The organism is Gluconobacter sp. Gdi (assembly GCF_014132155.1).
Taxonomy (GTDB): domain Bacteria; phylum Pseudomonadota; class Alphaproteobacteria; order Acetobacterales; family Acetobacteraceae; genus Gluconobacter.
Window position 1 is genome coordinate 172,111 of sequence record NZ_BLJQ01000002.1, and the last position, 115,343, is coordinate 287,453.

The following is a 115,343-nucleotide window of genomic DNA, read 5'->3' on the forward strand; positions in this document are numbered from 1 at the left end:
AGAGTAAATCCACTGAACGCGGCCCCACCGTGCATCGGAGCGCCAAAGGCGTGTCAAAGGCGTATAAACTTCATTTTTACGAACGGCATCAGAAAAGCTCTGGGTCAAAACACGGTTCAGAAACCGGTCATGATAAGCTTCCGGGGTCTCTTCATTGGAGAGTGTTTCCAGAAGAGCTCGGCTCCATGCGTGAGAAAGTGCGGCCGTTGGCGTGGAATCAGGATCCCGACTGAACCACTTGACCTGACACATATGAATAGGAAGTTTTCTCACAAATTCGAGAAGTTCCGGGAAGGCGACCTCTCGAATTGGCTCCCAAAGCATGTGGCAGATATTTGTAAATCTTCCCGAACCGAAGCTTCGAAAAAAAGTAACTGGCAAGAATTCTTCTAATGCAAGTGTCTTTTGGGTTGGATTTAAAAAGTATTCATCACATCTTTTTAAGATATTAATGCGTTCGTATAATGTGCCCCATTCTTCACTAGGGGCGAAAAGACCTTCAATCTGGTTGATGGACATGAAGAGAACATCCGCTTCCTTAATCAGATATTCTCTAAAATTTTCGGCTTCCTGAAGGTTGTCCCATACCCAGGCTTCTCCACGGGGAACGTCGTCTAGGGGAACGTCTATTAAATAGTGACGCGTCATGCCGACGGGCGCCTCGTCTTTTAATTCCAGACGTCGGACAGCTGCCGTGAAATCGAACGGGCGTACAAATAACCCGTTTGACGCGCAGGTGCAGAAATAATCAATTTTCCCCAGCGTGCGTAGTGCTTCGCCATAAGATTCCATATGGCCCAGCAAGAGGGTGCCACCCCATTTCTTGCGTTCAATGACACCATTAAAAACGTGGACACGTGGATTTGGTGTTAGAAGGTCAGTTGGTATCTGGCGTGATTTTGGAAAATTGATAAATATATGACAATTTTCAAAAGTAAAATTCAGAAAATTATCGATATAAACCGGTAGGAATCTGTCTTCTTCGTTGTAGTTGGTCGCGAATACTACAACCCCTTCAGGAGAAGATGAAAGCGTTTCAGGTACGTTGGTAGACAGGGTTGCTCGACATGGCTCCCCATAAACGCGGACACTTTTCAGATGGAGATGGTCCCAGTTATCCAGTCGAACTCTTACGAAGCGTCCGATAACGGGCTCTGGAAACACGACCTTGTAAGCAGTGTCGTCGTTGTCACCGAAAACGCTGTGATCCGTTTTCGAAAAGACGTCTTTCCAGGTCTGGCCGTCTTGTGAGACCAGAATTGAAAACATACGGGCCCGGACCGGCCAGAAAGATGAATTGTACAACACTACATCTGAAATGACGCAGGGTTCTTCGAGATCGACCTGCCACCAGGGAAACCACTCTGCAGCCGTTTGGAAATGAGCATCAGAGCGATCTGGCCGATTTGCATTGGCAGCATCAACGGTCAGTGGCAGCAGAATATCTGGATGCTTGGAACTCTGGGTAGCTGGTTTGCCGAGCGCGAGGTCAATCATATCAGTGTCAGATCTCAGACGGATAAGCTGCGGTTGGTGCGATAGTCCGGGCCTACTGAGAGGCCGACTTCTACTGTGGCGTTGCAGTGAATAGGAAGACCAAGCCAGACCTGCCCCTCTGCTCCGCGCGCTTTGCGCACAAAATAACGTTTTTCAACATCATCAAAATGCTCAATACGATCGGCGTAATCGACCGTGTAACCGTGTTCATCGTGAAAAACGGTTCGAGCCAGCGCATCATGTGGAAAACATTTCCCACGAGGGATGGAGAGACAAAAGACGGTGTCTCCCTGCAGGCCGGAAAGATAGAGATAGCCTTGCAGATGCACCCCTGAAACGGGCGCGCCGTCTTCTGTCAACGCGCTGCAGGATAGCCGTAAAATGGTTTCGGCCTCTGCAGTTTCCCGTACATTCAAGGCCACAGAGATACGTTGGTTTGTGGCTTCCATGAACAGATATGCTGGAGCCACCCGGGAAGGGGACCGCTCAGGGATATCCAATTCAATATGCTGGCGGTTGCATATCAGATCCCTGACGGACCAGTTAAAGCCCTTTTTCCCTTGTGCATCGGTCGGCCACCAACGGTTTGTCAGTGGGCCGAAATGTTCTGCTTCATACGCTTTTGCAAGCAGGGTTTTGGCAAGGGTAACTTTCTGGAACTGTTCGATATCACTGTGTTGGCTTTGACCCATTTCCAGAAGGCTGCGGCCCCAAGGTGTTGTCACCGCAACAGTGGACTGGGCAATCCGGGAGCGGTCAAACCACTTCAGTGCACAGAAATGATCCGGCATAGTGGGGACCATTTCCAGAAGGTCTGAAACCGTTGTCTGGCGGGTGCCTGACCAGAGAACACGACAGATATGCGTGTATTGGCCCGTTCCAAATCGATCGAAAATGGACGTTGGAAGCACTTCCTCGATAGCCATATAGTTTTCGAAGGAAATGAAGTCTTCCAGCCCTTCAATCAGGCTTTTGCGTGCATGGAGCTGGTCCCAGTCCTGCCTGCGCGCGAAAAGACCTTCGATCTGCGTCGCAGAGACCTTTTCTACGGCCAGTTTCTCCCGGAGATAATTTCCCAAACCGGTAGAGTTGCGAAAATGATGCCACATCCATGTCCCATGGTATGTCGGCTCCAGCACATCTACATCGAGATCTCTCTCATAGGCCCGCTCGCAGGCGACAGGAACACGACAGGCCAGCGGAAGCTGCTCGATTGCGGCGGCAACGTCCATTTTTCGGACCATGAGCCCATTGGAGGCCATGGTGGCGAAATAATCAAAATTGGGAAAAGCGGTTTGTGCTTCTTCAAAGGCTTCCAGATGCCCCAGAAGAAGCGTGTGCCCCCATTTCTCACGACGGATTTTCCCGTTGAAAACATGTACACGGGGGCTGATCGTCTTGATGTGGGGAGGAATTGCACGTTCAGAAGGAAAATTTAGCGCTACACAGACATTCTCAGGGGTGTAGGCCAGAAAATTGTCAATGTATTGTTCAAGGAACTCATCGCTTTCGTTGAAAAGCGTTGAAAGTACGACCTGTGAGTTTGCGGCAGTTTTTTTATAGCCGCGTAATGCCTCTTCAACTGTTTGTTCATGCCCTGTGAAAGCAGAAGTCTCAAAAACAGCTTTTTTAAAACTCAGGACGCCGAACGCATCATACCGAAGGCGGATGTGGCGAGCAGAAAATACCTGCTGAAAAGAGACTGAGGTTATTGCGCGGGTGTCGGGTTCGTAGAGAGGTTGTGTCCAGACAGGAAGCCAGTTTTGTCCGTCGTCTGAAATAAGAACCGTCATGAGAGGAGGCTGGTCTGTGCCTTCCAGAAAGCCTTCAAGTCTTATGCCTTCGACGCGAACGGGCTCTTTGAGGCTGATCTGCCACCAGGGAAACCATTCGCGCTGAGAGGAAAATTCTTCGTTTACCTGTGGAGAGGTCTGTGAGCTCGAAAGAATGCTGAATCCGGTAGTGATATTGCCCACGAAACTTGCTCCACCTTACCAAACGTCAGTACACGCGCCTGAAAGCATTATGCCTATTTTGACTATTCTTAAAGCGTCCAGCCAAAATAGGAAGAGGAGATCAGGGTGTAGAGACAGTTTTGATCTGCGTCTCCACATTCACGCTGCCATCAATCGATTTATCAACTGTATTGGGCAGAATGGCTGAAACAACACAGTCTCCGGTCTCTAAAGAGACAGGCAATGTCTGTATGCCATTAGCCTGCTTCATTACTGAATCAATCCCGTTACCATCCAGAACAATATCGAGTATTTTCTGCGCTGTGGGCTTTAGCGCATGAGAAGGATTGGGTTCAGTGCCATTACCGCTATGGTCATTCCACATGAACTTGTTTTCCGAATGGTGAGGAAAGGCTTGGTTACAGCTGCCCCGGCGGTAAACAGAGACAATTTCCCGAATGCTCCAGCGACCCGATTTTACAGGGGCTCCGGAAAATCCACTGGATGATGTGGCTGAGACGTTTCCGTAAACATCGAGGAGGAGCCCGGGGTGTAAGGGGCCCTTTTCTGAAACGGGAAGAACGGTATAGGCGTTGAGAACCGGGCCGCGTGCGGTGCTGGGCGTAACCACGAACTCTGCATCCAGTCCGTTGACGCTGTAAGACGGCCATTTTGGAGGCTGCGTGTCGTAAAGCAACGAGAGATTGCTGGTCATTGTATAAGGACGATTGGCAAAATCTGTTCCGTCAAAACTCATGAACAGGCAGCCGCCGGGTGGTAGGCGCATTGGAAGACCGGCGGGTAGTTTGATGGCCACAGGGATTGTCACGGTCCCTGGACCCGACTGTTTGACAATCAGCCCCGCCAGCCCCTGACTGGGGAAGCTGGAGAAAATTTCAGAATAGCTCCCAATCTTTTGGCCAGATAACGGGCATACGGACCGTGTTGTATACGCCAGCCCAAAGAGCGTTTCGGACCAAACCGGCTTATGTGTTGTCTTGTCCGGGCTCGTGGTTGTGGACAGTGTTCCAATCAGCCCGCGAAAGTTTGCGGGTGCGGGAAGGTTGGCGGGTAACTGGAACGAAAAAAGATTCTTGACCTGGAATGACGGGGTACTTTTCGTCAGTGTTGCCTTGAGCGGAAGAATTGATAGTTCTTCAGCATGGCTGGTGGGAAAGCAGGCAAAACTGCTGCCTGCAATCATGACTGCCGCAAAGAGTCTACCTGCCTTCAATACCGTTTTCCCACCTTTGATAGAGTAGCTGGACGTTCTCTGGTGTCAGTTCAGCGTCTCATGTCATAGTCTCTCTCGCAATAGACAATTGCGGTCACGACAGGGAGACGTTCTGTGTCCAGGTACTTATTAACCGATGCGTTACCTGCACGGCTATCACGCCGGTCTCTCATGGTTTCTACGGCGGCCGCTCTGTTTGGGTATTCTGCTCGTGCGTTGGGGAAAACGGGGCATTCCCCCCCAGCCTATCTTCTGATGTCTGATCCTTTCAGGCCGCAATCCCATCTGCTGCCACCTCATGGCTGGATGAACGATCCCTGTGGACCCGTCTTCGCAAATAACACCTACCACCTTTTCTATCAGTGGAATCCTGATGCCGCCGTATGGGGTAATATGCATTGGGGACATGCGACCAGCCGTGATCTGGTGAGGTGGGAGCATCAGGTCGTTGCTTTGTCGCCACAGCCTGATGGTCCGGATTCAAGCGGTGTCTTCACAGGAGATGTCGTGCTGGATGGACAGCAGGCAATCGCTGTTTACACCGGTCTGAAGACAGGGCGGGCGCCGGATCAGGTTCAATGTATCGCTACATCTGATCTCACCATGACGCACTGGCGGCAGGAAGCTCATCCCGTACTGCCAGTTGGGCCGCCTGGATTAAAGATCCGTGGCTTTCGAGACCCGAAAATCTGGCGTGAAGGCGATACCTGGGTCATGCTTGTTGGTAGCAGCATTGAGAACCAGGGGGGCGTCATCTTACGCTATGAAGGCCGTGATCTTCGAGACTGGTCTTATAAAGGAATTTTTTACGGTCCTTCGGATTTGCGGGGTGGTGATGATGCGCTGGAATGTCCGGATTTCTTTCGGGTGGGCGCCCGACATGCTCTGATTTTTTCCATTAACTGGGTCGTGCATGTTGTAACGGGTGATTACGTGAATGGAAAATTCCGCCCCTTAACGCTGGATGCGCTAGGCTACGGTAATTTCTACGCAGCTCGCAGTATGCTTGATGCTCAAGGGCGGCGTACGCTCTTTGGTTGGATTACTGAAAAGCCCTGGCAGGCAGGCGCTGCCGCGGATCGTGGTTGGAGCGGCGTCATGTCTTTTCCTCGGCTGCTTGTCACCGGGCCAGATGGAAAGGTCCGTTCTCATCTTCATCCCTCGGTTGAGGCACTTCACGGTGAGATTCTGTTCTCCGGATCTCCCAAGGAACCTGTAACGCTTCCAGGGCCGTGTGTTCGGATACGTGTCAGATTCGATGCGAACTCAGCGGGCGAATTGGTCTTCAGTCGAACTGATCGTTTTCTGCACCTTGACTACAATCCGCAGAAAACCGGAGCGGAAGTGTCCTGCAATGAAGATACAGTTCCGTTATCCAGTTCACGCTCGGCAGAGCTAGATATTTATGTGGATGCATCGGTCATCGAAATTTTCACATCTGACGGCTCTGCCCTTAATACAAGGGCTTATGGCGATCCGGGCGGCCCTTTTACGCTAAAAAACTCCGGATGTTTTCAAAATGCCGATTATGAAATCTGTCTCTTGAAGCCTGTATCAGGCAATCGGCTTACTGGTATTCTCTAGAAACCCAAGATAAAAGTGAAACTCAAATCCTCGGAGGCTGTGCTGAACTATGAAGCGTCTAGTTGTTGATCTTGATGATACTCTTACGAAAAACAACCCTGACCTCTCTTACAGTGATAAAGAGCCCAATCTTCCCCTGATCGAGAAGCTTCGGGAGTACAAGTCTGAGGGTTTCGAAATTCTGATCCAGACAGCGCGTAACATGCGCACCTATCAGGGGGCTGTTGGTAAGATCAACGCCAATACACTGCCTATCATCATCGAATGGCTGAAAAAGCATGACGTACCGTACGATGAGATTTATGTTGGCAAGCCGTGGTGTGGGACGGAAGGGTTCTATATTGATGACCGTGCCGTGCGCCCGTCCGAATTTCTCTCTTTGTCGCTTGAAGAGATCAATACGCTGATTGAGACGCACAAATGAGTGCCCCCTCCTCCATTGGTCTGATCACATCAGGCGCCTTCGTCGATCAAGAACTGGTTGCGGAGTTCGGCCTTTTACCCCCTTCATTTCTGCCGCTGGGCGTAGGCCGTCTGTATGACATGCAGATAGACTGTCTTCGGAAAAACTTCACCGAGACATTCCCTCTGTACATGACGGTTCCCGAGAGTTTTGACGTTCCGGCCTACGATACTCAGCGTCTGAATGAAAAGGGAGTTACCCTTCTTCCCGTTCCAGATGACATGCAACTCGGCGAAGCGATTGTTTACGCCATCAATGTGATCAACGCCTACAATACAGGCGTCCGCATTTTGCACGGTGACACCGTTCTGAGCCAGATCCCAACCCAGCTCGACGTGATTGCCGGTCACGCGGAGGGGGATGACTATTCGTGGGCTGCGATCAAACATAGCGACAATGTTATCGTCAGTTTGCAAACGTTTGAGGCCACAAGCGAGCAGAATACCGAAAATCCCGTTGCCTGCGGCTATTTCGCATTCTCCAATGGTGCAGAGCTTGTTCGCGCCATCAGCCAGGTGCGCGGTCGTTTCATTGACGGCATAAACAACTATTTGCAGCGTCGTCCCATGAAGATGGAGGAAATTAAGGAATGGTATGACTTTGGTCATATCCAGACTTATTTCCGCTCTCGTCGGCTCGTAACGACAGCGCGCGCGTTCAACTCCCTTCAGATTACCCGCAATACGGTTCGTAAGCTTTCGGCTGACACCTTCAAGATGAAAGCTGAAGCTGAATGGTTTGAGAGTGTTCCACCAAAGGTACAGCCCTACGCGGCGAGATTGCTGGACAAGGGGGAGCAGGGGCAAAGGGCATTCTATTCAACTGAATACCAGTACGCGCCGAATCTGTCGGAACTCTATGTTTTCTCTGCAATCGGGCGTGTTTCCTGGAAGAAGATCCTGACCTCCTGCGCAGAATTTCTGGAAATCTGTGCCGCGACACCTGGGGACAAGCCGAGAGACGATTACTCGCGGCAGCTTATGGGCAGCAAGACGGTCGAACGGCTGGAGCGGTTCGCTAAGGAAACCGGCTTCGATATAGAGCATGAACTGGTTTACAAGGGACGGAAGATGCCGTCTCTCTTAGAAATCAGCCGCCAGCTGGAAACGATGGTATCCTTTGATCCTGCAGCTTCATCTACCATGATGCATGGCGATTTCTGCTTCAGCAATATCCTTTACAACTCCAGAAATAGTCGTATCTCTGTCATTGATCCCCGTGGGTATGTCTTCAGCGAAAAACGCGAAATCTACGGTGATTGCCGATACGATATCGCAAAATATTCTCACTCAGTTGACGGACTGTATGACTTCATTCTTGCCGGTCGGTATGACCTGAAGCAGGATGGACTTTACAATTTCGACCTGAATTTCGATACGTCCTCTCATCGTCAGTGGCTGCAAAGCGCGTTCTCTGAAATGAGCATTGCTGGTATTTCTGTTTCCAGCGCAGAAATTCGTGCAATCACGACGTCCCTGTTCATTTCCATGCTGCCTTTGCATTCCGACAGACCAGATCGACAAAAGGCGTTCATCGCCAATGCCTTGCGTCTGTATTCGACTCTTGAAGGAAAAATCTGATGATCGTCATCCCGATGGCTGGTCTATCCAGCCGTTTTACAAAAGCCGGGTATACCAAGCCGAAGTATATGCTGCCTCTGGCTGGGAAAAGCGTGTTTGCGCATTCCATCGAAAGCTTTTCAGCCTATTTCGAGACGATGCCATTCATCTTCATCGCTCGGACTGTGGCAGATACAGAAGCTTTCATCAGGGCAGAAACAGCCAAGCTTGGCATCAAGGATGTGCGTATCATCATTCTTGATCATGAAACGGCTGGGCAGGCTGAGACAGTTGAATTTGGCGTCAGGAAAGCCGGGCTGGATTTGGAAACGCCACTGACAATCTTCAACATTGATACATTTCGCAAGGACTTCCGGTTTCCGGATGCACCATGGTTTAAGACCTCTGACGGGTATCTGGAAGTTTTCAAAGGCGAAGGGGCCAACTGGTCTTACGTTGGACCTGAAGAAAACAGCAATGAACCCCTGGCAGCCAGAACGACCGAAAAGCAGCCCATTTCAGATCTGTGCTGTGATGGGCTTTATCACTTTGCTCGCGCTAGCGATTTTCTGAATGCTCTCGCGCAGGAGCGTCTGACGCCTTCCTCTCCGGAGCTCTATGTCGCACCGCTTTATAATCACCTGATCAACGAAGGGCGTAAGATCCACTACGATCTCGTGCCTCAGGACGTGATTACGTTCTGTGGTGTCCCTGCCGAATACACAGCTCTGCTGGATGCTGTGAAGGACTGAACGATTTCCCCTCTGTGGCGTACCCTAGAGGTACGCCACAGAAGATCGTCATATCAAAAACGACCTGAGTGGCGCTTCGTCACCATGGTAGCAACGATTTCCCGAGAGCTTTCTGTGCTGCAGGAGTCATCCCCAGGTCATTACGGTTCCACCAGCCGCCGCCAAGGGATTGGAACAGACCCACACTATCAGAGAACCTTGCGCCCTGTGCCTGAACATAGGCCAGGCGCGCCTGAGCATGAGATTGCTGGGCTTGAAGCACCATCAGCTCACTGACATCTCCCAAGCGAAGCTGAGCCTGAGCGATCTTCAGACTCTTCCCCGTAGCAGTATAGGCACTCTCATTCGCCATCAACGCATCAGCATCAAAGTCCAGTGCATGAAGGCTGTCCGCGACGTCCTGAATGGCACTCAGGACTGTGGCCTTATAGGTCTCGTTGGCCTGTAGCAGGTTATCGCGGGCCTGCCGCTCGGCATGCAGCAGGGAGCCGCCCTGGAAGATTGGCTGCATGACAGTTGCAGCGATCGTCCAGTTTCCATACCCGGGTTTGAAGAAGTCGCTCATGGTCCCGACGGCTTGCCCTGGGAGGGCACTAAGCTGCACGTTGGGCAGACGGTTGGCGATCGCCACACCAATCTGCGCACTTGCAGACTGGATCTGCGCCTGTGCCGCTCGAATATCCGGTCGTTGATTCAAAAGGTCTGAGGGCAGGGAGACCGGCAAGGTCTGCGGAAGCGTAAACTGCTCAAGCCTGAAGGTCGGCAGCGGAGTATTTGGTGCCACCCCAACCAGAACAGCTAACTGATCCCGGGTTTGAGCCAACTGAAGATTCAGAGAGGGAAGGGTAGCTTCAAGCTGCGCGACCGAAGCAAGCTGCGCCACCATATCCTGTTCGGAAGCATCGCCGAACTTCTGTCGGGCCGTAATCAGCTTGAGGGCTGATTTCTGGCTGGCGATCAGATCCTGTGTCGCTTCGATCTGCGCACGAAGCGTGGCCTCGTCAATTGTTGCGCTCACCAGATCGGAGATCAGAGTGAGAGCGGTAGCTTCAAGCTGAAATTTCTGAATTTCAGCCTGCGCGCCCGCGGCCTCAATCGCTCGCCGCGTCCCACCCCAGAGATCCGGAACATATCCGATCGTCAGCTGAGCGGTATGAACATTATACAGCCAGGTGTTGTTGTTCGGAACCGGAGAGTAAACGCGTGAGGTCTTGTTGCGTGTAGGATTAAAAGAGGCCGAGACGGTTGGGTACAGACCAGCCCCTTCAATACGCCGTTGCTCCCATGCAGACTTCAGTCCTGTCTGCATGGCTTTCATGGACTGGTTGTTGGTCAGAGCCTGCTCAACAAGCGCATTAAGCTGCGGGTTGCGGAAGACTTCCCACCACTTTCCAGGAATATCTATGCCGCTCTGGAAGTGTTGAGCCACTCCTGTCCCGCTTTGGGCATTGCCGGACGTCCCCGCAAGCGGCGGAGCTTGATAGTTTACGTCCTTTGGAAGGTCCGGACGATGAAAATCCGGACCGACTGCGCAGGCTGATATCAGAACCGACCCTAGAAGGGCGATCGTATTTTTAAGAACCCGCTTCATGTCGGGGCTCCATTCTCTTCAGAGGGGCGCGGACGACGGGCATCCCGACGCTCCACCCACATTTCAAGCTCACTGAAATAGACGGGCAATGCAAAGAGGGTCAGCAGTGTGGCAATCCCAAGCCCACCTACGACGACTGTCGCAAGCCCACGCTGCACGTCTGTGCCAACGCCAGTTGCCAGTGCTGCGGGGAGCATGCCAGCGCTTGCAACGGTTGCCGTCATCAGAACCGGTCGGAAACGCTCACCCGCTCCCATAATCGTAGCATCCCGTACAGAACGGCCTTCGGCACGGTGCCGGTTGATGCTTGAGATCATGATGATGCCGTTCTGCACCGCCACACCGAAAAGGGCGATAAAGCCCACAGCTGTAGCGATATTCAGGGTCTCTCCACGCACATGCAGCGCAATCAGGCCACCCAGCGTCGCGAGCGGAACAACGCTTAGAATGAGCAGTGCCTGGCGGATTTTGCCGAATTCGATGAATAGCAGCACCAGCATCATGGCAAACATGACGGCCAGAGCAATGGCAAGACGCTTCTGCGCGCGTTCCTGCTGCTGGAATGTACCTGCCCATTCCAGGGTGTATTTCTGTTTGTCGTAATGCACCGATTGCTCAATGCGAGCCTGAGCATCAGCAAGATACTGTGACAGGGGACGCTGGCCATTATCGACCCGGATGGTGATCTGACGATGGCTCATCTCGTGAGCAATATTGCTCTCACCCATGCGCAGACCGACCTGGGCCACCTGGGAGAGCGGCACAAAAGCGCCCTGTGCAGTCAGTAGTGGAAGCTGCGAAAGACTTTGGAGATCCTGCGCGTCTTTCCGGGGAATCCGCAATGTCGCGTCATAGAAGCGATCATCTTCATAGACTGTGGAAATCGGGGCATCCCCGATTGCGTAGGACACGATATCCGAAATATCGGAAATATTGATTCCGTAGCGGGCAGCCGCAAGCCGATCAGCCGTTACGTCGATCTGGGGAATTCTGGGCTCCTGAAAGATCGAAGCCTCAGCCGTACCAGGAACCTTATGGAGGACATCTACAATCTGCTGTCCAACGTGGCGAAGTTCCTGAAAGTCATTGCCGTAGACACGAAGGACCAGTGGGCTGTGCGCCCCGCCAACAAGATCACTCATCTGATCTTCAATCGGCTGGCTGATACCGAAATCGATGCTTGGTATCTTCTTCAGCCGATCATGTAGCCGCTGGACGAACTGTGCCTTTGTTTCTCCCGAAGGCCATTGATCATAAGGCTTCAGGCCAACTGGCATTTCGATGTGAGAGGGCGTCCACGGATCCGTGCCGTCGTCAGAGCGACCCAACTGAGTGATGGCATAAGAGGTTTCCGGGAACTCTCTCACGGCATCCCGCAGTTCATTGGCGATCTGTTCTCCCTTCTCCATCGAAATCCCGGTCGGCATCTGGACCTGGAGCCACAGGGCACCTTCATCAAGATCAGGCAGGAACTCACGGCCGATCGTTGCCCCGAGGAAGACCACAGCCACCAGAGCGCCCAGACCTGCTCCGTAAGCAAAGAGGGGGCGATCAATGAAATGACCGAGCCAGTAGCTGTAACGACCATGCAGCCATTCGAGCGGGCGATTGCGCCAGATATGACGGGGTTTCTGAAGCGCCAGAAAGCTCAGCGACGGGATCAGGGCCAGTGCGCAGAGTAGCGCGCCCAATAGTGCGAAGCTGACGGTATAAGCCATGGGCCGGAACAGCTTCCCTTCGCTTCCTTCGAAAGCAAAGAGCGGGCTGTATGCCAGAATAATCACGAGCGTGGATGAGAAGATGGCATGCCCGGCTCGCTTGGCTACCGTCAGAACTTCAGAAGAGTCCAATGCTTCGGTGGGCTTTTCTTCACGAACACGCAGAATGGTCTCGGTAATGACGATGGCGCCATCCACGATCACGCCAAAGTCGACGGCACCGAGCGAAAACAGATTGGCGGACATGCCAAGGAAATGCATGAGCGTGAAGACGACGGACAGCGCAAGTGGAATGGTGATGGCCGTGACAACGGCGCTGCGCGGACTTCCCAGAAAGAGCGTCAGGATCACGACAACCAGCAGAATCCCCTCAATCATGGTTTCCGTGACCTTGTGGGTCGTGGAGAGAACCAGATTGTCTCGGTCGATATAGGGAACGACGCGGATATGCTGGGGGGCAAGCTGCGTCTGAAGCTTCGCAACCGTCTGGTGCAGGTTTTCCAGAACTACGGAAGGGTTTTCACCACTCAGCATGGTGACGACACCCTCAATGGTATCGGGGTTATGATCCTTCCCTAGAATGCCTTCGCGAACCTGATGCCCGAATTGCACCGTTCCGAGGTCCCGCACCAGCACGGGGACACCATTTCGCTGGGCTACGGCGATGTTACCCATATCTGCAAGTGAATGGATCATGCCGACACCACGAACGATGTAGGATTGCTCGCCTCGTGTGACGCGACCACCACCGGCATTGATGTTGTTATTGCGGATGGCCGTCAGAACATCTTCCAGGCCAATATTATAGCGGAACAGCGCGGAGGGATTGAGGACAAGCTGATATTCCCTCGTGAACCCGCCGAAATTATCAACGCTGACCACTCCTGGTACGTGAAGCAGGGCAGGAATAACCGTCCATTTCTGGACGTCCGACAACTGCATCAGGTTTTTGTCGTCTGACTCCAGCGTATAGCGATAGATCTCGCCCGTCGGGCCGGAAATTGGCCCTAGGGAAGGCTGCGCGCCATTGGAAAGCGGGTTGCTGGCAAGGATGGTTTCAACCTGCTGTCGGGCCCAGAACACATCTGTTCCATCCCGGAAAATCAGCGTGATGAGAGACAGCCCAAATGTGCTGGTGGAGCGACTGTCCGAAACACCGGGAACGCTGGCAAGCATGCGCTCCAGAGGGATCGTGACCTGCTGCTCCATTTCCTCCGCAGCCAAACCGGACTGCTGGGTCGTTACAAGAACGCTGACAGATCCAAGGTCCGGATAGGCTTCAACAGGCAGGACACGCCACGCAATGCTTCCCATGACGGCAAGCAGGACGGCGGCAAAGAAGACGATGTTCCGGCGCACGAAGCACCAGGAGATAAAACGTTCGATCATGATGGCTGGCCCGTTCCGGTCAGTCGTCGTTCAGCAGGATGGCGCCGCTGGTCACAACACGCTCACCCGCTGACAGGCCGGAGAGAACAAGTACATCGTCACCTTCGTCGTAATTGATGGTGACCTCACGCCGACGAAAAGTCCCAGGAGCAGTTTCGACGAAAACCGAAACCTGGTCATTGTTCATCAGCAACGCGGATTTTGGCACCTGGACAACATCGTTTTCCGAAACACTCAGATTGGCCGAAGCGAATATACCCGGCCGCAGCTGGCCGTTCGTATTGGGGCAAACAACGTAAACGTTGAGCCGCCGTGTATCAGGCTTCAATTCCGGGTCCAGTGTTGCAACCGGGCCGGAGCAGGTCTGACCGGGGAGGGCCGGGAACGTGACATCCAGTGTGGCTCCTGCCGTGATGTCAGCTATGCGGCTTTCCGGCACGGCCGCAGCGACCCACACGGAAGAGAGATCCAGCAGCGTCATCTGAATGGCCGTTGAGTCCGTGATGTTCTGCCCCACAGCCATGTTGGCGGCGGAAACAACACCATCAATGGGCGATACGAGAGGGACCTGTCCTTTTGCAGCGTAATCGGAGCGCGCGCCCAGAACCTGTAGCCGCTGATGGGTTCTCTGGGCTTCTGCTTCTGCCTGAGCCAGATCATTGCGTGCAGATTCGAGGTCTTTCACGGCATTTCCGCCAGCAGCGAGCACGCCGCGCGCCCGGTCATAGGCACGTTTGGAGAAATCCAGTGCAGCGCGGGCCCGACGATCGTCGGCCCAGGCCTGATCCAGATCGCTGGCTGCAATCGTCGCCAGTACCTGCCCACGTGAAACATGCTGGCCGAGCTGAACTGCCACACTCATGATCCGGCCCGTTGCTGGTGCCAGCACATTGACCTGATGATCGGGTATGGCAACCACCTGCGCAGGCAGAGTCACCCCTGCCGTGGCATGCGACAGGGAAACCGGAGCGATCACAAGGCGTTTCTGCAAAGGGCTGCCATCCCGCAAGACGAGACTACCATTCTGCCGGGCAAACATAGGTTGCTCGGGGATAGCCGCATGAGGCGGAGCGAAGAAATAGGTTCTCAAGAAAAGAACAAGGAAAACCAGACCCAGCAGGCCGAGAGCCAGAGCGCTGGCGCGCGCAACACGCATACTTTTTGAAACCCCCGTATCTGCCAGACGACCAATGCCGCAAATGCGGCAGAAGCATGAACCGTCCTGCTACTTCAGAACCCCGACGATTTCATGGCAAGCGCTACGTGACATAATCATCGGTCAGCATCACTAGAAGCTGAAAACTTGGATTTTCTAAAGGCTTCCAGCAACATATTGCAAAAATTTTATCGTTTTGACCCAAAAATTACATAAAAAAAGCAGCTCACTCCCAGAGGATGAGCTGCTTTGGCCGTCTTGAACTGCTGGAGCAGATCAGAAGCGGTATTCAATACCGGCTGCAACCGTGGTCGGGTTCAGACTGTCACGGGCGTGGATGTATGGGCCAGAAGCTCCGCCGCGCTCGTTGATGAAGGCCGGAACGGACAGCCACATCTGCTTGGCGTCAAAGTTGAAGAACCAGTTGCCGACGAGCTGATAATCAAAACCAACATTGGCAGCCGGACCAACCGTCGTACGCAGATCAAGCTTTTGAACCGCACCACCAGCCGGGCTGATATTGTGGAAGAACGCCAGCGTCAGGCCGACACCCACATATGGGTTGAAGCGCTTGTGCGGGCGGAAGTGCCAGGCCAGCGTCAGCGTCGGCGGCAGAACCCACGTGCTACCCAGATCAACCTTGCCCAGAGCCGTGTCTTCAGCGGCCAGTTCATGACGGGTGCTGGCTGCGATCAGATCCAGAGAGATATGATCCGTGAAGAAATATTCGAACGTGAATTCAGGAGCCACCTGATTGGTTGCTTTTACGCGGCCACCGATCACCTTCACGCGGGAAGACGTATCCTGCGGAAGAACACCCAGAGCAGACAGACGGATCAGGAAATCACCCTTGCCCAGACCGATCTTTGTGTTCGCGCAGGTCTCAAACAGACCGCAGTGGCCGGATGACGGGGGAATGATGTTGACCTGTGGTACCGGAGCCGCGGTCATCGGAGCGGAAACAGTAGCCTGAGGAGCAACGACAGGGGCCGTTGTCTGAGCGAAAGCAGGTGATGCCACCAGACCTAGGGCGGCGACCAGCGCAAGAGCTGAAGTCTTCATGTTAAAGAGGTTCCATCAACAATAGTTGACTTCACAAAGCACTCCTCCCCACGCCTCACCTTGACCTGGATCAAGTCTGGGGAATTATGTGCTATGGGTGTGGCGGCACAGCAAATGTTACAGGCCGGGAGAGTTCCAATCATCATGACATCAACGCGTATCCCGGACGAAGTCCACGATCGCTGTGCCCACTGCATTGGTCGCGAACATAGTATCTGTAGTGCAATAGACGATTGTGATCTTGCTATACTTGCCAGTGAATCTTCAAAAATGACTGTTCCGGATGGGCGTTCATTTATAGAAGAGGGCGAGCCAGCCCATGATTTTTTCGTTGTGACTGGTGGACGCGTTAAACTTTTTACACTTCTTCCAGACGGACGCCGCCAGATTACCGGTTTTGCTGAAGGTGGAGATTTCCTTGGGCTTGCAGCGTCCACGAGCTATGCATTCGGTGCAGAGGCGCTCGGCACTGCGGTTCTGTGTCGTTTTCCCCATGCGTCGATGCAGCGACTCACAAGCCGCTTTCCCAATCTGGAGCATCGGCTGCGTCAGGAAGCGTCTCGTGAACTGACCCTGATGCAGGCTCGTATGACCCTGTTGGGCCGAAAGACGGCGCGCGAGCGTCTTGCAACCTTCCTGATGGAGCGCGCCCGGCTGCTCTCAGCGCCAGTACCAGAGCCTCATGCGCCGATTGAGCTGGATCTACCCATGCCACGGACCGATATCGCGGATTATCTTGGACTGACTATTGAAACAGTCAGCCGTGTTCTGAGCGCCTTTAAACGGGAAGGTCTGATAAGCATTCGTGGCATTACTCACATTACAATTATGCAACCTGACCGCATCGCTATAATTGCGGAAGGCCTCGAATAGAAGTTTATTTACCGGGAAGCCACATTCCCGCCACGAAGTGCTGGTGTCTTCCTGCCAGATGATTACAGGAGACTTCATGAAAAACCGTATTTTCTTCCGTTCGCTTCTTGCTGTCAGCCTGCTGACCGGTTCGGTTTCAGTAGCCTCCAAGGCCTACGCAGCCGATCCGGCTGCAGCTACGCAGAGCACTCAGAATGACTTCCTTGGGAATCTTGCCCAGAAAGAAGACAATCTCAACAACCGCGTGAAGAACTACCAGACGCAATCTGCTGCGGCCCAAGCTGAGCGCACCCAGAAAATCCAGGCACTCAAAGACAAGTACGCGAATGCACCGGCCAACGAAAAAGCCAACATTCAGAACAAGATTAACAGCGAGCGTGACAAGCTGAATACAGCCCGTACCGCACAGACGGAAAAACTTCAGAAGCTGCGCAATGCGCCGCAGGAACAGAAGAACCGTCTGAATGCACTGGGCAAGAAGAGCCGCAGCGATGCGACGAACTTCCTGAACGGCGGTCTCTGAGACAGCCTCACCAGCCGGATTACTCCGGCTGGCATTCTTTCTTACGTTACAGAGAGCGAAACGCTTTCATAGCCCGGTCCCGACCTTCCTGAAGCTCGACGATCGGATGTGGGTAAGTCTTTCCCAAAATGACGCCAGCGTGGCGCAGTTCATTTTCCCGCGCGTTCCAAGGCTCGAGCAGTGCCTTTCCTGAGAGCTTCTTCAGCTCTGGCACCCATTGACGGATATAATCGCCGTCTGGATCAAATTTCACACCCTGTCTGGTCGGATTAAAAATCCGGAAGAACGGCGCGGCATCAATGCCCGTGCCAGCAACCCACTGCCAGTTCATGGCATTGCTTGCCCAATCCGCGTCCACCAAAGTGTCACGGAACCAGGCTTCCCCTTCACGCCAGTCAATCAGCAGATGCTTCGTCAAAAATGACCCGACGATCATTCTTGCCCGATTATGCATCCATCCCGTCACCCAAAGCTGTCGCATGCCAGCATCCACAACAGGAATGCCGGTACGTCCCTGTTGCCACGCTTCCAAGTCTGTCTGGCTCGAGCGCCACGACATAGATGAAAATTTCTGATTCAGGCTGGTCTTGGGCAGAAGAGGTTGATGAAAAAGGGTGTATTTCGCGAACTCTCGCCACCCGATTTCGGAGAGAAAAATTCTCGCGCCTTCTTCGGAAGCGCCTTTACGCTGAATCGCGGCCCAGACCTGCCGCGGAGAGACCGCCCCGGACGCCAGATAAGGGGACAGGCGCGAAGTTCCTTCACGCCCTAGCTCGTCCCGGCCGGTTCCATAACGGGTACAGTCATGCTTCACGAAGTCCTCCAGGTGCTCCTGTCCCTCGGTTTCCCCCGGCTCCCAGTTAGACCGCAACCCGGCGGCCCAGTCAGGCTGGGTGGGGAGGAGACTCTTCTCATCAAGACGATGATCCGGAAGCAAATCGTCCTTAACAGGGAAGAACGACAGGTGGGATGGCGCATCTACAGGATCCGGAACGTCCTGAAGCTGAAACGCTTTCCAGAAGGCCGTGAAAACGCGATAGAATTTTTCTTCCTTCGTGCGGACCCGTTCAGGATCCAGCAGGACTGTTCCCCATTCTGCCTTCGCCGAGACGTCGTTTTTGCTGAGCGCATCAGCAATACGGTCGTCCTGTTCCCGTTCTTTGGCATGAAACCGGTGATGCCAGAAAACGCAATTAGCGCCGGTTTCTTTTGCAAGCGCAGGGATCAGCGTCTCTGCGGAGCCATGAAGCGTCAGGAGCGCACCATGGTGTTGAGCCAGAGATTTTCTTAGCTCGGCCAGTGCGCCATGCAGCCACCACCGGGATGCCGCTCCCAGACGGTGGAGTGCAGGTGTCTCATCATCAAGAACGTAAACGCAGATCAGCGGTCGCCCGGTTTCCACAGCAGCCTGTAGGGCGGGATGATCGGCAAGGCGAAGGTCATCCCTGAACCAGACGATGACAGGGGATTCTTTAGTCTGTGACGCGCGGGCAAGCATTCGGCTCTCTTTCCGAGGGTATGAAAGGACTGAGGGTCAAAACCTCGAAAACAGCGCTCACAGAGTGCGTGAGCTGAAATTAAGCGTGCTTTGCGTCGGATGGTTTCACAGTTTGTGTCGACGCGGGCAGCGGCTTGTGCTCCCGGCCAGAATAATTGGTGATAATGGTCCGTACAGCGCCTGCAGCTTCTTCAGCAGCCATGATAGCCGTGTCGCCCCACGCATTATCCAGGGAATGAGCTGGAACATCGTGAAGCTGTGTTGCTGCCCCGGCTTCCTTGCCATCTGGTGTGATGACATGCCAGACGATCTCGATGTGCTGCATCAAAGTTTTATCGACTGTCCCCGCAGTTGTGACCTTCACGACGCCCTGAACCGTAAAATCCGCGTTTTTGGCGTTGGTCTGCACAGAGTTTGTCTTGTCGGGCAACGAGGCATAGAACGCCCGAGCTAGAGAGGTATTTCCGTCGCCGGGCGCTCCTTTAACGCCTTCAAAATAGATATGAGCGGCACGGCGCATGAGGCTGTGAGGGTCCTGCTGCATCATATCCGCCTGAATACCGGTCAGGAGATTGGCCAGTTCCGGAGCTTCCTGCATGGCGGCGCCCTTAATGGCCAACGGATCTCCCGCACTCCAGCCTGCCATATCAACTGGTGCACCATCGCCTTCAGCACGCGCTTTCCCCTCAGGCGTCATGATGACGTAGTGCGGCACTACGGCTCCGTTGCGGGTGCTTGCGCTCAGTTTCAGCCACCAGTCACCAGGTTTTTTCGGCTGGGCAATAGCCGGAACCGACTGCGCCACCATGGCTTCCGCAACGTCATGAGCCCACAGATTTGCAGCATCATCGGACAACAGGGACTCAGAAGATGTCGGAACGGCCAGTCGGGCAGGAGGCAGGTTTGCCGTTGCGAGCTGCCGGGCCTGTTGTCCCGGGTCCGAGAACGGGCGAGGCATGCTGAAGCAGCCAGCCAGACAGAGGGGCAGCAGAACAGGCAGAAAACGGCGCATCAGGGCTCCGGAACAGTGATAAAGAGACCGGCGAAGTGTAAGGGATCACTTCGCCGATGTCGAAACTGCGGATCAGCGGCGGATCAGAATGTAATTGATCGTCACATCGATATCGAAGTGATCGCCCTTCATGTCAGGCGGCACGGGCGGCAGTTTGGCCCCCTGGAACATACCCGTCGTGGCAGCATCCAGTGAGTAGGAGCCGGACTGGCCCGTTAGCCGGACTGTTTTCACATGCCCGAATCTGTCCAGAACAACATGGACAGAAGACGGACCATCCTCTCCGGCGCGGGCGGCATCTTCCGGATAATACATGTGAGACCGGATCCAGCGATCAATCTCGCTGCCGTAGTCTTCACTGACGCCCTTCACGCTGGTGCGTGTCTGATAAGGCGCGTTAATAGCGCCATTCATGCTGAGCGGCCCCAGCGACATGTCAATCGGTCCGCCCGATCCCGCCGCACGTCCACGACGATGCCGGTAGGGTGACGGCTGTTCACCGAAGGACAGATCCATCGGATGGGCGAGTGGATTGTTGTTCTGCGATCGGTTCGAGCGATGGGCACGATGACTGTGCGACGTCGTCTGCGTGCTTCGCTGGCTGGGTGCGGCGCCCGGCGTAACCTGCTGAGACGGCGTGGTTTTGGGAATCTCGGACGACGACTCTTCGGGCACAGGCGGGGCCGATGGCGTTTCAGGCGTCGGCACGGCAGGTGTTGGCGCAGATTGCTGTTGCTCTGGCTGCTGCTGTTCCTGCTGGGTTTCTTCTTGGCTCTGGGCAGGCGGTGGTGGCGGAGCGCCCCCCTGATCATTGGCGCGCGGTCCCTGCATGCTGCTTTTTGAGGGAGGCTGATCAAAGACCATCTCAACCTGCGGCTGCTCACTTCCTGCAGGTGAACCATGCACGCCCTGATGCTGCGTAAGCAGCAGGGCGAGGACTGCCGCATGAAGGCCAGCAGAAATGCAGAACGGAACAATAGGCCCCGGTTCCACAATGGTCTGTGGGCGCATCATGGGCGTCAGGACGGGACGAACCGGGCTTTTCGCAGGTGGGACATAATCCTTCAGCCGGGACCGGAATCCCTTCGGTGACTGAAGATGTGCATTCACAGGGCGTAAGGACGCAGCGAACAGCTTTGGCTCGCGACGCTCCACCTTGCCATTGGCAGACGGCATTTTCCCGCTCATAGGTTGCGGGCCTGCTCAAAAGAGGAAAGGTGGCGGCAAGTCATCGCCAGGCTTTATGCACCAGGGCGGGCGGGTTCGTCATCCGGCAGGCTGGTATCCGGTCTGGGGGTGGGCATCGCGTCTGTCACTATCATGGCAGTAATGGGCAGTTCACGAAAGAGACAAAGCGCCATGTTCCTGGCAGGAAAGACAGCTTCATGACAGACAGTCTCATATCGTGTCTTTCCGTTGATCCGGATGTTGCAGCCGCAGTTCGCAGGATTGGTCCCTGTCGCCTTCAGGGAAGAGGCGATCAGGAGCCATATGACGCCCTCCTCCGTGCCATCGCCGGGCAACAGCTCCACGGTGTGGCTGCGCGCCGTATCTTCGGGCGGCTATGCCTTCTTGGCCCTGAGGCGTCCGAGGATGGCACGCCTCCAGCACCTGATGCCCTTCTTGCTTTGTCCGAAGATGCTCTGCGTGCCTGCGGCCTGTCTGCCAGCAAGCAGAGCGCCATGCGGGGCGTTGCGCAGGCTCGCTTGGATGGACTTGTGCCCAGCCGACAAGATGCTGATGCACTGGAAGACGAGGACCTGATCCAGCGGCTTATAACCCTTCGTGGTGTCGGACGATGGACCGTTGAGATGCTGCTGATGCTGACGTTGAACCGGCCCGATGTGATGCCGGTGGATGACTTTGGTGTCCGGGAAGGCTGGCGCCGGATTAAAGGGCTGGACATTGCGCCGAAGCCCAAAGCCCTGAAAATTGAAACGCTTCCCTTTTCCCCACATCGCTCCGCGCTGGCCTGGTATTGCTGGCGCGTGGCGGAAGAAGGGCGAAAAACTGCTCCCAACGTGTTGACGGGTTAGTCTGGAGAGTTGGCCGGTTCGTTGAGGAACGTCATCATTTCAGCAATGAAAGGGCGGGGCTGCTCCGCATGAAGCCAGTGACCTGCGCCCTCCAGCGTTTGTATCCGGGCATGGGGAAACAGTGCCATGATCAGGGGGTGGTGCTCCGGCCTGACATAGTCGGAATTGCCCCCACGAAGGAAAAGAGCAGGCCCTTCATAAGGAATAGCCTGAATTTCAGGCCAATCTTCGATCAGACGTATCCCGTGCGTAATGTCATCAAATCCAATGGCCCAGCCCGGCGTGCCGTCGAGGCGAACATTCTGAGCCATCAGTTCCGCGACGGCTCTGCTGCCTGTGACGGGTTCCAGCAAGTCCAGCGCGCCACTCCGGGTCAGGTCTGGCGGAAACGTGATGGCATCCAGTCGGGCAATCATATCTCCATGGCCCTGCTGGGTCCGCGCGGGGGCCATATCAGCGACCATCAGGCGGACTACACGGTCTGGCTCTGCCAGAGCGAGCATCATTGCAACCTTCCCACCCATGGAATGTCCGACGACCGAAAAGGAATCGACCCCGAGATCATCAAGGGTTTCCAGCACATCGTGCGCCATGGCGGCGTAGCTAACGGGACCGTGCGGACTGTCTCCGTGATTGCGAAGGTCCAGGGCGATCGTCCGAAATGTCTGGGCTGCCTCACGCTGAAGAAAACCAAGATTACGGGCGCGTCCAAACAGTCCATGCAGGAAAACGACCGTTTCCTGTCCATCCCCGCGTTCGATGGCGTTGAGTTTCATGCATGATCCTTCCATGACAGCGGTTGATCGCAAGCAGCGTTCCAGCCAAACAGAACTACACCTGCCGCCGGGGAGACCTCTTGTCCACCAGTCCCACCCGTAACGAATTGCGTTTTCGCGTGAGTCGCCATCTGCGCGAGCTCCTTCGTCACCCCACTCAGGCTCCCGTGACGCTGCGTGCGATGGTGCGAGCTGACGAGATCTGGCTGACTGTTCTGGCTGCCGTGGTCGGGGGACTGTCCGGGCTGTGTGTTGTGATTGTTACAACCGTCACCCTGTTTCTTCACAGCGAACTATTCGGTCGCGGGAACACTGTGGACGGTCACCTTTCCGGCCTGACATGGCTCCCTCCATGGCGTCTTCTCCTCGTCCTGACACTGGGCGGCCTTGTCCTTGGAATATTCGGTGCGGTGGTTGCAAAAGTTATGCCACGCCGTCCGGTCGATCCCATTGAAGCCAATGCTCTGCATGGTGGTCGCATGTCTGTGCGAGACAGCACGATCGTTGCGCTTCAAACGATCTTGTCCAATGGCATAGGGGGCTCCATCGGCCTCGAAGCAGGGTTTACACAGATTGCCTCTGCTCTTGGGTCCCGCATTGGCCAGTCTTTCCGGGTCCGTCGTGAGGATCTGCGTGTTCTGGTGGGCGCGGCTGCTGGCGCGGCTATCGGTGCGGCATTCAACGCGCCCGTGGCAGGGGCTTTTTACGCCTTTGAACTCGTGATTGGCTCTTACTCTCTCGTCAGTTTGTCACCCGTCGCTGTGGCGGCTCTTGCCGGTGTGGGTGTGGCGCATCTGTTCGGTCACATGCCTGCCGCGGTTGTGATTGCAGACCCGGGGACCCTGACGTGGGATGGGAGTGTCAGTGTTGTTGTCATCAGCATTCTGTCTGCTCTGACCGCCATCGGCGTCATGTATTGTGTGACCCAGACCGAGGTTCTGTTTCGCAAGCTCCCTGGCCCTGTGTGGCTGAAGCCTGCTGTCGGCGGACTGATGGTTGGTGGGTTAGCAGTCATTCACCCATCAGTCCTGTCGGCGGGACATGATGCCATGCGAGTGGTTTTTGCGGGATGGATTACGCCCCGTCTGGCCCTTGGCCTGCTGATATTGAAAGCGCTGGCCTCCTGCATTTCCATCGGCTCCGGATTTCGCGGGGGGCTGTTCTTTGCATCTCTGTACCTCGGTAGCCTTGCCGGGACAGTGTATGGCGCGCTGCTTGAATGGATCGGCTTGGCGCCAGTGTCCCTGACGGCTTGTGCTCTGATTGGCATGAGCGCCATGGCCGTGGCCATCATCGGTAGCCCCATGACCATGGTGTGCCTGCTTCTGGAACTGACAGGCAGTATTTCCATGAGTGGTGCAACATTCGTGGCCGCTGTTTTGTCGCTCCTCACTGTGAGGCGTCTGTTCGGCTACAGCTTCGCCACATGGCGCTTTCATCTGCGCGGTGAATCCATTCGCTCTGCCGTGGATATCGGGTGGATGCGCTCTCTGAACGTTCGGCGCATGATGCGCGGACAGGTGCGAACCATCTCTTCTGACACCCCCCTGAACCGGGCACAGGCTCTTTTTCCGTTGGGCTCCGCGCAGAGAATTGTCCTGCTGGATCGGGACAGCCGCTATGTGGGGATGGTTAACGTGGCAGAGCTCCAGGCCGTTCCCGCGGCCTCAACGCCTGTTCAGAGCCTCGCCCATTTCGAAAACGCCATGTTGACGCCTCTGCTGACAGTTCGGGAATCTGTAGAGCTGTTCGAACGTGCAGAAGCCGATGCCCTCGTTGTCGTGGAAGATCTTCAGTCCCGTCAGGTGGTTGGTATCCTGACGGAACAGCACGCTCTGCGTCGCTATGCCGAAGAGCTTGAGCGCAGTCGCCGAACACTGGCCGGCGAAGAGGGATCAGCCGTGTGACGGTTCACCCTTGGCATTGACGTCTATGCGCTTCAACATGACAGTCCATTCACAGGAGAACACTCATGTCCAACACCCCTGAAGATCGTCTCGCCGCCCTTGAAATCACGTTGCCGGAAGCTGCTGCACCGGTTGCGAATTACGTCACGACTGTCCTGACAGGCAATCTGCTGGTCGTTTCGGGGCAGCTTCCTCTCGTGGATGGCAAGCTGCTCATTACCGGCAAGCTGGGCGACGAAGTCTCTAATCATGCAGGTGTAGCCTGTGCACGCGCATGCCTCATCAACGTCATTTCCCAGGCCAAGGCCGCTCTGGGCGGTGATCTGTCCCGCATCAAGCGGGTTGTGCGTCTCGGCGGTTTCATTGCCTGCACACCTGAATTCACGGAACATGCTGTTGTCATGAACGGTGCGTCCGATCTCGCGGTTGAAGTCTTCGGAGATGCAGGTCGTCACGCCCGTTCCACAATCGGCGTTCCAAGCCTGCCAGTGAATGCACCGGTTGAAGTGGAAGCCCTGTTCGAAGTCGTCTGATTTCACCGGACTGGATGGGCTTCTTTCCCATCCAACTTCATGGAAAAGACAGCAAAACGTTGTCTTTTCCATGCCTGATCAACACGTTTGCCCTATGGGTTATGTACGTTTGCAGGATCAGCCGTCATGAGCGCCTCTACTCCCCCACCATCAGAAACGACTGAGTGGACGCTGACGCTTCATGCGTCCATCCATGAAATCGGCCCGGCTGAATGGAATGCATGCGCCGGCGACGAAAATCCGTTTGTGTCCTTCGGGTTTCTTTCGGCTCTGGAAGACAGTGGATCCGTTGCGGATCGAACCGGATGGCTTGTCAGACATGCTGCACTACGCGCTCCCAATGGAACGATCGCAGCGCTCGCTCCTCTCTATGGAAAAGCCCATTCCATGGGTGAATATGTCTTCGATCAGTCCTGGGCCCGGGCCTATGAGGCTGCTGGAGGGCACTATTATCCCAAGTTCCAGTGCGCGGTTCCGTTTTCTCCAGTCCCCGGTCCGCGCCTTCTTGTCCGGCCTGATCAGGTGGAACCACAGGCCGTCGCACGAGCGCTGGCATCGGCTTTAATGCAAGCGGCCGGGCAGCTAGGTCTGTCCTCCGTACATGCGACATTTTGCGATGACGCCTCGATGGAGGCATTTGAAAGCGCTGGATACCTCAAGCGCTTAGGCATTCAGTATCACTGGCAAAATCAGGGATATGCGTCTTTCGAGGATTTCCTGAATGCCCTGTCATCCCGTAAGCGCAAGGCCATTCGCAAGGAACGAAAAACAGCCCAGACCGCTGGCCTTACATTCGTGACAAGGCAAGGAGCGGACATTACCGCTGCGGACTGGAAAGCCTTTTATCGATTCTATCAGTCTACGGTCGATCGAAAATGGGGGAGTGCTTACCTGTCTGAAAGCTTTTTCCCGATGCTTTCAGAGCGCTTAGCCAATAGCGTCGTCCTGATGCTCGCGGAGTATGAAGGTCGCCCTGTGGCGGGGGCCCTGAATCTGATGGGGAAAGATACTCTCTTCGGGCGCAACTGGGGATGTGACGGTGAGTGGCCCTTCCTCCATTTTGAGTTGTGCTACTATCAGGCCATCGATTTCGCCATTGCCCATGGGTTGACCCGTGTGGAAGCTGGCGCTCAGGGGGAACACAAGATCCAGCGTGGCTATCTGCCAGCTCTTACGCGCTCTGCGCACGCCTTTTTGGATCCAGGACTAGGAAGAGCTGTTGCGGCTTTTCTTGAAGAAGAGCGGAGCGCTCTTCTGGATGAAGCCGAAGCCCTGGCAGCAGGCTCTCCATACCGTCAGGACGACTCGTCCTGACGGGTGCAGTTAACGATTGGGAAAGGGTCTGACAGTTAAGCTTCCTCCATGACAGTGGAATGCCGGAGCTTCAGCCGTGGAGAACAGCACCTATATTGCCCTTTCGCGCATGGATGCCCAGCAACGCGCCATGTCGGTGGTGGCAGACAACATGTCCAATGCTTCCACGGTTGGTTACAAACGCGAAAACGTTCTGTTCAGTGACTACCTTTCCCGGCAGCACGGAAGTACCCAGCCCACGGGCGCTGAGACCCAGGCCTATACTCAGGATCGCGCGACCTATCGTGACTTCCAGCAGGGCGACATGCAGCAGACGGGAAACCCGCTCGATCTTGCCTTGGGTGGAGAAGGGTATTTCCAGGTGCAGACCGCCAACGGTGTGCGACTGACGCGCGCTGGCCGCTTTGAAAAGCAGCAGGACGGAACGGTCGTTGACGAAAGTGGTAACGCCCTTCTGGACCGGGAAGGGCAGCCCATCGTGCTGCCCGCAACGGATCATCAACTCACCATTTCTTCGGACGGTGTCATAACCACTGAAACCGGTGAAACCGGGCAGATCGGTATCGTGACTGCACGGGACAATAACACTCTCCAGGCTGAGGGCAGTCATCTTCTCCGATCAGACCAGCCAACCGATGCCGTGGACAGGCCTTCGATCCTGCAAGGCATGGTCGAAGGCAGTAATGTGCAGATGATGTCCGAGGTCACGAAGATGATGGATATCCAGCGCAATTTCGATTTCATGGCGCAGTTCGTCAACGCCGAGGCGACACGTCAGCAGAACGCCATCGATAAAATCGTTCAGGTCTCCGCCTGACAGACGTCCTGACGGGACAAGGATTAAAGCCACATGCGCGCACTCGATATCGCTGGAACGGGCATGCAGGCCCAACAGACCAACGTTGAAACCATTTCCAACAACATCGCGAACATGAGTACGACCGGATACAAACGGTCCCGTGCTGAGTTCCAGGATCTCATCTACCAGAATATCCGTCGGGTCGGCACGAGTTCGTCTGATACAGGCACGACTGTGCCTGCTGGTGCACAGGTTGGTCTGGGCGTGAAAACAGCCGCTATTTATCGCATCAACGATCAGGGTAGTCTTGAACAGACCAGTAACTCTCTGGATCTAGCCGTGCAGGGCAAGGGATACTTCCAGATCCAGCTACCCTCCGGACAGTTGGCTTACACGCGAGACGGCACATTCTCGATGGACAATACGGGATCGCTCGTCACAGCAGATGGTTACCAGCTAAGCCCGACCATCACGATCCCCAATAACGCCCAGAGTGTCAGCATTGATCAGTCCGGGCAGGTCAGCGTAACCGTCGCCGGGCAGAACAATTCAACGGTTGTCGGTCAGCTCCAGCTTGCGACCTTCACGAATGAAAATGGCCTGGATGCGATGGGTCAGAACCTGTTTACGCCCACCACAGCTTCTGGCGATGCGATGCTCGGAACCCCGAACACAACGGGCTATGGCAGTGTCATGCAAGGCTATGTTGAAAATTCGAACGTCAATGTTGTGACGGAAATCACAGATCTCATTACGGCGCAGCGTGCATATGAAATGAACAGCAAGGTCATTACGTCAGCAGACGACATGATGCAGACGCTCAACAATCTTGGCGGCCGCTAACCGTGAAAGGAGGGTGGTGGCAAGTCGGACTGCTGGTGTTTTCAGTTGTCGCAACGGGTTCCGTCCATGCGGCCACGCTCCGCACGAATATCAGTATCGATCATGCCCGTGTTCATCTTTCCGATCTGTTTTCAGGCCTGACGTCAGCGCAGGATGCCGATATCGGAGACGCTCCTGCACTTGGCGCGAATTATGTTGTAGGTGGCCCGCAACTGACAGCGATTGCTGCACAGTTTGGTGTGGACTGGCCAGACGCATCCCCTTTGGTCTCCACAACCGTGACGCGGGCAACACGTTTAATCGGGGAAGATGATATTCTACCGGTTTTGCGCCAGGGGCTGGATCTGCCTCAGGATGCACATGTTGAAATTACCCTAAGTGGTTTTCGGCTCGTGCCGGTTCCTGCGCAGGAGCAGACGGTTCCCATTCTTCTGCATCTGGAGCGTCCACCACGAGGGGGTGGCCATTTCAATGCTCGTATGGAAGTTCCATCCAGATCGGGTGGGAAAGCAACATCCTTTTCGGTGAATGGCTCTGTGACCATGGAGGTCCGGGCCGTGACGCTTCGTCATGGGCTTCGTCCGGGGCAGCCTGTGCTGCCTGAAGATGTGAGTGTTACTTTGGTCCGGTCATCCGATGTGCCTGAAGACGCGTTGCAGACCGTTGATGATGCAGTTGGCCTGGAAGCAAGAGGCAGTCTGTCTGCGGGACAGGTTCTGGCATCCTCGCAACTTGTGCACCCTCAATTAGTGCGCCGGGGATCGCCCGTGGTTCTGTCGTACACCTTGCCGGGAGTTCGCCTGACAGTGTCAGGAACTGTTCTGGAGGCAGGCGGCAAAGGCGATACTGTTCATATCTACAATGCCAACAGCCACATGGTTTTGACGGGGCGCGTCATCGGACGAACTGAAGTAGAAGTCATCCCGGACATTGCCCCTCTTTCTGCTGACAGCCGAAACCGTCCCGCAGCCATGAGCTTGCCTACGTTATAAAGAAGCCTGAAACGCTGATACATTTCAGGCTCCAAAATGAACAGCAGTCCGCTCGTCTGGCTTAACTCTGGTTCTGCACACTGTTGGGCATAGCGCGGTGCTGGAAGAGCTTTCCAATGCGGAGCATCATTCGCCGGACCCATTTTCCAATCGCATCCATCCAGAGATAGACGATCGGAGTAGTATAAAGCGTGAGCAACTGACTTACGATCATGCCTCCGAGCACAGAGACGCCCAGCGGGGCTCGCATCTCGCTCCCGTAACCATGTCCGATGATAAGCGGTACGGCACCGAGGGCCGCAGCGAGAGAGGTCATGAGAATTGGGCGGAAACGCGTGATGGATGCTTTGAAAATGGCATCCTTGGGCGACAATCCATCATGGCGCTCTGCATGAATGGCAAAGTCGATCACCAGAATAGCGTTCTTTTTCACAATGCCTGTTAGCAGGATGATGCCGATAACAGCAACAACGCTGAAGGGCATTCCAAAGCACCATAGCCCTATGATGGCGCCAATGCCGGCAGAGGGCAGCGTGGAGAGAATGGTGATGGGATGAATCAGGCTCTCATACAGAATGCCAAGCACAATATACATGACGGCAATGGCTGCTGCGAACGCCAACAGTGCATTGATCATGACTTTGGTTGTATCGCCCGCTGTCCCGGTGAATTCGCCCAGAACACCTTCTGGAGCATGGGTGCTTTTTAGCGTGTCCTGAATGAGCTGAACACCTTGGGCGTAGGTCACGCCGGGCGCCAGATCGAAGGAAATAGCGGTCGAATAGTACCCCGAACGATGGGTGACATCGAGCGGCTGCTGTTTCCAGAGAATGGAAGCCACGTTTTCAAGCGGGATCATCTTTTCTGTCGAAGACGATACAGCGGCACCGCTGGAACTGTTGCCGGAAATCTGGTTGGCCAGTGAGTTCTGAATGGACGCCGTTGCAAGAGATGCAAACGTGCTTTCAGTTCCGCTGGTGGAGGCCTTGGCTCTAATCAGGTTGGACGCCACACCACCTGCCGCTGTGCCAGCAGAAGTTGAAATCCAGACCTGATGCAGCATGTTGGGATCAGTTCGATACTGCGGCCCCAGAACCATGACGACCCGGTGTGTCGTCAGGGGAAGGTGGATCGTGGAGACGATGGTCTGGCCGTAGGAATCATATAGAACATTCTGGATGAGCTGCGGTGTGATGCCATACCGTGCTTCCGTATCGCGATGGACCGTGACGTAAGCAGCGACGGACTGGCTTTCTGTCGCAGAAGAAAGGTTGACCAGCTTTCCTGAGGCCCGCAGCGCCCCAAGCATTTTGGGAAGATAGCCCGTGAGGCTGGCAATATCTTCACTGCGCAGAACATAGCGGTAAGCACCGGTGTTCTTCTGGCTGCTTCCCCCTTGGCTATTGCCGCCGACATTCCAGAACATCACGTCTGCTCCCGGTTCAACGGGAACAGCCTTGCGAATACGGGCCAGCACTGTGGCTACCGGAGCGCGCTCGCTTTTTTCCTTCAAATGCAGGTAGAGCTGGCCGGAGTTTTTATCGTTACTGAAAATAGTCGTGGATGTTACGTCCGGGTCCCGCTGCACGATTGCACCGACAGCACGCAGCCTGCGGTCAATTTCATCAAAGGACATGGTCGCATCGCCTTGGATGCGACTGCCAATCAGGGAAATATCCTGCTCAGGGATAAATTCCTTGGGCATGACGATGACTGAACCCACGAGCAGGATAAAACTCAGGGGAAGGGTCAGACCCATAAGGATCGTGTGCCGCAGACACCAGTGCATGGAGCGAGCGTAAAGACGTACGAGGCCATCCAGCCCCGCTTCAGTAAAGCGCACGATGGCGCCTGTAAGACCCTTACGGGGAGCGGTCCCATGATCAATTTCAAGCATGCGGGCGCACATCATGGGCGTCAGGGTGAGGGACAGCCACATTGAAATCACGATGGCTGAAATCATCGTCATGCAGAACTCGAACATGATCGAGCCTGCAGTACCCGGCAAAAACAGCAGAGGAATAAACACCGCTACAAGCGAGGCACTGATGGACAGGACCGTGAAGCCGATTTCTGACGAGCCAACAATGCTGGCTTCGTAATGATCCATCCCGTCTTCAATGTGCCGGGCAATGTTCTCGAGCACCACAATGGCATCATCGACAACGAACCCGACAGCGATCGTCAGGGACATCAGAGATAGAACATCCAGAGTAAAGTTGAAGTAGGCCATTGCGGCCAGCGTGCCGGACAGGGCAATCGGCACAGTGACGGCCGGGATGACAGTGGTCATGACCCTGCGGAAGAAAAGCAGGATAACCAAGACCACCAGAATGACGGAAATGATGAGGGCGTCTCTCGCATCATCAAGGGCAGCGCGAACGGAGCGGGATGTATCCAAGCCAACAGTTAATTTGACGCTACCCGGCAGACCCTCTCGCAGTTTGTCCAGATTAGCGTTGATCCCATCAACGATCGCCACTGTGTTGGCGTGGGGCTGGCCGGAAACGATGAGCGTAATGGCCCGGTGACCATTGATGTAGCTCGTTTGATAAACGTCCTGCACACCATCGTAGACGTTTGCGACGTCCTTGAGGCGGACGGGATACAGTCCGTTCCGGTAGCCGACAATCAGATCCCTGTATTCGCTCGCTTTGACGGCCTGATCATTGGTCGACAGCAGCATGCGTGTGCCATGACTGTCGATGAAACCCTTTGGGGTGAAGGCATTGGCAGAGGCGAGGGCCGAGCGGATATTCTCAAGCCCGATGCCCCATTTATACAGAGGTCCCGGATTAAGCTCCACACGAACGGCCGGGTTCGATGAACCAACGACCTCCACGCGGCCTACCCCTTTGACCTTCGCCAGATAAGGTTTGACCTGAATATTGGCCACATCATAGAGCTCGGCCTGTGTCAGCTGGTCTGTCGTGACACTGAGCAGGTAAACCGGGAAACCACTGCCATCCAGTTTGAAGGCCTGCGGATCATCGTCGAGTGTGCCAGTGGGAAGATCGCTGCGGGCAGCCCGAAGAGCTGCCTGTACGTCTCGCAGGGCACCGTCAATGTTCCGGGAGGACGAGAACTCAATGAAAATCTGCGCCTGACCCTGGCTCGTGTCAGACTCAATGCTCTTCACATCGGCAATGGAGCCAAGACGCCGCTCCAGCGGGGTCGTGACAGATGTTGCCATCTGCTGCGGGTCCGCACCCGGCTGTGATGCCACGACCATGATATTGGTTGTGGTGGCATCAGGCATCGTCGCAACAGGCAGAAGAGGATAGCAGATGACGCCGGCCATGAAGATGGCAAGAGACATCAGGATTGTTGCGACGGGGCGGTCAATGAAAAAGCGGCAGAAATTCATGCCGACAGCTTATCCCCGATTATGGTCTTTGGGTCATTACTATTAGGACACGAAAAGTCATTTTCGTACCGTGAGAGTGGTCAGTAATCGGGCATTCCGCCTGGTTGGGATGAAGGCTGCCTGCAATAATAAAGTTCAGCTAGGCGCGGCGGCAAAAGGTCTGTCAGGCGCGCTCCTAACCCCAGCCAGAAGGGAAACATAATTCGCCTCTGACCGCGCAGGGTTCCGCGTAAAATGCGACGGACGGCCTTGTCTGTGGAGACCAGCCCCGGCATGGGAAAACGATTGGCCTGTACCATCGGGGTTTCCACAAAACCGCAACAGACGCTTGTAAGTGAAATGCCCTGTCGCTCCAGACTGGGCGCACTGGCAACAATAAAGCGATCAATTGCAGCTTTGGACGCTGAATAAGACGGTGTGCCGGGATAAGAGACGAAGCTCGCGACCGAAGACATCACACAGATGCGGCCTCGCTGGCCATTTGCATCTGGTTTCTGCTGTCGCATCTGCTCGATCGCTGGAAAAACGGTATTGAGGGCACCTGTCAGATTCGTCTCGAAAATGGCTCTGGCGTGCTGTTCCCGTTCCGCGACCAAAGGAATATCCCCAGCGGTAGGAGGAAGGCCGCCAGTCAGGCCCGCGCAGGCAAAGACCATGTCCAGTCTGGAGGGTGCAGACTTTTTGATCCAGTCCTCCATTTCTGGTCGGTCTCGAACGTCTAGAGTGCGCGTGTGAACCGTTGAGCCCAAGGGCTCACACTGGGACTTAGTGAGCGCCAGACCTTCCGGATGGATATCGCCCAGAGACAGGAACTGCCCAGGCCGGGAAAGGCGCCGTGCCAGTCCCTGACCAATTCCAGAACCGGCTCCTGTAATAAGGATCGTCATTGTGCGGGGCAGTTATTCGCGGGCTTCTGTCCGGCAAGAAGGGTCCGCGCGAAACTGTGGGCGTCTGTCGTGACAGCAGGCAGGGTGCCGCTGTGGCTGGCTCCGCCATAGGTTGTGTGGCTGACGGAGGTGCCTGCTGCACACAGCGCATTCACCAGACGACGCTGCTCGGTTGGGGAGGAATGCAGATCCTGCGCGCCCGTCGCAATCATGACAGGCGTTGAGAGCGACAGGGACGGATATTCAGCCCATTTCAGTGCTGGCGCCAATACAGCATCGGCGCCGGGCTTGAGCATCGTCGCGGGGGTCAGGCCTGAACGATGGACCAGCGGAAAAAAATCCGAGCTGCATGTGTTTGCGGCATCGTGCATGAGGGCAAGAGCCCGGTTTGTGAAGACAGCGTTGGCGTCAAACGATGGGTCGGCCTGAGCCAGAGACGCGCCAAGAGACAGGAGCTCCGGAACAACTGGGGAAAAACTGCGCGGATTACGAGGATGCAGAAGATCCTGAATACCCTGCGCATCCAGATAGGGCGGGGCAACAGCGATCGTTCCCAGAATATGCAATTGAGGCGCGTAGGATGCCGCCATTGCAGAGGCCGCCAGAGCAGCCTGAGCGCCTTGCGAATGACCACTGAGAAGCACTGTCGTTGAGATCGAAGGAAGGCGTTCGTGAGCAGCTCGCACGGAATCCAGGACGCTCATCCCTTCTGAACGGGCATTGAGAAGCAATGCCTCGCCGGGCTCCCCAAGACCCGGATAGTCTGTGGCAACGATCGCAAAGCCCTGTCGCAGCCAGGGACCATAAAAGCGTTCCTGCACAGTCCCGAGGCCCATAACAGAAGGCGCACATGTCAGATGCAGGCCACTTTCTCCATGAGCCCAGGCCAAGACAGGCCACCCACCAACGGGCGGCTTGCCTGCGGGAACCAGAACTTCCGCTGACACCCGAACAAGCTGCTTTGGATTACGGGCATCTGCGCTGCGATAAGTGAGGCGCCAGGCCTGGCCCGGAACATGGGAAATCATGTGATCCAAACGCATGGCTTGACCCGCTGCCACCGGCACGCTGACGGAATAGGAGTCTCCGTCATCCTGCGATGCACAACCGGACAGGGCGGCACCGAGAGAGGTAAGGCTGAAAAGTGTAGCGCCCATCGTTCGGCGGAAGCGAATGAATGTCATGGTAACTCATGGTCTCCTGAGGAGGAAAACGCATCATAGCAGCGCCGGTTGTCTCCGGGGAGCCATCCTGACTTGGAGGCGAGGCCATCCGGCGCTACAGAAGATGCCACAGAAGACAGAAAGGAACCGACTATGAGCGATACCCCTCCCGACCGCCTGTGCGCCAGCCCGGACAGCCCATACTACAATGAAGACGTGCTGAACCGCGGCGTTGGTGTTCGCCTCAAGGGCGAAGAGAAGACCAATGTTGAGGAATACTGCATCAGCGAAGGCTGGGCCCGTTTGTCTGTTGGCAAGGCCGTGGACCGCAAGGGCCGTCCGATGACCCTGAAGGTCACGGGGACGGTTGAGGCCTGGTTCAAGGACGACGAAAAGGACGCATGATGACGCAGGTCAGCCCCCGCCGGATTATTATCGACACGGATCCCGGTCAGGACGATGCCGTGGCGATCCTGCTGGCGCTGGCCTCGCCAGAACTGCAGGTCGAAGCGATCATGACCGTTGCTGGCAACGTGTCGCTCGCCCAGACCACGAAAAACGCCTGCGCCCTGCTCGAACTGGCAGGGCGTGAGGATGTACCGGTTTTTGCCGGTGCCGCACGGCCTCTTCATAAGGCGCCGATCAGTGCGGAATACGTGCACGGTGAAACCGGAATGGGGGGCGCTAACCTGCCAAACCCTCGTCTCCGTGAGCAGCCGATGGACGCGGCTACCCATCTGATCGATGTGCTGCGGAAGGAGCCGAAAGGCGCCATTACGCTGGTTTGCCTGGGTCCTCTGACCAATCTGGCACACGCCCTGACGCACGCCCCGGATATTGCGCCCAAAATTTCCCGGATTGTCGCAATGGGTGGCGCGCAGCGCGAAGGTGGAAACATCACACCAACTGCGGAATTCAACTTCTTCGTTGATCCCCACGCTGCGAAAATCGTGATGGGTGCAGGCATTCCTGTCACGCTGCTCCCGCTCGATGTGACCCATCGCGCCATCGCGACTCCTGCGCGGCTGGCACCGATTGCTGCGCTCGGAACACCTGTGGGCGATATGGTTGTCCGGATGCTGGGTGCTGAAGACCGCTTTGAGAAGCTGAAATATGGATGGGAAGGCGGTGCACTCCATGACCCGCTGACGATTGGCTGGCTGCTGCGGCCAGACCTGTTCTCCGGACGGGCCTGTAACGTCGAGATCGAGATTGAAGCACCGCTTTGTCTGGGACAGAGCGTTGTCGATCTTTGGAAGGTAACCGATCGCCTCCCTAATGCGTTATGGATTGATCACATTGATTCCGACGCGTTCTACACTCTTCTTACCGAAAGACTGGCCCGTCTGGTTTAGGGTCTTCTTTTGTCAGCCCATGACTCTGGAGCATCGAACATGACAGATTCTAACCCGCAGGATCGCTTCTCCGTCGTCATCGTTGGTGGGGGTGCTGCAGGTATCACCATTGCAGCGCAGCTTCGACATCAGCGACCCAACCTGTCGATTGCAATCATCGAACCGTCTACGACGCACGCCTACCAGCCGGGCTGGACGCTGGTTGGAGCCGGCGTGATGACGCTGGCGGAAACGCTCCGTCAGGAAGGTGGCCTGATTCCGAAAGACGTGACCTGGCTGCGAGACAGTGTGGTGTCTTTCGATCCTGACGTGAACACGGTGACGCTCGAAAGTGGCCGTGTAGTGGAATATCGTCGGCTGGTTGTATGTCCCGGGCTTCAGTTGGACTGGGATAAAATCGAGGGACTACCCGAGACGCTGGGCCGTAATGGCGTGACGTCCAACTATTCCCGTGAAACGGCTGCCTACACATGGGAATGCATTCGTCATCTTGATGGTGGAAAGGCGCTCTTCACCCAGCCTCCTATGCCCATCAAGTGTGCTGGGGCACCGCAAAAGATTGTGTATTTGGCGAGCGATCACTGGCGCAAGGAAGGGTCGCTTCACCGCACGGAAGTCGATTTCTGCATGGCGGGCGACGCGCTGTTTGGCGTGGCCTACTACGTGCCTTCCCTCCAGAAGCAGATCGATTTTTATGGAGTCAATCTTCATAAGAAAGAGAACCTCATCAAGGTCGATGGGGAGAAACGCGAAGCCACCTTCCAGATTGTTGGCGCGGACGAAACTGTTGTTCGTTCATTCGACATGCTGCACGTTGTTCCGCCACAGTCCGCCCCGGACTTCGTCAAGAAAAGCCCCCTTGCCAATGCCGCTGGCTGGCTGGATGTAGACCCTACAAGTCTGCGTCATGTGAAGTACGATACCGTTTTCGGCGCTGGAGATGTTCTGGGCACAAGTAATGCCAAGACAGCTGCTGCCGCGCGCGAGCAGGCTCCCGTTGTGGTCGCGAACCTGCTGGCTTCTCTCGACGGCCGCCCTCAAACAGGGGCGTATGATGGATATGGTGCCTGCCCACTGACAGTGTCTTACGGCAAAGTCGTGTTGGCAGAGTTCCTGTATGGCGGGAAGGTTGCTCCGAGCTTTCCGTATGATCAGCGGAAACCCAGCCGCTTTGCTTGGCTCCTGAAAACCGAAGTTTTCCCCCGCCTGTACTGGCATGGAATGCTCAAGGGGCATGATGTCAAGGTCAAGCACAAGGTCAAAGAAAGCGCCTGACCATATGGGTTGATAGAGGAATAAAAACAGGCCGGGAGAATATCCCGGCCTGTTTTTATTTTTTTTCAAGAAGGGTAGGCTTATTTAATAGGCCCCCCTCTTAAATTTACGCCTTAGAGAGACACATTCACACCGAAATGGAACGATCGCAACACAAGTCCCTTCTGGCTCCATGCGGAGTTGTACAGATAGGAGCCATACGTCGCGAAGTCGTATGGGGCTCTGAAACCAAGCAGGTTATAAACGTTCGCGTAGACGCTCCAACGACTATTGATCCGGTAGTTGACGTTCAAATCAACATCCCAGAATGCCTTGGTATGGCACTGGCTAGGCGTATAAGCCTGCTGGATGGAACTGAAGCTGGAGCAGGTATTGCGGGTTCCTGGGCCCGTTTGATCTTCAGCCACCGTCTTGTAGCCGCTGGTGTAATAGACCGTCGGCGTAACAGCGAGGCTTTTGTAAATGAAGGTGTTTGACCAGTTTGCGCGCCAGCGAGGCGTTCCCGACGCTGAAACGGCACCATAAGGACCAATTGTTCCAGCATAATGCTGCACCTGCCCGTCAGGCGTTGTCAGATTAAAGCTGTGAACATACGTAGCGCTGCCAGTGCTGATCCAGCGCACATCATGCAGGACACCTGGCAGACGGGATGTTGCAGAAACTTTGAAATCTACACCATCTGTGACGACCTTATTGGTGTTCAGGTAGCCAAGATTAATGAGGGCAGGGCGTGGCGGCGCATCCGGATGCTGTGCGTCGACGATTTCAGGAGTAACGCTGACGCCAGCCGGAAGACTTTCACCGGCCAGATAGGCTTCAGCAACGGAGGTGGTGCTGACTGGGTTTGGTGCGATGTAATTTGATTTCTTGATGTAATAGTAATCGAAGCTAAAGTTTAGCCAGTCGGTTGGCTTGATTAGAGCACCACCAGTGAAATTGGTGGCAATTTCTGGTTTCAGGTTCGGGTTGCCAGCAACATTTGATCCGATGCTGTATGATTGAGCATAGGTATCCGGTGTCCCGTTCGGGTTTAGATGCTGGTTAATCCAGGCCTGATTGCGGGGCTGATAGGTCGTGTAACCGACGTTGGAACCGCCCGTTTCTGCAAAGCTTGGAACGCGGAAACCACGGGAGAATGTGCCGCGTAGTGAGAACTGCTTGACGGGGGTAAAGATCAGGCCAGCCTTCGGCGTGTAGTGGCTAAAGCCTTCTGAATAATGATCGTATCGGCCAGCAATGTTGCCAGACAGCATTTTGTGGAACGGAAGACCGAGCTCGAAAAAGCCGGATTCAACCCAACGGCTGCCTTGCGCATTGAATGGATTGATCGCACCTGTGTACTGCGCTGTCGGATCGGACGGATCGTAAGGGTTGGCACTGGGGTCGTTGAGAGATTCGTAACGAACGTTGCCACCAATCGCGAGATCGACCGTTCCACCAGGCAGTTTGAACAGGCCTTTGCTAAGCGACATTTCTCCAGAATATTCCTGCGTGCGCGCATTCATGACGTTAGGCGGCGCAATGGCTTTGCGAACGGCATTGGTATTTTTGGAGGGGTCGACGAAGTTGTAGGTGCCATTGGTGATGGCATCCTGAATTCCGCGAATTGTCGGAACGCCCAGAATGGTCTGTTCAAGCGTTGTGTTCATGCCGACGAAATTAACGTCGTAATTCCAGTCAGAGCCCCAGTTGGATGCGGCGGAGCCATTGTAACGTGCGGAGCCGCGGAAATTCTGGCTCAGCTGGGTGTTCACGCGCTGAATATCGCTGAACATACCAATGACCTGCGCCGCCTGACCCTGCGCTGCAAATGGGTTGTTGGGGTTAAGCGATCCATCAGGCAGATACACCGGCAGGGGCGTGCTCAGTGTATTCGCTGCTCGGGATTGAGACTGCGCGCGGATACTGACAGGTGTACCTGTATAGGTTGAAAGAGCCTGAGAATAGGTAAACATCGCGGTCAACTGGGAGCGCGGGGTGACCTGCACGGTTGTATGAATGGTTGCGTTGATGCGGCGCAGGGACGGAGAGACCTGTGAATAATCGCCCACAGCATTCTGAGTGCAGGCCTGACTGATGGAACCTGCTGGCGTTCCTGCCGCGTTTCCGCTGACCAGGGAGCCAAAAGAGCCGCACCCAGCAGCAGGGTTCAGAAGTTGATAAGCTCCAATACCTCCGCGACCGCCATCACTCGGGCGGACGACTGTTGCAGGCGTGGCACCAAAATTCGCAATGGAGCCATCAGATGCAAGAACGTTTGTGTTTCCGTTTTCGCCGCCGAGTTTGGTCAGATCTCCGGTTTTATAGGGATAACCAAGTTGACGGTTATAAAGGGCATCGTCCTGCTGGTATTCGGAGTTGATATAGACGTTATATCCATCCCGGTGCAGATCACCGAAGCCGTAGGTTGCATAAAGCTTCTGATGTCCGGTATCGCCGCGTTGAGACAGGCCACCCTCGGCATTGCCTTCAAAACCCTTGATTTCTTTGCGGGTCACATAGTTGATGACACCAGCAACCGCGTCGGCACCGTAACGGGTAGCCGCACCGTCTTCCAGAACATCAGTGGATTCCATGATGGAGGACGGGATCCAGTTGGTATCGACGAAGTTGCGCTGTCCGTCATCCGAAAGGGGATAATAAGACAGTCGCTGCCCATCCATCAGCACCAGCGTTGAATCGGAACTGAGACCACGGAGCGAGGGAGCGGAAGCGCCACCTGCGAAAGCGCCATTGGCGGAGAAAGCGTTGGTCAAACTGCCCGCGCCGTTGGAGGACAGGGCCTGCAATGCGTCTGTTACGTTGGCAAATCCACGCCGCGCCATGTCTGCCCGGCTGATATGCGTGATGGGTGACATGCTGTTGACGTTGGGATCATGCAGCAGCGAACCGGTCACCGTGACATTTTCGGAGCGGACAGACTCGATCTGTTGCAGATCCTTTTTCTGCACACGCGTAACTCTCGATGCCGTAGCAGTAGAGCCTGTTGGTGGAAGTGCAGGAACTGACTGCTGAACAGGAGCAGTAACTTTCGGTGCACTCTTTTTGGTAGTGGAATGTTGTTTGGCAGGAGCCTGCGCATGAGCTCCTGCGACTGGCAGAGCACTATATGAAATGCCTGCCAGGAGCGTAATTTTTAGAAAACCTGTTGGCATGCTCCGGAAAATCCCGGCGCGACCTTGCTTGGGTGGAGACGCTGACATGAAAAGCGGTTTCCTTGCGCGTAACGTTTTAACTGTATCTTCGGTTACAAAATTGAAAGGAAACGTCACTGCTCCGCAATAGAAACAAACACATCCAGCATCAAGAATTTCTAATGTGTGTCATAACCGACACTATTGTTTCAAAGTGTGTTATACTTCTGTATCGCAAGTATTGGCAAGTGTAGTTCAATATAACTACGGAATGTTATCGGATAAAAAACTCCCCTTTTTAGGATAACAAACAGAGTTTTCTCCAACCCACTCTGAAACCATCACCTCATTTGAACCGGCAGGGCTGATCTGTGGTCGGCTGTTCATTAGTCTGAATGACCATGAGTGTCACAGCATCATCGCCGACATTTCCTGCAAAATGTCCGATGTGACCTTGTGAGTCCTTACGGCTCATTTGGTCTTCACCCAAAGAAACATCCCCTGGTCCCATCTCGACACGTGTTCCGTCCATTGCGGTAACGTACCATGTGCCTTTGAGAGGAATGATCCACTGGACTTTCGGGTCAGGGTGCCAGCTTCCATCCCAGTGTGGAGGTTGCACGGTAGAAATGATCTGGGCCTGTCCGCTCTTGAGGCGGTCCTGCCATTGCGGGCCTGCTGGCTTGGACATGGTTTTCAGAATGTAATTGTGAAACGGACAGCGCGTCATATGGCTGACGCCATTATGGTCCGTCCAGTTGTGCCAGTAATATGCTGTGGGAGGTGCAGGATCTGCAGCTTCAGCCGCGTGACAAAATGCGGTAACGCCAAGAGCAAAAGCGAACAGCAGAGAGATAGGGCGCATGGCTTATTGTTCCTCATGTCGTGCTGGGGGCTGATAGCGAGGCTTTGGGGCGATATCGTCAAAGCGGCTGCGTGAGGGCGTGGACAGAAGCTCGATAATCATGCCCCACGGCGCACGGCCGTAGCAGAACATGTTACTAGGGCCAGCTTCGAGAGAAGGCTGCCCCTGTGGCTCTGTCAGAAGTTCGCCACCCGCTTTGGTGAAGCGGGTGCAGGCCGCATGAATATCGTCAACATAGACGGCAAAGTGCTGTACGCCGAAGTCACAGGCGCGGACGGCCGGTCTCTGGTCTGGGCCATGAATTTCAAAGAGTTCGAGCCCAGGTCCATGCCCCAGAGACATCATACACATCTCCCAGACCACGCTGCCGGTTGGCAGCCCGAGTATCTTCTCTGTCTGCGGACCCTGTTGGGGGTGGGTGTGGGTAACGTTGCGGTATAGCGCAACAGCGCCTAGTGCGGCTTCGAGAAAGCGGATGGCAAGGTTGATGTCGGGTACGGTCACACCGACATGGTCGATACCTCGCGGAAGTCCTGAATGGTCTGCACTCACGGAGAGATCCTTCATGGTTATGAAGGTCTCAACCTGTGAGTTAAAGAACGGTTGCGGTCAGCCGTTCACATTAGTGACGAACTATGTCAGTTCAGGCGTCGTCGATCGGACGTTTCGGGAGGAGCGCCGGTACGAAGAAGAGTGTGCAGATCAGTGTGCAGCCCAAAGACATGAGAAGCAGACGGCCCATGCTCGCAGTGCCCGGATGAGCAGATGTTGCTAGCGATCCAAACGCCGTTGCTGTTGTAAGGGCAGAAAATAGAACAGCGCGTGCGGTCGGAGAGGTCAGCGGTCCCTTGATGCCTTCGCGCCAGTTCATCACGAAATAGATATTGAAAGACACGCCAACCCCGAGAAGCAGGGGAAGAGCAATGATGTTGGCGTAATTCAGTGTCTCTGGAACCGTGACAATCAGGATGACAGTCAGGAGAGCCGAGAGCAGTAGCGGTGCCATGACAAGCGCTGCATCCAGAATGCGGCGCAGCACCACCAGAAGAATGATGCCGATCATGATCAGAGCCGAAATGGCGGCAATCGTGAAGGCATGGACGATGGTGTTCGCGCTTTCGGTGATCTCCATGGCCGGCCCACTGATATCCGGATTGACCGAACGCAACTGGGACACAAACCTATGCATCACGGGCGTCTCGGAAATCTGTCCTTTGGGATGGATCGTCAGGCGCTGGCGACCATCAGGAAGTGCGTAATCCTTCCGAATATCGTCGGGGATATTGTCGATCGTGATGGGCTTCGGCTGAAGCGCCGTGCGGAGCATGGAGAGCTGATCCGGCAAAAAGCGTGTCAGGGCATGGCTGGCATTGACCAGTGTTGCGTCAGGGGCTGTCGAGAGCGTGTTGAGAGCCTGGCGGATTTTTTCCAGCGGTGCGGGGAGCTGATCTTTGACGCTGTCCAGTTTAGCCGCCGCTGCAATGGCAGAGGCCCGAATGGCCGCGGCATCCGGCGCAGGTAATGGGTCCTGAACGGTAATTGTCGGGAGAAGGATGGAAGCCGTGTCCTCGATCATAGCCAGTTTGTCGGTCTGATCATCCGGGACAAGCGCCCCCAGCCACAACACATCATGGACGCTCGACAGCTTGGAGAAAGCCGCCGCGTTCTTTGCCGCATCCTCAACATTCGGCACCAGAAGTTGAGCAAAATATGGGGTGGTGAGGGGATTATCTTCCAGAAGATGAAGGGCATGCATGCCCTCCGTGTTCGGGTTCTTCGTGTGGAGAGGATCTGCATCGAACTTCAGCAACGGCATCAGGGCAACGCCCACGACCCCGAGAAGTGCGAAGACGCCCACGACCTTTCTGCGCTTGTGACGCAGCATGTGATCGACGGGCGCCATGAACGTGAAGCCGGGCTCACCTTTCCCGAGCTTCGCCCGGAAGAGCGTCAGCAGGGCCGGGAGCAGTGTCATGGTGCACAGGAAGGCAATCAGCATCCCGAACCCTGCAATCAGGCCCAACTGAGCAACGCCGATGAAGCTTGTCGGGGTGAAGGCCAGAAAGCCCGCAGCGGTTGCAAGTGACGCGACCAGAATCTGTGCGCCACTCTCCTGTCCAGTGAGAACGAGGGCGTCATGCAGAGACGGCATGGAGCCATCTTCGTTGCGCTGTCCCCGGAAGCGGACGCTGTACTGGATGGCAAAATCCACTGCAATGCCCACGAACAGGATCGCGAACGCCACCGAGATGAGATTGAGTTCCTTCACGCTAAGCGCAGCAAAGCCGGTCGTCAGCAGAAGGCCTGCAATCAGAGTCAGCAGAATGGGAACAATGACGCGGATGGAATGCACGGCCAGAACCAGCCAGAGTGCGACCAGAACCAGCGAAATGACCAGACCGAACACCATGCCATGGGCAACGGTCGAGAACTCTTCGTCGTTGAGCTTGACCTCGCCAGTAATGCTGCCGGTGGCCTGACCGGACTTTACGAATTCAAGGCTGTCGATCGCCTTGCGCATCGCCGTTGTGGCGCCCTCTCCGGGTTGAAGGGAGCTATAATCCAGCTTGGGCTTTGTGACGACGAATTCGTAGCGGCTGCCAAGCTCGGCCAGACGACCGACAAGAAGATTCTGCCAGGACAGATCCTGAGGCTGACCAGCCGCGGCCTTGGTCAGAGAGTCCGCAAAGCCGTCCAGAGCGCCGTTGAAGCCACTAGGAATGCCTTGCCCGGCCTTGATACCGTCCCCAATCAGGCCAAGGGCACCGAACAGGCCGCGGGCTGAGGGATCTGCTGCCAGAGTTCCAAGAAAAGGCTGGGCTGAAACGATGGAATCCAGAAGGGGTTCGAGGTCCTTCTTATCCAGAAACAGGAAGCCGTGACTGTTATAAAACGGATTATCGCCCGGCAGGCTGACCATTTCGAAGTGCGCATGGTCTTTGCTGAGTTCGGCAGCAAGGGCGCGGGCCGTGGCGCGTCCCTGTTCGGGGATGCGGCTGTCGATGATGGCGACGAGCTGATTGTCATCCTGCGGGAAGAGACGGTTCATCTCATCCGTCCGCTGTTTCCAGGGCAGGGTGCTGGCAAACATCTTGCCAGTATCAGTTGTCACACTCAGGCGCATGATACTCAGTGCGACACATCCCGCACAGAGGAGCGCAAACAGAACCACCACCAGTGGCGCACGACGTGCACAGGCGGCATTTAGCCGGCCGATCAGATCCGAAAACATGGGGCCTACCCTTAACAGAACGGGCAGAATTTCCCTACCCCAACCTGACATTTCCGCCATCATGGGGCACAATGGAAGCCATGACGTGGACTCTCGATGGCTTGGCTGAACATGAAAGTGTAATCAAGGGCAGCACTTTCCTTGCGCGCGCGGCTCCTGTTGCAGATGAAGCCGCAGCACTGGCGTTCTTCGCCGAGGTTGCTGTCCCGGACGCGACTCATAATTGCTGGGCCTTCCGGACGGGTCAAAGATACCGTGCCAGCGATGATGGAGAGCCCTCCGGAACAGCAGGGCGCCCGATCCTTTCTGCGATTGAGGGGCAGGATTTCGACAATGTGATGGTTGTCGTCACACGGTGGTTCGGTGGTGTAAAGCTGGGAGCCGGTGGGCTTGTTCGGGCATATGGCGGTGCGGCTGCGGCCTGTCTGCGAGAGGCAGCCAAAATCGAGCGGATCGAAACTCTGCCCCTGCGGTTTCATTGTCCCTTCTCGGTTTACGCGCAGGTTGAAGCCAAACTGCCGGGGTGGCGGGCAGAAAAGACACTGTGTGACTTTGATGCAGAAGGTGCGTGGTTGACTGTCGCTGTGCCTGTTGACGAGGCAGACATGATCACGGAGTACCTGCGAGATCTGACACGTGGCCAGATGGCCATCTCTCGCCCGGATCTATAAAAAACTAAATAAAAAAGTTATAAATAAAATCTCTCTTTACATACTGTGTAATATGAGGCTCACTCGTTTTCGTTGCCTCTTCATGTCAAATTGTGGTTCTCGATGCTTCTTTCTGTCGTCTCTTTCCGTCATGAAAGAAGCCTCATTGCCGGAGTGCTTCTGTTGACGGCTAATCTGGGCCATCACGCAGGCGCCCAGACGGCTCCTATGAAAACCAGCCCGATTGAGTCTCCTCCCATTGAGGAGGAATGGATCAAGGTTCCTTCCACCGAGCGACCGATCATTCAGGATTATCCTCATGCCGGCGTGGTCGGTCAGCCACGGCGAATCACTGCCAAGCAGAACCGTGCACCGAATGGTCATCAGGGGCCGTGGGGTGATTTCAACTACGGAAACGGTGAAGCCGCCGGGTTTGGCCCGGTTGGCCGCTATGGCGCGGCGGCTTGGGCGGAGGACTGGAGTTACCTGCGAGACAAGAGCAAGCGTACGGACTTTTTTGATCCGCTCAAATTTATTGCCCTGAACAATAGTCGCACGATCTGGCTGACCTTGTCGGGGGAATCGCGGTTACGAAACTGGTATGAGGAAGCGCCATTTCTGGGGCGCAGTGGAAAAGCCCAGTCAGGCCGCTTCGGCATTCGGAACCTGATCGGGGCAGACTTGCATCTGGGTGAGCATGTCCGTCTTTTTGGGCAGCTCATCAATGCGGATGCAGGGGGCTGGAAGGGGTTTGGATATGGCTCGACATATCGCAAGAGGCTGGACCTGCAACAGGGCTTTGTTGAGCTGAAGGGCAAGGTTGCCGGAGCACATACAGGCTTTATGTTTGGACGCCAGCAGTTCCTCGATGCTCCGTCCTACATATTGTACAATCGCGAAACCCCAAACGTTCCTCTGTCCTGGAATGGTGGTCGGTTTTATGCTCTCTGGCCCCGGATCCGTGTGGACGCATATGATTTCGTTCAGACGAAAACAGACAGTCGTCTCATGTTCCACAATACCGAGGATTACGGAACGCGTCTTTATGGTGGAAACACCACGATGATCGTTCCAGCATTTTCCGTTGGAGGCGAATGCGTGCATTCGTTTCTGGACCTGTTCTACATTCGGTACAGATACAGCAGCGGTCTCTCGGCGGTGCCAACAGCAGCACGTGTTCTTAAAGGAACATCCTCTCGGGGCAATCTGGGATTTCGCTGGTATGGAACATCCGCCTCCGTCGAATACTCGGTGGGAGCACTCTACCAGAACGGAACATTCCAATACGCCGGGACAGAGCGGAAAAGCAGCGTTCGTGCGTGGGCCGTCAACACGATCATAGGCTACAGACATACACCTTCTCCCTTGCATCCCTTCCTGGGTGTGCAGGCAGATATTTATTCCGGTGGGTCAGATGGTCAGAATGGAACGGTGCACACTTACATGGCACCGTTTAATCCACAGACCAACTATCTGGATACGACAACCTATATTTCACCGTCCAATCTGGTGAGCCTGTCTCCGGTTATCAGCATCACACCCTGGAAAGGATTTGCGTCCCTGCGTCTGAAGGCACCGTTTATGTGGCGGGAAAACGCAAACGGGGCGATCTGGAGTTCATCCGGCCCATACACATTCGCTCATGCTTATCGGGGAGGATATGTGGGCGTCGTACCACAGGCATCGTTGACGCTTCAGCTGAACCATCATCTGACCTGGCAGATCTATGGAGCGCGGTTCATGGCATCACAGAGTTTGCGCAAAGCGGGGGCGCAAAGTGGCAGCTATGCGCAGTCAAACGTGACATTCAGGTTCTAGAAAACTATCAGTTCAGGACGGGTTCTGACCTGTCCTCTGGCAGTGGGGGTGGCTCGATCATCACGGGCGGAAGAATGTCTTCCAGACTGGCTTGGATAGCTTTCTCGGAAAAACGCTCTTTCAGCAGCTTCCTTGCGGCCGCTATCTGAGCCTTTGCCGCAGATGGCACCAGAAGAGCAGCTGTTTTTTCCGCAAAATCTTCCGCACTGTCAGCGATGGATTTTGTCCATAGCGGATTGGACGCATCGACCAACCCCTCTGCTGCAATGGGCGTCATGACAATTGGCAGCCCAACAGACCACGCATCCAAAACTTTCCCCTTGATCCCTGCACCATAACGGAGTGGAGCGACACAGAGCGACACGTCAGACAAGGTCTCTTGAAGGTTGGACACGTGCCCCGTCACTTCTATGTCTTTGTCTGCAAGCATGTGAACTGCATGCGGCATGGCGCTGCCGATGAGGCGACAAACAAGATTGGGAATGCGTTTCTTAAGGCGCGGCAAAATATCCAGAATGAGCCATTTTGCAGCGTCTGTGTTTGGGGCATGGGCAAAGTGAGCGACAAACGCAATGACGGGCTTGTCCTGGTGTCGACGGGAACGGGTTTTGACGGGAACCGCCCAAGGGACAACATGGATATTGGCCGTAGGAACCATCCGCTCCAGTTGTTTGGCTTCGATCGAAGAATGCGTCAGAACGCTATCGGCCAGCCAGGCACACATGTTTTCCCGCACTTCAATTCGCATTGCTGTGCGCACAAGCTCTGGACGGCTTTCCACAGCGGCCTGACGACGCAGGCGAAGGGACGCCAGATCCGCAACACTCCAGAGCAGTGTGGCTGTTGGGGCAAAGGCGCGGCACAGGGCAGCATAGCTTTCAGCATTATTCAGGCGATGCAGGTAAACTACGTCTAACCCAGGTCCGAGCCGTTTGAGGGCCTCTTCAGGTCCCGTGAAAACCGGGGGCATAAGGCAGTCGATATTCATAACTGCCAGATGCGCCTGATCCTGCTCTGTGGGGGGCTGGCGGGAGGCTATGAAACAGCATCGGTAGCCCAATGCCTGCGTCGCTCGCATGTGAGACAACAAAGCGACCGATCCTGCATCTCTTGTGGAGTCAGGAGCTCTGTCATCTATGAAAAGCGCACAGGGAGCAAAAGAGAGAGCGTCCTCATGGCGGCGGCTGGCTTTTTGAGCGAGAGTGCGAGCCTCGAGACTGGTAATGTTTGACGCGCTCTGGTGTCGAAGCGCATCTGCTGATTTTGTGAGAAAAGACAAGGCGTCACGTCTTGCCTGCGGTGTAATCAGGCCTTGGATCAGGGCGTTGAAATGCTTTTTGAAAGCATCATCCAGGTGATCTGCCCGTGGTAAGAAAACGGGATCTCCGAAACGCTCCTGTCCATGCAGAAGCTGGATAGTATGGTCTTGCAACGGATCAAGCGCAGTGCTGAACACGTATTCGAAGCCGTATCGGCCGGACTGGAAACCAGCGTCCCGTAAATCCCGCCGGAATTGGTTCGCTGGAAAATGTGCGGTGGGAGCGCCATCAATGACCGCGGTCAGCCAGACTGTTCGATCCAGATTCAGGTCATCTCGGACCCAGCCTGCAATACGTAGGCGGTCAGTAATATCTATGGAGCCGACAAGAGCACTGGGCAGAGGCTCAATATAAAAAGGGGAACCGTTCAGGGGGTAGTCATGCTTGCTGTCCCGAATTTCAATAATGCCTCCTTCATGAGGAGGACATTCAGGCCAGGACCAGTCAAACGCGCAATATCCTGCTCTGGCGAAGTCGGCCAAATCAGTACGGAATATTTCAGCGGTCACCTCATCGAGGAGGCGGCCATTCTGAAAAAACCGCAGGCAGACAGGCTGATCAGGCTCCTCCAGATCTAAAGCCCATCCGGCGATACGATTGCGATTGCAGACATCAATGTAACCTGCCAGAGGGTGCGGCACGGTAGCGAATTATCCTCGGAGTATCAGGCGGCTTTAAGGGGTAAAAAATTCCGTGCGTATTGCTTCAGGCGATCGTGAATACGTGCGAGTTCCGGCCCGTCTTCCAGCCTGGGGGCACAATAGCGTGGAGGCTGTTTGGAAGTCTGCGGGTATAGATCATCGTATTCGCTAGCGTTGTGGAACATCCCGCGTGAGTTATCGTCCAGAAAGCTTTCTGATGGTGCTCCCTCTGCGAGCAAGACGTCATGGCTTTCAAGCTCGATATGGATGTAGCGGATCTCTGAGGGTTTCTCGATCTGAAGAATAGAAAGGTCGTTGACCAGATGAAGAGCCGGAATGAGGCGTCCGTCGATGAGCATCGCGTGCAGCGGGGAAACCATTAGATCCCGACGTGGCAGTCCGTCGCCAAGAGAACCCGCACGAAACAGAATAGGCAGGATATCCCGGTTTCCATAGGCAAAAATCGGATCATAGGCCCGCCGTCCGATCCAGCGGATTGGATGATGCTTTCCCGAGGCAGTGAGAACGATGTCGCCAATAGAAAGCTGTTCGACAGGCCGCTCTCCCTGTGGTGTCGCGATCAGGGTTCCGGGGCAATAGCAGGGCGTGCCGACAATCAGATCCAGTCCGTTTCCCGAAGGTGCAGTCTGGAAATAATAAGGAGAGGAAAAATCGTCTGCCACCCCAATGCTGTGCAGAACCTGGCCGCCAGACATGATTTCCAGAGTAGAACCACTGGAGGGGCTGACGCTTCCGCCATTATGGACCAAAACGCCACTGACTGTAGATGCTGTATTTCCCAGGTCGGTAAAGCTGATTGTCGTCTGAGCGTTATTCTTGAAAATTCCCGTTAGATTAGCGTTGTGATCCAGAATGATCGTTCCGCCATTGCCTGTAACGTTTGTGGCATTTTGGTCTGCACTAACGGATAGGACGCCCTTAACGCCTACTGTGACGTCCGAAAGCGTGCCGGATTTCTGAAGAACTGCGCCGCTTCCTATAGTGATATGGTCAGCGCTTCCTCCAGACAGGATCAGGGTTCCGCTTGCTGGTTGCTGACTGGAGCTTGTTATACCTACCGTTGCAGTGTGAAGTGTTCCACCATCGGAGACGATCTGTGTTGCTGCATACTGAGCATACTGAATCGTCATAAGGCCCCCGGAGGTCAGCCAGCCGCCACTAATATTGACGTTGTAGGAAATACCCCCGTTTTCGATAATGGACGTCGCTAATGGGCCAAGCGTTGTATTACTGGCGAATGCTCCGGATTGAATGGTTTGGGTGGACGATTCAAAAACGAAGTGCTGCTCGCTGATCATACCCCCGCCGCCTGGAAAACTTGTCCCGGAGATTATGGTGTTGAGTGCACCTGCAGAATTTTCGATAATCTGCGAGCCGGGAACGCCCGTATAATGAGGGAGCGCTGACCAGTCTGGAGATACGGGTGTGGAACTTGCTATGATTTTCGCGCCATCTACGACAGTCCCGCTTGTGACGACCTGTGATGTAGTGGAAGTCGAGCCTCCCGACACAATCGTGTATGTTTGTCCTGTCTGGGGGGATGTATAAGTGGACGAAGTTGCCATGAACGATGTCACCCGAAAAATGTAGAGAATCCATGGCAATATCCGTTCCTGTTTCAGGATATGGTATTTGCAGAATTCTTACTTGTATTTCTGATTCCCCCCTCGATTGGAGGGATGAAAGGAATGTAATAATTCAATACGGGTTTTTTGAATGGGAGTGTCGGTAATAATTCGTTAATTTAACTGCTTTTTAGCAATTAAATGATGAATTTTTTCATGGATGAAGGCTTTTTACTTCAGCTTTCGGAAGGGCTGAATAATTCTACCAGATCCGTGAGATGCCCGATTTCCCGTAGCTTGAGACCGGCTGGCGGTTTGACCCGTGCCGAGGCAGAAGATACTCGCCTTGGGAGAATGGCTTCTCCAAATCCCAGTTTTGCAACTTCCTTGAGTCTCAGATCCGCCTGACTGACCTGCCTGATCTCACCTGAGAGACCGACCTCGCCGAAATACGCGGCTGTTGAAGATGTTGGGTGGCCTGTCGCTGCGGAGATCAAGGCCGCGGCAACGGCCATGTCTGCGGCAGGCTCATTGACTCTTAACCCGCCAGCCACGTTCAGGTGAACGTCCATGTTGGCGAGTTTCAAGCCGCATCTTGCATCCAGCACGGCCAGCAGCATGTTCAGGCGAGACGTATCCCATCCGACAACGGCGCGACGTGGTGCCCCGTCTCCAGCCTTGGGGGACAGCAGGGCCTGAACTTCCAGAAGAACGGGCCGTGTGCCTTCAAGGCCGGCAAACACAGCCGATCCAGCAATGTTGCCGCGTCTTTCGGCGAGGAACAGGGCGGAAGGATTGGGAACCTCCGTCAGCCCCGTATCAGTCATGGCAAAGACGCCAATTTCGTCGGTTGCGCCAAAGCGGTTTTTGGCTGCACGCAGGATGCGGAACTGATGACCACGATCACCTTCAAAATACATGACAGCATCAACCATGTGTTCCAGCACACGTGGCCCTGCCAGAGACCCTTCCTTCGTGACGTGACCGATCAGAATCAGGGCAAAGCCAAGCGTTTTGGCGAGACGGATGAGTTCAAAAGCACTCGCTCGGACCTGCGCTACGGACCCTGGGGAGCTTTCTACGCTTTCCAGCCACATGGTCTGAATGGAATCAATGACCACGACAGTATGGGACCGATCGTTTTCCAGCGATCCCACGATGTCTCCGACATTGATGGAAGCCGCTAGATCCAGGGAATCCAGTGTCTTGCTGTCCCGGTCCAGCTCCAGTCTCTGCGCGCGAATGCGGATCTGATCGACGGATTCTTCGCCCGAGACATACAGAACCTTGTGACCACTCCGAGCCAGCGCACAGGTTGTCTGGAGCATCAGGGTGGATTTACCAATACCCGGATCACCGCCAACCAGAACAACGGATGCAGGCACAAGACCGCCGCCAAGAACGCGATCCAACTCTGCAATACTTGTTGTAATGCGTGGGGGCGGCTTGGCCTCGCCATCAAGACGAACGGTCTGAAGACGCCCGGTGCTCAGCTTGCCCGTTTTGCGGGCTGTGGGTTCGGAAGTTTCCTCAACCAGCGTGTTCCATTCCCCGCACGCTTCGCATTTGCCCACCCATTTGGAATAGACAGCCCCACAGGACTGGCAGACAAAGCGCGCGGTTGGTTTCTTGACCAAGGGAATCTCTCTTCACATGGACTCTGGGTGCTCCCGATATAGGGAGTGTTCCCGTTATGATCCAGTCAGAGAAGGTACTAGTCGTCTGTTCGGATGATGATGCGGGCCATGATGCGTGCAGCCGTTACGATCAGAAGCAGGATGAGCGCCTGAATAAGGATATTCTGGCTTTTGGGCGGGTGCATAAACAGAATGAACACCATCGGCAGCGCGATGAGATATGTCAGACCAAGACGCTGCCAGACTCTGCGGGAAATGGGAGGGCGTCGGAACGGCTTCATTTGCGAAGTTCCATGGTGATCGGTCCTTCCCGGCGTCCATGCGTGAACTGGTCCACCATTGCATTGCCTGAGTTCATCAGGTCTGCGGCCAGCCCCTGCCAGACCAGTTTGCCCTGGTAAAGCATGGCAGCCTGATTCCCGATCCGCTGCGCTGAAGCCATGTCATGCGTAATGGCGATAGCCGTTGAGCCCAGCTTTTGCACGCAATCCACGATCAGTCCGTCAATGACGGCCCCCATGATGGGATCAAGGCCTGTAGTCGGTTCGTCGAAGAACAGGATGTTGGGCTGTCCGGCAATAGCGCGAGCCAGTCCGACGCGCTTTTGCATACCGCCTGACAGCTCAGAAGGGCTGAGCTGCCCAACGGAGGGGTCCAATCCAACCTGCTGGAGGATTCCGCCTGCCAGTTCACGCGCCTTGGATCGGGACGGAACTGGGCCGTCACGGTCTGAGTGCTTGGCCCGAAGCCCGAACGCAATGTTGTCCGCAACGCTCATGCTGTCGAACAGGGCGGCGTTCTGGAACAGCATGCCAATCTGTCGCCGCAGGACTTCCTGCCGCCCGCGTGGGGCAGTGAGAACGTTCTCGCCGTCAATTTCGATAGTGCCAGCATCGGGCTCGATCAGGCCAAGGATACACCGCAAAAGAACGGATTTTCCTGAGCCGGAGCCGCCAATGATGACCATGGAGGTGCCGGTCTCGACATCAAGGTCGATCCCGTCGAGCACGACCTTGGAGCCGAACGCTTTCGAAAGGCCGCGGATGCGGATTTTGGGTGTGCTCATTGGGAAAAGAACAGATCTGTGAGGAGGTAATCAAACAGCAGAAGCAGAATGGAGGCGCCCACGACGGCCGCTGTGGTGGCTGAACCCACACCTTCCGCGCCGCCGCGGCTGTTATAACCGTGGTAGCAACCCAGAAGAGCAATGAGGAAGCCGAAAGCCGCTGCTTTAACCAGACCGACCACTACGTCCATGGTCTTCAGCGAATCCAGCGTGGCCGTGATGTAGGTGGATGGTGAAAAACCTAGTTTTGCGACCGATACGGTGAAACCGCCAAGAACACCCAGAACGTCCGCCACGATGACGAGACAGGGCAGGGCGATGGTTCCCGCCAGAAGACGTGGCGTCACCAGATATTTCATCGGGTTAGTCGATAGTGTCGTCAGGGCATCGATCTGATCGGTGACGCGCATAGTCCCGATCTGGGCAGACATTGCAGCACCGACACGTCCGGCAACCATCAGTCCTGCCAGAACCGGCCCCAGTTCGCGGGTGACAGCCAGAACCACAATCCCGGCAATGGCGCTCTGGACGTGATACTGCCCAAACCCGACATAGGACTGCAAAGCGATGACGGCCCCGGAGAACAGGGCTGTCAGGGCCACAACCGGAAGGGAGAAGAACCCCGTTTCGATCAGCGTGGACAGGAAGATGCGCCAGTAGAACGGTGGCCGCACGAGATGCGACAGCCCTTCCAGCGCAAACATGGCGAGAGCACCCGACTGGCGGACGAGTCCGAGGACGGCACGGCCAAGGGCCGCTATGGGATCAAGAACGGCATTCACCCTTCAGCCCCTACCCTGCGCGCCCGGCTACGTCAAAGTCTGTCTTGCTCAGGCGGAGCGTTCCAGGTCACGGAACTGGCGCTCCAGCGCAAAATCCGGGGAGGTTACGAACTGTTCCATGCGTGCCAACCTTGGCTCCATACGAGCCAAGCGGTCGTTCAGGCGCACCAGAGTATGGTTTGAACTGAAAGGTGTCGTCTCCGGGGCGTGGCGTTGCTTATGACGTGCGCTCTGATCCCTGGCTGTATGAATAACCTCTTCATACAGATCGACAGCACGGCGTGTGTAATAGACATGTGGCGCATCGCCTGAGGATGATTGTCCTCCCGTGCGACGGTCAGCCATTCGTGTTTCCCAATTTCGTGTGAAAGCAGAAAGGCCTTCAGCAATATCGGTCCAGAGAGCACCAAAAAAGGATTGCCCAGTCCGTTTGCGATAACGCTTGGCGTGACGCAGGACTAGCCAGACGCAGACCACGATCAGAACAAGACGAAGGCCGCCCAGATGGTGGCCGTTGCTATGTTTGCCGAAAGAGCCAAGAGCCTCCCAGCCTTGCTGCGTGCCGGAATCGAAATTCACGGACTGACCGAGGCTGGCCAGAATGTCTTTTGCGATGGCCTGCCCGTCCACTGGCGCGGCTGCGCCGACGTGAACTCCCGGGCTGGTCGTGTGAACCGTCAGGTCTCCGGAGCCATAATGACCGCGGGATAATGTTCCTGAAACACTATCGACCAGAACGTTCCCAGAGCCATAAAGTGACAGGCTGGCTGAGATGGCACTGACATGTGCTGTAATATCGGACGAACCGAGATCCCGAATGGAGAGGTTCTCTACTGAGCCACTCCTGAGCAGCATGTTTCCTGATGATGTCGCGGACAGCTCAACACGAGGTGCTGTTACCAGCCCGACAAGCAGGTCTCCGCTTGAGAAATTGAGAACGTGTACATCGCCTGTCACCGTAGCAATGGAAACATTGCCGGATCCGGTCATCCGCAGATCCACACCCGTTGCGCTGTTGACGCGTACGTCACCGCTTCCGGACAAGCCGCTGAGATGGCCGGATGACCCTGTGACAGTGATGTCGGTCTTGTTGCCGCGGAGATGGATATTCGTCCCGGCTGGAACCTGAATTGTCGAGCTGGCTTCGGTGCTGCAGGACGGGTCACTCAGAGCAAGTTTGAGTGTCTTGTCCTCGGCGGCTGTCAGGTTGCCATTGCCCTGAAGAACCTTCGCTGTATCACCCTCAACAATATGAAGGTCTGTCAGGCAGGTCGGTGCCAGTTCCAGCGTAGCTCCCGTGACGGAGCTTACACGTTCTGGACTTGCAAACGCTGGGGGCGCCGGGGGAGCAGGAATGGCAGGGGCTGCGTCCTGAGAGAGGGCCGGGCTGATCGTTCCTGTAGCAAGCAGGAGGCCGAGGATGCTCCCTGCAAAACGTACCAGATCGTGGGATATCTTCATCATCAGCCTCCCTGTTTTGGTGTATCGCCTTGAGGCGGCATGACTGGAGCTGTTGGCGTCGAAGGAGCAGGCGGCGGTGCCACAGTGTCCGGAAGGGGAGTCTGCGGCAGCTTCTGAGGAGTTTCCGACGGCGTCGTGGGGACATTGACTGAGGGTGTCTGCTGTGTCGGGGTGGGGGTACTTGGTACGACGGCAGCCGGGGGTGATGCGGCGACAACAGGAGGTTGAACGGCTTCCTGTTCCTGCTGAGCCGGTTTCTGAGGCACTGGTGCCGGTGTCGGTGGCGCGGATGTTGATGGAGCCGGAACAGAAGGCTGGCTGATCTGCGGAGACGTTTCTGTTGAGGCTGGCGGCTGAGGAGCCGGCACCGAAGCTTTGGGAACGGGCGGAGGAGCGACTGGTAGCGTCGTCGTAACTGGTGGTGCGGCCGGTGCCACGACAGTCGGCGGCGGAGCCACTGCCGCCGGGGTTCCGACATTTACCGCGCCACTGCCAGACCGAACGATCGGGCCGGAGACGCGCTCAATATTGACGGCGCCTGTGCCGTTGGCTGTCACCGTTGCAACGGAAGCGTTGCCATGAACGGTGGCGGTCGCATTGTCTGACGTCACGATCGTCAGGGCTTCGATACTACCCTGCGAAACCATGAAAGAGGCGTCGTTCGACAGTTGTGCAGATAGAGCGGTCAGCTGTGCAGAGTCGGCGATCAGCGTTGATGTGCCGGAAGCCACGATCTGGGCCGCCCGTTCGAGAGAGCCGATATGCACACTGGAGGCACCATGCATGCTCAGATCAAGGGACTGCGTATTCTCGATATCCATTGTCGCGGAGTCGAGGCTGGCATCAAGGGACGCCAGTTTTCCTTTGATGATGAAATGTGTGTCATGGCTGTCATGGATTGAGACGCCAGTATAAGGCGACACACTGATCGTGACCTTACCATTGGGCGCGCAACTTTTCGTGGCGATGGAGATGCGGCTGTCTGACTCTTCCTTGCCGCTGCGCATCGTTACCTGCGTTGCATTGCTGCTGTCTAAAGTAGCGCCGTCTTTCATGCCTGGGTCTACGACGATCCGCACCTGACCTGTGCAGGGAATCGCCATATCCAGATCAGATCCGGACATGGTGACGCGCGCGGCCTGAGCCGGGTAGGCAGAAACTGCTCCTGTCAGCATGGACAGCAGCAGCATGCGCAGGGCGGTGCGGGATGTCATCGTGAACTCCTAGCTCTCCAGCCCGGGATATCCTCGTCGAGGATGCGTTCGAGCTGGTCGATCCTTTCTTCCAGACGCGTAGCATGGGCCTCGGCCTGTGTCAGGGCAGCCTGCAGATGTGGGTCTGCGATGCCTTGATTGGGAAGGTTGCCCGTCCGGGCACGCAACAGGCGCGGGCCTAGGACGAGCGCCGGGATAAAGCCAAAAAGCAGGACAAGAGCGACGATATCCTCATTCATGACTCAGACTTTCTTGCAGCAGTCATCAGGCTTCGCGCTTCTTTTCCGCAATCCGGCGTTTCAGAGTCTCGAATTCATCTTCTACTGCTGCATCCGTTTCCAGAGCGGCCAACTCTTCGTGCAGGGAGGGGCGACCAGACCGACGTCCCAGATCATAGGCCTCGGCTTTGCCTTCCAGTTCATCCAGAGCGCGCTCGACCTGTTCGAAACGGTTCAGCGTGTCGTCAATGCGGGTATCGTAGAGCTTTTCACGTGTCTTGAGGCGGCCTTCTGCCGTGCGGGCACGCATGGTCAGGGTTTTCTCACGGGATTTCGCATCCGCCAGTTTGGCCTGAAGCTTGGTGATGTCGTCGTTCTGTTGCTCAAGACCTTCCGTGACCTGTGCAATCTGGCGCTCAAGCCCTTCGCGGGACTGTTCGACCGTGTGACGGGCTGAGAGCGCCGCCTTGGCCAGATCGTCCCGGTTGCGTTCGATGGCCAGTGTGGCTTTGCGGTGCCATTCGTCTTCTTCGTGCATCATGGTGCGCACGCGGCGTTCAAGCTGTTTGCGCTCGGCGATGGTGCGGACGGCCTGACTGCGCACTTCAACGAGCGTGTCTTCCATCTCCTGAATCACGAGACGGATCATCTTCTGCGGATCCTCGGCCGTGGCGAGAATCGCATTGAGATTGGAGTTCACGATATCGGCGAGCCGAGAAAAAATACCCATGACGCTTTCCTTCCTGAGAACTGGATTAGAGCACAATGACCTGTCTTGTCAGCGGGCTCGTTTTGGGGATGTTATGGTTGTGACAATCTGAAGTGGCGAACGAGGCTCAGAAATGGCGAGATCCACCCAAGCGGACGAGGTTCCGACACCCATCGGGCGGGCTCCGGCATTTCTGGCGATGCTGGACCAGATCTCCCGTCTTGCTCCCCTGAAGCGCCCCGTTCTGGTGATCGGAGAGCGCGGGACTGGCAAGGAGCTGGTGGCCGCCCGCCTTGCTCTCTTGTCGGATCGTTGGGACGCACCTTTGGTCAAGCTGAACTGCGCGGCTCTTCCGGAGGCGCTGTTGGACAGCGAACTGTTCGGACATGAGGCTGGCGCGTTTACGGGTGCGCAGAAGCGGCGTTTGTCCCGGTTCGAGCGTGCGGACGGCGGAACGCTGTTTTTGGATGAAATTGGCACGGCCTCCCTTGCCGTTCAGGAAAAACTGCTCCGCGTTATCGAGTACGGCAGCTTCGAACGCGTTGGCGGCAGTGAGACGATCCGCGTTGATGTGCGCTTGATTGGTGCGACCAACGCTGATCTTCCGGCCATGGCGCGGGACGGAACATTCCGCCCGGACCTGCTCGACCGACTGGCATTTGATGTGGTCAATGTCCCGCCTCTGCGAGCCCGGCAGGACGATATTCCCCTGCTGGCCGACCATTTTGCGACGCGGATGAGCGCGGAGCTTGGCCGTAAGCTTTTTGCCGGGTTTTCCCAGAAGGCTTTGCAGCGGCTGATTGACTACCACTGGCCCGGCAACGTCCGTGAGCTTCGGAATGTGGTGGAGCGCAGCGTGTATCGTATGGATCAGCCTGAGCGCCGTCTGGATGAGATTGTGCTTGATCCGTTCGTCACGCCTGACTGGAGCAGTGTGATGGCTCCAGCCTCTACCGGGGAAGGTCATGTTCAGGGAGACGTTCCCCAAACCTTCCCGCTGGATTTTGCTGAGACAGTTAAAGGTCATGAACGTGCGTTGCTGGAAGCGGCCCTCAAGGAGGCGCAGTTCAGCCAGCGGCAGGCCGCAGATCTTCTGGGGCTGACTTATTATCAGTTCCGCCACCACCTGCGGCTGCACGGTCTGGCCGACAAGGAAGCGCGGAAGGCCCTGACCAAAAAAGGATGAACGCAGTTTCATACCTGGGTTCATGCATGAAGTGTGCCAGATTTTGTGGTGTAGGGATTTTCAGGAATGATGCCGTTTGGAGGGTGAGTCATTTGCGGGAAATTTGACCATTAATTGGTAAATCAGGCCAAAAACTCTAACGCGCTTCAATCGATGAGAAATGCTCAATTAAACCATTTAATATGGTTATACAAAATAAAATAGTTGAATAATAGGTGAAGCGCGCCTATGTCTCCTTCACGTCGTGATTCTGGCGCGTGTGAACAGGGATATGGGTGCAGTAAATGCCTCTCTCACAATCCGAACTTCAACATCTTTTGGATACGCCGGAGAGTCACGCACTTGAGGAGGCGCTCGTGAGCCTGAAAGGCCGCGTCGCTGTTATTTCCTCATTTGGAGCTGAGTCGGCCATTCTTCTGGATGAGATTGCCCGGATAGACCCGTCCGTGCCGGTTTTCTTTCTGGATACGCGGCGCCATTTCCCGGAAACGCTCTCCTATCGTGATGAGCTTTCCGATGCGCTCGGCCTTCAGGACGTCCGGACTATTTCTCCCTTGGCTCGGGAACTTGAGAACAGAGATCCACAGGATCAGCTCGCGGCATTCGATCCGGATGCCTGCTGCGCCCTGCGCAAAGTGGAGCCTTTGGAGTTGGTGCTTCCGGAATTTGATGTCTGGCTGACCGGGCGCAAGCGCAGTCAGGCCTCAACACGGGCGGCTCTTCCCATTGTGGAACCACAGCCGGATGGCACCGTGAAGCTCAACCCGCTTGCGGGATGGGGCATGGAGAAAATCGAAGCAGAGATGCGTCGTCGGAACCTGCCGCGGCATCCTCTGGTTTCAAAAGGATACACTTCGATTGGCTGTGCGCCTTGCACACGGCCGGTTGGAGACGGAGAAGACGGGCGGGCAGGTCGTTGGGCCGGTCTGACCAAGACAGAATGCGGCATTCATCGGCCAGCATGAACATGGAGCGGACAATGACGCGGACACAAACCCTGGCGGAACCGCGCGTCATGGATGATCTTGACCAGCTCGAAGCTCAGAGCATTTTCATCCTGCGTGAAGCCTATCGGAAACTGAAGCCCCTCTCGCTGCTGTGGTCCCTCGGGAAAGACAGCAACGTCATGGTTTGGCTGGCGCGCAAGGCGTTCATGGGGCGCGTACCGTTCCCGGTCATGCATGTGGATACCGAGAAGAAATTCCCGGAAATGTACGCCTTTCGGGATGAGTACACCAAGAAGTGGGATCTGGATCTCCTTCTGGGATACTGCCCACCAGTCGAAGAAATCGATCCGTCCCTGCCGCCCGCTGCACGTTCTGCAGCGCGCAAGACGGCGGGTCTGGCGGCAATGATCGACAAGCACAAGCTGCGTGGCGTGATTGCTGGTATTCGCCGTGACGAGCAGGCCACACGTGCCAAGGAGCGTGTGTTCAGCCCGCGTGGTGCGGGTCATCGCTGGGATGTTCGCAATCAGCCGCCCGAATTCTGGGATCAGTATGCCACGCCGTATGAAGATGGCATGCATATTCGCGTGCATCCGTTGCTGGCTTGGCGGGAAATCGACATCTGGCGCTACATCGAACGCGAAGGCATCCCCCTCGTGGATCTGTATTTTGCCAAGGATGGTAAGCGTTATCGCTCTCTGGGTGATCAGGACATCACAAGCCCGATCGAGAGCAATGCCACGACCGTAGCCGAGGTGATTGCCGAGCTGGAAAGCAGCAAGACATCCGAGCGCGCCGGGCGTGCCATGGATCATGAATCAGAAGACGCATTCGAGCGTCTGCGCGTGGCGGGGTATCTGTAAGATGGGTGACATTATCGCAACCCAGGAACTCTCTGGGGCGTATCGCGCGGCCGCCACGCCGATCGTGATCGTCGGGCATGTCGATCACGGTAAATCCACTCTGATTGGACGTTTGCTCTACGATACTGACAGCCTTCAGGACGGCAAGCTGGCGCAGATCGTTGAGAGCAGCCGCAAGCGTGGTCTGGCGGTGGAGTGGAGCTTTCTGCTCGACTCCCTTCAGATCGAGCGCGATCAGGGTGTAACGGTCGACTCCACGCGGATTCCGTTTCGTCTCGGCTCCCGTGAGTTCGTGATTGTGGATGCGCCAGGTCATCGCCAGTTCCTGCGCAACATGATTACGGGTGCTGCCGATGCGGAAGCTGCCGTTCTGGTGGTGGATGCTCAGGAGGGTGCGCAGGAGCAGACGCGGCGTCATGCCATGCTGCTGCGTCTGATCGGGATCCGGCACGTCATTGTGCTGCTGAACAAGTCCGACGTTCTGGGCTTCGACGAGGCCAAGATCGTTCAGGCCGAGTCTGATGTCCGTCAGCTTCTTGGTCGTCTGGAAATTGAAGTTGAAGCCGTTGTTCCGGCGTCTGCGCGTGATGGTGACAATATTGCCAGCCGTTCCGAGCGGTCTGCTTGGTACAAGGGGCCGACGCTGATCGAGGCTCTGGCCAATGTGCCGCCGCCGACGTCCCGTCTGTCTTTGCCGTTCCGGATGCCGGTGCAGGACGTTTATCGCTTTGATGGCGTGCGTTACGTTGCCGGCCGGATCGAGCGTGGCACTGTCCGTGCGGGCGATCGTCTGGCAATTGGTGCCCAGGGCCAGATTGCAACCGTTGCAGAAGTTTGCCGCTGGCATGCGCCGGAACTGCCAGTTGCTGGTGCGGGTGAATCCATTGCGCTGCGCCTGGAGCCGGATCTGGTGCCGGATCGTGGGGACCTGCTGTTCCCGGCAGATGATAAAGCGTCAGCACCAGAGCGTTCTGCCCGTATTCGCACGCGTCTGTTCTGGCTGCGGGGTGAGCCCCTTCGTGTTGGGGAAAGCTTCACGCTTCGTCTGACGACAGCAGAGCATGATGTGACGGTGGCGTCCATTGATGCGGTTGTTGACCTGGATGACCTGACATTGCGTCAGGGCGATGAGGTCCCGCCGGACGGATTTGCTGAGATCACGCTCGCGGCTTCTCACGCCGTACTGTTTGACCCGTTCTCTCCGGGAATGGGCGATGGACGTGGTGTTCTGGTCGATCGTCATCAGCGGATTGTTGGCGGCGCACCGCTGATTGGTCCTGCTGAACTCGAAGATGGTGTTCATGCGATCCACCCGACGGCCAGCCGTATTTCTGCTGTCCAGCAGGCTCAGACGCGTGGTCATAAAAGTGGCGTGTTCTGGCTGACGGGCCTCCCGGGCTCCGGCAAAAGCACTGTGGCTCGTGCGGCAGAAGTGTCTCTGGCGGGACAGGGCGTGAAAGCCACCGTTCTGGATGGAGATACGTTACGGGCCGGACTGTGCAGCGATCTGGGTTTCTCGCCGGAAGACCGTCGCGAGAATATTCGTCGTGCAGCGCATGTCGCAAAAATTCTGTCTGAGAGCGGCCAGGCCGTGGTTGTCGCGCTGGTCTCGCCCCTTCAGGCAGACCGTGATCTGGCGCGCCAGATTGTGGGTGAGGGCTTCCACGAGATTTTTGTGGATACACCTCTGGAAACCTGCGAACAGCGTGACCCCAAAGGGCTCTACGCTGCAGCGCGCTCGGGAAAAATTCCAGAGTTCACGGGTGTTTCAGCGCCTTACGAAGCTCCCTTGTCTCCTGAGCTGCGGCTGGGAGCTGACCGGACGGAGGCTGAGACTGTTAGTGAGTTGACGGGCTTTGTGCTCCGGGTTGTTCAGCCCTGATTGCAGGCTAATTAAAGTGACTTCAGAAACGGCGGGCTTTGTCCCGCCGTTTTTTGTTTCAAGCCTTTTTCACTATGCGCGTGTCGTCGCATTTTGATCCGGCCGTGCTGTCTGTCAGCGAAAGAGGCGGGGCGCTGCCTCTTTGTGCTTTGACGGCTCTTAATTCGAAATTCGACGGTACAGGCATATAATAAAGCTGCCGCCCGGAAGATATCACACAAAAAGCAACATTCATCACGTATTTATGTGATGGATATCGGCGGGTCGATAAATATCTCTTATCGTAAATTATACATAATAATATCAATGAATTATGAATTAACGGTCTCTATCATATTCGTAAAATATCATTTCGGAGTCATAGGATAACAAGGATTTTGTGACGAAATTATCGTTGATTAAGTTATTTATAACAGTATAGTTGTTACGAATCGGGTGCTCAAATCGGAGATGGACGATGGAGCGTGACGCTATCTGGGTTGGTACAAGCTGGAAAATGAACAAGGGGCCCGCAGCATCTGTTGCGGCCGCTAACGAGCTTGCACGGATGTCTTTCCCGACAGTTCTCCAGCCGTTCGTCATCCCACCATTTACGTCTCTAAAGGATGTCTGTGACAGGCTTTCGGGAAGCCGTGTGGCAGTAGGTGCACAGAACATGCACTGGCAGGATGAGGGCGCGTGGACCGGAGAAATTTCCCCGACCATGATTTCTGAATGTGGTGCGGAACTGGTGGAAATTGGTCATTCAGAACGCCGGACCTATTTCGGAGAAACGGATCAAACCGTCAATCTCAAGGTTCATGCGGCTCTGCGACATGGATTGAGGCCGCTCGTCTGTATCGGTGATACGGCCGATGAATATTCTTATAACGTAACAAATGAAACTCTGGCACGCCAATTGAAGATCGCCCTTCATGGGGTGTCTGAAGACGATGTTCCACAGGTTCTCATTGCATATGAACCTGTCTGGGCCATAGGTGCATCAGGCCGTCCTGCAGATGCAGCTTTCGTTGAGAGAACGCATAATCACCTGCGGAAGCTCCTGATTAACATTGCCGGATCCAGTGCAGGGTCTGCGGTCAAGCTCCTCTATGGCGGAAGTGTCACGCAGGACAATGCGGCCGGTTATGTCGCTCTGCCTCACGTGAATGGAGTGTTCGTTGGGCGGGCTGCCTGGAATGTGGAGCATTTTCAGGCGTTGGCTGAGGGGGTCATCGCATGATGCCCCAAGCAACTTTTGAAACGCGCTCGGCTTCTGCGCGCCGCCAGAACATCCTGGACTATGTTCGGGATCGTGGTGGTGCACAGATTGATGAGTTGGCCGGACGTTTTGTCACCAGCCGCATGACCATTCACCGCGATCTTCAGGTGCTTTCGGAACGCGGAGTTTTACGTCGTGTGCATGGGGGGGTGACTACGCCTCCAAAAGCGTTTTCAGAGGGCAGTATTTCCCAGCGAAGCCATCGGGCGATGGAAGCCAAGCAGGCTATCGCGGCTGTGGCGGCAGGCCTTGTCGAAGAAGGTGAAATCATTGCACTGGATGATTCAACAACATCCCGCGTTCTGGCTGAGCGTCTGACTGACAGTGCCTCTCTTACAGTTGTCACGAACAGCATGGGTACTGCGAACCTGTTCACCAGCAAGCCCAATGTGAATCTTCTGCTGCTTGGCGGTCGCTATAACATGGATTTTGACGCGTTCTTCGGAACCCTGTGTGAGCAGGCCGCGGCATCGCTGCGCGTCAACACGCTGTTCCTGTCCGTCGCAGCAATTCGCGGAATGACGGCGTATCATCAGGAGCAGGATATCATCAAAGCCAAGCAGGCCTTGATGAATATTTCCGATCGCAAAATCCTGCTCGTGGACAGTACGAAATTTGGTGTCATCACGCTCAATCGTTTTTCCGATTTAACGGAATTCGATGTGGTGATCACGGATTCAGGTCTCGAAAAAGACCTGGAGGACACGCTCCGCAATGCGGGGATCAATCTGAAAATTGCGGAAATCTCCACCGTCAGGACGAGCGGATCAAGCACCTCCCCTGAACGTAACCCATAAAGACGGAGAAAAATCATGCGTATTGCGATTGGAGGCGATCGGGCCGGAGAAGGTCTTGCAGGCCTCATTGCTGCACATCTTCGCGCCACAACACCGCATACGGTTGTTGATATGTCCCATCCTGAAGATGATCATCCTGAGCTCTATTCGGAGCTAAGTGAGCGGGTCGGTCTCGCGATCACGCACGGGGATTTTGATCGGGGAATCCTGTGCTGCGGAACGGGAATTGGCGTTTGTATTTCCGCCAATAAAATTCCGGGAATTCGGGCTGCGCTAACGCACGACACCTATTCTGCAGAACGTGCTGCCCTTTCAAACGATGCCCAGATCATCACCATGGGGGCACGCGTCATCGGGCCGGAACTGGCCAAAAGCATTGTGGATGCCTGGTTGGCGCATAGCTTTGACCCGTCTGGGCCGTCCGCAGGCAACGTTGCGGGCATTGAAGAATTGAGCCGGAAATATTCCGAGCATCATCTGCAAACATCCAACTGCTGAAAATACTTCCCCTGTTTCCGATCTGATTCCGGAACGGGTTATCTGGAAAGACGACGAACATGAAAAAAGCTCTTTTCCTTGGTGCTGTTCTGGCCGCAACGCCACTTGCTGCACAGGCCGCTGACACCAGCACACCGCTGCGCTTTGTTCTGATTCCGAAAGTTGTCCATCCGTGGTTTGACAAGCTCAATACGGGTGCTCGTGCCGCAGCAGACATGATCACCAAAACCACGGGACAGAAAATCGAAATCGAATACCGTGCGCCGCAAACAGCTGATGTCTCTTCCCAGAATGACATCATTGAAAGAGCGATTGCTACTCATCCTGACGGACTTATTCTTGATCTGCTGGACGAGAAGGGAAATCGCGCGACGATGGATGAAGCCATCGAGCAGAAAATTCCCATGACCGTTTTCGACTCTCTTCCTCCGGAGGGCATGAATATTACGGCAGTGGGCGCCGATTTCTGTGAGCAGGGAACGATTGCGGCGGAACGGCTTGCCACATTGATTGGCAAAAAAGGTGAAGTGGCCATCATGATGGGTGTGCCAACAGCGCCTAACCACACTTTGCGCGCAGAGTGTGAAAAGAAGGTCTTTGCAAAATACCCGGATATCAAAGTTGTCGCGACCGGGATCGACAACGACAGCATCGAGACAGGTCAGAAACAGGCCTCTGCCATCATGCAGGCGCACCCCAATCTCGTGGGATGGGTTGCCTGTGATGCATCTGGTCCTGTGGGCATCGGGCAGGCCATCCGGGAAAGCGGGAAGGCAGGGAAAGTTCAGGAAGTCGGCCTCGATAACCTGAACGATATGCTTCAGCTCATTCGGGACGGTGTTGCGGAATCAACAGCGTCCAGCCGCCCGGAAATGCAGGGTTACTGGGCTGTCGTCTCTGCATGGCAGAGCGCGATGGGGCAGAAAACACCCAAATACATCGATACGGGCATCGACGTCATCACCAAGAAAACCCTTTGAGCCTGGCTCTGAGGCAGGAGTAACGATCATGGCGGTTCTCCAGGTTGAAGCTGTCCGTAAAAGCTATCCCGGTGTGGTCGCGCTCGATCACGTCGATCTGACGCTTGAGCCGGGCAAAATCCATATCCTGGCCGGCGAAAATGGTGCGGGTAAATCAACGCTGATCAAGACCCTGACAGGTCTTGTCACGCCTGACGAAGGAAAGGTCCTGATTGAGGGGCAGGATGCTCTGGCGGATCATAGCCTTTTCTCCCGTATTGCTTACGTACCGCAGGAACTGAATCTGTTTCCGTCCATGACGGTTGCTGAAAACATGTTCATGCCGTTCCATCGTTCGGGATTTGGTCATCTGACAATTTCCCGGAAGGCCATGGAAGCGGAGGCAGCCCGTTTTATCGAGCGCTTTGGGATTCATGCCCGGCCGGGACAGACCGTCAGTCGCATTAGCGTATCAGATCAGCAACTGCTTCAGATTGCGCGTGCGGCCTGCCGGGATGAGTTCAAGGTTTTGATCCTGGATGAACCGACATCCTCCCTCACGGCGAACGAGACGGAACATCTTTTCCGCATCATTACCACGTTGCGGGACAGTGGCTGTGCAATTGTTTTTGTCTCGCACAAAATGGAAGAAATTTTCAGTCTGGGAGACACCGTGACTGTTCTGCGCAATGGTCGCAGTGTCGGTACGTACCCGATGGACGGCATGACGGAAGATCAGCTTATCCGTCTTATGTCTGGCAGTTCTGTTCAGCTTGAAGAGAAATTCCAGCCGCGGGGTGCCATTGATGATTCTGATATTCTTCTGAGTGTTGAAGGCCTGACGGGACCGGGCTTTTCAGATGTTTCTTTTCAGCTCCGTCGTGGCGAAATTCTTGGTTTTGCGGGGCTGGTGGGGGCTGGTCGTTCGGAAGTGATGCAGACCATGTTCGGGTATCATTCCGCAAAATCCGGACGGTGCATGTTTAACGGTAAAGAAATACCTCGTGGCCGAACAGATCGGGCTGTGGCTATGGGCATGGTCTATCTTTCCGAAGAACGGAAACATCACGGTATTTTTCCGCTTCTGAGCGTGCGCGAAAACATCAGCCTTTCCGTTCTGGAAAAGATGAAGCGCGGCGGCATTATTTCGTCCGGAAAGGAGAAATCAATCGTTTCTGAAACGATTCAGAAATTTGATGTGCGCACATCTTCCGTCGGCAAGAAAATTGTCTTCCTGTCCGGTGGAAACCAGCAGAAAGCCATTATCGGCCGTGCCATGGCGCGTCGTCCTCGCATTTTGATTTTCGATGAGCCCACAAAGGGTATCGATATCGGCACGAAATTCCAGATCTACCGCATCATGCAACAGCTCGCGGAAGAGGGCGTCGGCATCATCCTCGTCTCTTCTGAAATGACTGAATTGCAGCGCTGCGCAACGCGAATCATCACCATGTACGGCGGTCGGACCACCGGGTCGTTCGACCAGGCTACCACTGACGTCAATACGCTTGTGGGCGCGATCATCGGCGCCACGGAGACCCGTCATGTCGCTTGAAACCACGCTCCCTGGAGCAACTCCCACTCCTCCAAAGGCGTCTTCCATTCGTGCGCTTATAGCCAGAATGGTCGCCAATCCGCTGGGTGGCGTCATTGGTGCGATGATCCTGATTTTCGGGATTTCGTGTCTGTTGTCGCCGCACTTCCTGACGTCATTCAACATGATCATCATTGCGCGTGCGCTCGCGTTTATCGGTCTGGTCACCATTGGGCAGGCCGTCTTGATGATTCTTGGCGAGCTTGACCTGTCCGTTGGTGCGATTGGTGGCCTCGCTGGCGTCGTTGGCGGAATGCTGATGGTGCAGGTTGGTTTGAATCCCTGGCTCTCGCTCGCTCTGTGCCTGCTGATGGGGGCAGGATGTGGCTTGCTGAATGGCCTGCTGATTACTCAGCTTCGTCTGCATTCTCTGGTGCTGACTATCGGTATGGCGGGTGTCTATGGCGGCGCCAATCTGGTGGCGACACGCGGCGTCGCCATTACCGGGGTGCCGCATGAAATCAGTTTCCTTGGTAGAGGTCTCGTCCTCGGCGTCCCGGTTCCATTTCTGGTGCTGCTGGTATGTCTGACGGTTGTTGCATTCGTCATGATGCGTACGCCTGTCGGGCGCTACATTTACGCCATCGGGAGCAACCCGCAGGCTGCAAGAATGCTCGGTATTCGCGTCAATGCCATTCGTATGGGCGCGTTTGCTCTCGCTGGTTTCCTGTCTGCTCTGGCTGGCATTCTCATGGTCGCGCGTCTCGGAACAGCACAGCCATCCATCGGTGACACATGGGTTCTGTCTCCGATTGCGGCAGCCGTCATTGGTGGCGTTGCAACAACGGGTGGTCTGGGTAGCCCGGTTGGCGCTGTTCTGGGTGCCGTGATCATCGGGATCATTGAAGACATCATCGTCCTCTTTGGCATCTCGCCGTACTGGCAGTCCGTTGTGAGCGGCGGCATCGTTGTGCTCGCCATCTCTCTGGACTCCCTCGCCCGTCATTACCTCAACCGCGACGCGTCCTGACCGTCAGCAGCTTTTCATCCTGATAAAGGAGAGACTCACATGACCAAGATCTGTGGCGATGCTTCCGAATTCGCAGCCTCGGCCCTGCATGGATACAGCATGGTGCATCGAGACCTTGTCAAAATGGTCCGGGGTGGTGTTGTGCGCGCCAAACTGGGTTCAAAAGGCAAGGTGGCTGTCGTCGTGGGGGGAGGATCAGGGCATTATCCCGCATTCATCGGGTATGTGGGAACTGGTTTTGCAGATGCGGCCATTGCTGGAGATATCTTTGCGTCTCCGTCAACACAGGCCATTCAAAGCGTCGTGCGTCAGGCTGATCTCGGAGGAGGCATTCTTCTGGGCTTTGGCAATTATGCTGGAGATGTTCTGAACTTTGGTATCGCTGCCGACAGGTTGCGGGCAGAGGGATATGACGTTCGCATTCTTGCAACCATGGATGACGTGGCCAGTGCGACAGAAAACGAGAGAGAGCGTCGGCGCGGTATTGCGGGTGATCTGACAATTTTCAAGATTGTGGGCGCTGCGGCGGAAGAAGGGCTGGATCTGGACTCTGTCGAGCAGATTGGTCACCGCGTAAACCGTCAGACACGAACATTCGGCGTTGCTTTCGATGGCTGCACGCTGCCGGGCGAGGCAGACAAGCTGTTTCACGTTCCGAATGCCCGAATGGCGCTTGGGCTTGGTGTGCATGGGGAGCCGGGGATCGGGGAGGAGAGCATTCCAACGCCGCAGGTCCTGGCACAGATCCTGCTGGAAAAAGTCCTAAGCGAACTGCCTGCCGGGGCATCCCGGCGTGTGGCTCTGACTCTCAACGGGTTGGGAAGCACGAAACAGGAGGAACTGTTTGTTCTGTGGGAAGCACTGGCGCCCCTGTTGGAAAAAGCAGGTCTGACGGCTGTAGCCCCTCTGGTTGGAGAATATGTCACCAGTCTTGATATGGCAGGCTGTTCACTGACCTTGACCTGGCTTGATGAAGAACTGGAGCGCCTCTGGTGTGCTCCGGTTGATACGGCTGCGTTGCGCCATGGCTTGATTGAAGAGGTAGGTACAACCTTCGAGGACGCGCCAGCCGAGACCAGCGTGACATATATGAAATCGTCCACAGCAGAAGGGCGGCGAGGCGGTCAGTGCGTCTCGGGAGTTATGATCACCTTGGCCGAGGCTCTTGCCGCGGCAGAAACTGAACTGGGTCATATCGATGCGGTGGCAGGAGATGGAGATCATGGTCAGGGAATGGCCCGCGGTTCGGCTGCTGCCAAAGCCGCGGCCGCCAGAGCCGCGACTTCAGGGGCTGGGCCTGCAACTACTCTTTCAGCAGCGGCAGATGCCTGGGCGGATCGTGCGGGCGGAACGTCTGGCGCTTTGTGGGGCGAGGGCCTGAGAGCTTTCAGTCTAGCGCTGGACGACAATGCGCTTCCTTCTTCAACGCAGCTTGCTCAGGGAGTAAGGCAGGCAATGGAGCGCATCATGTCTCTTGGGAAAGCCAAGCCTGGGGACAAAACCCTCATTGATGCTCTCGTGCCATTTGTGGAAATGCTTGAGCAGGAGCTTTCAGGTGGTGCGGCTCTGCCCGTTGCGTGGTCTAAGGCCGCCAATGCCTCACAAGCCGCCGCCGAGGCTACGAAAGATCTTCTCCCCCGCATGGGGCGCGCTAGAACCCATGGTGAAAGAAGCAAGGGTCACCCTGATGCGGGGGCTCTTTCTCTCGCGCTTTGTGTCGGTGTGGTGGGAAAGGAACTGCAGACCCAGCTTCTTGAAGATGAGCAAAAACGCACAGTTTCTCTGGGGGAGTAAGGGAAAAACGGGCGCTTTCTCAGAGAAACGCGTCAGGGGAGGCCTTTTCTTGAGAACTCCTGACCTGGCGAAAGTGAAAGGGCAGGAGCTTTCTCACCAAAAGCTCCTGATCCTTTTAACGGCTTAGCCGAAAGAAAGCTGGAGCGCTGAATCGTCCTGGCTCTCCAGAAGATATGGCCCTGCGTTCAGAACCTGAACTTCCAGCATCCCGATCGCATCAGCATTCCGGTTTCCCAGAGACACCAGAGCATTGCCATTCGTCCAACGGGTTTCACCGTTGGTTTCAGCGTACCAGCCCGCATCCTCGGATGCAGAAAGATGGGACGTGATGGAATGGCAAATTGTGCTGTCCCAGAGTTTGATTTGCCCAACCAGAACGCCGAGATTGCGACGGTCATCAACAAATGGACCAATAACATCTGCAGGGCGGCTGCTTCGTGAAACCAGACGAACCGATGTGACGCCCGGCTGGATCTGGAACAGAACCGATCCCTGCATTGTCCGTGATGGATAAATCACGGTGTTGTCCGTCGTGACCAAATGCAGATCATGGTCATCAGTTTGTTCTGCGGGATGCGACGTTTCGCCAATATCCAGCTTGGTCGCACGTTCCAGAAGCGCAGAGTAAAGCGGTTCGACCTGCTCGCGGTTTACACCGAGCGGCGCCGCAGCATCAGACACCCATGTCTGATTGTTCAGGCGAACAACATCTCCGGTCTGTTCGAACGAAGTGCGGTTTCCCGTGTCCAGATAGCTTTCAGCTTCTGCTCCATCGGCGATAAGAACGCCGTGTGTTTCGAGTTCCACATGGAAGATTTCGAAAAAGCTCTCGGACGTATCTGTCGTGATGGAACGACCATTGACCAGCATCCGCGCCGGAACCATCAGATCATTCAGATGCAGGCAGTGCTCCGAGGTAACACGAAGGTCCTTGTGTGGGATGTTATCAGCGAGTGCATTGGCCTTGATGCAGACGGGCCATTTGTCAGGATCTGCACTGGCTTTGACGTCCACAAAACGACGGCCCACCCAGCGAATTGGTTCTGGCTGAAGTTTGCCATTCCGTTTGACCATGACCAGATCGCCAATCTGCAAGGTTTCAACAGCCTTTTCACCATCTGGCGTTAAAATCATGGTTTTGGACAGATAGCAGACCGTCACCCGGATGCCGCCGCTATCGTACTGACCCGACGACGCTGAGACGTCGAACGTATGACCATTATAGGCAGTCGTATCCAAGCCCACGGACTGTACAAGCTTACCTGCTGAATAAACATTCAAGGTCGAGCCACTGACACTGGCTGACATGCTGGAACCAGCCTTGAAGTCTGCAAATGTCAGCAGAGAGCCAGAGGTAATGTCCAGACCGCTGATAATGGCGCCTGAATGAACTGTATAAATTCCACCGGAAGACACCGTGGCGCTAATGGACGACGCACCAGCCTGCACGGAGAATTCTCCGCCATTGGCAACAGTCGTATAATAGTCCTTAGATGGGCCGTAGCTGTTGCCGAACTCCTGGGCAAAGCCACCAGAGGAAACGGTGACGTTACTGAGCACACCGCCTCGGTTATTGATTTCAGCACCGGAAAAAACCGTGACACCTGTGACTGTCGCGCCGGAATAAGTGTAAAGCCGAGCGCCATTGGCAGCATATTTCGCGCCGCCAGAACTCAGTACGATGCCCGAGGCGCTTCCACTTTTGACATTGACAACGCCGCCCGAAGAAACAGCGATGCTGCTGGCTTTCCCGCCACCTGAGACATTCAGTGTGCCGCCACCACGGACAACGAAACCGCTTTGTGTCGTACCGCTAACGGTCGTGGAGCTGCCTGAACTGACTGTCGTTGTCATGTGATTCCTATGCTTCTTCGTCGACGCTAAATGTGAATAGTTTGTTTTAAGCAAACTAATATTATGATTTCAGGCGGTTTTTGTAAAATGGAAATATTTATTTTCATGATTTTCCACGGCAGAAAGATCAAAAAGAAAACACCGAGTTTCTAAAAAGTCCTGATCTTTTCAGGAGAAATATTTTTTGAGAAAAATGCATTCTAGAGGGCGGCGTTAATCGGAATTTTCATATTGGATTCCGAATGTGAGACGGAGCGAGGCCAGAAAAGCGCTCGATATTTTCAAATCATGGATGGCCTGCGGTAGCATAGTCTTCTCTGGAAATGCCGCCTTTCCAGCAAATCTGAGAGGCCCATTTGAGATGTGGAGAGACTGATGATCTCGATAACGTCATGTCCCGAGCTCTTTGCTTAGAACAGCAACCCTAAGAGAGTGTTGATTGGAAGAAGCGTTGGCGAATGGAATTGAAGAGGAATTTCCGGAAGCGGGAGCTTCACTGTAAGAGAATTTCCTATCGTTGATTTTGGTATCAGGGGCCTGTCTGTAATCTCATGAGTGTTTCTTCCGTCCCCGTGCGGCGGCGTACGCAGGCTGATCGTAGCGCCTCGACGCGTGCCAAGGTTGTGCAAGCGGCCGTCAATCTACTTCAGACGCAGGGCTATGCCGCGACAACAATACAGCGCATCGCAAAGGCGGCGGGTGTCAGTCTTGGGGCGTTGCAGCACCACTTCCCCACAAAATCACTGATTATGGCCACGGTCCTGCGTCATTATGCTCTTAAGCGCGCGCGCCTCTACAGGCAGGCCATCAGCAACAAGGAAACACCTGAGCAGCGTGTTGATGCCATGCTGGATACGATGTGGGCACTCGTGACCGCCGGGCCGGAATTTATTGCGACGGTGGAAATAGAGCTGGCAAGGCGAAGCGATCCGGATCTGGAAGAAGTGACGGCTCCGGTTCTTGCCCGCATTGACCAGTTCATGACGCGGTGGCTGTCCGGAAAGCGGGGTGTGGCGCCCAGTCAGGAGTTTATTGATCTGCGACTTCTGAATGCTGCGCTTTTGCGCGGGTTAGCAGTTGAAACGGCACGAGGCATTCCGCTGGAGGATCTCTATCGCTCCTTTGAAGTCTGGCGCAGATTTGCCCGTGAAGAATTCCTTCGGATTGCCTTGAAAACTCCCTGATTGAGAGGGCTGGAAACGTCTCGCACGGACAGGGTCGAATCATTCCGATACGCAAATAATTTATCTTGACGCACAACAAACAAGTAGGTCGTATTGCTTTTATAAGAATTTGAATGGGAGCGTTGAGAGACCTCCCTCCAGCACAACAGGGTCAGACATGACAATGCCGCCTCTTACTGCTTTGCAGGTTTCTCCCGCCGAAATGGCCGAACGCCATAAGAAGGTCCGGGAAAAAATGGAGGCAGCCGGCCATGCGGCGTATGTCTCTTTTGATCCTGACAACATTTATTACCTGACAAATTTCGCTAATTTCGTTCATGAGCGTCCATTTGTACTGGTTCTGACTGCCTCGGACGCGACGTTCATTGTTCCCAGGCTTGAGATCCCGCATGTGGAGCGGCACAAGGTCGGTGCCCTGACACTTGCGGAGTATGCCGAGTTCCCAGCCCCTGCTGGCGCGCGATGGTCTGATCGTCTGGCGAACATTCTGGCAGCACAGGGTACAATCGGTATTGAGGCGGCCTGTCCGGCTTATTTGCAGGCAGCGATCGGACCTCGGTGCCAGATCCTGAATATCGTTGATGACGTCCGGCAGATTAAGTCTGCCCATGAGATTTCACGTATCGCGTGGACAAGTGACGTGATGACCAAGGCTCTTGCCATGATGATGGGCAAGGTCAAGCCAGGTGTGATGGTGGCTCAGGCCATTTCAGACGTGACACCCTATTTTTACCACCGCTGCCTGACGGAAGCACCGGCTTATAATGTCATGTCCAGCAAGGCTGCCGGTCTTATCCAGCCGCCTGCCTATACAGACGATCCGCATAATTTTTCATGCCTGACCGCACCTTGTGAACCAGGAGGTCCGTTCATGGGGCTTATTGCGGGGCGCATTAACGGATATGGCGCGGAAATCGAGCGAACGTTCTTTCTGGATCATATCCCCGAAGACGCGAAACGCCCCTTCGATACCATGATGGAAATGCGCCACAAAGCGTACGGTATGCTCAAACCGGGTGCGATTGGTTCCGAAATTGATGCGGCCTGCCAGGCTATTGCGCATCGTGCGGGCTATGAAACGCCGCTGCACCGGACCGGCCACAGTTTCGGTGTTACCAGTCATGAAGCTCCGTTCCTTGCTTTGGGTGAAGATAACGTCATTCAGCCGGGTATGATTTTCAGTGTTGAGCCGGGAATTTATATCAAAGGGCAGGGCGGATACCGGCATTCGGATACAGTTCTGATCACTGAAGCCGGATACGAAATACTGACAAAATATCCCGATGAAAAAGAAAATCTCATCGTTCGTTAGGCCTGAGGCACACGCTGATTTTTCCTGACGAAGTTTGTTTTTTCATTCTCCCTTGTGTCGGGAACGCTATCGATGACTATTTCAGAACGGCTGGAGCAGCTTCCGTTTTCCCGCTTTCATTACAAGCTCCTTCTGGTGGGGGGAGCAGGGTACTGCTTTGACGGGCTTGATGGAGCCATTTTGGCATTCGTGATGCCCGCTATTCAGCATTTATGGGGCCTGTCCCTGTCACAACTGGGGCTATTGGGCAGCTCCGCGTTTTTGGGATATTTCATTGGTGCGCTGTGTGCCGGTTTGATTGCAGACAGATGGGGCCGCCGATCCGTCATGATGTGGGCTTTGGCCTGCTATTGTCTGGGATCGTTGGCTTCGGCCTTCTGTACAAACTGGCACAGCTTTCTTCTGACACGGATGATCGCGGGTCTTGGGACTGGCGCTGAATCCGCCATTATCGCTCCATATCTTTCAGAGTTTGTGCCGCGTCGTTATCGCGGAGCTTTTACTGGTGCTCTGGCTGGCTTCTTCTCGTTTGGTTTTGTTGCTGCGGCTCTGCTGGGATATGCCCTGATCCCGGGATCATCGGACGGGTGGCGTTGGGCGCTGGCTCTGACAGCCTGTCCGGTGATTTTGCTCCTTTGGTGGCGCAGATCTCTGCCTGAATCTCCCCGCTGGCTTCAGATCGTCGGGCGGGGACAGGAAGCTCATGCTGTTCTTAGTGGAATCGAAAGAGAACTAGGGCGCCCATCGGTGGCTTATAAGGCAGAAAGCGCGCCGTCATCACCATGCACGCGTATGTCCAAGCAATTCACGCAGCTTTTGTCGGCACGCCTGCGCAGGGTCACCGTCATGAGCTGGCTTCTCTGGATGTCCATTACGTTCAGCTATTATGCGTTCTTTTCCTGGCTGCCTACGCTTCTGATCGCTCGGGGTTTTACCATTGCGCATAGTTTCGGCTTTTCAATCGCAATCTACGTGGCACAAATTCCCGGGTATTTCAGTGCTGTTTATTTCAATGAAGCGTGGGGACGAAAAGCGACCATTGTAGGTTATCTAGCTGCCGCGATGATCAGCGCTCTTGGTCTGGGGATGGCGAGTTCTTCGACCGCAGTTCTCGTATCCGGCCTTCTGCTCTCCTTTTTCATGAATGGAACGTATGCCGGGGTTTACGCCTACACTCCTGAGATTTTCCCAACGTCTCTCCGCGCGACGGGCATGGGAACAGCATCGGCACTTGGTCGAGTAGGAGCGATTGCTGCCCCGCTCTTGATCGGTGCTGCATATCCAAAAGTAGGCTTTGCAGGAGTGTTTGGTCTGACAGCCGTCATTTTGTTCGGTGGCGCGCTCAGTATCCTCCTGTTCGGACCGTCCACCAAAAACCGTTCTCTGGAGGCGATTACTGGAGATTACGGCGTGTAAGTCACGTCTGCCTCCACGCGTCCCTCTTCATCAAATACGCTCATGCGAATGCATGAAACACGCCACCTTCATAACCGGAGATATTCCGGGGAGACCTGAAATGTTCCGATATAGCAATTATTTTCTTCTGTGCGGCACCGCTCTTGCCATGACGCTTTCCGTCTTTACGGCAACATCTGTCGCGGCCCCAATCACAAAGGGCGCAGTTCACAAACATGCGTCTCACCCCAAAGCTGGGACAACTGTAAAAAAGCCTGTGTTGTCTCCCGTTCAGCATAATCGCAAGGCCATGCAATCTTCGCAACCTGAGACGATTATGGTTCGGCAGACGAGAAACGTGTTTGGGCAGGCGGCGAGACAGAAGCAGGGCGTTTCAGTCACTCATATCGATGCTGCGGATCTTGCAAGGCATCAGGTGACGGATGTTAAAGGTCTGATGAATCTTGCACCCAATCTCACAGTGCAGCCTCAAGGTGCGAGTTCCAGTGTCAATTTTACATTGCGTGGTGTGGGGTTAAATGATTTTACCTCCAACAATACGCCATCCGTCATGACCTATGTGGACGGCGTAGCTTTGCCTATTGGATATATGGCAGGCGCTGCGATGTTTGATATGGCGGGTGTGGATGTCACCAATGGGCCATCGGGTTACACGCACGGACAAACCGTGACAGCAGGTGAGATCAACGTTCAAACGGCGGACCCGACGAAGGCGCTTCACTATGGTGCGTCTGAAGACATTGCGACCTATAATCGCAGCATTACCAACCTTTACGTATCCGGCCCCATCACCTCCAACGTGCAATACCGGATTGCTGGTTTTACTCAGCAGGGGGGAGGCTTTCAGAAGAATATTAACACAGGCCAGACTTTGGGAAATGCCAACAAAGGCGGTTTGCGTGCAAAGGTTGCCTGGCAGCCTGACGATAAGACGAACATCGTTTTTAGTGGGAACTGGATGCAGGATAATTCCCAGGCTACTGGCGTTTATAATATTCAGGACCTATCGAGAAATACGCCAGCTTACAGCAATAACAGGGATACCTCGTGGGGCTTTCGCCCGGAATTTCTCAAGTTGTCAGGCAATGAGGGACAGACCAAACCATCTTATAACAACACCTTCTGGGGGGCAGGCGTTAATATCACGCGGAACCTAGGATTTGCGAACCTGACAACCATTAGCGCATTCCAGCAGATGTACGTTCATAATCTCATGGATCTGGATGGCACGCGCTATGCAATCTATGACGTGGACGTCAACACGAACGCCAATATGTTCTCTCAGGAGGTCAAGTTAGCATCGCGTAACTCACAGTCACGCCTTCAGTGGACGGTGGGGATGTATTATGACCGCACGCAAATGCGTTCTTCCATTTTTAATGATTATTCCCAGTCCGGGTCCCGGCCTTATGTGCAGCGGACCAGCTATAATCAGGATCAGCAGGCGTTCAGTCAGTATGGCCATTTGCGCTTTGCCCTTACCAAGCGGCTGCATCTTCAGGCGGCCCTGACGCATGAATCCGATGACCGTACGCTCTACAATATGCGGACTATGCGGTATAACACTCCGGCGTATCCAACGCCTTTTGACAACCGGTATGGCCGACATGGTGCTCTGACCAATCAGTTTTCCGGAATGGGTGGCATTGAATATCAGGCGTTCAATAATCTGATGTTTTATGGGTCAATTCGGAAAGGGTTCAAGCCGGGCGGGTTCACAGCCAACAATACGGTTGTTGACTCGCAGCTTAATCCAACAAAGCCGGAATCCCTTCTGGCTTACGAAATTGGTTTTAAGTCCGACTATATGCATCATAAGCTGCGTATTAACGGCGATGCGTTCTGGTACGATTATCATAATCAGCAGATGGTTGGGCTAGCCGTTATCCCACGTTATGGCGTGGTCGGCCAGTACGTCAACATTCCCAAGAGCCGTATCTGGGGCGTGGAGATGGAGATTGATGCCAACCCGATCGCGGGGTTGGTCCTGCACCAACATATTGGATACGAGCGCGGGAATTATAAGGATTTCAACGCTATCGACTCAACGGCTGTCGCTCTCGCGTACATCAAGACCGGCGTGCTGAGCGCGCAGTACAAGAATTTCAATAACGTCGATATGGGAATTCCGAAGCTGACGCTTGAGGGCTCTGCGTCCTACAAGGTGAAGCTCGGTGAAACATGGGGGCTGACGCCCTATGTCGATTACAGTTACCGCGGATCCCAGTTAAATATTCCTGGGAATAACCTTTACCGGCTGCCAGCTTATTTCCTGCTGGACGCTGGTCTGACGTTCGCACCTAAGAGCGGAAAATGGTCCGTCTCTGCCTACGCAAACAATCTGCTGAACCGTCATTACGACATAACACGGGACACGGGTTTGAATGGTATTTTCGGTGTTCCCGGAACGCCACGCATGGTTGGTGGTCGCCTTAAAGTGGATTTCTGATACAAGTAGACGGATCTCAAAGGGAGTATGTAGGCTAAGCTGCGGAAAGACGAATGGAGTTTGATGAACCCACGCGTTCTCCAGCACGCAGAGCCGTGGACTTACACAACGCCTTTGAGCAGTCGTTTGGTATAATCGCTTGGAGAGTATCCGGTGTTTTTCCTGAAAGCCGCAGCAAAAGCACCGAGACTTTCATAACCTACAGCAGCAGCTACAGAAGTGACGCTTTCGCCGCGCGCCAGTTTTTCCTGAGCGCTCAGAATACGCAACCTCTGGCGCCAGGTCGAAAAAGACATGCCGGTATCAGCGGTAAAATGGCGCACGAAAGAGCGGAGTGACATCCCGGCCAGCTTTGCCCAGTCCTGCTGCTCTCGTGTATCGGCCGGATGAATGCTCAATGCTTCTGTCACTTGCTTCAACCTTACGTCTTTGGGGGCTGGTAGTGTTACCGAACAACGAGGAATAGACAGAAGTTCATCCCAAAAGCTTGTAGCCAATCGAGTGGTACGGTCGTCCCATGTACTGCTGATGATAGCTACTGACAGACGTTCCGCCTGAGCTGTTATCAGACGTGTGCTGTCTGCAATAAAAGGTTTGGTGGGGAGAGAAATGCATCTGTCTTCTCTGAGATAGAAACTCCAGCCCGAAATCGCACCATGGGAGCACGCTTCATGATTGGTTTTTGGTGGAACCCAGAGAAATTGTCCTGGACCGATCAGCCAGTACGACTCTTCAGTTTTTATGATCATAACCCCGCGCTCTACTCCAATAATTTGACCGGTTTTGTGGATGTGAAGGTCGGTCACGCGACGTTGGGGCTGACTGATATGCCTGGTTGTTAGCCAAGGACAAGCGATATTGGCGGAGTGCATATGTAGGCCCGACTAAGAAATTTTGGCGTATAACAGTTGTATTATGGCGCATTCCCGAGAGTGCGCCACATTTTCCTACGTTAAAGTCTCTGTGTTGGATGCCACAAGACCAAAGGAAGTTTTCATGTCATTGAGACATCACGAGCGGACGATCCGCCAAATGTTCTCTACGTTTACGGATTTTAACTCAGAGATCAGCGCGCTCTCTGATTTTATGACACCAGATTATCGACAGCGTGTTGATGGAAATGAGATGACGCTGGACGCCTTCCTAAGGCATGCGAATGCTCTAAGAAGCGGCCTCCATAGGCTGGAAATCAGTATTAAGCATGTCGTCTGTGAGGGTGATAGGGCAGCTACTGTCCATTTGGCGCGTGCTATACGCCACTCTGGTGAGTGTAGTCTGATTAAGGTTATCGCTTTTTATGAATTTCGTGAGGAGCGTATCTGCCTCGTGGATGAACTGACGCATGTTCTTGAGGGTGGACAGAACGATAAAACGCTTGGATCGCTACAGTAATGGGTTGTTATGATATTTCAATCACTATCAGGAGGTGTTATTTATGGCTGCTGCTTGTTTCTGGTGGCGCGCAGTCATGGAGACATTACAGGCTAGAAGGGGGCCGCAATGACATGGGACCGGTCGGTTATGATCTCCGCTGTTTTTATAGCTCTTTGAAAAAAGCGAGACTGTAATGCAAGTTGAGAGTTCCGCGAGGAGGCTGTCAAACACGACGATCTTCTTTTTAGTTCTCCGTAATATCGGCATCACCTTGTTTGAGGGGTTTATTTTTCAACCTCGTCATTGTCGTCGTCAAACTTTCGAAGTGGTAGAGTGCAGATAATGTTTTCACATTAAATTCTCTCCACAAAAAAACACACTAAAAACAGTTGGTTATAAAGAGGCTTTCTTCCAAACACTTTCTTTGAAAAAATTGTACGCATTGGGTGGTCATATTTTCCTGTTATTGTCTTCAATTGTACCCATTTTTTAGCATATCATTCACCTCCTGTAATTTGCATACCGGCGGTAAAAGGCGAACAATGTGCCTCAAAGAATGGGGGCCAATCGACAGAAAGTGTACTGACTTCGACGCCTTGGAACGTTCTAACAGGACAAGGAACAGAATTATGATTGAAAATTTTAATAAGAATGAAATTTACAATAATAAAAACGTCGAAGCTGAAACGATCCTGAAGCATAGACTTTTTGGTATGGTTTTAGGTTTGTTTCTAGCGCATGCATATGTAGCTCTAGCGCTTTATTACACATACATAGATGACAAAAATCATTTCCATACAAGCTGGATGGCTTTGTTCGGTTGCTTTGTTTCATCCATGATATTTTTGTATCATATTGGTATTTCAAAAGCGATTTCTGAAAGAGAAAACGGAGTTTACGGAAAGTATCTCTCTCCTTTCATGTCATCCTCTCTATGGGGTTTCGTTTTATTAGCGATAACCGTCATAACGATTATTCAGGGACAAACTTGGTTTTTGCCATATGAATATCTTGCATGGCCTATGGCATTTGCATCCATATTTGTTGGGTATTTTATCGGGCCAGCGCTCGATCGATTTTTTGAGTTTCTTATGAATTCTTCCAGAAGATAATTAAGAATTCCATAAATGCAGAATAAAAAAATATTAGATAGGTGGAGTGAATATACGGCCCAATATAATGGGCCTATGTACCTTGCAATTGTAGAAGCTCTGGCATCGTCAATTCGAGAGGGGGTCATTCACGGTGCTGAAAGACTTCCTACCCAGAGAGATATAGCTTCTGCGCTTGGGACAAATCTTACAACTGTGACGCGAGCATTCAGAGAGGCGCATCGCCGTGGGCTCATTAATGCAACGGTTGGGCGAGGAACCTTTGTAAGGATGGGAGCTGAAGTCAGTCACTGGCGCTCTCCCAAAGCGGCGATTGTTGATATGACGATGAATCTGCCGCCAATACCGCAAAATCCGCCACTTCAGCGCATTATGCAGCGTGATCTTGCTGCACTTTTGAAAAAGCAGGATATCGCCAATCTTATGTCCTACCGCGTCACAGGGGGAACATTGGAAGAGCGCCAACAAGCGGTAAAATGGATTGAACCCGTTATGGGATCAAGGCGCCCAGATGATGTGTTGGTTGTCCCTGGTGCACAGACGGCTTTGGCGGCAGCCATGAGTATTCTGGCAGGTCCGGGAGATATAATATTAGCTGACCGTATTACCTATTCTGGAATACGCACTGTCGCAGATCAACTCGGTCTTATCTTGGTCGGGGTAGATGGTGATGAAAACGGGTTTCTACCTGAGCAGCTGGAAACGGCCTGCCGACAATATCGACCAAAAGCCATATATTGTATTCCTGCTATTCAAAATCCGACGACGGTGACGATGTCATTGGAACGCCGTAAGCAGGTCTTAAGGATTGCTCATGACAACCGTTTGTATGTCGTAGAAGATGATCCCTACAGCTTGTTGTATGATAATCCCATTCCTGCACTGGCTGCGCTTGATCATGGCCGAGTGATCTATGTGTCGACGTTGGCAAAGGTACTGAGCCCAGGCTTGAGAACAGCCTATGTTGCACTGCCAAACGCTGAAATGACCAGACGTTTTGCTATAGCAGTCCGCGCATTTGCTCTGACAAATGCGGGACTATTGAGTGCACTGACATTGCGATGGATGCAGACAGGGCAGTCGAAAGAGATATTAGTATCGATTAAGCAGGAATTACGCCTCAGACAGTCTATTGCCCGAAAAATTTTGGGAGATGGTCATGGGATGGACCCGAATGGCCCCCATGTGTGGCTAAAGTTGCCTGCGTGGTGGAGTAGCGTGGATTTTGTATCATATGCGCGCCATCGTGGTATTGCACTGGTCCCGAGTAACGTTTTTTCCGTGGACAGTGATGCTCCCCAAAGAGCTAGAATTTCTCTTGGGAGTATCGCTAATATTTCCAACCTTGAAAATTCATTGCATGATATTGTTACTATTCTTAGTCACAAGAGATCTACGGATTTCCTGTCTATCGTATAAATCGAAAAAGCAGGAATTTCCTTGCTCGCGCAATTTACCCAGCAAAAACTTTTTTCAATATTCCGGGAGGTGGCCGGTGTAAGCCTGTCCTCTCTCGATGGTGATCGTGGTCTCATACCTGAACCGGGGTAGCATGCCGAAAGCAACAGAGGGCTTATGCTCAAGTGCTTGATCATGATCATTCAGTTGTGCCCGACTACAAATGCGGCAGCCTTGACCTGCTTTTCAAGAAACAGACACCGTCGTCAACGGATGGTGGAAGCAAGCGCGCATTCACTCCCGATAAGGCGAGATGTGACAAATGCACATCATTGAATGTCACATCTAAGCCAGAAATAACATTAATATCATCGAAATATGAAAATACTCACTTTTACGATGTTCCGTTAGGTGCTGTAACGTTAAAGACACCCCTCCCGAATGACCCTGCTCACGGACGGAAGAAGACCCTATGACGCAGTCCCTTGATGTTTCACGACGGCTCAGCGGAGAAGCGCTGACCAATTTCATTGCAACCATCTCTGCAACGGGTGGTCTGCTTTTCGGATATGATACGGGAATCATATCCTCGGCGCTTTTGCAGATACGTGAGCAGTTTCATCTCGACACAATCGGGTCGGAGATTGTGACCTCTGCCATCATTCTCGGCGCGTTGATTGGCTGTCTTGGTGCAGGTGGCATTTCTGACCGGTTTGGTCGTCGTCGGACTGTGATGCTTGCTGCCGCTTTGTTTCTGGTTGGAACAGCATTGGCATCGGCGGCCCAAGGGGTCACGGTACTTATCGTCTCGCGTCTGATTCTAGGGCTTGCGATCGGCGCGGCGTCCCAGATTGTCCCGATCTACATTGCAGAAATTTCGCCGCCGAACCGTCGCGGACGACTGGTTGTTGGTTTCCAGCTTGCGATTGTATCGGGCGTTACGATTTCCTTCCTGACTGGCTACTTCCTGCGAGACAGCAGCTGGCGGATCATGTTCGGCATCGGCATGCTGCCTGCACTGATCCTTTTTGTTGGGATGGGATTTCTGCCAAACAGCCCACGGTGGTTAGCGCTTAAAGGGCGGACGGATGAAGCTCTGGCTGTCCTGCGTCGCGTACGGCCTTCAGAAGAAGTGGCCCAGAATGAACTTCAGGCCATCATAGACAACCATGACGAGCAGGCTCCCTGGTCTGAACTCGCCAAGCCTTGGGTTCGTCCGGCTCTTATTGCTTCTGTTGGTATCGCTCTGCTGTGTCAGCTAACGGGTATCAACGCGGTTCTATACTATGCCCCAACCATTTTTGCAGATGCCGGGTTTGGTCAGGAATCTGCGCTTTTGACGTCAGTTGCTGTTGGCCTGGCGATGGTCTGCGCTACGATCTTCGGTGGCTGGGCTGTTGATAACTGGGGCCGCCGGACGCTGATTCTACGCCTGCTGCCCGGTGCAGTTATTTCCCTGATTGTGCTCGGAGCAATGTTTGCGCTGCACATGAAAGGCGGTGCTGGCGCATGGATTACGGTTCTGGCGATCATGGGTTACACGATCTGCAACACGGGTAGCTTGTCAGTTGCAGTCTGGCTGGTTGGCGCTGAGGTTTATCCGCTGTCCTGCCGTGGCAAGGGCATGAGCCTTGTTGCGGGCAGCCATTGGGGGCAGATCTGCTGATCTCTCTGACAACCCTGTCTCTTGTTGAGGGTTTGGGCGCACACATGACGTTCTGGCTTTTCGCTCTCGTCAATGCAGGCGCCTTTCTGTTCGTGCTGCGTTATGTGCCGGAGACCAAAGGCCAGTCCTTGGAACAGCTTGAAAAGAGCCTTCGGAATGGAACTTTTGCTCCCGTTCACAAGTCCTGAAAGCTGAACGTATTACTTTTGACGCGAAAAACCGGCCTTTCAAAGAGGTCGGTTTTTTTTTGTGCACGTTTAGAGTCGGCCGATTGAACTGTAATCAAAGCCGGCGGCCCGCATGCTTGCAGGGTCCCAGATGTTTCTCAAATCCGCAATGGCTTTTCCGCGCATGGCTTTGCTCAGGCGTTCCGGGTCAATGGCGCGGAATACGTTCCATTCCGTGAGAACGACCAGAATGTCAGCGTTGGTCGCTGCTTCCAGCGCGTCTCCGCAATAGACAACCCCGTCAGGCAGGAGCGAGCGTGCAGCTTCCATTCCCTCAGGATCGAAGGCCTGAATCCGGGCTCCTGCTTCATGCAGATGGGTAAGGATAGGCAAAGAAGCTGCCTCGCGCATATCGTCGGTATCTGGCTTGAACGTTAGGCCCAGAACTCCCACCGTCTTGTCTTGGACAGTACCACCAGCCTGAGCAATGATGCGTTCCGCCATGCGACTTTTGCGGTCTTCGTTTACGGCGACGGTGGCTTCGACCAAACGGGATGGGGCTCCTGCATCATTTGCGATGGCTGTTAGAGCGCGTGTATCCTTCGGGAAGCAGGACCCCCCATAACCCGGGCCCGGATGCAGAAAACGCCCGCCAATGCGTTGATCCAGACCCATGCCACGCGCAACATCATGGACATTGCCTCCCACTTTTTCGCAAAGATCAGCCATCTCGTTGATGAAGGTGACTTTCATGGCGAGAAAGGCATTTGCGGCGTATTTGGTGAGTTCCGCCGTTTCGAGGTCTGTAATGACGATAGGCGCTTCAATCAGATGCAGGGGGCGATAGACTTCACGCATGATCCTTGTCGCACGTTCGCCTTCGTCGGAACCGGATGTATCAATCCCGATGATCACGCGATCCGGGCGCATGAAATCTCCGATAGCGTTACCTTCTCGGAGGAATTCAGGATTTGATGCGACGTCAAACGTGAGCTCAGGGCGCGTTTCCCTTAGAATTCGTGCAACTTCACGGCCTGTTCCAACCGGAACCGTAGATTTCGTGACGACGAGCAGGCCCTCTTTGGCAGAGCGGGCGATTTCTTCCGTTGCTGCATAGACGTAGGTCAGGTCTGCGTGGCCGTCGCCGCGCCGGGTCGGGGTGCCAACGGCGATAAAGACGGCGTCTGCACCATTGATAGCGGTTGACAGATCATCCCCAAATGTAAGGCGGCCGGTCTCGGTATTCTTGGCGACAATAGCGTCCAAACCGGGCTCATAAATGGGAATACGGCCCTCACGCAGGGCTGCCAGTTTCTTGGGGTCCCGCTCGACAACGGCTACATCTGAACCGAATTCGGCAAAGCATGCACCGGAAACCAGCCCGACGTAACCACCACCGATCATTGCTATACGCATAACAGAAACTCTCCAGGCGCTATGCGGTCTGCATAACCTGCGTACATTGACGGAGCAAATTGAGGCCGCTCCACGAACTAGGATGATGTGTCATTGCGTGGGGCGGGCGCAGGCATTGGAAGATGCAAAGGATCGGAGGGCAGCAGGCAGAACAGTCAGCTCGTTGGAGTCAGCCAAAAGATCACGCCCTTTCTTCGACCACTTCGCAATGCTCAGATCGGGACTGTCAAACCGTCCACTGACACGTACGGGGATATCGAGTGCAAAGAAACTCGTGGAGAACGGCCGGCTCGCAAACACAAGGTCCAACCATCGGCGGTTTAAATCAAAATCTGCCTTCGCGGCCAGAACACCGGCGCTGGTCTTCAGTCGGAGGGGAACAACTTTTCCGATCCCCTGATGCATCTCCAGAACACCCAGCATGCAGGTGATCGGTGTGGTCCCTTTTGCATGACGGAACAGGAGCCGAAGATCCATGGACGCGGCTTCCACGATCTCTCGGGCAATTTCTCCTTTTTCCATACTGACCGCTGCGACCAGATCAGCTTTCCGTGTGGCCTCGTTCAGGGTGCGGACATTATTCGCCGAAGCAATGATGCGGATCGACAGGCTGCCTTTTACCGGAACTGGGGCTAGACCCGCAGTACGGCGAAGGCGGTCAATGTCGCCATGGGAGAGAGCGATGTTTGCCGTAACACGGGAGCGGCCGCCTTGATCTTCCATGTGTCCGTTGGCCTGAAGTCCCGCTCCCAGATAGCCTAGTGCGAGGGTGCTGACATCAATGCGGCCAGGTGTCTGAGACGCGTCCAGCTTCAACTTGGCAAACGTCAGAGTGTTGTAAAGGATCTCATCAGCAGTGAGTTTGACGTGCAGAACCGGGTCAGGTTTTGCGGGGGCAATCAGGGGGATATCGGTTGGCCCAGAGGATTTTCCGGATGAGAGTGCTTTATTGAGGTCATTAAGATCTACCCGGCCCAAATTCAGGTCTGTGGAAATGATATCGGGCTTTCCTTTGCCACCTTCGTTCAGATCAAAGGTGCCACTTTTGATTTTGGTGCTTTGGAAGTTTCCCGTGGTATTGGTGAGATGCCAGTTGTCTCCGGCATGACTGAAGGTGCCATTAAGAGTCAGGGGAATAACGGGATGGGTGTCTGATAGCCCTGCCAGCGCAAAAATTGGCGCAGAGGTCGGCGTGGAAAGGGTAATATTGCCTTTCACGCCCTCAAAGTTCAGAGCATCCGTGAGGGTGCCATCAAAATCGATAGCAAGATCCCCGGACGTAACATGGGCTTTTGCCCCATATGGCTCTGGGGCGCGACGTAGGACCTTGAGGGGCTGCATGGTGGCATCGAGCGTGACGGGTGTGCCGTTGTATGCGCCCTGAAAAGCCATGCTCAGGGGAGACGCATCATTTTCGGACTGAAAAGTCACATGCTGCATGGTGACTTGGTAAGAGGCGCCCTTTGCGGAGCGATAAGTAACATCGCTCTCGTTAATTGTGGCGTTGCGAAGTCCTGGGAACCAGCTCAGGTCAGGCTTGTCCGAAGGTGGCGGTTGGGTATCTGCGGTATCGGAAGTCTTATGGGACTTGAAGCGCCAGTTAGGTGTTCGGTCTGGGGTTCTTTCAAAGAGACCTGAGAAATGGTCAATCGTGACATCGCGTGTTTCAAGTGGCCCATGCAGAAGCGAGGTTAGCCGTATTCGGGCATGCAGGGCGCCTACACTCACCATATCTGGTCGACTGCCGCCGGGAATATTGGCCAGATGCAGGTCCTTGGCGTCTATCGTGATCCACTGGCCAGGGCTGAGGCGTAATGAGCCGATTTTGACCGTTCGACCCGTGGCTTTTTCAAGCTTCTGTGTTGCAAGCGCCGAGAAATCTTTCTGGTCGATCCAGAGCCAGCCGCCTCCGATGATCGCACTGCAAACGACAAGAAAGCCGAGGAACGCTCCAAGAAGCCATTTCAACAAGAGAAAGTCTTTCCAAATACCGAATATAAAATTCTATAATAACTGGAAGATCTCTGGAGTGGGAGAGTTCGTCTGGAAAAAATAATTTTCCAGAACATTTCATTGGGTTTCAGGTGAATGCTGTTCAGAATGTTGACTGAATGCGCCCGACGACCGCATCGCCGTTGCGACCATAGAGGTTAACGGTGGCGGAAGAACGACTGACGATGAAGTGGTTATAGTCCAGCATGAATTTAAAATAGCGGTTGGGATACCAGCTTAGGCCCGTTGCCCAGACAGTCTGCTGTCCGCCACGGACGCCATCTGCATCTCCTATGCGGCTGTTGAGATCAGCGACGCTATAACGGGCTGCAATTTCCAGAGCTCCCCAACGATCATGCAGGGGATCAAATTCCTGATCCGGAGAGACGCCGGGGGCAAGGAAACCTCCTTCCTGGATGCTGTAACGCCGTGGGTTTCCAAAGAGCGTGTATCCAACAGCACCATACCACCCCTGGAATCCGAGTGAGGGTAAACCCTCTGTGCGTTCAACGCCGATGCGATAATACTCAGCCTTTATCAGAAGTCGTTTCCAGCGCAGCGCGAACTCCGGCCCTGCTGACCAGAGTTGAGCAACATTATTGATGGCGCCCGTCGTCATAAGGATGGACTCGCCCAGATTGATTTCCGGGCGTTGGGCAAACGTATAACTGCGGCCTGTCGTGCTCTTGGCAACCTTGAAAGATGCGATGGAGGAGATGCCGACATGCATGTCCACGTCTTTGGTTACAACTGGGCGGCCTGCGACACGGAAGGTTCCACCTGTCTGACTATCCGTGATCTCGTCCCCGACAGAGGCATAATATCCGCGCTCGTTGCGATTGCCCCATTCCTGCCCGGTGAAGTACCCCCCAATCCACCAGCGATCGGCATAGTGCATACCTCCCACGCTGAATCTGGCATCGTTGGCGGCAATCGTGCGAACAAGGTCAATGATTGCAGGGCGCTCAACAAACATGAAGTCGTTCGAGCTCTCTGCATCTTCTTCCGTTACACGGGGTTGAAAATATCCAACGGTCAGGACGGTATTATGCAGCCCTGCGTAGTTTATGTTGGCTTCGTAAAGGCCAACCTGACCATCATGGTTGCCATGCCCGAAGTCAGGTGTGACGTTTGCAACCCAGTCCTTGTAGCGGAAGGTAAACGGAATCCGGAGGCGTCTACTGTTGGATGTAAAGCTGTTGAAATTGCCTCGTTCTTCGCCATTTCTGTGCGAAATGCTTGGGAAGCCGCCAAAATCTTCCTGAAACGCTAAACCAATGGACAAAGAATAGGCGCCATCAGCTGTCTTGAATGTCGGACGCCCGTTGGGGAAGCCAATCTTGATTCCTCCGACGCTGACTTCCTCATCCTGAGCGGTAGCGGCCTGGAAATCCTGCCAGGAGGTCACGATGCCTCGGTCTGATGGCGGCGTGTCTTGCGGATGGACGCCTGGCCGATGGATTGTCAGTGGAGCAATGGCAGGCATGACCTGAAGAAGCGGAGGCGGCGGAAGAAAGCTTGCGCGCTGCCTGTAGGGATTTGCTTCTGTTTCTTCGCGCTGGTGTGCCAGAACGGCCCGAGCCTGTCTGAGTTCTTCGTTTCGCTCTTTCCGGAGTTTCTGGACCTCCGCCTGCATTGCCCTGAGCTGGCGCTCCATGATTTCCAGTCTGTCGGCAGCGAAAACGGGGAAAGTGGAAGCAAGAGACAGTAAAAACGTTGCTGTTGCTAGAAAACTCAGGCGGGGCAAAGAGACAATCATAAGCGAAAGGGCGTCCTGGAAAGGCAGCTCATCTGTCGGGGCCAAGATCGCAGGCATACTGCAAGCGAGGATTTTCTGTTTAGACAGAAATCACAATGAGGTGCGTATCATTGTGCGACAAATAGAGGGCTACGGTGGACGAGACTGTTTCTTGTCTGATGCTCGATCAATGGAAAAGGCGGGGGCATGGTCCATGACCCGCCCCGCCTGAAAAATGGTGAAGTGTTAGAAACCAGCCTGAATTCGGGCTGCAATCGAGTTGCCACTGCGGCCGTACAGGTTGGTCGCCTGCATGCTGCGAGACACGATGAAGTGGCTGTAGTCCAGCATGAGGCGGAAATGGCGATTGGGATACCAGTTCAGGCCGCCGGTCCAGACTGTTTGCTGACCACCGCGAATGACATTCTTGGCGTTTGCATCATTCAGGCCACTATTGAGGTCAATGACACTGTAGTGGCCGACGACTTCAAGAGCTCCCCATTGATCGAGCGCCGGATTGAATTCCTCGTTAGCCTTTACGCCGGGACCACCAAAAGCGCCTTCCTTGATGTTGTACATGCGAGGATCACCGAAGATTGTATAGGCTGCTGACCCGTACCAGCCTTGAAACCCTGCGGATTTCAGACCAGGGCCAGAACGCTCGACGCCAACGTGATAGTACTCACCTTTAACAATCAGGCGTTTCCAGCGGATGCCCAGTTCGGGGCCAGCAGCCCAGACCTGGGCAGCATTTGTGATTCCTCCTGTTGCCGCGAGATTAGCCTCTCCAATGTCGAATTCAGGGCGCTGGCCGAAGGATGTTGACCGTGTACAATGGTTTGCATCTGCTCCTGTATTGCAGGGAACCTTGAAGGCTGAAATGGCAGACGCTCCAACATGGACGTCCACGTCCTTTGTGACCACAGGTCGGCCAGCGACACGGAGTGTGGCGCCCGTCTGACTATCAACGGTATTGGCGTTGCCGCCGCCATAATAGGTGCTGCCGTTGTCAGAGGCGTTGCGGTGTCCCCATTCCTGGCCCGTAAAGTACCCGGCAACCCACCAACGCTTTTCATAATGCAGCCCACCAACACTGAAACGGGCATCGCCAGCAGCGATGTTGCGGACCATGTCAGTGATGCTCGGACGTTCAAGTGTGAAGAAGTCGTTCGAGCTTTCGGAATCTTCCTCCGTCACGCGAGGCTGGAAGTAACCAGCAGTCAGGACTGTGTTGCGAAAACCTGTGTAGTTCAGGTTGCCCTCGTACAGGCCGACATAACCATCATTATGGTTCGCCCCAAAATCAGGCGTAACGGCTGCAACCCAGTTCTTGTAGCGGAACATGAACGGGATACGCAGGCGTCGCAGATTGGAAGTAAAGCTGTTGAAAGCACCACGGCTTTCGCCTGCCCGTGGGCCTGCATTGAAGAATCCGCCAAAGTCTTCATGGAAGGCCAGTCCAATGGAGAAAGCATACGCGCCATCGGAAGACTGAATGGTTGGACGGCCTTTGGGAAAGCCAATTTTCACGCCACCAACCGTGACTTCCTCGTCCTGAGACGTCGCGCGCTGGAAGTCGGCCCATGAACTGACATCTGCACGGTCCGAAGCCGCACGGCCACTGTCCGGACTACCAGTCCCTTGGCGAACAGTGATTAGGGGGGTAGTGGGTTGTGGTGGGGAGCCAATATAGCGGCTACGTTGATTGTAAGGGTTATTTTCCGCTTCTTCACGCTGACGGGCAAGGACGGCTCTGGCTCGCTTGATCTCGTCGTTATGCTCTTTCTTCAGGGCATTCAACTGCGCCTGCATCGCGTGAATCTGGCGTTCCATGATTTCCATCTGGTCAGCCGCATGGGCATGACCAACGAACGTTCCAAAAGACATCAGGGTCGAAGTCGCCAGAAGGGCTGTTGCTCTTCGAACAGAAAAAGTCATTGCCGTGGTGCATCCTTGCATGAATGGCAGGTGATCCACAGCGGAGGTATCTGATTTCGTTTTTTGAAGAGTGGGAAGGTTTCATGACGGTAAAAAGACTCATTTATGACAAACCCTGTCATGTCTTTGAAAATGTGTGTCTTTTAGAAACGGGCTGCATTTTCCCATTGTTGAATGCTTTAAGGGGAATGGACCATGGGTGTGTTATTTACGCATCAGGCACTCTGAGCCTGTCATGAAACTATCATGTGCCACCCTCTGTTTCCCTTGGAAGGGTGGGGCTAGTACATAACTCCGTTTACCAATGCCCGGTTAGGGATCATCATGATTAAGAACAAGCTCGCGCTTTTCGGTTTTGTCGCAATGACGGCCCTTGGTTCTGTCTCGCTGTCTTCTGCCCGTGCTGAGGAGATTACGGGTGCAGGCTCCAGCTTCGCAGCCCCCATCTACGGGGCGTGGGGGGCCGCTGCCAAAACTCAGATCGGGGTGAACGTAAATTATCAGAGCGTCGGCTCCAGCGCTGGCCAGGATCAGGTTATTGCCCGGACCGTCGATTTCGGCGCTTCTGACAAGCCGATGGCTGCGGATCGTCTGGCTGCTGAACACCTGTATCAATTCCCGACCGTGATGAGCGGCATTGTCGTCGTTGCCAATGTTCCGGGAATCGAGGCAGGCAGCCTGCATCTGGATGGCCCGACGCTTGCCGCTCTGTACGATGGCGACATCACGGAGTGGGATGATGATCGCATCAAGGCTCTGAATCCGGGCTTGAAACTGCCGGAAACAGATGTCGCTCCGGTTCATCGTGCTGATGGTTCGGGCACAAGCTTTGTCTTCACATCCTATCTGTCTCAGGTCTCCCCTGAATGGAAGCAGAAGCTGGGAGCTGGCACGTCAATCGCATGGCCGGGTGGTTCTGGCGCCCGCGGCAATGATGGTGTGGCAGCGATGGTCAAGCAGACGGAAGGTGGCATCGGCTATGTCGAGTATTCCTATGCTGCACAGAATCATCTGAATATTGCCCAGATGAAGAACCATGCCGGCGCATTTATTTCTCCAACGCTTCAGAGTTTTGCTGAAGCTGCGAATGCGGCTGACTGGACCCATGCTGACCATTATGCCGTTAACCTGCTCGATACGGCAGGCGCAGGGGCTTGGCCGATTGTGACGGCAACGTTCGTTCTGGTTCCAACCAACCCGAAGGATGCGAAAGTCGCCAAGGCTGTTCGTGACTTCTTCGCCTGGGGATTTCAGAATGGTGATGCGGACAATGCCCGCCTTGACTATGTCGGCCTCCCCAAAAGCGTGAAGGACAGCGTACTGGCAGGGTGGGGGAAATAATCTTCCGGTCGTCCCTGTTTTCCTGATCGTTTCTGCTTTTTCGGGGATGGTCAGAGCGCATAAAAAGGCGTTGAGTACCAAAGCGGGCTTCTCTTTAATGAGGAGCCCGTTTTCCTGTTTATCGCCCTGCCATGACGTGGTGTACTTTTGTCCACTTCCTCCGCCTCTGATGCCCCTGTAACGACCCTTTCGCCGGTCGTTCGGATTTTGATCGGCCTTATCTTCATTCTCGGACCGGTTTCGACAGATATGTATCTGCCAGCATTTCCCATGCTGGAACATGATCTGGGGCAGGGGGCGGGTTCAGCCCAGTTGACGCTGACAGCCTGGCTCGCCGGGCTCGCAATTGGGCAGTTTACACTCGGCCCACTCTGTGACCGCTATGGCCGTAAATTGCCGCTCCTGCTGGGGCTGGTGGTGTATGTCATCGCTTCCGCTCTTCTGGCGGTGGTCACGAATTTTCACCTATTCTGCATTCTACGTTTCATCGCTGCGATGGGAGGGGCAACAACGTCCGTAGCGCCACGAGCTATGGTACGTGACGTTGCCACTGGGCCGGCTGGCGTGAAGCTGATGTCCCAGTTGATGCTCATCTTTGGTCTGGGGCCGCTTCTGGCGCCATCCATCGGGAGCTTTTTGCTCGATCTGGGCGAGTGGAGACTGATCTTCTGGGTTGGCGCAGGCTTTGGAGTGTTGCTGTTCATTGGAACGTGGTTCCTGCTGCCAGACACGTTTCCACCAGAGAAGCGGTTTGCGCTCCCTTTTACAGGCGTGGTCGCCCGGTATTGGGGCCTGATTACAGAGCCACTGTTCTGCTCTGCTGCCATGGTCGCAAGCTTCGGCACCTTTACGATGTTTGCCTATCTTTCCAATGCACCAGCTCTTTTTGAGGGCATTCTGCATTTCTCGCCGCGCTTGTTCGCCATATTCTTTGGGTTGAACGCTGTAGGCTTTGTCTTGGGGTCACAGATCAACGCACGGATGGCGCAGCGCTTTCTGTTTACCAGAGTCATGGAATACGGAATGCTGGCTGTTCTAACCTTCACACTGCTTGGTGTGCTGGTTTGTTCGCTGGGGCTGGTTGGGCCACAAAATCCCTGGATACTCTGCATCCTGATTTTCTGTACGACGTCGTCGCTCGGATTTGTCGGGCCAAACGCTGGTGTTCTGGCCCTGACGCATCACGGGCATCAGGCAGGAGCAGCATCTGCCCTGATTGGTACACTGAACTGGACCATCGCAGGAGGTGCAGGCGTTTTAATGGCGCTGCTACCGTCACACTGGATCGGGTCCACATCAGTGGGCATGATGATCGGAATCATGGGCTGTTGGATCAGCGACTTGTGGCGTCGTCGTCTGGATCCGAATTCCTACTTGTCCGTTCGTCACTGAAACCCTGCCTGCGAACAGCCAAGGCGTAACCAAAGGCTAAAATTCAGCCTTTGGAAGAAACGCGGTCAGCTGCAACAGTAGCGATCATCAGAGCGCCGATAACAGGCACGAATGCGACCATTGAGAACTGGGCGAGAAGATTGGTTGGCAGGCCGATCAGGTGGATCAGGGTCATGGACGTCATGGAAGTTTTCTCCGTTTTACTTGCCGTTGATGGCGTGGGACGGGAGAAACTCCAGAAACCACTTTCAAAGCAACAAATGAAGATGCGGGATCAGACCTGCGTTTAACGCATAAATCCCTGCCAGAACTTTGCTGCAATTCATGAAAAGCAGTCTCCTGAGCTGAAACAGCGATTATTTCACGTTTCAGTTCAGGGATGTTCTGTTGTCGGTTCCATCGCAATTTAGGGTATCAAAATCTGATAAGCGCCATATTCGCGCAATAAAATTGCGCAAGGTCTCAATTTTTCTTGGGAGACGAAAGAGAAAGCCCGTCGCGTCTTAGCCCGTGCCAACTGAGAAGTGTGTCCGCCAGAAAGAAGAAAAGAGCGCCAACGGTGCAGGCCAGAGCTATGCCGAAAAAGGCTAGCAGCCATGTGGATGTGCTTGCATCGCGCAGCGAGCCGACAAAAAGAGCCATTGCCGCGCCGCAGGTCGAGGCCCCGCCGATGGCGTTGAGCATGATGGCTGCGTCCAGAACGAAGATTCGCCGATGGAGTCTAAGCTCATGAGCGGCCAGTCGTGCCGGTGTATAGAAAGGGTCTGGCGTATCGGTATCAGAAGGCGGAGCGGCCAGTTTTTTTCGCACGTCTTCTAGGTGATCTGCCACGCGAGCAAGGCGTGTGTTGAAGACGTTGATGAGTGTTCCAATGCCCGAAAGCATGAAAACCGGCGTCAGCGCGACTTGAATCAGATGGGCGGCACTATCGACCGCATCGGGGTCATAAGAAACAGGGAAAGGCATACCGCTCTCTATACTGTATCTTCCGAGAGCGAAAAGACGGGGTGCTCTGGAAAACATACCCCCGGATGGAGTAGGGAAAGACGACCATTTTCAGAGATGCCTGTCTTATGCCGATTTATCCCCGTCTATTGCGCTCCGCCTGTGCGATGCTTGGCCTGGGGATTGGTATGGCTCCGCTGGCATTCGGGCAGGCCGTGACGCATTGCGCGGGAACGGCGGCACAGGTTGAATTCGCCTGCCACACCTGGACGGAAATTGACCGCGCCGTCCATGGTGGGACTGATACTATTATCATTCCCGTCGGCGGGACGGAGCAAAGCGGGCCTTACATGGCTGTCGGCAAGCATAATGTGCGGGCGCAGGTTCTGGCGGACGAAATTGCCAGACAGGCCGGGCAGACGTTTGTGGCCCCCGTCATTGCTTATGTGCCGGAAGGTTCAATCTCCCCGCGAACCTCTCACATGCGTTTTCCGGGAACAATTTCCGTGCCGCCTGCCGTGTTCGAAGGAATGCTGAAAGGTGCCGCTGAAAGTTTTCGTGTGCAGGGTTTCCGGAAAATCGTTTTTCTGGGAGATCATGGGGGCTATCAGGCGTCCATGGCGCATGTGGCCCAGGAGCTGAACACGCGATGGAAGGGTCAGGCAGCAGTTCTGGACCTGCGCGATTATTATGAAGTTATTCCCCATCAGTATGCTGATGCCCTAAAAGCGCAGGGCCATGCAGCAGAAGTGGGTATGCATGCGGAACTGAGCGATACGTCCCTGATGCTGGCCGTGGATCCGTCCCTGGTCCGTCAGGAAGCGCTTCGCGCCGCTCCAAAACCCAGTGTCACCGATGGCGTTTATGGCGGGGATCCGCGCCAGGCTACGCCCGGACTGGGACGTATCGGCACAGAGATGCAGATACGCACCGCTGTAACGGCACTTCAGTCCTTCAACAGGAGCCATCCATGAATTTCAAGACCCCCCTTCTGGCGGCGCTGACGCTGCTGGGAGCCTCTGCGGCGCAGGCCCAGACCACGGCTCCTGCGGATGCAAGTGCACCGATTCCTCTGCCTCCGGCCCCGGCGGCTCCAGCAGCTCCGCCAGCTATGGTGCCTTTCTCGGCGCCAGCGCCTGCTGTTTCATCTGTTCCCGTGGCCGCTCCGGCTGCTTCAGATGCGGTGCAGACTATTCCGGGCATGCCAGCCGTTATTGATCCGCATAATATTTATAGCGAAACCACGCCGTCCCACATTTCTCCGGCGATCGCTCACGACCCGGCGCGGGTTTATGTGCCGAACCTGCGTGGAAACAGTGTCTCCGTTATTGATCCGGTGTCTTTTCAAGTTGTGGATACCTACCCCGTTGGTCGCTCCCCACAGCACGTCGTGCCATCCTGGGATCTGCGGACGCTTTGGGTGACCAACAACAGTGAGGGACGTCCGGATGGCTCTCTGACGCCGATCGATCCTGCGACCGCAAAGCCCGGCGCAAATATTGCAGTGGACGATCCTTACAACATGTACTTCACCCCGGATGGCAAGTACGCGATCACGGTGGCTGAAGCCCACAAGCGTCTTGATTTCCGCGACCCGCACACGATGGAGCTTAAGGGCTCAGTCGAGACGCCGGAGTGCAAAGGCGTCAATCACGCTGACTTCTCCATTGACGGCAAGTACGCGATCTTCACCTGCGAGTTTGGCGGTTATGTTGCCAAGGTCGATACCGTGAACCTGAAGATGATCGGTATGTTGAAGCTGTCCAAGGGTGGAATGCCGCAGGATATTCTGACGGCTCCAGACGGACATAAGTTCTATGTTGCCGACATGATGGCTGACGGTGTGTTCGTCGTGGATGGTGACTCCTTTACGGAAACCGGCTTCATCCCGACGGGTATAGGCACGCATGGCCTGTATCCGAGCCGTGATGGCAAGGTCATGTATGTGGCGAACCGTGGTTCCCATCGCATCCACGGCAAGCGTGGTGGGCCGGGTGGAGTGTCCATCATCGATTTCGCGACGGACAAGGTCATCAAGACCTGGATGATTCCGGGTGGCGGCAGCCCGGATATGGGCAATGTCAGTGCAGACGGAAAGCTGCTTTGGCTGTCTGGTCGTTTTGACGATGTGGTTTATGCCATCGACACGGATACGGGTGCTGTCCGCAAGATCCCTGTTGGAGCCGAGCCGCATGGCCTGACGGTCTGGCCGCAGCCAGGCCGTTACAGTGTGGGCCACACTGGTATTCTGCGCTAATCTGAAATGAGCGATGATGGAGACGTCAGTTGAGGTCTCTATTGTTGAAAGCCCGGCAGAGATGCCGGGCTTTTTTATTACGGAGATTAGGGCGTCTTTGTCTGAGCTGGCGTTTGGTCGTTGTCGTTTCTGGTTTCACTTGGCGTGATGCAGGGCGGTATAGGCGAAGTCTGTTAGTGTGGGCCAACGATGCCTCTTTGAGAGGGTGTCCCGGGAAGATGCTCTGTGTGTCGAGCGGATATGAAGCCCGTGATGTGCGCACGAATACTTGCAAGCATTTTGTTCCCAGATCCGGTAATGTCCGGAAACACATAAGAGAAAAGGTGACTCGAAGATGTTGATTGCTTCGATGTTGTGCTTCACTTTTACGGTTATTGCAGGCCTATGGCTCGGCCTTTGCGTTCTCCGGAGTAAGCGTCCGTTGAAGGCTCTGTTGCCAGTCCATGTCGGGTTTGCCCTACTCGGCGCAGTTTTCATGATTGTCGCACTGGCGAAGGGTGACAGCCGACTTATGCTGAATGTCGCTTTAGCCGTGGCTGTTGCTGCTTTTGGCCTTCTCATGGGATGGGCAAGGCGGCGGGGCTATGTGATTGCCCCGCTCTACATGTGCCATATTCTGCTGGCAGTGATGTTTTACCTGTCTCTGGTCAGCTTCACGCTCTTCCCAAACTTCTGAAACGCCTTCTGTAGGGATCAGGCTTTCTCAGGTGATGGCTGAACAGGCTGTGGCCCTGTGTCATTGGCGACCTTGAACTGCATGCTGTTGCCTGGTGGCGTCGTGGTGTAGGCGGTCGGCGTGTAGAATTTGACACCTTCTTCCGCAAAGCGGTTGGTCACGATGCGGTTGAATTCGCGTTTAACCTTCCATTTCATCATGGGGGTTGTCCGGATGCTGCCAATCAGAGTGGCGCCTCCGCTGTCGCTCTGATCCACGCCCAGATCTGTGTAGTCGGACAGGATCATCGGCCCGAAAACCGGATCAGCACGCATTTCCTTGACGGCTTTTTCCATGATGGCAGAGACGCGCGGCAGGTCTTCCGACAGATCAAGCTGCTGCTTGATGACGATCTGGTTGTAGCCGCGCGCTGTGTTGGCAATGGAGGAGACGGACGAGAACGGGATGATGTGCAGATCGCCCGTAATGTCGCGCACCTTTACAGTCCGGATTGACAGGTTTTCCACGGTTCCCGAGACGCCGCCTGTCGTAACCCAATCACCGACCTGGATTGCGTCTTCGACGAGCATGAAGAAGCCCGTGATGAAGTCCTTCACCAGACTTTGGGAACCGAAAGCGATGGCTGCGCCAAGGATACCTGCACCGGTCAGAAGTGGCGTTACGTTAATGCCGATCTGCGAGAGTGTCGTCACGGCAACGATGATGATGATGATGGCCAGAAGAACGGTGCGGATGATTGGCATCACCGTACGCAGGCGGGTTGCTCGGGAACGCTGGCCTGAGGTCTCGAAAGACGAGAGCTGCCGGTTCAGCATGATGTTGACCATTTCCCAGATTGCCGCAGCCACAGTCGCTGCAATCAGCATCGTCAGCGCCGTATCCATTAGGCGACGGCCAAGGGCATTCTTGATGAAGAAGCCGAAGGTTGGCAGGCCCCATGCTTCTGTGATGGCCACGAGCGTGAGGAACAGGATGGCGCCCGTCAGAATCATACGAGCGACCGGGTAGTACCGATCAGCTCGCTTCTGAAGCTCTGGGAAGCGCTCCACAAGCTGTGGATTGACCCGAAAGAACCGGTCCTGAAGCCCATAAGCCAGAACAGCACCAAGACGGGACGCTACCAGAACGCCGATTGTGGCGCCTGTGGTCTTGAGGATCCATGTGTATCCACCCTGTAGATGGGCTGCCCAGACAATCCAGAGCGAAATGTCCAGGAACATGGCAGGTACCCACCACAGGCGCGTGATGGCGGCTATGACCGTCCACATGCCCGTTTTCTTACCAACGGTGCTGGGCTGCAGCGCATTGCTGACGATGTGACGGATACGCCAGATGAAAGCAGCGATCAGTACGTGTTCAACCAGAACAACCGCACGAATCATGGCTCCTGTTCCGCGTGGTGCCAGATTGAACTGTGCGCCAAGTTCGGACAGACAAATGACAATAGCGGGCGCAGCAACCAACACGTTCCACCACCGCGTCACCATAAAGGCAGTCGGTGTGCTGGCGGGTAGAAGCCGAATGGTGGGTGACCGCGGGGTAAGACCAGTCTCGACCAGGAGGTAGAGCGTGCGTGCCCCTGCGTAAGAGTATGCGAGTGTCAGGATAACGTTCACGGTGCGCTCTGTCAGAGGCAGAACCAGCACCGACAGGCCTGCCAGAAGCAGAAAGGCGAGAACGGGCAGGGCTTTAAGCAGAAAGTGACCCGCGGCGTAAGGAATGCGGGACAGGAAACGGAGCGTCTCAACCTGACGTCTCTGGTCTTCTGCTCGGGTCTGGTTGGAATTGTTGGTGGCTTCAGTGGCTGCCGTTGTGGGCACCGGGTCTGCTTCGGGCAGGACCTGAATATTCCGGACTTCCCGCGCCTGTGCTTTGAGCGTCAGGTTCTGAAGCGGTTTGCGCAGCATTAGCGCAATGGTGCGTTCGAGCCCCAGACCGCACGCAATGACCAGCACGGCAATGCCAAATGCATGCAGGATTGGCGCGCGTGTCTCTGCCGACAACATCTGTGATCTGAACCAGTGGCCGACCAGCCCCAGATCACTGAAGAGGTTCAGAAAGTTGTGAACATATCCCAATGACTGCGTACGAACGCTTTTCAGGCCGTTATCAATCTCTGGTGACACGTCCGGCATGGTTGCAGCCTTGGACGCTGGGCTTGCTGCAGGCGTGTCCGTCTGTTTGACACCACGCGCCATGAGGGAGAGCGTGTGTGTGAAGCTGTCACGCTGTTTGGGGTCATTCAGAACATTCAGAAGCTGCTGGGCTTCCTGAGCCGACAGGGGAGCCGACGTGGGGCTGACTGTCGCCGCTGCGGCTTTTGCCGGTGTTGTTTCTGCCCAGCTGAAGGGTGTTGCCAGCAGGGCCGTCAGGAAAACCAGAAAGGCCATGAAGGAATGGCGTTTCTTTTGACGGGGTGTTCGTGACTGGACGGGCCGTGAAGGGGAACACATCGTTCTGAAATGTCCTTGATATGCCTTGAAACTGGAGCATGTCCGCGCAAGGTGAGGTCTGTTCTGGCCGGGAAGGCCCTTTTCAAGCAGGAGTGCCACAGGATGAGGTCCCCTGTCCAAAATGTGATGCGTTATTCTGCAGCTTCCATCAGAGTGTCTGAGGCTGCTGCACGGCTTTCATTGGCCTCTAGCGCTTCCAGCGCATCTGCATGATCGATCCCCCACAAGTAGAGCTGTTCAATGGGCTCGACGAAGACTTTCCCGAGGGACGTCAGGCTGTATTCCACATTGGGGGGCATGATCTGATGGATCTCGCGACAGACGAGTCCCTTGTCTTCGAGCTCCCTTAATGTCTGGGTCATCATTTTTTTTGAAAGACCAGGGATGCTTCGCTGAAGGCGACCGGGGCGGGAGCTTCCTTCCAGAAGGTGGAGCGTATGGAGGATCATGGTCGTCCATTTTCCACTGAAAAGTCTTAGAACCCGGCGCGGCGCACAGTCTTCGTCAAAGGGAGCCTGGCGATAGCGGGCCGGAAGGGAGGTTGTCATTCTGTGGGAACCTTTTGGTATCCAGGGCACAATATGGTGCCGTCTGGAACTGTTGACACCAAGGGCTCAAATGGAGGGCGAACCATTTTTCGGGAAAGGAGACCCTGATGTCCCGTATTGCTCTTGTTGTCGGATCGACTGGAATTGTTGGCCAGACGCTCGCGACGCGTCTCGTTGCCGAAGGCTGGACTGTTCATGGTCTGGCACGCCGGCCCCGACACGACATGGCCGGCGTTCTGCCGATTGCGGTAGACCTGTTGGATCTGAACAACCTTAAGTTGGCTCTGAAGGATCTGACGCCCACACACGTTTTTTTCTGTTCCTGGCTTCGTCAGCCCACGGAAGAAGAAAATTGTCGCGTTAATTCCGCGATGGTCCGCAATGTGTTTGAGGCACTTCCTGCGCCAGAGAGGCTTGAGCACGCTGCGCTTACAACGGGTATGAAGCATTATCTTGGGCCATTTGAAGCTTATGCTTCAGGTGAGTCACCCCAGACGCCATTCCGGGAGGACATGCCGCGTCTGCCCTTGGCTAATTTCTATTACGATCAGGAAGATGTGCTGTTTGCCGCCGCGGAAAAATACGGCTTTTCCTGGAGCGTACATCGTCCCCACACCATCATCGGATATGCAGTTGGCAATGCGATGAATATGGGGAGCACTTTGGCTGTTTACGCGACGATCTGCCGCGAAACAGGACGTCCCTTCGTTTTCCCTGGCTCGCCTGTACAGTGGGATAGCCTTACCGACCTGACTGACGCCCGTCAGTTGGCCAAGCAGCTTCTCTGGGCCTCAACATCTGAAAGCGGATGGAATGAAGCCTTCAACGTGGTGAACGGGGATGTGTTTCGCTGGAAGTGGCTGTGGCCTCGCCTTGCTGCATGGTTCGGCTTGGAAGCTGCGCCTTATCCCGGCCACGCGACAGATCTTGAGGAAACCCTGTCGCAAGATGGAGACTTGTGGGCGCAGATTACTGAGAAATATGGCCTGACCGAAAGTCGGATCGATCACCTTGCGTCTGCCTGGCATACGTACGCGGATCTGGGGCGTCCTGTCGAATGTGTGACGGACATGTCCAAGAGCCGTCTGGCAGGGTTTGACGGGTGGCAATATACGCCAGACTCGTTCTTCGATTTGTTTGAGCGCCTGAGAGCGGAGAAACTGATTCCCTGAGACAAAAACCATAAAACAGGATTTATTTAGTCCTGTTTGTGGAAAAGCACTGTTTTCTCAGACATAGAGTGTTATGCAGGCTGTCCTGTTTTGTCCTGAGGGAATGAGACTACCTTGCGTCGTGTGTTAAGTCTGTTGGCCCTGCTTGCAGCGGGGATATGTGGTCTTGGTGTCAATGGGGCGTCTATTGCAGCGGAAAGCCCTGCTGTCGTCTCAGCCAATGATACGGCAACTCTGGTTACTGACCGTGATTCCATCGGTCCGGACCAGTCATTGCGTGTTGGGTTGAGGCTGCAACTTAAACCGGGCTGGCACACATACTGGATTAATCCCGGAGATGCCGGGGACACTCCGACGCTGGATGTAACGGCGCAGGGCGCGGCAACTGGCAAGACTTCGGACATCCACTGGCCGATGCCAGTTCGCCTGAGTGAAGGCGGTCTCATGTCCTACGCCTATGTCGGAGATGTGCTGCTTCCCGCCAGTCTGACCTTAAAAGGGACTGGCGGGACCACACTTCATGCGCATGCAGAATGGCTTGTTTGTGCCGAAGTCTGCATTCCTGAAAGCGGTGATTTTTCGCTGACACTGCCTGCGTCTTCCGGTCCCGCTCCTGAAGGTGCTCAGGCTGGCCTGTTTCAGGCCGCAGATGCGAAAATGCCGATTCCGTCTCCCTTCAAGGCGCATGTTTCTGCTGATGGTGTCCTGACGCTTGAAGGCAGAGGACTGTCCTCCACAGCAGTTTCGGAAGCCTGGTTTTTGCCGGAAGAAGGTGGCCTGATTGATCAGGTTGCTCCGCAGCCGCTGAACGTTGGCAAAGACGAGCTTTCTCTTCACCTGAAGTTTCTGAAAACTGCTCATCGGGATGCGCCGCTTAAGGGGCTGGTCGTGTTGAAGGATGAGGCTGGTCAGGAAAGCCCTATCCAGATTTCTGCTGAACAGACGGTGGGTCCAACCAAAGTAGAGGATGCCGCAGCGGCGCCCGCGCCTGCTTCCGCAGACGCCGTACCAACGGGTGCTGGTTGGCTCCGTGTGATGCTGTTCGCTTTTGTCGGCGGTCTGATCCTCAATCTTATGCCTTGTGTTTTTCCAGTTCTGGCCATGAAAGCCTTGTCATTGGCCAAGATGGGCGGCGTGGGGAGGCGTGTGCAGTTGCAGAGTGCACTGTTTTACACGCTGGGCGTTACGGGAGCCTTCGCAGTTCTTGGTCTTCTGATGATCGGACTGCGCCTTGCCGGATCTTCAGCTGGATGGGGTTTCCAGTTCCAATCAGCGGGATTTGTGGTTGGTGTTTGCTGGCTGCTGTTTGGCATGGCTCTGAACTTGCTGGGCGTGTTTGAAATCAGTGCGGGGCGATTAGGCCAGTTGCATCCACACGGGGCAGGCCATGCTGGCGACATGATGACGGGGCTATTGGCTGTCATAGTCGCGACGCCTTGCACGGCTCCGTTTATGGGAGTCGCCATTGCAGGAGCTTTGGGTGGCCCCGCTGTGATGGGGCTATTGGTCTTTCTTTCCATGGGGCTTGGGCTGGCAGTTCCCTATGTGCTGGTGGCAAGTGTTCCCGGTCTGGCGTCGCGGATGCCAAAGCCAGGAGCATGGATGGGTGTGTTGAAGCAGGCCTTGGCCTTCCCGCTTCTGGCAACCTGCGTATGGTTGCTGTGGGTGGCGACGATTGAGCGCGGTGTGAATTTCGTAGTCGTGGCAGGCGGCGGTCTTGTGTTGCTGGGCTTTGCGGCCTGGATCTATGGCATAGGGCAGCATCGCGCGATGCGGGAAGGTGGACGGGGTACGGTTCTGTTTTGCCGTGTTGTAGCCGTTCTGTGCATGGTGGTGTGTGGGGCAGGCTTGTCCCGTAGTCTTGCCGAACCGGTATCTGCAACAGCGAAGTCTCCTGCAACTTCAGCTGACAATCAAATTCAGTCGTTTTCAAGTGAGAAGCTGGCAGACCTTCGTGCAAAGGGAGAGCCGGTTTTTGTCGATATGACGGCGTCCTGGTGTATCACCTGCATGGTGAATGAACGGGTGGCGCTCGATGTGGACTCTGTCCGTAAGGCGTTCAGTGTGCGGCATGTCGCTTATCTCAAGGGCGACTGGACCAACAGGGACGCAGGAATTTCCGCTTACCTGAAAGCTCACGGGCGCGATGGCGTCCCTCTCTATGTTTATTATCCGCCGCATGGATCGGAAGTTGTATTGCCGCAGATACTGACGCCAGGTCTGGTTCTGGGAATTATTGGGCACTAAGTGCCCAGCTCGCTCTGATACAAAAAACCCAGCTTCACATGTGAAGCTGGGTTTTTTTTGTCGGACTAGTCTTAACGATTTGTATGCTGCGGATCATCCTGTGGGTTCACGTAGGTCATGGTAAATGGGCCTGTTCCCGAAACCTGCACAATGGCGCCTTGTGTCCCAGCTTTGAGTGCGTGCGGAACATTAGGAGGAAGATGAACAAACCCTCCGGCTGTCAGGACTTTTTCATCGTTCGCTGTGATGCTCTCGCCGATGTAATGATGCACACTGCCCGCCAGAACCGTGAGCATTTCATCCATATTGTGCGTATGGGGCGGAATGGTTGACCCTGCGGGCATCATGACGCGCATGGTGAAGGGACCGGGCTTGTCCGAGGCTCCGTACAGGAAGGACATGCGTGTTCCACTCGGGAACATGGGAGGCGCGGCTTTCCAGGCAACATTCTCTCCGCCCTGAACAATACGGATGTCAGTGGCCGTCTGGGCGAGGGCGCCACTTCCCAACAGACAGCAGATGAGGGCGCTGGCAGAAAATATCCTGAGAAAAGACATTGGATTGTCCTTAGATGTTCTGGCTTATGCCTGCCCTTCCTAACGCGGTGTAGAGTTTGTCGTTCAGCATGCTGCTTCCGAAGTTATGTCTCTGTTGGATGCAAGAAGGTTTTCTCCACTTCTGCAATCACCAGTCTTGCTGCTCCGGAAAGCTGCCGAGCCTGATCCACGCATAGAGCCAGGGTCAGTGGGGAAACATCCCTGTTTGAAATGGGGACGAAAGCCAGTTCACCACTGAGAATTTCCTTCATGGCATCAAGCCGACTCAGGATTCCCAGTCCGACGCCTTCCAGGACCAATGACTTTATCATCTGGATATTATCGGAGGATGCAGCAGGCTGGACGCTGACATTGCTGTCAATTTCCAGAATTTCAATCTGTCGCTGTAGTGCGAGAGGTTGTTGGGGCATGACCATTGGGTATTCGGCACAGGTGCTGAAACGAGCATCCTTGTTTTTGGCTATCGGATGGTCGGGAAGGCAGACGAAACCCAAGGGGTAATCGATATGAGTGCGGACGAGCAGGCCGCGGGCCTGTGTCGGATTCAGGAGGAGCGCAAAATCAACATCTCCACTGATGAGCGCCTGCAGAATGGCAGCGTTGTCCAGCACATGGGTGCAGATGGTAATGCCGGGATGGCTTTTCCGCAGGTCTTTCAGAATACGGGGGAGAAATCCTGTGGTCAGGGCATCAGGCAGAGCTATGTCCACCTGTCCCCGTCTCAATCCGCGCATGTCTTCAAGCTGGGTGCGGACTTCCTGCATTTCCCGCGTCCACTGCTTGCCTTTGGTATAAAGGAGTTCGCCAGCGGCTGTCAGACGCAGGCCGCTGGGCAGGCGCTCAAAGAGTGGAGTGCCGAGAGCTTCCTCACCATGCAGAATCTGGCGGTCGATGGCAGACGCCGCAATCCGTAGGTGTTCGGAGGCTTTCCGGATCGAGCCATATTGGGCAACGGACAGGAAGTAGCGAAGGAAGCGGGAGAAAACCGGCATGGGATACGCTCTTTTTTCGAGAACGGCAGGGACGTTTTTCTGAGATATACGAGAATGCCCCTCTATGAAACACTTCAGAGAGGCAGGTTAATCCTGTCATTTTGACACAGGAAGAAACTCTGGTCATTTCTTATGAAAGACCACGATCCTGTGCCTGTTCTTTAGGATAAGATGCTCATGACACGTTCCCCTTCCCCGACTGACGGCCTGGCCACCCTTTCGGCGCAGGTTCATGAGGATCTTGCGAAGATCAGGTACGCAACCGGAAACTGGAATATTCCGGTTCAGAAAGACGGTGAAGATGTTCTGGATGTTGCCATTATTGGCGGCGGACAAGGTGGGCTGACAGCCTGTTTCGGACTGCGCCGTCAGGGCGTAACGAACACGCAAATTTTTGAGCGCGCTGCAAAGGGTGGAGAAGGCCCGTGGGTCACGTTTGCCCGGATGATCACGTTGCGGACGCCGAAGCATGTGACGGGGCCGGATCTGGGTGTTCCCAATCTGACGCCGCAGTCTTGGTATGAAGCGCGGTATGGCAAGGAAGCCTGGCAATCGCTCGACAAGATCTCACGGCATGACTGGCAGTCCTATCTGGATTGGGTGCGTGATACGCTCGAACTGCCGGTCGTCAACGACCAGGAACTGGTTCATGTGGAATGGAAAGACGGCCTTCTGCGTCTGACATTCCGAAATGCTGCTGGTGTCGAGACAAAGCGCTGGGCGCGCCGGATGGTTCTGGCTACGGGAATTGATGGTGGCGGAGCCTGGTTCGTTCCCCCATTCATTTCGGAGAACCTTCCGAAGTCGGTTTATGCCCACACGCATGAGAATATTGATTTCGAGGCTCTGAAGGGCAAGCGGATCGGCGTTCTGGGCGCTGGTGCGTCCGCTTTTGATAATGCTGCGACGGCGTTGGAATCCGGTGTGGGGCGTGTGGATCTGTGTCTGCGTCGTACGAAGATTCCGGCCATCAATCCGTATCGCTGGATGGAAAATGCGGGCTTCCTTGCGCATTTTTCAGAACTGCCGGATCTGACCCGCTGGCGCTTCATGCGCTGCATCTACAATCTGAACCAGCCGCCGCCGCAGGATACGTTCTGGCGTTGCCGCAAGCATGAGAACTTTGCGTTTCATCCGGGGACGCCATGGAATTCTGCGCGTATGGACGGCGATGAGGTTGTGGTTGAAACGCCCAATGGCGAGATGCGCTTTGACTTCCTGATTATTGGTACTGGCTTCTCGATTGATCTGAAGCACCGTCCGGAAACGCAGGATTTCGCGGACTCCGTCATGCTGTGGAGCGACCATTTCACGGCGCCAGAAGGGGAGGAAAGCACGCTGCTGTCCAGCCATCCCTATCTGGGGCAGCGTTTCCAGTTCCTGCCGAAAGATCCGGCCGATCCGAAGGCCCCGATGCTGGCGGCAATCTACAATTTCACGTTTGCGTCCATGCCCAGCATGGGTCTTTCAGGGGCGTCCATCAGTGGTATGCGCTTTGGTGTCGAGAAGCTGACGCGCGGTATTGCGCGTGACCTGTTTGTTGAGGATGGTGAGAAACATCTGGAAAGTCTGCTGTCCTATGACACGGAAGAACTGATCAGCCTTGATCCGCCAACGGTTTGAGGGGGAGGCAGTCCAGATGAGCACGAACACTTATCCCCGTAACATGATTGGCTATGGCCGAACTCTGCCTGACCCGAAATGGCCGGGTGGGGCGCGGATCGCGGTTCAGTTCGTCATCAACTATGAAGAAGGCGCGGAAAACTCGGTCCTGCATGGAGATGCGGGATCGGAGGCTTTCCTGTCTGAAATGGTCGGGACGAAGTCCATCATTGGTGCACGCTGTGCGCAAATGGAAAGCCTTTACGAGTACGGTAGTCGTGCTGGTTTCTGGCGTTTGCATCGTCTGTTTGAAAAGGCTGGCATGACCACAACCGTGTTCGGTGTGGCCAAAGCCTTGGCGCGCAACCCGGATGCGGTGGCCGCCATGAAGGAGAGTGGCTGGGAAATTGCCACGCACGGCCTGCGCTGGATTGATTATCAGGATTTCCCGGAAGACGTGGAGCGCGAGCATATTCGTGAGGCGATTGCGCTTCATACCGAAGTGGTCGGGGAGCGCCCGTTGGGGTGGTATCAGGGCCGCACCAGCCCGAACACGGCCAGTCTGATCGTGGAAGAGGGCGGCTTTGTTTACGATGCTGATTCTTATGCGGATGATCTGCCGTACTATGATCGCTCCCATGGCAAGCCGCAGTTGATCGTGCCTTACACGCTTGATGCCAATGATATGAAGTTTGCGGCGCTCAACGGTTTTACCGAGGGCGAGCAGTTCTTCCGGTATCTGCGGGATACGTTCGACATGCTGTATGCGGAAGGGGGGCGTATGATGTCCATCGGGCTTCATTGTCGTTTGGCCGGCAAGCCTGCGCGTGCGCTGGCGCTTCAGCGTTTTCTGGAGCATGTGGCGTCCCATGAGAATGTTTGGGTGGCATCCCGGCTTGATATTGCGCAGCACTGGATGAGTGTGCATCCCGCATGAAGATTTCCGATGTGAATGCCATGACGTCGGATGTTTTCGTCCAGACGTTTGGCGGGCTTTACGAGCATTCGCCCTGGGTGGCTGAAGGTGCTCTGGCAGCGCGGCCATTTGCTGGTGTAGAGGCCATGCTTGCGGCGTTTTCTGCTGTTGTGCGGGATGCGGGCGAGAAAGCTCAGTTGGCACTGGTGCGGGCGCATCCTGAACTTGGTCATCGTGCGGGAGTTGATCCGGATCTGACGGCGGAGTCTGCATCCGAGCAGGCCTCTGCCGGGCTGGATCGTCTGACGCCTGCGGAATACGAGCGATTCAAGACGCTGAATGCGGCCTATGGGAAGGCTTTTTCCATGCCGTTTGTGATCTGCGTGCGTAAAGTCGCGGCCCCCGGGCAAATGGCCAAGAGGGTCATCATGGATGAAATGGAACGTCGTCTGGGCGGGACGCCCGAGGCGGAACTGAGGGAAGCCCTCTCGCAGATCGATGCGATTGCAGGGCTGAGACTGAAAGATCTGGTGACATCATGAGCTCATTATCCACGCATATTCTGGATACGGTCTCGGGCCGTCCGGCGGCTGGGGTGTCTTTCCGGCTTTTTCAGGAAGATGCTGTTCTTTTCGAAGGCGTGACGGATCATGATGGGCGTTGCCCCGCCTTGCGGGAGATCTCGCTGGAACGTGGAACCTATCGTCTGGAATTCGAGATTGGTGCGTATTTCCGGGCGGCGGGGCATGTGCTGTCTGATCCGCCCTTTCTGGATGTTGTGCCGATTGTGTTCGGTCTGGGTGAGGGCACGCATGCGCATGTTCCGCTGCTGGCGGCGCCTTATGGATATTCCACATATCGTGGAAGCTGAGACCTGATGGCGTCTGACACTTCTGTGGTTCATCCGGTTGATGAGAAGCTCCCGCTCTGGCGGCTGGGGGCTTATGGCTTCCAGCATATTTTGGCGTTCTATTCAGCGGCGGTGATTGTCCCCATTCTTGTGGCAGGGGCTTTGCACCTCCCACAGGAAACGCTGATTCATCTGATTGATGCAGATCTGTTCACTTGTGGGATTGCGTCCCTGTTGCAGGCTGTTGGTTTTGGACCGGTAGGGGTTCGTTTGCCGCTTCTGCAAGGGGTGACGTTTACGGCGGTAGGTCCGATGATTGCTATCGGGTCGGCGGTAGGGGGCGGAACGCCAGGTCTGCTATCGATCTATGGATCAGTCATTATCGCAGGGATTGTGACCCTGCTTCTGGCGCCGCATTTCGCGAAACTTGTGCGGTTTTTCCCGCCTGTCGTGACAGGCTCCATCATTCTTGTGATTGGTCTGGCACTCTTACCTGTCGCGGCTAACGACATTGTTTCCGGGCACGGACCGGGACTTGTGCAGGATCAAGTGCCTTTGCGAAGCCTGTGTTACGGGCTGGGAACGCTGGCAAGTATTCTGGTTGTGCAGCGCTTGTTTCGGGGGTTTATTGCGACTATCGCCGTGCTGATTGGGCTGTGTGTCGGTACGATGGCTGCCTGGCTTTTGGGTGATGCACATTTTGATGGCGTTGCTTCCGCGCCGTTTGTGTCACTCACACAGCCCTTTTTCTTTGGGACACCCACTTTCCACGTGGTTCCGATCCTGTCGATGGTGATCGTAATGATTATCACCATGGTCGAGACAATCGGCAATGTGTACGCGACGGGGGAAATTGTCGGGAAGACCATCACGCGGGAAGACATTGCGCGCACGTTGCGGGCAGATGGCATTGCAACGCTGCTCGGCGGTGTCTTTAATTCTTTCCCCTATACCTGCTTTGCTGAAAATGTCGGTCTTGTGCGCATGACTGGAGTGAAAAGCCGTTGGGTGGTGGCGTCTGCGGCTGTCATCATGATGATGCTCGGATGTCTGCCAAAGCTCGGGGCGATTGTGGCGGCGGTTCCGTTACCCGTTCTGGGTGGTGCCGCGCTGGCGATGTTTGCCACAGTTGCTGTTGTCGGTGTTCAGACGCTGACGCGAGTGGACTTCAATCGGCAGAGTAATGTCATCATTGTTGGAACAAGCATCGGCCTTGGAATGCTGGCGACGGCGCAGCCTCATATCTCGGATACGTTCCCGATGTGGGCGCAGATTGTCTTTGGAAGCGGTATTACCTTAGGGGCATTGTCCGCCATTTTCCTGCATCTGCTGTTCAATGTCCGTCGGACACTGGCAGTTGATCCAGAAGCGGACATCGTCGTGGCCGATCTGCCCGATGAACGGATTCTGATGGGCCTGTCTGTAGACGCTGAAGACCCTATAGTCGAAGGGCCACAGCGTCGGTTCGGCTGAGGGGCTGCAGGCGAGATATCAATTCCGGGTGTGGACCTTCTGACCGGCGACATATGTGGCCTCGATGCTACGGTCATCACCCAGCATGGTCAGGGCAAACAGGAGGTCAGACAGGGTCTCTGCCGTCTGGGTACGAATTTTTCCGAGAGGTGTCGCAGTAGGATCGAACACGCAGAGATCTGCATGAAGGCCGGGTCTGATGGCGCCAATATGATCTTCAAGCCCTAAAGACTGAGCTCCCCCTACAGTCGCTAACCAGAGACCTTGAGCTGGGTGAAGTTTTGTACCCAGGCCTTGCGCGACCTTGTATCCGTCCGACAGAACCTGAAGCAGGGAGAGGGATGGCCCAGCGCCCACATCGCTGCCGATACCGATTTTAACACGTCGTTCAGGCTTCAAAGCGTTGAACAGGGGAAACGATCCACTACCCAGGAACTGGTTTGAACCAGGGCAGTGCGCGATGGAGCAGCCTGTATCATGGCAGCGCTGGAAATCTTCTTCCTGTGCGTGCACAGCGTGAGCCAGAATGGCGCGAGGGCGCAGAAGGCCGGACTTGTCGTATACGTCTAGGTAGGATGAGCGGGTGGGAAAGAGTTCCTTGACCCATTCGATCTCAGACCGGTTCTCGAGCAGGTGCGTCTGCATGAAGAGGTCAGAGCGGGTAGCAAGGAGAGATCCAGCCAAATCCAGTTGTTCGGGTGTGCTGGTAGGGGCAAAGCGCGGTGTGACGGCGTAAAGCTGCCGTCCGCGACCATGCCAGCGTTCGATAAGGGCGGCAGACTGATCGTAACCTGTCTGGGCAGTGTCTCGCAGGTTGTCAGGCGCATTTCGGTCCATCAGGACCTTCCCTGCGATCATGCAGGTATTGAGACGTTCTGATTCCTCAAAAAAAGCATCGACGGATTCCGGGTGAACAGTGCAGTACACGGCGGCCGTTGTTGTACCGACGCGGAGAAGTTCTTTCAAAAAACTGCGGGCAATTTGGCGTGCATAAGTGATATCGGCGTAGCGGGCCTCAGCAGGGAAAACGTAAGTTTCCAGCCATTCCAGGAGTTGTTCCCCATACGAGGCAATCACCGGAAGCTGAGGATAATGGACGTGAGTATCGATCATTCCTGCTGAAATCAGCCGGTCTGGATAATGATCTACGGCAGTGCCTTCAGGGATCTGATCTTTCAGATCGTCCCATGCTCCGGCGGCGGTAATGATGCCATCTTTGCATAGAATCAAGCCATCCGGCTGATGCGTTACCGCCGCCATGGGATCGACCGTGAATGGGTCAGTGTGGAAAGTCAGGAAGGGGCCGCGGATGGCAGTATGGTCTGTCATGATCTTTCCGGTATCGCACAGCATTTCCGACCAGGGAACGATCTCTGGTGGATAGGTGAAAGTTTCTTTTAATGTCCAAGGGTCGTTAGTCTATTTTAACCTTGGCACTGTTTTGTGGCAGAGTGGGCAGCGTCTCTTTATCAAGAGATGGATGCAGATTTGAAAATGGTTTTCAACTTTCAGTATTGAGCCTGCTTTTGTGGGTGCGGTGGGGACGGTTCTCTGTCTCTGTACGGCCTGCGGGGACGGTTTGGAGACGCTTCTACTTATGTCTGATGTGACCTCTGTTTCTTCCCAGCTTGCAGAAACTGTAACACCTGCCTCAGGCCTTCCGCAGGAGAGTACTTTACCCGTTGATGGAAGTGTTGTGCAGAAGGAGGACGAAAAGAGCCCCTATCTGGCCATTCCGGCTGTTCCAGTTGTCGAAGGGGGACAGGGTGTCCGCTTTGACTTCAATGATGGTGCCCGCGTCATGGTGCCGGATATCGCTCCGGAGTTGGGGCAGTGGCATGTCAGGCTTTCAGATTATTCGACGGGAAATATTCTTTTCGATGCCCGGCTCAAGGGCGGGATGGTTTCATCCACCAAGAAGTACTTTGTTCCATTCCGGATTGATGTCTGGCTGGAAAAGCCTGACGGAACACGGGAGGATATTCTGCATCATGAACTTTCTCTGAATGGAAAACCTGTTCTGGTGCAGCTTCCTGTTGGAACTCTGGGAGACACGATTGCCTGGCTGCCCGCTGCTATTCGCTTGGCCCAGCAAACGGGAGCGAAAGTGTCCTGCTCGGTTGCAGATGTGATTCTGCCACTGGTGAAAGACGCCAATCCGGATATTACTCTGGTTGGTCACGATGAAGCTCAGACAAACAAGACGTTCACGTCCGGATTCTATGCTTCGTATAATATAGGCCTGTTTTTCACGGATACCGAGCTGACACATCAGCCAACAGACTTCCGGCATGTGGGTCTGCACCGCACCGCAGCTTATATTCTAGGTGTTGATCCCTGGAACGATAACCCGCCTGGCATTACAATTCAGGATGGGGATACGCCTCCTATTGAGGGGCCATATGTCGTGATTGCGACGCAGGCGAGTACTCAGTGCAAATACTGGAATAATCCGGCTGGGTGGCAGGAGGTTATTGGCTTTCTGAAGTCTGCTGGGTATCGCGTGATCTGCATTGATCAGAAAACGTTCCATGGAACAGGATATGTCTACAATCACATTCCCCATGGTGCAGAAGACGAGACTGGCAGCCGTCCGTTGTCAGAACGTGCGCGTTGGCTGAAGCATGCCAGTTTCTTCATTGGCCTCTCCAGTGGTCTGGCTTGGCTGGCGCATGCAGCTGGGACACCTGTCGTCATGATTTCCGGCTTCACGCATCCGGACAATGAATTTTTCACGCCCTATCGCATCATCAACTGGCACACCTGCAATTCGTGCTGGAACGACCCGAGGCATCAGTTCGATCACAAGGATTTCTTCTGGTGCCCCCGCCACAAGGGAACGGAGCGGCAGTTTGAATGCACGCGTCTGATTACTGGATCGCAGGTCATTCAGACGGTGCGTCGCGTGATCAAGGATCGCGGACTACCTCTCGCAGAAGCAGCAACCGCCTCAGTCGCCTGAGGCTCAGGTTCAGGAGTTTTCTGGAATTGAAGGCGCGAGCCTGATATTGGCGGGGGCACATTATCACCTGATCGTGGGTCTGCCTGCGGTCGCAGAGCTGGATGGTTGCCCTGTGTCTGATGCTCTTCCGCCGATCCGTATCGTCGCGCTTTACAACTTCACGCCGTTTGAAGACATCGTTGCGTTGCGCGGGCCTTTGCAGGAGGTCTGCGACCGCGCAGGCATCAAAGGCATTCTGCTTCTGGCGCCAGAGGGCATTAACGGAACGATCGCTGGTTCAGACGAAGGCATGGAACGGGTGCTGGAGCATATTCGGGCGATGCCCGGATGTGAGGAACTGGAGATTAAGGAATCTCGTGCGCCGGAAATGCCCTTCCGCCGCATGAAGGTGCGTCTCAAAAAAGAGATCGTCACCATGGGACAGCCTAATATCGATCCTCGCAAGGATGTTGGTCAGTATCTGGCACCAGATGAATGGAATGCTCTGATTTCTGATCCGGATACGATCGTGATTGATACCCGGAATGACTACGAAGTCGCGATCGGGACTTTCAAGGGGGCTGAAGATCCCAAAACACGGTCATTCCGGGAGTTTCCGGAGTGGTTCCGGAACCGGCGCAAGGAGCTTGAGGCAACAGGCCGAGTTCCAAAGATTGCCATGTTCTGCACAGGCGGAATTCGCTGTGAGAAGTCTACGTCTTTTGTGAAGGCAGAGGGATTGGACGAAGTTTACCATCTCAAAGGCGGTATTCTGAAATATCTGGAGACTGTTCCAGAGGAAGAAAGCCTTTGGGAAGGGGAATGTTTCGTCTTTGACCAGCGTGTTTCCGTGAAGCATGGTCTGGAAATTGGCAGCTACGATGTTTGTCACGCCTGTCGTCGCCCTGTCAGTGAGAAAGACAAGGCTTCTCCGATGTTTGTACAAGGCGTCTCTTGCCCCCATTGTCATAACGAACGGACAGAAGAGCAGCGCCAGCGATATGCTGCCCGTGAGCTACAGGAGAAGCTGGCGCGCCAGCGCGGGAAAGAGCATCTCGGTACTCAGCAGAAATAACTGCCGACCAGTCAGCCGGTAATTCTTCTCAGAAGGGAGCAAATGGATTGTTCTAGGAGGATGATCCGGACCGCTGAGCGCTGATGATTGCTCTAATCTGGCTGCCGTCTCGTATGTTGATTGTTGCCGTGGGGTTTGCACCAGCATACCCGCTTGGAAAGGGTACGGCTGCGTTTTTTGCGATTACTGTTCTGGTGTCGCCTGTCGGGGGCTGAATTTCTGGCTCCCGATCACTCTGATCTGGAAGGCATTGTGACGACGGCCTTTGACACCTTTTTGTAGCCTGGCTTGCGTAGCGTCCTTTGTTGTCCTGAAGAACGGGGCTCTTCAGGACTTGATCAGGAATCAGACTTTGGTTTTGTTGCGGGAGCCTGAGGGGCGGCCACGAGGTTTCTTGTCCGCCACTATTTTTGCCTTAGGCACTTTTGTTGTTTTGGCTGGGGCTCGCTCCGCCTTTTGGGGCAAGCTGGCGGCAATCATCGCCTGAGTGATTCTTTTGCCTGTGGGCTCACGGTGCTGCCTGACACCGGGCGCATCCAGAAGGGGGGCCAAGAAGCGGCCAGTGTGGCTTGCTTTGCAGGCAGCAATGTCTTCCGGTGTTCCTGCGGCTACGATCTTGCCGCCACCATCACCGCCTTCTGGTCCGATATCGATCAGCCAGTCTGCTGTCTTGATGACCTCCAGATTATGCTCG

The 115,343-nt window shown here is 54.9% G+C and carries 93 protein-coding genes and 1 pseudogene (2 of these 94 only partly in view); 52 read left to right on the forward strand and 42 right to left on the reverse strand.

Features of this window, described 5'->3' with window-relative positions; all coding sequences use genetic code 11:
• The 3 genes from JN414_RS04705 to JN414_RS04715 form a co-directional block, all read right to left on the reverse strand.
• Positions 1–1,497: the 5' portion of a discoidin domain-containing protein gene (locus JN414_RS04705; protein WP_202206921.1), read on the reverse strand. The gene continues 513 nt to the left of window position 1, outside the view; the window shows 1,497 of its 2,010 coding nt (coding positions 1–1,497); the start codon lies at positions 1,495–1,497; the stop codon falls past the left edge of the window.
• A gap of 14 nt (positions 1,498–1,511) precedes the next feature.
• The gene (locus JN414_RS04710) at positions 1,512–3,473 is read right to left on the reverse strand and encodes a discoidin domain-containing protein (RefSeq protein ID WP_202206922.1); all 1,962 of its coding nucleotides are present in this window, start codon (positions 3,471–3,473) and stop codon (positions 1,512–1,514) included.
• Positions 3,474–3,573: 100 nt separating this feature from the next.
• Positions 3,574–4,686, reverse strand: coding sequence for a hypothetical protein (locus tag JN414_RS04715; protein WP_202206923.1), 1,113 nt, complete (start codon positions 4,684–4,686; stop codon positions 3,574–3,576).
• A 114-nt stretch (positions 4,687–4,800) separates the two neighbouring features.
• Here JN414_RS04715 and JN414_RS04720 point away from each other — a divergent pair, with 114 nt between their 5' ends.
• From JN414_RS04720 to JN414_RS04735, 4 genes are read left to right on the forward strand one after another with little or no spacing between them, the layout of a single operon-like run.
• Complete coding sequence (locus JN414_RS04720) at positions 4,801–6,270, forward strand: glycoside hydrolase family 32 protein (RefSeq protein WP_215768582.1); 1,470 nt, start codon at positions 4,801–4,803, stop codon at positions 6,268–6,270.
• A gap of 49 nt (positions 6,271–6,319) precedes the next feature.
• Entirely contained in the window at positions 6,320–6,694 is a 375-nt protein-coding gene (locus JN414_RS04725) for a capsular biosynthesis protein (protein ID WP_202206925.1), read from the forward strand.
• Positions 6,691–8,313 carry a capsular biosynthesis protein gene (locus JN414_RS04730; protein WP_202206926.1) on the forward strand — a complete coding sequence of 541 codons (1,623 nt, stop codon included), beginning with the start codon at positions 6,691–6,693 and terminating at the stop codon, positions 8,311–8,313. Before JN414_RS04725 ends, JN414_RS04730 begins: the two co-directional genes overlap by 4 nt.
• Positions 8,313–9,044 (forward strand): glycosyltransferase family 2 protein, encoded by a 732-nt coding sequence (locus JN414_RS04735; protein WP_202206927.1) that lies wholly within the window; start codon positions 8,313–8,315, stop codon positions 9,042–9,044. The genes JN414_RS04730 and JN414_RS04735 overlap by 1 nt, the downstream gene beginning before the upstream one ends.
• Before the next feature lie 79 nt (positions 9,045–9,123).
• On the opposite strand, the gene JN414_RS04740 is transcribed toward JN414_RS04735, so the two are convergent.
• The 4 genes from JN414_RS04740 to JN414_RS04755 form a co-directional block, all read right to left on the reverse strand.
• On the reverse strand, positions 9,124–10,635 hold the full coding sequence (locus tag JN414_RS04740; RefSeq protein WP_202206928.1) for an efflux transporter outer membrane subunit: 1,512 nt from the start codon (positions 10,633–10,635) through the stop codon (positions 9,124–9,126).
• A complete protein-coding gene (locus JN414_RS04745; RefSeq protein ID WP_202206929.1) occupies positions 10,632–13,742 on the reverse strand; it encodes an efflux RND transporter permease subunit in 3,111 nt (1,036 codons plus the stop codon). Before JN414_RS04745 ends, JN414_RS04740 begins: the two co-directional genes overlap by 4 nt.
• 19 nt (positions 13,743–13,761) lie before the next feature.
• Positions 13,762–14,898 (reverse strand): efflux RND transporter periplasmic adaptor subunit, encoded by a 1,137-nt coding sequence (locus JN414_RS04750; RefSeq protein WP_202206930.1) that lies wholly within the window; start codon positions 14,896–14,898, stop codon positions 13,762–13,764.
• Between the two features lie 276 nt (positions 14,899–15,174).
• The gene (locus JN414_RS04755; protein WP_202206931.1) at positions 15,175–15,960 is read right to left on the reverse strand and encodes an OmpW family protein; all 786 of its coding nucleotides are present in this window, start codon (positions 15,958–15,960) and stop codon (positions 15,175–15,177) included.
• A 270-nt stretch (positions 15,961–16,230) separates the two neighbouring features.
• Between JN414_RS04755 and JN414_RS04760 the strand changes: the two genes are divergently transcribed.
• Positions 16,231–16,833: a Crp/Fnr family transcriptional regulator gene (locus JN414_RS04760; RefSeq protein WP_306795930.1), complete on the forward strand. Its 603-nt coding sequence runs from the start codon at positions 16,231–16,233 to the stop codon at positions 16,831–16,833.
• A gap of 76 nt (positions 16,834–16,909) precedes the next feature.
• A complete protein-coding gene (locus JN414_RS04765) occupies positions 16,910–17,356 on the forward strand; it encodes a hypothetical protein (protein WP_202206933.1) in 447 nt (148 codons plus the stop codon).
• Between the two features lie 46 nt (positions 17,357–17,402).
• Here JN414_RS04765 and JN414_RS04770 read toward each other — a convergent pair whose 3' ends face one another.
• From JN414_RS04770 to JN414_RS04780, 3 genes are all read right to left on the reverse strand, one after another.
• Positions 17,403–18,854, reverse strand: coding sequence for a deoxyribodipyrimidine photo-lyase (locus JN414_RS04770; protein WP_202206934.1), 1,452 nt, complete (start codon positions 18,852–18,854; stop codon positions 17,403–17,405).
• A gap of 79 nt (positions 18,855–18,933) precedes the next feature.
• The gene (locus JN414_RS04775) at positions 18,934–19,866 is read right to left on the reverse strand and encodes a hypothetical protein (RefSeq protein WP_202206935.1); all 933 of its coding nucleotides are present in this window, start codon (positions 19,864–19,866) and stop codon (positions 18,934–18,936) included.
• 72 nt (positions 19,867–19,938) lie between these two features.
• Positions 19,939–21,042, reverse strand: coding sequence for an energy transducer TonB (locus JN414_RS04780; protein ID WP_237389873.1), 1,104 nt, complete (start codon positions 21,040–21,042; stop codon positions 19,939–19,941).
• A 209-nt stretch (positions 21,043–21,251) separates the two neighbouring features.
• Here JN414_RS04780 and JN414_RS04785 point away from each other — a divergent pair, with 209 nt between their 5' ends.
• Positions 21,252–21,902: a DNA-3-methyladenine glycosylase gene (locus JN414_RS04785; RefSeq protein WP_046900471.1), complete on the forward strand. Its 651-nt coding sequence runs from the start codon at positions 21,252–21,254 to the stop codon at positions 21,900–21,902.
• On the opposite strand, the gene JN414_RS04790 is transcribed toward JN414_RS04785, so the two are convergent.
• Entirely contained in the window at positions 21,899–22,678 is a 780-nt protein-coding gene (locus tag JN414_RS04790; RefSeq protein WP_202206937.1) for an alpha/beta fold hydrolase, read from the reverse strand. The genes JN414_RS04785 and JN414_RS04790 overlap by 4 nt on opposite strands.
• A 131-nt stretch (positions 22,679–22,809) precedes the next feature.
• Between JN414_RS04790 and JN414_RS04795 the strand changes: the two genes are divergently transcribed.
• The 6 genes from JN414_RS04795 to flgA all read left to right on the forward strand — a co-directional run bounded on the left by JN414_RS04795 (position 22,810) and on the right by flgA (position 29,066).
• Positions 22,810–24,585, forward strand: a complete 1,776-nt coding sequence (locus JN414_RS04795) for a chloride channel protein (RefSeq protein WP_202207250.1) — start codon at positions 22,810–22,812, stop codon at positions 24,583–24,585.
• Between the two features lie 65 nt (positions 24,586–24,650).
• The gene (locus tag JN414_RS04800; RefSeq protein WP_010503058.1) at positions 24,651–25,118 is read left to right on the forward strand and encodes a RidA family protein; all 468 of its coding nucleotides are present in this window, start codon (positions 24,651–24,653) and stop codon (positions 25,116–25,118) included.
• Positions 25,119–25,244: 126 nt separating this feature from the next.
• Complete coding sequence (locus tag JN414_RS04805; RefSeq protein ID WP_202206938.1) at positions 25,245–26,432, forward strand: GNAT family N-acetyltransferase; 1,188 nt, start codon at positions 25,245–25,247, stop codon at positions 26,430–26,432.
• Between the two features lie 76 nt (positions 26,433–26,508).
• Positions 26,509–27,249: a flagellar basal-body rod protein FlgF gene (gene flgF, locus JN414_RS04810; protein WP_202206939.1), complete on the forward strand. Its 741-nt coding sequence runs from the start codon at positions 26,509–26,511 to the stop codon at positions 27,247–27,249.
• 33 nt (positions 27,250–27,282) lie between these two features.
• A complete protein-coding gene (gene flgG, locus JN414_RS04815; RefSeq protein ID WP_046900475.1) occupies positions 27,283–28,074 on the forward strand; it encodes a flagellar basal-body rod protein FlgG in 792 nt (263 codons plus the stop codon).
• 35 nt (positions 28,075–28,109) lie between these two features.
• A complete protein-coding gene (gene flgA / locus JN414_RS04820; RefSeq protein WP_237389874.1) occupies positions 28,110–29,066 on the forward strand; it encodes a flagellar basal body P-ring formation chaperone FlgA in 957 nt (318 codons plus the stop codon).
• 61 nt (positions 29,067–29,127) lie between these two features.
• Here flgA and JN414_RS04825 read toward each other — a convergent pair whose 3' ends face one another.
• From JN414_RS04825 to JN414_RS04835, 3 genes are all read right to left on the reverse strand, one after another.
• Positions 29,128–32,433 carry an efflux RND transporter permease subunit gene (locus tag JN414_RS04825; RefSeq protein WP_237389875.1) on the reverse strand — a complete coding sequence of 1,102 codons (3,306 nt, stop codon included), beginning with the start codon at positions 32,431–32,433 and terminating at the stop codon, positions 29,128–29,130.
• A gap of 80 nt (positions 32,434–32,513) precedes the next feature.
• Positions 32,514–33,320: an SDR family oxidoreductase gene (locus JN414_RS04830; RefSeq protein ID WP_202206941.1), complete on the reverse strand. Its 807-nt coding sequence runs from the start codon at positions 33,318–33,320 to the stop codon at positions 32,514–32,516.
• Entirely contained in the window at positions 33,317–34,504 is a 1,188-nt protein-coding gene (locus tag JN414_RS04835; RefSeq protein WP_202206942.1) for a lipase family protein, read from the reverse strand. The genes JN414_RS04830 and JN414_RS04835 overlap by 4 nt, the downstream gene beginning before the upstream one ends.
• Positions 34,505–34,636: 132 nt before the next feature.
• Between JN414_RS04835 and JN414_RS04840 the strand changes: the two genes are divergently transcribed.
• Genes JN414_RS04840 through JN414_RS04850 form a run of 3 tightly spaced genes read left to right on the forward strand, consistent with a single transcriptional unit; the run spans position 34,637 to position 37,113 of the window.
• Positions 34,637–34,888: a DUF3297 family protein gene (locus JN414_RS04840; RefSeq protein WP_046900479.1), complete on the forward strand. Its 252-nt coding sequence runs from the start codon at positions 34,637–34,639 to the stop codon at positions 34,886–34,888.
• Entirely contained in the window at positions 34,885–35,838 is a 954-nt protein-coding gene (locus JN414_RS04845) for a nucleoside hydrolase (protein WP_202206943.1), read from the forward strand. The genes JN414_RS04840 and JN414_RS04845 overlap by 4 nt, the downstream gene beginning before the upstream one ends.
• A gap of 39 nt (positions 35,839–35,877) precedes the next feature.
• Positions 35,878–37,113: an FAD/NAD(P)-binding oxidoreductase gene (locus JN414_RS04850; RefSeq protein WP_202206944.1), complete on the forward strand. Its 1,236-nt coding sequence runs from the start codon at positions 35,878–35,880 to the stop codon at positions 37,111–37,113.
• A 113-nt stretch (positions 37,114–37,226) separates the two neighbouring features.
• Here the strand turns inward: JN414_RS04850 and JN414_RS04855 are convergent, their stop codons facing one another.
• From JN414_RS04855 to JN414_RS04870, 4 genes are all read right to left on the reverse strand, one after another.
• Positions 37,227–40,316 carry a TonB-dependent siderophore receptor gene (locus tag JN414_RS04855; RefSeq protein ID WP_202206945.1) on the reverse strand — a complete coding sequence of 1,030 codons (3,090 nt, stop codon included), beginning with the start codon at positions 40,314–40,316 and terminating at the stop codon, positions 37,227–37,229.
• A 277-nt stretch (positions 40,317–40,593) separates the two neighbouring features.
• Positions 40,594–41,112 carry a cupin domain-containing protein gene (locus JN414_RS04860; protein ID WP_202206946.1) on the reverse strand — a complete coding sequence of 173 codons (519 nt, stop codon included), beginning with the start codon at positions 41,110–41,112 and terminating at the stop codon, positions 40,594–40,596.
• Positions 41,113–41,115: 3 nt separating this feature from the next.
• Complete coding sequence (locus JN414_RS04865; protein WP_202206947.1) at positions 41,116–41,679, reverse strand: VOC family protein; 564 nt, start codon at positions 41,677–41,679, stop codon at positions 41,116–41,118.
• Between the two features lie 76 nt (positions 41,680–41,755).
• Positions 41,756–44,344: an MMPL family transporter gene (locus JN414_RS04870; protein ID WP_202206948.1), complete on the reverse strand. Its 2,589-nt coding sequence runs from the start codon at positions 44,342–44,344 to the stop codon at positions 41,756–41,758.
• Between the two features lie 71 nt (positions 44,345–44,415).
• On the opposite strand from JN414_RS04870, the gene JN414_RS04875 reads away from it, so the two are divergent.
• Together JN414_RS04875 and JN414_RS04880 are read left to right on the forward strand one after the other, a co-directional pair.
• Entirely contained in the window at positions 44,416–45,015 is a 600-nt protein-coding gene (locus tag JN414_RS04875; protein WP_202206949.1) for a YigZ family protein, read from the forward strand.
• Positions 45,016–45,168: 153 nt separating this feature from the next.
• Positions 45,169–46,812 carry an alginate export family protein gene (locus JN414_RS04880; protein WP_237389926.1) on the forward strand — a complete coding sequence of 548 codons (1,644 nt, stop codon included), beginning with the start codon at positions 45,169–45,171 and terminating at the stop codon, positions 46,810–46,812.
• Between the two features lie 7 nt (positions 46,813–46,819).
• On the opposite strand, the gene JN414_RS04885 is transcribed toward JN414_RS04880, so the two are convergent.
• The 10 genes from JN414_RS04885 to pspA form a co-directional block, all read right to left on the reverse strand.
• Complete coding sequence (locus tag JN414_RS04885; RefSeq protein ID WP_202206951.1) at positions 46,820–48,772, reverse strand: glycosyltransferase family 4 protein; 1,953 nt, start codon at positions 48,770–48,772, stop codon at positions 46,820–46,822.
• Positions 48,773–48,795: 23 nt separating this feature from the next.
• Positions 48,796–50,358: a Hint domain-containing protein gene (locus tag JN414_RS04890; protein ID WP_202206952.1), complete on the reverse strand. Its 1,563-nt coding sequence runs from the start codon at positions 50,356–50,358 to the stop codon at positions 48,796–48,798.
• A gap of 236 nt (positions 50,359–50,594) precedes the next feature.
• Positions 50,595–51,995 carry a DNA repair protein RadA gene (gene radA / locus JN414_RS04895; RefSeq protein WP_202206953.1) on the reverse strand — a complete coding sequence of 467 codons (1,401 nt, stop codon included), beginning with the start codon at positions 51,993–51,995 and terminating at the stop codon, positions 50,595–50,597.
• A gap of 77 nt (positions 51,996–52,072) precedes the next feature.
• Positions 52,073–52,276, reverse strand: a complete 204-nt coding sequence (locus tag JN414_RS04900; RefSeq protein ID WP_046900488.1) for a hypothetical protein — start codon at positions 52,274–52,276, stop codon at positions 52,073–52,075.
• Positions 52,273–53,061 carry an ABC transporter ATP-binding protein gene (locus tag JN414_RS04905; protein ID WP_202206954.1) on the reverse strand — a complete coding sequence of 263 codons (789 nt, stop codon included), beginning with the start codon at positions 53,059–53,061 and terminating at the stop codon, positions 52,273–52,275. The genes JN414_RS04900 and JN414_RS04905 overlap by 4 nt, the downstream gene beginning before the upstream one ends.
• Positions 53,058–53,843 (reverse strand): ABC transporter permease, encoded by a 786-nt coding sequence (locus tag JN414_RS04910; protein WP_046900490.1) that lies wholly within the window; start codon positions 53,841–53,843, stop codon positions 53,058–53,060. Before JN414_RS04910 ends, JN414_RS04905 begins: the two co-directional genes overlap by 4 nt.
• A gap of 48 nt (positions 53,844–53,891) precedes the next feature.
• Complete coding sequence (locus JN414_RS04915; RefSeq protein ID WP_237389876.1) at positions 53,892–55,307, reverse strand: DUF2807 domain-containing protein; 1,416 nt, start codon at positions 55,305–55,307, stop codon at positions 53,892–53,894.
• Positions 55,307–56,518 carry a hypothetical protein gene (locus tag JN414_RS04920; RefSeq protein ID WP_237389877.1) on the reverse strand — a complete coding sequence of 404 codons (1,212 nt, stop codon included), beginning with the start codon at positions 56,516–56,518 and terminating at the stop codon, positions 55,307–55,309. The genes JN414_RS04915 and JN414_RS04920 overlap by 1 nt, the downstream gene beginning before the upstream one ends.
• Positions 56,515–56,757: an envelope stress response membrane protein PspB gene (gene pspB, locus JN414_RS04925; RefSeq protein WP_143412284.1), complete on the reverse strand. Its 243-nt coding sequence runs from the start codon at positions 56,755–56,757 to the stop codon at positions 56,515–56,517. Before pspB ends, JN414_RS04920 begins: the two co-directional genes overlap by 4 nt.
• A gap of 25 nt (positions 56,758–56,782) precedes the next feature.
• Entirely contained in the window at positions 56,783–57,466 is a 684-nt protein-coding gene (gene pspA, locus JN414_RS04930; RefSeq protein ID WP_046900493.1) for a phage shock protein PspA, read from the reverse strand.
• A 112-nt stretch (positions 57,467–57,578) separates the two neighbouring features.
• Here pspA and pspF point away from each other — a divergent pair, with 112 nt between their 5' ends.
• The 11 genes from pspF (at position 57,579) to JN414_RS04985 (ending at position 70,196) form a co-directional block, all read left to right on the forward strand.
• Positions 57,579–58,631 carry a phage shock protein operon transcriptional activator gene (pspF, locus tag JN414_RS04935; protein ID WP_202206955.1) on the forward strand — a complete coding sequence of 351 codons (1,053 nt, stop codon included), beginning with the start codon at positions 57,579–57,581 and terminating at the stop codon, positions 58,629–58,631.
• A 284-nt stretch (positions 58,632–58,915) separates the two neighbouring features.
• A complete protein-coding gene (locus JN414_RS04940; RefSeq protein ID WP_064275243.1) occupies positions 58,916–59,596 on the forward strand; it encodes a phosphoadenylyl-sulfate reductase in 681 nt (226 codons plus the stop codon).
• Positions 59,597–59,646: 50 nt separating this feature from the next.
• Positions 59,647–60,441, forward strand: a complete 795-nt coding sequence (gene cysD, locus JN414_RS04945) for a sulfate adenylyltransferase subunit CysD (protein WP_064275312.1) — start codon at positions 59,647–59,649, stop codon at positions 60,439–60,441.
• A gap of 1 nt (position 60,442) precedes the next feature.
• Positions 60,443–62,323: an adenylyl-sulfate kinase gene (gene cysC, locus JN414_RS04950; protein ID WP_064275244.1), complete on the forward strand. Its 1,881-nt coding sequence runs from the start codon at positions 60,443–60,445 to the stop codon at positions 62,321–62,323.
• 457 nt (positions 62,324–62,780) lie between these two features.
• A complete protein-coding gene (locus tag JN414_RS04955; protein ID WP_202206956.1) occupies positions 62,781–63,545 on the forward strand; it encodes a triose-phosphate isomerase in 765 nt (254 codons plus the stop codon).
• Entirely contained in the window at positions 63,542–64,381 is an 840-nt protein-coding gene (locus tag JN414_RS04960; protein WP_202206957.1) for a DeoR/GlpR family DNA-binding transcription regulator, read from the forward strand. Before JN414_RS04955 ends, JN414_RS04960 begins: the two co-directional genes overlap by 4 nt.
• Before the next feature lie 15 nt (positions 64,382–64,396).
• Positions 64,397–64,879, forward strand: a complete 483-nt coding sequence (locus JN414_RS04965; RefSeq protein WP_046900499.1) for an RpiB/LacA/LacB family sugar-phosphate isomerase — start codon at positions 64,397–64,399, stop codon at positions 64,877–64,879.
• Between the two features lie 59 nt (positions 64,880–64,938).
• Positions 64,939–65,859 (forward strand): substrate-binding domain-containing protein, encoded by a 921-nt coding sequence (locus JN414_RS04970; RefSeq protein WP_046900500.1) that lies wholly within the window; start codon positions 64,939–64,941, stop codon positions 65,857–65,859.
• Positions 65,860–65,887: 28 nt separating this feature from the next.
• A complete protein-coding gene (locus JN414_RS04975; protein WP_202206958.1) occupies positions 65,888–67,393 on the forward strand; it encodes a sugar ABC transporter ATP-binding protein in 1,506 nt (501 codons plus the stop codon).
• The gene (locus JN414_RS04980; RefSeq protein WP_064275248.1) at positions 67,383–68,402 is read left to right on the forward strand and encodes an ABC transporter permease; all 1,020 of its coding nucleotides are present in this window, start codon (positions 67,383–67,385) and stop codon (positions 68,400–68,402) included. Before JN414_RS04975 ends, JN414_RS04980 begins: the two co-directional genes overlap by 11 nt.
• 39 nt (positions 68,403–68,441) lie before the next feature.
• Complete coding sequence (locus tag JN414_RS04985; RefSeq protein WP_202206959.1) at positions 68,442–70,196, forward strand: dihydroxyacetone kinase family protein; 1,755 nt, start codon at positions 68,442–68,444, stop codon at positions 70,194–70,196.
• 123 nt (positions 70,197–70,319) lie between these two features.
• On the opposite strand, the gene JN414_RS04990 is transcribed toward JN414_RS04985, so the two are convergent.
• Entirely contained in the window at positions 70,320–72,050 is a 1,731-nt protein-coding gene (locus tag JN414_RS04990; RefSeq protein ID WP_202206960.1) for a Hint domain-containing protein, read from the reverse strand.
• A gap of 551 nt (positions 72,051–72,601) precedes the next feature.
• On the opposite strand from JN414_RS04990, the gene JN414_RS04995 reads away from it, so the two are divergent.
• The 4 genes from JN414_RS04995 to JN414_RS05010 all read left to right on the forward strand — a co-directional run bounded on the left by JN414_RS04995 (position 72,602) and on the right by JN414_RS05010 (position 78,411).
• Positions 72,602–73,234, forward strand: coding sequence for a TetR/AcrR family transcriptional regulator (locus JN414_RS04995; RefSeq protein ID WP_046900504.1), 633 nt, complete (start codon positions 72,602–72,604; stop codon positions 73,232–73,234).
• Positions 73,235–73,391: 157 nt separating this feature from the next.
• On the forward strand, positions 73,392–74,546 hold the full coding sequence (locus JN414_RS05000) for a Xaa-Pro peptidase family protein (RefSeq protein WP_202206961.1): 1,155 nt from the start codon (positions 73,392–73,394) through the stop codon (positions 74,544–74,546).
• 72 nt (positions 74,547–74,618) lie between these two features.
• A complete protein-coding gene (locus tag JN414_RS05005) occupies positions 74,619–75,962 on the forward strand; it encodes an MFS transporter (RefSeq protein ID WP_202206962.1) in 1,344 nt (447 codons plus the stop codon).
• A gap of 100 nt (positions 75,963–76,062) precedes the next feature.
• Complete coding sequence (locus JN414_RS05010) at positions 76,063–78,411, forward strand: TonB-dependent receptor (protein ID WP_202206963.1); 2,349 nt, start codon at positions 76,063–76,065, stop codon at positions 78,409–78,411.
• A gap of 101 nt (positions 78,412–78,512) precedes the next feature.
• On the opposite strand, the gene JN414_RS05015 is transcribed toward JN414_RS05010, so the two are convergent.
• The gene (locus JN414_RS05015; protein ID WP_202206964.1) at positions 78,513–79,283 is read right to left on the reverse strand and encodes an AraC family transcriptional regulator; all 771 of its coding nucleotides are present in this window, start codon (positions 79,281–79,283) and stop codon (positions 78,513–78,515) included.
• A gap of 124 nt (positions 79,284–79,407) precedes the next feature.
• On the opposite strand from JN414_RS05015, the gene JN414_RS05020 reads away from it, so the two are divergent.
• The 4 genes and pseudogenes from JN414_RS05020 to JN414_RS05035 all read left to right on the forward strand — a co-directional run bounded on the left by JN414_RS05020 (position 79,408) and on the right by JN414_RS05035 (position 84,149).
• A complete protein-coding gene (locus JN414_RS05020) occupies positions 79,408–79,803 on the forward strand; it encodes a nuclear transport factor 2 family protein (RefSeq protein WP_202206965.1) in 396 nt (131 codons plus the stop codon).
• A gap of 611 nt (positions 79,804–80,414) precedes the next feature.
• Positions 80,415–80,897: a hypothetical protein gene (locus JN414_RS05025; RefSeq protein WP_202206966.1), complete on the forward strand. Its 483-nt coding sequence runs from the start codon at positions 80,415–80,417 to the stop codon at positions 80,895–80,897.
• A 15-nt stretch (positions 80,898–80,912) separates the two neighbouring features.
• Positions 80,913–82,316 carry a PLP-dependent aminotransferase family protein gene (locus JN414_RS05030; RefSeq protein ID WP_202206967.1) on the forward strand — a complete coding sequence of 468 codons (1,404 nt, stop codon included), beginning with the start codon at positions 80,913–80,915 and terminating at the stop codon, positions 82,314–82,316.
• Between the two features lie 451 nt (positions 82,317–82,767).
• A pseudogene (locus JN414_RS05035) lies at positions 82,768–84,149 on the forward strand (sugar porter family MFS transporter).
• A 69-nt stretch (positions 84,150–84,218) separates the two neighbouring features.
• Here the strand turns inward: JN414_RS05035 and JN414_RS05040 are convergent.
• The 4 genes from JN414_RS05040 to JN414_RS05055 form a co-directional block, all read right to left on the reverse strand.
• A complete protein-coding gene (locus JN414_RS05040) occupies positions 84,219–85,532 on the reverse strand; it encodes a UDP-glucose/GDP-mannose dehydrogenase family protein (RefSeq protein ID WP_304599230.1) in 1,314 nt (437 codons plus the stop codon).
• Between the two features lie 102 nt (positions 85,533–85,634).
• Complete coding sequence (locus JN414_RS05045) at positions 85,635–87,512, reverse strand: AsmA-like C-terminal region-containing protein (protein ID WP_237389879.1); 1,878 nt, start codon at positions 87,510–87,512, stop codon at positions 85,635–85,637.
• Between the two features lie 127 nt (positions 87,513–87,639).
• The gene (locus JN414_RS05050) at positions 87,640–89,295 is read right to left on the reverse strand and encodes an OprO/OprP family phosphate-selective porin (protein ID WP_202206970.1); all 1,656 of its coding nucleotides are present in this window, start codon (positions 89,293–89,295) and stop codon (positions 87,640–87,642) included.
• Positions 89,296–89,520: 225 nt separating this feature from the next.
• Entirely contained in the window at positions 89,521–91,212 is a 1,692-nt protein-coding gene (locus tag JN414_RS05055; protein WP_202206971.1) for an OprO/OprP family phosphate-selective porin, read from the reverse strand.
• A 324-nt stretch (positions 91,213–91,536) separates the two neighbouring features.
• On the opposite strand from JN414_RS05055, the gene pstS reads away from it, so the two are divergent.
• Both pstS and JN414_RS05065 read left to right on the forward strand, forming a co-directional pair.
• A complete protein-coding gene (pstS, locus tag JN414_RS05060) occupies positions 91,537–92,553 on the forward strand; it encodes a phosphate ABC transporter substrate-binding protein PstS (RefSeq protein WP_202206972.1) in 1,017 nt (338 codons plus the stop codon).
• 147 nt (positions 92,554–92,700) lie between these two features.
• Entirely contained in the window at positions 92,701–93,945 is a 1,245-nt protein-coding gene (locus JN414_RS05065; protein ID WP_202206973.1) for a multidrug effflux MFS transporter, read from the forward strand.
• A gap of 43 nt (positions 93,946–93,988) precedes the next feature.
• On the opposite strand, the gene JN414_RS05070 is transcribed toward JN414_RS05065, so the two are convergent.
• Positions 93,989–94,129, reverse strand: coding sequence for a hypothetical protein (locus JN414_RS05070; protein ID WP_157091237.1), 141 nt, complete (start codon positions 94,127–94,129; stop codon positions 93,989–93,991).
• A gap of 278 nt (positions 94,130–94,407) precedes the next feature.
• Positions 94,408–94,911, reverse strand: coding sequence for a DUF2721 domain-containing protein (locus JN414_RS05075; RefSeq protein WP_202206974.1), 504 nt, complete (start codon positions 94,909–94,911; stop codon positions 94,408–94,410).
• A 107-nt stretch (positions 94,912–95,018) separates the two neighbouring features.
• On the opposite strand from JN414_RS05075, the gene JN414_RS05080 reads away from it, so the two are divergent.
• From JN414_RS05080 to JN414_RS05090, 3 genes are all read left to right on the forward strand, one after another.
• Complete coding sequence (locus tag JN414_RS05080; protein ID WP_202206975.1) at positions 95,019–95,864, forward strand: creatininase family protein; 846 nt, start codon at positions 95,019–95,021, stop codon at positions 95,862–95,864.
• A complete protein-coding gene (locus JN414_RS05085) occupies positions 95,861–97,147 on the forward strand; it encodes a YncE family protein (RefSeq protein ID WP_202206976.1) in 1,287 nt (428 codons plus the stop codon). Before JN414_RS05080 ends, JN414_RS05085 begins: the two co-directional genes overlap by 4 nt.
• 334 nt (positions 97,148–97,481) lie before the next feature.
• Positions 97,482–97,823, forward strand: coding sequence for a hypothetical protein (locus tag JN414_RS05090; protein ID WP_202206977.1), 342 nt, complete (start codon positions 97,482–97,484; stop codon positions 97,821–97,823).
• A gap of 17 nt (positions 97,824–97,840) precedes the next feature.
• On the opposite strand, the gene JN414_RS05095 is transcribed toward JN414_RS05090, so the two are convergent.
• Positions 97,841–100,213 (reverse strand): mechanosensitive ion channel family protein, encoded by a 2,373-nt coding sequence (locus JN414_RS05095; protein WP_237389880.1) that lies wholly within the window; start codon positions 100,211–100,213, stop codon positions 97,841–97,843.
• Between the two features lie 194 nt (positions 100,214–100,407).
• The gene (locus JN414_RS05100; RefSeq protein WP_202206979.1) at positions 100,408–100,824 is read right to left on the reverse strand and encodes a helix-turn-helix domain-containing protein; all 417 of its coding nucleotides are present in this window, start codon (positions 100,822–100,824) and stop codon (positions 100,408–100,410) included.
• Positions 100,825–100,931: 107 nt separating this feature from the next.
• On the opposite strand from JN414_RS05100, the gene JN414_RS05105 reads away from it, so the two are divergent.
• On the forward strand, positions 100,932–101,996 hold the full coding sequence (locus JN414_RS05105; protein WP_202206980.1) for an SDR family oxidoreductase: 1,065 nt from the start codon (positions 100,932–100,934) through the stop codon (positions 101,994–101,996).
• Positions 101,997–102,119: 123 nt separating this feature from the next.
• On the forward strand, positions 102,120–104,243 hold the full coding sequence (locus JN414_RS05110) for a protein-disulfide reductase DsbD (RefSeq protein ID WP_237389927.1): 2,124 nt from the start codon (positions 102,120–102,122) through the stop codon (positions 104,241–104,243).
• Between the two features lie 71 nt (positions 104,244–104,314).
• On the opposite strand, the gene JN414_RS05115 is transcribed toward JN414_RS05110, so the two are convergent.
• Positions 104,315–104,800 (reverse strand): cupin domain-containing protein, encoded by a 486-nt coding sequence (locus tag JN414_RS05115; RefSeq protein ID WP_202206981.1) that lies wholly within the window; start codon positions 104,798–104,800, stop codon positions 104,315–104,317.
• Between the two features lie 83 nt (positions 104,801–104,883).
• Positions 104,884–105,792, reverse strand: coding sequence for a LysR family transcriptional regulator (locus JN414_RS05120; RefSeq protein ID WP_202206982.1), 909 nt, complete (start codon positions 105,790–105,792; stop codon positions 104,884–104,886).
• A gap of 171 nt (positions 105,793–105,963) precedes the next feature.
• Between JN414_RS05120 and JN414_RS05125 the strand changes: the two genes are divergently transcribed.
• The 5 genes from JN414_RS05125 to JN414_RS05145 are packed head-to-tail and all read left to right on the forward strand — an operon-like array spanning position 105,964 to position 110,633.
• Positions 105,964–107,415 carry a SidA/IucD/PvdA family monooxygenase gene (locus JN414_RS05125; protein WP_202206983.1) on the forward strand — a complete coding sequence of 484 codons (1,452 nt, stop codon included), beginning with the start codon at positions 105,964–105,966 and terminating at the stop codon, positions 107,413–107,415.
• Between the two features lie 16 nt (positions 107,416–107,431).
• Positions 107,432–108,331: an allantoinase PuuE gene (puuE, locus tag JN414_RS05130; protein ID WP_202206984.1), complete on the forward strand. Its 900-nt coding sequence runs from the start codon at positions 107,432–107,434 to the stop codon at positions 108,329–108,331.
• Entirely contained in the window at positions 108,328–108,852 is a 525-nt protein-coding gene (gene uraD / locus JN414_RS05135; protein WP_202206985.1) for a 2-oxo-4-hydroxy-4-carboxy-5-ureidoimidazoline decarboxylase, read from the forward strand. Before puuE ends, uraD begins: the two co-directional genes overlap by 4 nt.
• Positions 108,849–109,181, forward strand: a complete 333-nt coding sequence (gene uraH, locus JN414_RS05140; protein ID WP_202206986.1) for a hydroxyisourate hydrolase — start codon at positions 108,849–108,851, stop codon at positions 109,179–109,181. The genes uraD and uraH overlap by 4 nt, the downstream gene beginning before the upstream one ends.
• 6 nt (positions 109,182–109,187) lie before the next feature.
• Entirely contained in the window at positions 109,188–110,633 is a 1,446-nt protein-coding gene (locus JN414_RS05145) for a nucleobase:cation symporter-2 family protein (RefSeq protein WP_202206987.1), read from the forward strand.
• Between the two features lie 18 nt (positions 110,634–110,651).
• On the opposite strand, the gene guaD is transcribed toward JN414_RS05145, so the two are convergent.
• Positions 110,652–111,962, reverse strand: a complete 1,311-nt coding sequence (guaD, locus tag JN414_RS05150; protein ID WP_202206988.1) for a guanine deaminase — start codon at positions 111,960–111,962, stop codon at positions 110,652–110,654.
• Positions 111,963–112,230: 268 nt separating this feature from the next.
• On the opposite strand from guaD, the gene JN414_RS05155 reads away from it, so the two are divergent.
• The 3 genes from JN414_RS05155 to JN414_RS17145 all read left to right on the forward strand — a co-directional run bounded on the left by JN414_RS05155 (position 112,231) and on the right by JN414_RS17145 (position 114,864).
• The gene (locus JN414_RS05155; protein ID WP_202206989.1) at positions 112,231–113,595 is read left to right on the forward strand and encodes an autotransporter strand-loop-strand O-heptosyltransferase; all 1,365 of its coding nucleotides are present in this window, start codon (positions 112,231–112,233) and stop codon (positions 113,593–113,595) included.
• A gap of 112 nt (positions 113,596–113,707) precedes the next feature.
• The gene (locus tag JN414_RS05160; RefSeq protein WP_202207253.1) at positions 113,708–114,649 is read left to right on the forward strand and encodes a rhodanese-related sulfurtransferase; all 942 of its coding nucleotides are present in this window, start codon (positions 113,708–113,710) and stop codon (positions 114,647–114,649) included.
• Positions 114,650–114,732: 83 nt separating this feature from the next.
• Positions 114,733–114,864 (forward strand): hypothetical protein, encoded by a 132-nt coding sequence (locus JN414_RS17145; RefSeq protein WP_255494179.1) that lies wholly within the window; start codon positions 114,733–114,735, stop codon positions 114,862–114,864.
• Positions 114,865–114,994: 130 nt separating this feature from the next.
• Here the strand turns inward: JN414_RS17145 and uvrA are convergent, their stop codons facing one another.
• Positions 114,995–115,343, reverse strand: partial view of an excinuclease ABC subunit UvrA gene (gene uvrA, locus JN414_RS05165; protein ID WP_202206990.1) — the 3' end only. Its footprint extends 2,684 nt past the window's final position; only the last 349 of its 3,033 coding nucleotides appear in the window; its start codon lies beyond the right edge, outside the window; it ends in the stop codon at positions 114,995–114,997.

Bases quoted from the DNA above. Each gene is read 5' to 3' on its own strand.
- JN414_RS05025 (WP_202206966.1), top strand. From the start codon at position 80,415: ATGATTGAAAATTTTAATAAGAATGAAATTTACAATAATAAAAACGTC.
- JN414_RS04760 (WP_306795930.1), top strand. From the start codon at position 16,231: ATGACTGTTCCGGATGGGCGTTCATTTATAGAAGAGGGCGAGCCAGCC.
- JN414_RS04985 (WP_202206959.1), top strand. From the start codon at position 68,442: ATGACCAAGATCTGTGGCGATGCTTCCGAATTCGCAGCCTCGGCCCTG.
- uraH (WP_202206986.1), top strand. From the start codon at position 108,849: ATGAGCTCATTATCCACGCATATTCTGGATACGGTCTCGGGCCGTCCG.
- JN414_RS04920 (WP_237389877.1), bottom strand. From the start codon at position 56,518: ATGACATCCCGCACCGCCCTGCGCATGCTGCTGCTGTCCATGCTGACA.
- JN414_RS04855 (WP_202206945.1), bottom strand. From the start codon at position 40,316: ATGTCAGCGTCTCCACCCAAGCAAGGTCGCGCCGGGATTTTCCGGAGC.
- JN414_RS04755 (WP_202206931.1), bottom strand. From the start codon at position 15,960: ATGAAGACTTCAGCTCTTGCGCTGGTCGCCGCCCTAGGTCTGGTGGCA.
- JN414_RS05055 (WP_202206971.1), bottom strand. From the start codon at position 91,212: ATGACTTTTTCTGTTCGAAGAGCAACAGCCCTTCTGGCGACTTCGACC.
- flgG (WP_046900475.1), top strand. From the start codon at position 27,283: ATGCGCGCACTCGATATCGCTGGAACGGGCATGCAGGCCCAACAGACC.
- JN414_RS05010 (WP_202206963.1), top strand. From the start codon at position 76,063: ATGTTCCGATATAGCAATTATTTTCTTCTGTGCGGCACCGCTCTTGCC.
- cysD (WP_064275312.1), top strand. From the start codon at position 59,647: ATGGATGATCTTGACCAGCTCGAAGCTCAGAGCATTTTCATCCTGCGT.
- pspB (WP_143412284.1), bottom strand. From the start codon at position 56,757: ATGAATGAGGATATCGTCGCTCTTGTCCTGCTTTTTGGCTTTATCCCG.
- uraD (WP_202206985.1), top strand. From the start codon at position 108,328: ATGAAGATTTCCGATGTGAATGCCATGACGTCGGATGTTTTCGTCCAG.
- JN414_RS05125 (WP_202206983.1), top strand. From the start codon at position 105,964: ATGCTCATGACACGTTCCCCTTCCCCGACTGACGGCCTGGCCACCCTT.
- cysC (WP_064275244.1), top strand. From the start codon at position 60,443: ATGGGTGACATTATCGCAACCCAGGAACTCTCTGGGGCGTATCGCGCG.
- JN414_RS04745 (WP_202206929.1), bottom strand. From the start codon at position 13,742: ATGATCGAACGTTTTATCTCCTGGTGCTTCGTGCGCCGGAACATCGTC.
- JN414_RS04860 (WP_202206946.1), bottom strand. From the start codon at position 41,112: ATGCGCCCTATCTCTCTGCTGTTCGCTTTTGCTCTTGGCGTTACCGCA.
- JN414_RS04790 (WP_202206937.1), bottom strand. From the start codon at position 22,678: ATGAAACTCAACGCCATCGAACGCGGGGATGGACAGGAAACGGTCGTT.
- JN414_RS04940 (WP_064275243.1), top strand. From the start codon at position 58,916: ATGCCTCTCTCACAATCCGAACTTCAACATCTTTTGGATACGCCGGAG.
- JN414_RS04915 (WP_237389876.1), bottom strand. From the start codon at position 55,307: ATGATGAAGATATCCCACGATCTGGTACGTTTTGCAGGGAGCATCCTC.
- JN414_RS05120 (WP_202206982.1), bottom strand. From the start codon at position 105,792: ATGCCGGTTTTCTCCCGCTTCCTTCGCTACTTCCTGTCCGTTGCCCAA.
- JN414_RS05020 (WP_202206965.1), top strand. From the start codon at position 79,408: ATGTCATTGAGACATCACGAGCGGACGATCCGCCAAATGTTCTCTACG.
- JN414_RS05030 (WP_202206967.1), top strand. From the start codon at position 80,913: ATGCAGAATAAAAAAATATTAGATAGGTGGAGTGAATATACGGCCCAA.
- JN414_RS04805 (WP_202206938.1), top strand. From the start codon at position 25,245: ATGAGCGCCTCTACTCCCCCACCATCAGAAACGACTGAGTGGACGCTG.
- JN414_RS04800 (WP_010503058.1), top strand. From the start codon at position 24,651: ATGTCCAACACCCCTGAAGATCGTCTCGCCGCCCTTGAAATCACGTTG.
- JN414_RS05080 (WP_202206975.1), top strand. From the start codon at position 95,019: ATGCCGATTTATCCCCGTCTATTGCGCTCCGCCTGTGCGATGCTTGGC.
- JN414_RS05070 (WP_157091237.1), bottom strand. From the start codon at position 94,129: ATGACGTCCATGACCCTGATCCACCTGATCGGCCTGCCAACCAATCTT.
- pspA (WP_046900493.1), bottom strand. From the start codon at position 57,466: ATGGGTATTTTTTCTCGGCTCGCCGATATCGTGAACTCCAATCTCAAT.
- JN414_RS05075 (WP_202206974.1), bottom strand. From the start codon at position 94,911: ATGCCTTTCCCTGTTTCTTATGACCCCGATGCGGTCGATAGTGCCGCC.
- pstS (WP_202206972.1), top strand. From the start codon at position 91,537: ATGATTAAGAACAAGCTCGCGCTTTTCGGTTTTGTCGCAATGACGGCC.
- JN414_RS04735 (WP_202206927.1), top strand. From the start codon at position 8,313: ATGATCGTCATCCCGATGGCTGGTCTATCCAGCCGTTTTACAAAAGCC.
- JN414_RS04830 (WP_202206941.1), bottom strand. From the start codon at position 33,320: ATGACGATCCTTATTACAGGAGCCGGTTCTGGAATTGGTCAGGGACTG.
- JN414_RS04840 (WP_046900479.1), top strand. From the start codon at position 34,637: ATGAGCGATACCCCTCCCGACCGCCTGTGCGCCAGCCCGGACAGCCCA.
- JN414_RS04865 (WP_202206947.1), bottom strand. From the start codon at position 41,679: ATGAAGGATCTCTCCGTGAGTGCAGACCATTCAGGACTTCCGCGAGGT.
- puuE (WP_202206984.1), top strand. From the start codon at position 107,432: ATGAGCACGAACACTTATCCCCGTAACATGATTGGCTATGGCCGAACT.
- JN414_RS05050 (WP_202206970.1), bottom strand. From the start codon at position 89,295: ATGATTGTCTCTTTGCCCCGCCTGAGTTTTCTAGCAACAGCAACGTTT.
- JN414_RS05155 (WP_202206989.1), top strand. From the start codon at position 112,231: ATGTCTGATGTGACCTCTGTTTCTTCCCAGCTTGCAGAAACTGTAACA.
- JN414_RS04955 (WP_202206956.1), top strand. From the start codon at position 62,781: ATGGAGCGTGACGCTATCTGGGTTGGTACAAGCTGGAAAATGAACAAG.
- JN414_RS04750 (WP_202206930.1), bottom strand. From the start codon at position 14,898: ATGCGTGTTGCGCGCGCCAGCGCTCTGGCTCTCGGCCTGCTGGGTCTG.
- JN414_RS04845 (WP_202206943.1), top strand. From the start codon at position 34,885: ATGATGACGCAGGTCAGCCCCCGCCGGATTATTATCGACACGGATCCC.
- JN414_RS04850 (WP_202206944.1), top strand. From the start codon at position 35,878: ATGACAGATTCTAACCCGCAGGATCGCTTCTCCGTCGTCATCGTTGGT.
- JN414_RS04960 (WP_202206957.1), top strand. From the start codon at position 63,542: ATGATGCCCCAAGCAACTTTTGAAACGCGCTCGGCTTCTGCGCGCCGC.
- JN414_RS04990 (WP_202206960.1), bottom strand. From the start codon at position 72,050: ATGACAACGACAGTCAGTTCAGGCAGCTCCACGACCGTTAGCGGTACG.
- JN414_RS04975 (WP_202206958.1), top strand. From the start codon at position 65,888: ATGGCGGTTCTCCAGGTTGAAGCTGTCCGTAAAAGCTATCCCGGTGTG.
- JN414_RS04780 (WP_237389873.1), bottom strand. From the start codon at position 21,042: ATGCCGTCTGCCAATGGCAAGGTGGAGCGTCGCGAGCCAAAGCTGTTC.
- JN414_RS04905 (WP_202206954.1), bottom strand. From the start codon at position 53,061: ATGAGCACACCCAAAATCCGCATCCGCGGCCTTTCGAAAGCGTTCGGC.
- JN414_RS04995 (WP_046900504.1), top strand. From the start codon at position 72,602: ATGAGTGTTTCTTCCGTCCCCGTGCGGCGGCGTACGCAGGCTGATCGT.
- JN414_RS04740 (WP_202206928.1), bottom strand. From the start codon at position 10,635: ATGAAGCGGGTTCTTAAAAATACGATCGCCCTTCTAGGGTCGGTTCTG.
- JN414_RS05145 (WP_202206987.1), top strand. From the start codon at position 109,188: ATGGCGTCTGACACTTCTGTGGTTCATCCGGTTGATGAGAAGCTCCCG.
- JN414_RS04775 (WP_202206935.1), bottom strand. From the start codon at position 19,866: ATGCGCCGTTTTCTGCCTGTTCTGCTGCCCCTCTGTCTGGCTGGCTGC.
- JN414_RS04770 (WP_202206934.1), bottom strand. From the start codon at position 18,854: ATGCTTGCCCGCGCGTCACAGACTAAAGAATCCCCTGTCATCGTCTGG.
- JN414_RS05095 (WP_237389880.1), bottom strand. From the start codon at position 100,213: ATGGCCTTTCTGGTTTTCCTGACGGCCCTGCTGGCAACACCCTTCAGC.
- JN414_RS04725 (WP_202206925.1), top strand. From the start codon at position 6,320: ATGAAGCGTCTAGTTGTTGATCTTGATGATACTCTTACGAAAAACAAC.
- JN414_RS04730 (WP_202206926.1), top strand. From the start codon at position 6,691: ATGAGTGCCCCCTCCTCCATTGGTCTGATCACATCAGGCGCCTTCGTC.
- JN414_RS04825 (WP_237389875.1), bottom strand. From the start codon at position 32,433: ATGAATTTCTGCCGCTTTTTCATTGACCGCCCCGTCGCAACAATCCTG.
- JN414_RS05015 (WP_202206964.1), bottom strand. From the start codon at position 79,283: ATGCACTCCGCCAATATCGCTTGTCCTTGGCTAACAACCAGGCATATC.
- JN414_RS04900 (WP_046900488.1), bottom strand. From the start codon at position 52,276: ATGAAGCCGTTCCGACGCCCTCCCATTTCCCGCAGAGTCTGGCAGCGT.
- JN414_RS04765 (WP_202206933.1), top strand. From the start codon at position 16,910: ATGAAAAACCGTATTTTCTTCCGTTCGCTTCTTGCTGTCAGCCTGCTG.
- JN414_RS05000 (WP_202206961.1), top strand. From the start codon at position 73,392: ATGACAATGCCGCCTCTTACTGCTTTGCAGGTTTCTCCCGCCGAAATG.
- JN414_RS05100 (WP_202206979.1), bottom strand. From the start codon at position 100,824: ATGACAACCTCCCTTCCGGCCCGCTATCGCCAGGCTCCCTTTGACGAA.
- pspF (WP_202206955.1), top strand. From the start codon at position 57,579: ATGGCGAGATCCACCCAAGCGGACGAGGTTCCGACACCCATCGGGCGG.
- JN414_RS05115 (WP_202206981.1), bottom strand. From the start codon at position 104,800: ATGTCTTTTCTCAGGATATTTTCTGCCAGCGCCCTCATCTGCTGTCTG.
- JN414_RS04870 (WP_202206948.1), bottom strand. From the start codon at position 44,344: ATGTTTTCGGATCTGATCGGCCGGCTAAATGCCGCCTGTGCACGTCGT.
- JN414_RS05005 (WP_202206962.1), top strand. From the start codon at position 74,619: ATGACTATTTCAGAACGGCTGGAGCAGCTTCCGTTTTCCCGCTTTCAT.
- JN414_RS05085 (WP_202206976.1), top strand. From the start codon at position 95,861: ATGAATTTCAAGACCCCCCTTCTGGCGGCGCTGACGCTGCTGGGAGCC.
- guaD (WP_202206988.1), bottom strand. From the start codon at position 111,962: ATGACAGACCATACTGCCATCCGCGGCCCCTTCCTGACTTTCCACACT.
- JN414_RS05090 (WP_202206977.1), top strand. From the start codon at position 97,482: ATGTTGATTGCTTCGATGTTGTGCTTCACTTTTACGGTTATTGCAGGC.
- JN414_RS05040 (WP_304599230.1), bottom strand. From the start codon at position 85,532: ATGATCGGTGGTGGTTACGTCGGGCTGGTTTCCGGTGCATGCTTTGCC.
- JN414_RS04980 (WP_064275248.1), top strand. From the start codon at position 67,383: ATGTCGCTTGAAACCACGCTCCCTGGAGCAACTCCCACTCCTCCAAAG.
- JN414_RS04835 (WP_202206942.1), bottom strand. From the start codon at position 34,504: ATGACATTCATTCGCTTCCGCCGAACGATGGGCGCTACACTTTTCAGC.
- JN414_RS04970 (WP_046900500.1), top strand. From the start codon at position 64,939: ATGAAAAAAGCTCTTTTCCTTGGTGCTGTTCTGGCCGCAACGCCACTT.
- JN414_RS04965 (WP_046900499.1), top strand. From the start codon at position 64,397: ATGCGTATTGCGATTGGAGGCGATCGGGCCGGAGAAGGTCTTGCAGGC.
- JN414_RS05105 (WP_202206980.1), top strand. From the start codon at position 100,932: ATGTCCCGTATTGCTCTTGTTGTCGGATCGACTGGAATTGTTGGCCAG.
- JN414_RS04890 (WP_202206952.1), bottom strand. From the start codon at position 50,358: ATGGCAACTTCGTCCACTTATACATCCCCCCAGACAGGACAAACATAC.
- JN414_RS04875 (WP_202206949.1), top strand. From the start codon at position 44,416: ATGGAAGCCATGACGTGGACTCTCGATGGCTTGGCTGAACATGAAAGT.
- JN414_RS17145 (WP_255494179.1), top strand. From the start codon at position 114,733: ATGATTGCTCTAATCTGGCTGCCGTCTCGTATGTTGATTGTTGCCGTG.
- JN414_RS04785 (WP_046900471.1), top strand. From the start codon at position 21,252: ATGACAGACAGTCTCATATCGTGTCTTTCCGTTGATCCGGATGTTGCA.